General features: G+C 72.1%; 106 protein-coding genes and 3 pseudogenes (2 of these 109 only partly in view). 54 read left to right on the top strand and 55 right to left on the bottom strand.

The genetic code is table 11. From position 1 onward, the window contains the following. A protein-coding gene (locus tag QIY60_RS28090; RefSeq protein ID WP_283144964.1) for an ABC transporter permease crosses the window boundary here: on the top strand, positions 1-4 show its 3' end. It extends 1,151 nt beyond the left edge of the window; 4 of the gene's 1,155 nt are visible here — the last part of the coding sequence; the start codon falls outside the window, past its left edge; the stop codon is at positions 2-4. A gap of 67 nt (positions 5-71) precedes the next feature. On the opposite strand, the gene cynS is transcribed toward QIY60_RS28090, so the two are convergent. Continuing rightward, a complete protein-coding gene (cynS, locus tag QIY60_RS28085; protein ID WP_283144963.1) occupies positions 72-542 on the bottom strand; it encodes a cyanase in 471 nt (156 codons plus the stop codon). 49 nt (positions 543-591) lie between these two features. Then, entirely contained in the window at positions 592-1,179 is a 588-nt protein-coding gene (locus tag QIY60_RS28080; RefSeq protein WP_283144962.1) for a carbonic anhydrase, read from the bottom strand. 125 nt (positions 1,180-1,304) lie between these two features. On the opposite strand from QIY60_RS28080, the pseudogene QIY60_RS28075 reads away from it, so the two are divergent. Continuing rightward, positions 1,305-1,421 (top strand): annotated as a pseudogene (locus tag QIY60_RS28075) (LysR family transcriptional regulator); the annotation flags it as partial. Here QIY60_RS28075 and QIY60_RS28070 read toward each other — a convergent pair. After that, positions 1,422-2,000, bottom strand: coding sequence for a hypothetical protein (locus tag QIY60_RS28070; protein ID WP_283144961.1), 579 nt, complete (start codon positions 1,998-2,000; stop codon positions 1,422-1,424). It abuts the pseudogene before it with no gap. Positions 2,001-2,076: 76 nt separating this feature from the next. Further along, the gene (htpX, locus tag QIY60_RS28065) at positions 2,077-2,982 is read right to left on the bottom strand and encodes a zinc metalloprotease HtpX (protein ID WP_283144960.1); all 906 of its coding nucleotides are present in this window, start codon (positions 2,980-2,982) and stop codon (positions 2,077-2,079) included. A gap of 219 nt (positions 2,983-3,201) precedes the next feature. Between htpX and QIY60_RS28060 the strand changes: the two genes are divergently transcribed. Beyond that, complete coding sequence (locus QIY60_RS28060; RefSeq protein ID WP_283144959.1) at positions 3,202-4,368, top strand: alpha-hydroxy-acid oxidizing protein; 1,167 nt, start codon at positions 3,202-3,204, stop codon at positions 4,366-4,368. Between the two features lie 72 nt (positions 4,369-4,440). Here QIY60_RS28060 and QIY60_RS28055 read toward each other — a convergent pair whose 3' ends face one another. From QIY60_RS28055 to QIY60_RS28040, 4 genes are all read right to left on the bottom strand, one after another. Next, the gene (locus QIY60_RS28055; protein WP_283144958.1) at positions 4,441-5,256 is read right to left on the bottom strand and encodes an AfsR/SARP family transcriptional regulator; all 816 of its coding nucleotides are present in this window, start codon (positions 5,254-5,256) and stop codon (positions 4,441-4,443) included. 292 nt (positions 5,257-5,548) lie between these two features. Next, entirely contained in the window at positions 5,549-6,781 is a 1,233-nt protein-coding gene (locus QIY60_RS28050) for an alpha/beta fold hydrolase (protein ID WP_283144957.1), read from the bottom strand. Between the two features lie 135 nt (positions 6,782-6,916). Next, positions 6,917-7,615, bottom strand: coding sequence for a TetR/AcrR family transcriptional regulator (locus QIY60_RS28045; RefSeq protein ID WP_283144956.1), 699 nt, complete (start codon positions 7,613-7,615; stop codon positions 6,917-6,919). Positions 7,616-7,617: 2 nt separating this feature from the next. Next, positions 7,618-9,213 (bottom strand): DHA2 family efflux MFS transporter permease subunit, encoded by a 1,596-nt coding sequence (locus QIY60_RS28040; RefSeq protein ID WP_283144955.1) that lies wholly within the window; start codon positions 9,211-9,213, stop codon positions 7,618-7,620. A gap of 411 nt (positions 9,214-9,624) precedes the next feature. Between QIY60_RS28040 and QIY60_RS28035 the strand changes: the two genes are divergently transcribed. From QIY60_RS28035 to QIY60_RS28005, 7 genes are read left to right on the top strand one after another with little or no spacing between them, the layout of a single operon-like run. Further along, on the top strand, positions 9,625-11,421 hold the full coding sequence (locus QIY60_RS28035; RefSeq protein WP_283144954.1) for a fatty acyl-AMP ligase: 1,797 nt from the start codon (positions 9,625-9,627) through the stop codon (positions 11,419-11,421). A gap of 44 nt (positions 11,422-11,465) precedes the next feature. After that, positions 11,466-11,780: an acyl carrier protein gene (locus QIY60_RS28030; protein WP_190089139.1), complete on the top strand. Its 315-nt coding sequence runs from the start codon at positions 11,466-11,468 to the stop codon at positions 11,778-11,780. Then, positions 11,777-14,803 (top strand): beta-ketoacyl synthase N-terminal-like domain-containing protein, encoded by a 3,027-nt coding sequence (locus QIY60_RS28025; RefSeq protein ID WP_283144953.1) that lies wholly within the window; start codon positions 11,777-11,779, stop codon positions 14,801-14,803. The genes QIY60_RS28030 and QIY60_RS28025 overlap by 4 nt, the downstream gene beginning before the upstream one ends. Beyond that, entirely contained in the window at positions 14,800-15,831 is a 1,032-nt protein-coding gene (locus QIY60_RS28020) for a 3-oxoacyl-ACP synthase III family protein (RefSeq protein ID WP_283144952.1), read from the top strand. The genes QIY60_RS28025 and QIY60_RS28020 overlap by 4 nt, the downstream gene beginning before the upstream one ends. After that, complete coding sequence (locus tag QIY60_RS28015; RefSeq protein WP_283144951.1) at positions 15,828-17,753, top strand: HAD-IIIC family phosphatase; 1,926 nt, start codon at positions 15,828-15,830, stop codon at positions 17,751-17,753. The genes QIY60_RS28020 and QIY60_RS28015 overlap by 4 nt, the downstream gene beginning before the upstream one ends. A 2-nt stretch (positions 17,754-17,755) precedes the next feature. Continuing rightward, positions 17,756-17,995: a phosphopantetheine-binding protein gene (locus QIY60_RS28010; RefSeq protein WP_283144950.1), complete on the top strand. Its 240-nt coding sequence runs from the start codon at positions 17,756-17,758 to the stop codon at positions 17,993-17,995. Further along, on the top strand, positions 17,992-18,795 hold the full coding sequence (locus tag QIY60_RS28005; protein WP_283144949.1) for a thioesterase domain-containing protein: 804 nt from the start codon (positions 17,992-17,994) through the stop codon (positions 18,793-18,795). Before QIY60_RS28010 ends, QIY60_RS28005 begins: the two co-directional genes overlap by 4 nt. A gap of 9 nt (positions 18,796-18,804) precedes the next feature. On the opposite strand, the gene QIY60_RS28000 is transcribed toward QIY60_RS28005, so the two are convergent. Genes QIY60_RS28000 through QIY60_RS27985 form a run of 4 tightly spaced genes read right to left on the bottom strand, consistent with a single transcriptional unit; the run spans position 18,805 to position 24,014 of the window. Then, a complete protein-coding gene (locus tag QIY60_RS28000; RefSeq protein ID WP_283144948.1) occupies positions 18,805-19,656 on the bottom strand; it encodes an MBL fold metallo-hydrolase in 852 nt (283 codons plus the stop codon). A 52-nt stretch (positions 19,657-19,708) separates the two neighbouring features. Further along, positions 19,709-21,646 carry an AMP-binding protein gene (locus tag QIY60_RS27995; RefSeq protein WP_283144947.1) on the bottom strand — a complete coding sequence of 646 codons (1,938 nt, stop codon included), beginning with the start codon at positions 21,644-21,646 and terminating at the stop codon, positions 19,709-19,711. Further along, a complete protein-coding gene (locus QIY60_RS27990; RefSeq protein ID WP_283144946.1) occupies positions 21,646-22,818 on the bottom strand; it encodes a thiolase family protein in 1,173 nt (390 codons plus the stop codon). The genes QIY60_RS27995 and QIY60_RS27990 overlap by 1 nt, the downstream gene beginning before the upstream one ends. Next, complete coding sequence (locus QIY60_RS27985; RefSeq protein WP_283144945.1) at positions 22,818-24,014, bottom strand: prolyl oligopeptidase family serine peptidase; 1,197 nt, start codon at positions 24,012-24,014, stop codon at positions 22,818-22,820. The genes QIY60_RS27990 and QIY60_RS27985 overlap by 1 nt, the downstream gene beginning before the upstream one ends. A gap of 117 nt (positions 24,015-24,131) precedes the next feature. Here QIY60_RS27985 and QIY60_RS27980 point away from each other — a divergent pair, with 117 nt between their 5' ends. Next, positions 24,132-24,749: a TetR/AcrR family transcriptional regulator gene (locus QIY60_RS27980; protein ID WP_283144944.1), complete on the top strand. Its 618-nt coding sequence runs from the start codon at positions 24,132-24,134 to the stop codon at positions 24,747-24,749. Positions 24,750-24,765: 16 nt separating this feature from the next. Here the strand turns inward: QIY60_RS27980 and QIY60_RS27975 are convergent, their stop codons facing one another. The 5 genes from QIY60_RS27975 to QIY60_RS27955 all read right to left on the bottom strand — a co-directional run bounded on the left by QIY60_RS27975 (position 24,766) and on the right by QIY60_RS27955 (position 30,736). Continuing rightward, entirely contained in the window at positions 24,766-27,963 is a 3,198-nt protein-coding gene (locus QIY60_RS27975) for an amidohydrolase family protein (protein ID WP_283144943.1), read from the bottom strand. 79 nt (positions 27,964-28,042) lie between these two features. Beyond that, on the bottom strand, positions 28,043-28,414 hold the full coding sequence (locus QIY60_RS27970; protein ID WP_283144942.1) for a toxin Doc: 372 nt from the start codon (positions 28,412-28,414) through the stop codon (positions 28,043-28,045). Between the two features lie 2 nt (positions 28,415-28,416). Beyond that, the gene (locus tag QIY60_RS27965) at positions 28,417-28,665 is read right to left on the bottom strand and encodes a ribbon-helix-helix protein, CopG family (RefSeq protein ID WP_190089128.1); all 249 of its coding nucleotides are present in this window, start codon (positions 28,663-28,665) and stop codon (positions 28,417-28,419) included. Between the two features lie 73 nt (positions 28,666-28,738). Beyond that, positions 28,739-29,518, bottom strand: a complete 780-nt coding sequence (locus QIY60_RS27960; RefSeq protein ID WP_283144941.1) for a class I SAM-dependent methyltransferase — start codon at positions 29,516-29,518, stop codon at positions 28,739-28,741. Between the two features lie 57 nt (positions 29,519-29,575). Then, complete coding sequence (locus QIY60_RS27955; RefSeq protein ID WP_283144940.1) at positions 29,576-30,736, bottom strand: serine hydrolase domain-containing protein; 1,161 nt, start codon at positions 30,734-30,736, stop codon at positions 29,576-29,578. 268 nt (positions 30,737-31,004) lie between these two features. Here QIY60_RS27955 and QIY60_RS27950 point away from each other — a divergent pair, with 268 nt between their 5' ends. Further along, complete coding sequence (locus QIY60_RS27950; RefSeq protein WP_283144939.1) at positions 31,005-31,808, top strand: alpha/beta fold hydrolase; 804 nt, start codon at positions 31,005-31,007, stop codon at positions 31,806-31,808. Between the two features lie 79 nt (positions 31,809-31,887). Further along, positions 31,888-32,166: a hypothetical protein gene (locus tag QIY60_RS27945; RefSeq protein ID WP_283144938.1), complete on the top strand. Its 279-nt coding sequence runs from the start codon at positions 31,888-31,890 to the stop codon at positions 32,164-32,166. A 101-nt stretch (positions 32,167-32,267) separates the two neighbouring features. On the opposite strand, the gene QIY60_RS27940 is transcribed toward QIY60_RS27945, so the two are convergent. Then, a complete protein-coding gene (locus tag QIY60_RS27940; RefSeq protein WP_283144937.1) occupies positions 32,268-33,032 on the bottom strand; it encodes a helix-turn-helix domain-containing protein in 765 nt (254 codons plus the stop codon). 507 nt (positions 33,033-33,539) lie between these two features. Between QIY60_RS27940 and QIY60_RS27935 the strand changes: the two genes are divergently transcribed. Then, complete coding sequence (locus QIY60_RS27935; protein ID WP_283144936.1) at positions 33,540-34,163, top strand: histidine phosphatase family protein; 624 nt, start codon at positions 33,540-33,542, stop codon at positions 34,161-34,163. Positions 34,164-34,178: 15 nt separating this feature from the next. On the opposite strand, the gene QIY60_RS27930 is transcribed toward QIY60_RS27935, so the two are convergent. After that, a complete protein-coding gene (locus QIY60_RS27930) occupies positions 34,179-35,738 on the bottom strand; it encodes a cellulose binding domain-containing protein (RefSeq protein ID WP_283144935.1) in 1,560 nt (519 codons plus the stop codon). Positions 35,739-36,182: 444 nt separating this feature from the next. On the opposite strand from QIY60_RS27930, the gene QIY60_RS27925 reads away from it, so the two are divergent. Next, positions 36,183-36,998 carry an SDR family oxidoreductase gene (locus QIY60_RS27925; protein ID WP_283144934.1) on the top strand — a complete coding sequence of 272 codons (816 nt, stop codon included), beginning with the start codon at positions 36,183-36,185 and terminating at the stop codon, positions 36,996-36,998. Between the two features lie 19 nt (positions 36,999-37,017). Here the strand turns inward: QIY60_RS27925 and QIY60_RS27920 are convergent, their stop codons facing one another. Further along, positions 37,018-38,040: a LuxR family transcriptional regulator gene (locus tag QIY60_RS27920; protein ID WP_283144933.1), complete on the bottom strand. Its 1,023-nt coding sequence runs from the start codon at positions 38,038-38,040 to the stop codon at positions 37,018-37,020. 225 nt (positions 38,041-38,265) lie between these two features. Here QIY60_RS27920 and QIY60_RS27915 point away from each other — a divergent pair, with 225 nt between their 5' ends. After that, the gene (locus tag QIY60_RS27915) at positions 38,266-38,637 is read left to right on the top strand and encodes a hypothetical protein (protein ID WP_283144932.1); all 372 of its coding nucleotides are present in this window, start codon (positions 38,266-38,268) and stop codon (positions 38,635-38,637) included. Positions 38,638-38,702: 65 nt separating this feature from the next. Here QIY60_RS27915 and QIY60_RS27910 read toward each other — a convergent pair whose 3' ends face one another. Further along, the gene (locus tag QIY60_RS27910) at positions 38,703-40,928 is read right to left on the bottom strand and encodes an RICIN domain-containing protein (RefSeq protein ID WP_283144931.1); all 2,226 of its coding nucleotides are present in this window, start codon (positions 40,926-40,928) and stop codon (positions 38,703-38,705) included. Between the two features lie 547 nt (positions 40,929-41,475). Between QIY60_RS27910 and QIY60_RS27905 the strand changes: the two genes are divergently transcribed. Continuing rightward, entirely contained in the window at positions 41,476-42,582 is a 1,107-nt protein-coding gene (locus QIY60_RS27905) for a substrate-binding domain-containing protein (RefSeq protein ID WP_283144930.1), read from the top strand. A gap of 99 nt (positions 42,583-42,681) precedes the next feature. On the opposite strand, the gene QIY60_RS27900 is transcribed toward QIY60_RS27905, so the two are convergent. Next, the gene (locus QIY60_RS27900; protein WP_283144929.1) at positions 42,682-43,215 is read right to left on the bottom strand and encodes a hypothetical protein; all 534 of its coding nucleotides are present in this window, start codon (positions 43,213-43,215) and stop codon (positions 42,682-42,684) included. A gap of 473 nt (positions 43,216-43,688) precedes the next feature. Here QIY60_RS27900 and QIY60_RS27895 point away from each other — a divergent pair, with 473 nt between their 5' ends. The 3 genes from QIY60_RS27895 to QIY60_RS27885 all read left to right on the top strand — a co-directional run bounded on the left by QIY60_RS27895 (position 43,689) and on the right by QIY60_RS27885 (position 46,354). Continuing rightward, positions 43,689-44,225, top strand: coding sequence for a hypothetical protein (locus QIY60_RS27895; RefSeq protein ID WP_283144928.1), 537 nt, complete (start codon positions 43,689-43,691; stop codon positions 44,223-44,225). Positions 44,226-44,465: 240 nt separating this feature from the next. After that, positions 44,466-45,302, top strand: a complete 837-nt coding sequence (locus QIY60_RS27890) for a DUF4097 family beta strand repeat-containing protein (protein WP_283144927.1) — start codon at positions 44,466-44,468, stop codon at positions 45,300-45,302. Positions 45,303-45,358: 56 nt separating this feature from the next. Further along, a complete protein-coding gene (locus QIY60_RS27885; RefSeq protein WP_283144926.1) occupies positions 45,359-46,354 on the top strand; it encodes an ATP-binding cassette domain-containing protein in 996 nt (331 codons plus the stop codon). Between the two features lie 98 nt (positions 46,355-46,452). Here QIY60_RS27885 and QIY60_RS27880 read toward each other — a convergent pair whose 3' ends face one another. From QIY60_RS27880 to QIY60_RS27870, 3 genes are all read right to left on the bottom strand, one after another. Next, positions 46,453-46,803, bottom strand: coding sequence for a VOC family protein (locus tag QIY60_RS27880; RefSeq protein WP_283144925.1), 351 nt, complete (start codon positions 46,801-46,803; stop codon positions 46,453-46,455). A gap of 223 nt (positions 46,804-47,026) precedes the next feature. Continuing rightward, positions 47,027-47,470: a methyltransferase domain-containing protein gene (locus QIY60_RS27875; RefSeq protein WP_349253955.1), complete on the bottom strand. Its 444-nt coding sequence runs from the start codon at positions 47,468-47,470 to the stop codon at positions 47,027-47,029. 46 nt (positions 47,471-47,516) lie between these two features. Beyond that, positions 47,517-48,641, bottom strand: coding sequence for a DUF5954 family protein (locus QIY60_RS27870; protein ID WP_283144924.1), 1,125 nt, complete (start codon positions 48,639-48,641; stop codon positions 47,517-47,519). A 177-nt stretch (positions 48,642-48,818) separates the two neighbouring features. Between QIY60_RS27870 and QIY60_RS27865 the strand changes: the two genes are divergently transcribed. Further along, positions 48,819-49,610, top strand: coding sequence for an alpha/beta hydrolase (locus QIY60_RS27865; protein WP_283144923.1), 792 nt, complete (start codon positions 48,819-48,821; stop codon positions 49,608-49,610). A 74-nt stretch (positions 49,611-49,684) separates the two neighbouring features. Continuing rightward, a complete protein-coding gene (locus QIY60_RS27860) occupies positions 49,685-51,112 on the top strand; it encodes a lipase maturation factor family protein (protein WP_283144922.1) in 1,428 nt (475 codons plus the stop codon). 36 nt (positions 51,113-51,148) lie between these two features. Here QIY60_RS27860 and QIY60_RS27855 read toward each other — a convergent pair whose 3' ends face one another. Continuing rightward, positions 51,149-52,786: a phospholipase D-like domain-containing protein gene (locus QIY60_RS27855; RefSeq protein WP_283144921.1), complete on the bottom strand. Its 1,638-nt coding sequence runs from the start codon at positions 52,784-52,786 to the stop codon at positions 51,149-51,151. A gap of 338 nt (positions 52,787-53,124) precedes the next feature. Here QIY60_RS27855 and QIY60_RS27850 point away from each other — a divergent pair, with 338 nt between their 5' ends. Beyond that, the gene (locus QIY60_RS27850; RefSeq protein WP_283144920.1) at positions 53,125-53,688 is read left to right on the top strand and encodes a dihydrofolate reductase family protein; all 564 of its coding nucleotides are present in this window, start codon (positions 53,125-53,127) and stop codon (positions 53,686-53,688) included. Positions 53,689-53,715: 27 nt separating this feature from the next. Here the strand turns inward: QIY60_RS27850 and QIY60_RS27845 are convergent, their stop codons facing one another. The 7 genes from QIY60_RS27845 to rpmG form a co-directional block, all read right to left on the bottom strand. Continuing rightward, positions 53,716-53,883 carry a hypothetical protein gene (locus QIY60_RS27845; RefSeq protein ID WP_283144919.1) on the bottom strand — a complete coding sequence of 56 codons (168 nt, stop codon included), beginning with the start codon at positions 53,881-53,883 and terminating at the stop codon, positions 53,716-53,718. Between the two features lie 115 nt (positions 53,884-53,998). Then, positions 53,999-54,520, bottom strand: coding sequence for a histidine phosphatase family protein (locus QIY60_RS27840; RefSeq protein WP_283144918.1), 522 nt, complete (start codon positions 54,518-54,520; stop codon positions 53,999-54,001). Continuing rightward, entirely contained in the window at positions 54,517-55,236 is a 720-nt protein-coding gene (locus QIY60_RS27835; RefSeq protein ID WP_283144917.1) for a hypothetical protein, read from the bottom strand. The genes QIY60_RS27840 and QIY60_RS27835 overlap by 4 nt, the downstream gene beginning before the upstream one ends. A 102-nt stretch (positions 55,237-55,338) precedes the next feature. Next, a complete protein-coding gene (rpsR, locus tag QIY60_RS27830) occupies positions 55,339-55,581 on the bottom strand; it encodes a 30S ribosomal protein S18 (RefSeq protein ID WP_283144916.1) in 243 nt (80 codons plus the stop codon). A gap of 26 nt (positions 55,582-55,607) precedes the next feature. Next, positions 55,608-56,783 (bottom strand): GTP-binding protein, encoded by a 1,176-nt coding sequence (locus tag QIY60_RS27825; RefSeq protein ID WP_283144915.1) that lies wholly within the window; start codon positions 56,781-56,783, stop codon positions 55,608-55,610. Further along, positions 56,780-57,031, bottom strand: coding sequence for a type B 50S ribosomal protein L31 (locus QIY60_RS27820; protein WP_283144914.1), 252 nt, complete (start codon positions 57,029-57,031; stop codon positions 56,780-56,782). Before QIY60_RS27820 ends, QIY60_RS27825 begins: the two co-directional genes overlap by 4 nt. Positions 57,032-57,036: 5 nt before the next feature. Continuing rightward, the gene (gene rpmG, locus QIY60_RS27815; protein ID WP_044382365.1) at positions 57,037-57,201 is read right to left on the bottom strand and encodes a 50S ribosomal protein L33; all 165 of its coding nucleotides are present in this window, start codon (positions 57,199-57,201) and stop codon (positions 57,037-57,039) included. 84 nt (positions 57,202-57,285) lie between these two features. On the opposite strand from rpmG, the gene rpmB reads away from it, so the two are divergent. The 3 genes from rpmB to QIY60_RS27800 all read left to right on the top strand — a co-directional run bounded on the left by rpmB (position 57,286) and on the right by QIY60_RS27800 (position 60,571). After that, positions 57,286-57,522: a 50S ribosomal protein L28 gene (gene rpmB, locus QIY60_RS27810; protein WP_283144913.1), complete on the top strand. Its 237-nt coding sequence runs from the start codon at positions 57,286-57,288 to the stop codon at positions 57,520-57,522. After that, the gene (gene rpsN / locus QIY60_RS27805) at positions 57,522-57,827 is read left to right on the top strand and encodes a 30S ribosomal protein S14 (RefSeq protein ID WP_283144912.1); all 306 of its coding nucleotides are present in this window, start codon (positions 57,522-57,524) and stop codon (positions 57,825-57,827) included. Before rpmB ends, rpsN begins: the two co-directional genes overlap by 1 nt. Positions 57,828-58,027: 200 nt before the next feature. Further along, the gene (locus tag QIY60_RS27800; RefSeq protein ID WP_283144911.1) at positions 58,028-60,571 is read left to right on the top strand and encodes a LuxR C-terminal-related transcriptional regulator; all 2,544 of its coding nucleotides are present in this window, start codon (positions 58,028-58,030) and stop codon (positions 60,569-60,571) included. 261 nt (positions 60,572-60,832) lie between these two features. Here QIY60_RS27800 and QIY60_RS27795 read toward each other — a convergent pair. Both QIY60_RS27795 and QIY60_RS27790 read right to left on the bottom strand, forming a co-directional pair. Beyond that, positions 60,833-62,068: pseudogene (locus QIY60_RS27795) on the bottom strand (ABC transporter ATP-binding protein); the annotation flags it as partial. 289 nt (positions 62,069-62,357) lie between these two features. Further along, a complete protein-coding gene (locus QIY60_RS27790; protein ID WP_283144910.1) occupies positions 62,358-64,214 on the bottom strand; it encodes an ABC transporter ATP-binding protein in 1,857 nt (618 codons plus the stop codon). Between the two features lie 390 nt (positions 64,215-64,604). Here QIY60_RS27790 and QIY60_RS27785 point away from each other — a divergent pair, with 390 nt between their 5' ends. Then, entirely contained in the window at positions 64,605-65,657 is a 1,053-nt protein-coding gene (locus tag QIY60_RS27785; protein ID WP_283144909.1) for a radical SAM protein, read from the top strand. A gap of 22 nt (positions 65,658-65,679) precedes the next feature. Here QIY60_RS27785 and QIY60_RS27780 read toward each other — a convergent pair whose 3' ends face one another. The 4 genes from QIY60_RS27780 to QIY60_RS27765 form a co-directional block, all read right to left on the bottom strand. Continuing rightward, positions 65,680-66,525: an NAD(P)H-binding protein gene (locus tag QIY60_RS27780; RefSeq protein WP_283144908.1), complete on the bottom strand. Its 846-nt coding sequence runs from the start codon at positions 66,523-66,525 to the stop codon at positions 65,680-65,682. Between the two features lie 183 nt (positions 66,526-66,708). Next, positions 66,709-67,596: an endolysin gene (locus QIY60_RS27775; RefSeq protein ID WP_283144907.1), complete on the bottom strand. Its 888-nt coding sequence runs from the start codon at positions 67,594-67,596 to the stop codon at positions 66,709-66,711. Positions 67,597-67,905: 309 nt separating this feature from the next. Then, positions 67,906-68,262, bottom strand: coding sequence for a hypothetical protein (locus QIY60_RS27770; RefSeq protein ID WP_283144906.1), 357 nt, complete (start codon positions 68,260-68,262; stop codon positions 67,906-67,908). A gap of 120 nt (positions 68,263-68,382) precedes the next feature. After that, positions 68,383-68,991 (bottom strand): hypothetical protein, encoded by a 609-nt coding sequence (locus tag QIY60_RS27765; protein WP_283144905.1) that lies wholly within the window; start codon positions 68,989-68,991, stop codon positions 68,383-68,385. A 254-nt stretch (positions 68,992-69,245) separates the two neighbouring features. On the opposite strand from QIY60_RS27765, the gene QIY60_RS27760 reads away from it, so the two are divergent. Next, positions 69,246-70,622: an AMP-binding protein gene (locus tag QIY60_RS27760; RefSeq protein WP_283144904.1), complete on the top strand. Its 1,377-nt coding sequence runs from the start codon at positions 69,246-69,248 to the stop codon at positions 70,620-70,622. Here the strand turns inward: QIY60_RS27760 and QIY60_RS27755 are convergent. Next, positions 70,582-71,550 carry a helix-turn-helix domain-containing protein gene (locus QIY60_RS27755; RefSeq protein ID WP_283144903.1) on the bottom strand — a complete coding sequence of 323 codons (969 nt, stop codon included), beginning with the start codon at positions 71,548-71,550 and terminating at the stop codon, positions 70,582-70,584. The two genes, QIY60_RS27760 and QIY60_RS27755, sit on opposite strands and share 41 nt — an antisense overlap. A 225-nt stretch (positions 71,551-71,775) precedes the next feature. Here QIY60_RS27755 and QIY60_RS27750 point away from each other — a divergent pair, with 225 nt between their 5' ends. Beyond that, positions 71,776-72,075 carry a DUF2087 domain-containing protein gene (locus QIY60_RS27750; protein ID WP_283144902.1) on the top strand — a complete coding sequence of 100 codons (300 nt, stop codon included), beginning with the start codon at positions 71,776-71,778 and terminating at the stop codon, positions 72,073-72,075. Positions 72,076-72,106: 31 nt separating this feature from the next. On the opposite strand, the gene QIY60_RS27745 is transcribed toward QIY60_RS27750, so the two are convergent. After that, entirely contained in the window at positions 72,107-73,312 is a 1,206-nt protein-coding gene (locus QIY60_RS27745; protein ID WP_283144901.1) for an alpha/beta hydrolase, read from the bottom strand. A 366-nt stretch (positions 73,313-73,678) separates the two neighbouring features. Here QIY60_RS27745 and QIY60_RS27740 point away from each other — a divergent pair, with 366 nt between their 5' ends. Further along, positions 73,679-74,500, top strand: coding sequence for a VOC family protein (locus QIY60_RS27740; RefSeq protein WP_283144900.1), 822 nt, complete (start codon positions 73,679-73,681; stop codon positions 74,498-74,500). A gap of 28 nt (positions 74,501-74,528) precedes the next feature. Here the strand turns inward: QIY60_RS27740 and QIY60_RS27735 are convergent, their stop codons facing one another. Continuing rightward, positions 74,529-75,266, bottom strand: coding sequence for a 2OG-Fe(II) oxygenase (locus QIY60_RS27735; RefSeq protein ID WP_283144899.1), 738 nt, complete (start codon positions 75,264-75,266; stop codon positions 74,529-74,531). A 131-nt stretch (positions 75,267-75,397) separates the two neighbouring features. Here QIY60_RS27735 and QIY60_RS27730 point away from each other — a divergent pair, with 131 nt between their 5' ends. Together QIY60_RS27730 and QIY60_RS27725 are read left to right on the top strand one after the other, a co-directional pair. Then, positions 75,398-75,958 (top strand): PadR family transcriptional regulator, encoded by a 561-nt coding sequence (locus QIY60_RS27730; RefSeq protein ID WP_283144898.1) that lies wholly within the window; start codon positions 75,398-75,400, stop codon positions 75,956-75,958. Between the two features lie 263 nt (positions 75,959-76,221). Next, positions 76,222-76,620 carry a MerR family transcriptional regulator gene (locus tag QIY60_RS27725; RefSeq protein WP_283144897.1) on the top strand — a complete coding sequence of 133 codons (399 nt, stop codon included), beginning with the start codon at positions 76,222-76,224 and terminating at the stop codon, positions 76,618-76,620. Here QIY60_RS27725 and QIY60_RS27720 read toward each other — a convergent pair. Together QIY60_RS27720 and QIY60_RS27715 are read right to left on the bottom strand one after the other, a co-directional pair. Further along, positions 76,605-76,970, bottom strand: coding sequence for a signal peptidase I (locus QIY60_RS27720; protein WP_283144896.1), 366 nt, complete (start codon positions 76,968-76,970; stop codon positions 76,605-76,607). The two genes, QIY60_RS27725 and QIY60_RS27720, sit on opposite strands and share 16 nt — an antisense overlap. Positions 76,971-76,994: 24 nt before the next feature. Then, positions 76,995-77,786, bottom strand: a complete 792-nt coding sequence (locus tag QIY60_RS27715) for an SDR family oxidoreductase (RefSeq protein ID WP_283144895.1) — start codon at positions 77,784-77,786, stop codon at positions 76,995-76,997. 209 nt (positions 77,787-77,995) lie between these two features. On the opposite strand from QIY60_RS27715, the pseudogene QIY60_RS27710 reads away from it, so the two are divergent. The 5 genes and pseudogenes from QIY60_RS27710 to QIY60_RS27690 form a co-directional block, all read left to right on the top strand. Next, positions 77,996-79,033 (top strand): annotated as a pseudogene (locus QIY60_RS27710) (type III polyketide synthase); the annotation flags it as partial. Between the two features lie 135 nt (positions 79,034-79,168). Next, positions 79,169-80,365 carry a cytochrome P450 gene (locus QIY60_RS27705; RefSeq protein ID WP_283146102.1) on the top strand — a complete coding sequence of 399 codons (1,197 nt, stop codon included), beginning with the start codon at positions 79,169-79,171 and terminating at the stop codon, positions 80,363-80,365. A 44-nt stretch (positions 80,366-80,409) separates the two neighbouring features. Next, positions 80,410-80,994, top strand: coding sequence for a cupin domain-containing protein (locus tag QIY60_RS27700; protein WP_283146101.1), 585 nt, complete (start codon positions 80,410-80,412; stop codon positions 80,992-80,994). Continuing rightward, positions 80,991-82,229, top strand: a complete 1,239-nt coding sequence (locus QIY60_RS27695; RefSeq protein ID WP_283144894.1) for a cytochrome P450 — start codon at positions 80,991-80,993, stop codon at positions 82,227-82,229. Before QIY60_RS27700 ends, QIY60_RS27695 begins: the two co-directional genes overlap by 4 nt. 25 nt (positions 82,230-82,254) lie before the next feature. Further along, on the top strand, positions 82,255-82,893 hold the full coding sequence (locus QIY60_RS27690; RefSeq protein WP_283144893.1) for a maleylpyruvate isomerase N-terminal domain-containing protein: 639 nt from the start codon (positions 82,255-82,257) through the stop codon (positions 82,891-82,893). A 4-nt stretch (positions 82,894-82,897) separates the two neighbouring features. Here QIY60_RS27690 and QIY60_RS27685 read toward each other — a convergent pair whose 3' ends face one another. Next, the gene (locus tag QIY60_RS27685) at positions 82,898-83,185 is read right to left on the bottom strand and encodes a trypsin-like serine protease (RefSeq protein WP_283146100.1); all 288 of its coding nucleotides are present in this window, start codon (positions 83,183-83,185) and stop codon (positions 82,898-82,900) included. A gap of 144 nt (positions 83,186-83,329) precedes the next feature. Here QIY60_RS27685 and QIY60_RS27680 point away from each other — a divergent pair, with 144 nt between their 5' ends. From QIY60_RS27680 to QIY60_RS27655, 6 genes are all read left to right on the top strand, one after another. Next, positions 83,330-83,974, top strand: coding sequence for a hypothetical protein (locus tag QIY60_RS27680; protein WP_283144892.1), 645 nt, complete (start codon positions 83,330-83,332; stop codon positions 83,972-83,974). 74 nt (positions 83,975-84,048) lie between these two features. Next, positions 84,049-84,732 (top strand): hypothetical protein, encoded by a 684-nt coding sequence (locus tag QIY60_RS27675; protein WP_283144891.1) that lies wholly within the window; start codon positions 84,049-84,051, stop codon positions 84,730-84,732. Continuing rightward, positions 84,732-86,978: a tetratricopeptide repeat protein gene (locus QIY60_RS27670; protein ID WP_283144890.1), complete on the top strand. Its 2,247-nt coding sequence runs from the start codon at positions 84,732-84,734 to the stop codon at positions 86,976-86,978. The genes QIY60_RS27675 and QIY60_RS27670 overlap by 1 nt, the downstream gene beginning before the upstream one ends. A 103-nt stretch (positions 86,979-87,081) precedes the next feature. After that, positions 87,082-87,384, top strand: a complete 303-nt coding sequence (locus tag QIY60_RS27665; protein ID WP_283144889.1) for a hypothetical protein — start codon at positions 87,082-87,084, stop codon at positions 87,382-87,384. 144 nt (positions 87,385-87,528) lie between these two features. Continuing rightward, positions 87,529-88,026: a peptidylprolyl isomerase gene (locus QIY60_RS27660; RefSeq protein WP_283144888.1), complete on the top strand. Its 498-nt coding sequence runs from the start codon at positions 87,529-87,531 to the stop codon at positions 88,024-88,026. A 141-nt stretch (positions 88,027-88,167) separates the two neighbouring features. Beyond that, on the top strand, positions 88,168-88,716 hold the full coding sequence (locus tag QIY60_RS27655) for a DUF2165 domain-containing protein (protein WP_283144887.1): 549 nt from the start codon (positions 88,168-88,170) through the stop codon (positions 88,714-88,716). A gap of 12 nt (positions 88,717-88,728) precedes the next feature. On the opposite strand, the gene QIY60_RS27650 is transcribed toward QIY60_RS27655, so the two are convergent. Further along, entirely contained in the window at positions 88,729-90,261 is a 1,533-nt protein-coding gene (locus tag QIY60_RS27650; protein WP_283144886.1) for an SDR family oxidoreductase, read from the bottom strand. A 141-nt stretch (positions 90,262-90,402) separates the two neighbouring features. On the opposite strand from QIY60_RS27650, the gene QIY60_RS27645 reads away from it, so the two are divergent. Next, a complete protein-coding gene (locus tag QIY60_RS27645; RefSeq protein ID WP_283144885.1) occupies positions 90,403-90,756 on the top strand; it encodes a nuclear transport factor 2 family protein in 354 nt (117 codons plus the stop codon). On the opposite strand, the gene QIY60_RS27640 is transcribed toward QIY60_RS27645, so the two are convergent. Beyond that, positions 90,704-93,586, bottom strand: a complete 2,883-nt coding sequence (locus tag QIY60_RS27640; RefSeq protein WP_283146099.1) for an NACHT domain-containing protein — start codon at positions 93,584-93,586, stop codon at positions 90,704-90,706. The genes QIY60_RS27645 and QIY60_RS27640 overlap by 53 nt on opposite strands. A gap of 217 nt (positions 93,587-93,803) precedes the next feature. On the opposite strand from QIY60_RS27640, the gene QIY60_RS27635 reads away from it, so the two are divergent. The 6 genes from QIY60_RS27635 (at position 93,804) to QIY60_RS27610 (ending at position 101,572) form a co-directional block, all read left to right on the top strand. After that, positions 93,804-95,477, top strand: a complete 1,674-nt coding sequence (locus QIY60_RS27635) for a recombinase family protein (protein WP_349253954.1) — start codon at positions 93,804-93,806, stop codon at positions 95,475-95,477. Between the two features lie 1,188 nt (positions 95,478-96,665). Further along, positions 96,666-97,538, top strand: coding sequence for a P22 phage major capsid protein family protein (locus QIY60_RS27630; protein WP_283144884.1), 873 nt, complete (start codon positions 96,666-96,668; stop codon positions 97,536-97,538). A 12-nt stretch (positions 97,539-97,550) separates the two neighbouring features. After that, positions 97,551-98,006, top strand: a complete 456-nt coding sequence (locus tag QIY60_RS27625; RefSeq protein WP_283144883.1) for a hypothetical protein — start codon at positions 97,551-97,553, stop codon at positions 98,004-98,006. A 524-nt stretch (positions 98,007-98,530) separates the two neighbouring features. After that, positions 98,531-99,784, top strand: coding sequence for a helix-turn-helix transcriptional regulator (locus QIY60_RS27620; protein ID WP_283144882.1), 1,254 nt, complete (start codon positions 98,531-98,533; stop codon positions 99,782-99,784). 162 nt (positions 99,785-99,946) lie between these two features. Continuing rightward, positions 99,947-100,216: a hypothetical protein gene (locus QIY60_RS27615; protein ID WP_283144881.1), complete on the top strand. Its 270-nt coding sequence runs from the start codon at positions 99,947-99,949 to the stop codon at positions 100,214-100,216. Positions 100,217-100,663: 447 nt separating this feature from the next. Further along, on the top strand, positions 100,664-101,572 hold the full coding sequence (locus QIY60_RS27610; RefSeq protein ID WP_283144880.1) for a radical SAM protein: 909 nt from the start codon (positions 100,664-100,666) through the stop codon (positions 101,570-101,572). 430 nt (positions 101,573-102,002) lie between these two features. Here QIY60_RS27610 and QIY60_RS27605 read toward each other — a convergent pair whose 3' ends face one another. Continuing rightward, on the bottom strand, positions 102,003-102,473 hold the full coding sequence (locus QIY60_RS27605; protein ID WP_283144879.1) for a VOC family protein: 471 nt from the start codon (positions 102,471-102,473) through the stop codon (positions 102,003-102,005). Positions 102,474-102,612: 139 nt separating this feature from the next. Between QIY60_RS27605 and QIY60_RS27600 the strand changes: the two genes are divergently transcribed. After that, positions 102,613-103,020 carry a DUF3224 domain-containing protein gene (locus QIY60_RS27600; protein ID WP_283144878.1) on the top strand — a complete coding sequence of 136 codons (408 nt, stop codon included), beginning with the start codon at positions 102,613-102,615 and terminating at the stop codon, positions 103,018-103,020. A gap of 72 nt (positions 103,021-103,092) precedes the next feature. Here the strand turns inward: QIY60_RS27600 and QIY60_RS27595 are convergent, their stop codons facing one another. After that, complete coding sequence (locus QIY60_RS27595) at positions 103,093-104,133, bottom strand: PHP domain-containing protein (protein WP_283144877.1); 1,041 nt, start codon at positions 104,131-104,133, stop codon at positions 103,093-103,095. Between the two features lie 148 nt (positions 104,134-104,281). Then, a complete protein-coding gene (locus tag QIY60_RS27590) occupies positions 104,282-104,734 on the bottom strand; it encodes a subtilase-type protease inhibitor (protein WP_283144876.1) in 453 nt (150 codons plus the stop codon). Positions 104,735-105,142: 408 nt separating this feature from the next. Here QIY60_RS27590 and QIY60_RS27585 point away from each other — a divergent pair, with 408 nt between their 5' ends. Next, entirely contained in the window at positions 105,143-105,352 is a 210-nt protein-coding gene (locus QIY60_RS27585; protein ID WP_283144875.1) for a hypothetical protein, read from the top strand. 30 nt (positions 105,353-105,382) lie between these two features. Here the strand turns inward: QIY60_RS27585 and QIY60_RS27580 are convergent, their stop codons facing one another. The 5 genes from QIY60_RS27580 to QIY60_RS27560 all read right to left on the bottom strand — a co-directional run bounded on the left by QIY60_RS27580 (position 105,383) and on the right by QIY60_RS27560 (position 110,140). Next, positions 105,383-105,877 (bottom strand): ATP-binding protein, encoded by a 495-nt coding sequence (locus QIY60_RS27580; protein WP_283144874.1) that lies wholly within the window; start codon positions 105,875-105,877, stop codon positions 105,383-105,385. Positions 105,878-106,147: 270 nt separating this feature from the next. Further along, positions 106,148-107,452, bottom strand: coding sequence for a radical SAM protein (locus QIY60_RS27575; RefSeq protein ID WP_283144873.1), 1,305 nt, complete (start codon positions 107,450-107,452; stop codon positions 106,148-106,150). Between the two features lie 196 nt (positions 107,453-107,648). Further along, complete coding sequence (hemC, locus tag QIY60_RS27570; RefSeq protein ID WP_283144872.1) at positions 107,649-108,584, bottom strand: hydroxymethylbilane synthase; 936 nt, start codon at positions 108,582-108,584, stop codon at positions 107,649-107,651. A 219-nt stretch (positions 108,585-108,803) separates the two neighbouring features. After that, the gene (locus QIY60_RS27565) at positions 108,804-109,247 is read right to left on the bottom strand and encodes an SPW repeat protein (RefSeq protein ID WP_283144871.1); all 444 of its coding nucleotides are present in this window, start codon (positions 109,245-109,247) and stop codon (positions 108,804-108,806) included. 149 nt (positions 109,248-109,396) lie between these two features. Next, positions 109,397-110,140 (bottom strand): hypothetical protein, encoded by a 744-nt coding sequence (locus QIY60_RS27560; protein ID WP_283146097.1) that lies wholly within the window; start codon positions 110,138-110,140, stop codon positions 109,397-109,399. A gap of 320 nt (positions 110,141-110,460) precedes the next feature. Between QIY60_RS27560 and QIY60_RS27555 the strand changes: the two genes are divergently transcribed. Continuing rightward, the gene (locus QIY60_RS27555) at positions 110,461-110,982 is read left to right on the top strand and encodes a helix-turn-helix domain-containing protein (RefSeq protein WP_283144870.1); all 522 of its coding nucleotides are present in this window, start codon (positions 110,461-110,463) and stop codon (positions 110,980-110,982) included. 100 nt (positions 110,983-111,082) lie between these two features. Further along, positions 111,083-111,807, top strand: partial view of a ketopantoate reductase family protein gene (locus tag QIY60_RS27550; RefSeq protein ID WP_283144869.1) — the 5' portion only. The gene runs 199 nt beyond the window's last position; 725 of the gene's 924 nt are visible here — the first part of the coding sequence; its start codon is at positions 111,083-111,085; its stop codon lies off the right edge, out of view.

The raw sequence follows: 111,807 nt of genomic DNA, 5'->3' as shown, positions 1-111,807 counted from the left end.
GTAGGGGAGGCTGCGGTGGATGGGCGGCAGGTCGTCGTGGGGGACGATCCGCCGCCCGTCGCCGTACCGGGTCAGAAGGGCTTGGTGGGCAGGTACTTGCCGTCCAGGGTGATGACCGCGCGCTCGCCGCCGTCGGGGTCGGCGACCTTCTTCACGTCCAGCTTGAAGTTGATCGCGGAGATGATGCCGTCCCCGAGCTGCTCGTGGACCAGGGCCTTCAGGGTGGTGCCGTAGACCTGGAGCATCTCGTAGAAGCGGTAGATCGTCGGGTCGGTGGGGATACCGCCGGGGATGGAGCCGCGCAGCGGGATGGTCTGCAGGGTCAGGGTGTCGTCGGCGTCGAGGTCCAGGAGCTCGGCGACGGCCTTCGCGGAGGCGGTGGGCAGCGGGTGCTGGCCCAGGACGGCGGCGGTGACGAAGGCGACCGAGAGGTCGGCGGCGTCGGCTATCTGCTGCCAGGACAGGTCCTTGCGGATCTTGGCGTCGACGGCCTTGGCGGCCAGAACCTGACGGGCGGTGTTGTCGAACTGGGCGTGCACCATGGCAAAGAGCTCCTTTTTTGAGCGGGTGGGAAGGGGGGACGGGAGGGGTTCAGGCTGCGGTGGCGAAGGGGTTGGCGACGTCGAGGTGTTCGACGGTGCCGGTGGCGATGTCGTAGCACCAGCCGTGCAGGGTGACCGTGCCCTGGGTCAGGGCGCGGGCCACCGAGGGGTGGGTGATGAGGTTGGCCAGCTGGGCGCGGACGTTGTTGCGGACGAGGGCGTCGACGCCGGCGGTGGTGGTGCGGGCTTGTGCGGCGTCCGCGTGGCGCAGCCAGTCGGCGGTGGTGGGCAGGGCGCCCAGGTCGTGGCTTTGGGCCAGGGCGGTCATCGCGCCGCAGGCGGAGTGGCCGCAGATGACGATGTCGGTGACGGCCAGGGCGGCGACCGCGTACTCGATGCTGGCCGCGGTGCCGTCGGTGCCGGGGGTGTAGGCGGGGACGAGGTTTCCGGCGGTGCGGATGACGAACAGCTCGCCCGGCTCGCTGGCGGTGATCAGTTCCGGCACCACCCGGGCGTCGGAGCAGCTGATGAACAGCGTGGAGGGCCGGTGATGGGTCGCCAGGTGCGCGTAGAGCTCCGCTTTGGCCGGGAAGACATTCCTCCTGAAACGCGCGACGCCCTCGGTGAGGTGGTGCATGGTCACTCCCTTCGGTGGCTGCCTGCCCCCGTGGGGCTGACGGGATCCACCATGCACGACCAGCACCTATAGAGTCCAAGACGTACTATCCATGGCAGTTATTGATGTCATCTATAGTTTGGGGTATGGCTCTGGAACTCCGTCATCTGCGCTATCTGCTCGCCGTCGCCGAGCACGCGAACTTCACCCGCGCCGCCGAGGACCTGCGCATCTCCCAGCCCACCCTCTCCCAGCAGGTCAAATCACAGCCCGGGCGCGCCCCACACCGGGAACCAGCGGGCGAGGTCCTGCTCGATGTGCAGGTCGTCCGCGAGGACCGCCTTGATCCGCAGCTCCAGCGCGCTGTCGCGCTTCTCGCCGGGCAGCGGGGCGAAGGGGTAGAACGTGCCGCGCTTGTAGAGGTACACCAGCGCGAGCGCCTGCCCCTCGGTGTCCTCGAAACCGACCAGGGAGCACAGCAGTTGGGGGCCGAAGCCGCTCCCCTCCAGGGCGGTGTTCACCGCGTGCAGGTCCCCGGCGAGCGCGGTCAGGTCGGCGGGCCCGCGCCGCGACAGGAGCCAGGTGTAGCCGTACTCGTCGCGGCTGAACTCCACCGGGCTCCCGGCCCGTTCGGCGTCCGCGTTGAGCAGTTCCTCGACGTCCTCGCGGATCCGGGTGAAGGCCCCGCCCTCGACCGTGGTGAAGCAGACCGAGCCCCGGCCGGTCGGCGTGAACCCGGCCGCCGCCTCCAGGGTGACGGCCGCCGACGGCACCGCGAAGAGCCGGTCGAGGTCGGGGGCGACCGGCTTGGTGCGCCCGAGCAGGATGTCCAGGAAGCCCATGCGGATCAGTCGCTCCGTCCTGTGCCGGCTCGCGCCGTACGGTTCTCGTCGTACGGTCCGGGGCGCGCGGCGCCGCTCATGCCGGGCGGCCCAGCTCGGCGGAGATCTTCGCCAGCCCGTCGAGGCGCTGCTCCAGGCTGGGGTGGGTGGACAGGAGCCGGGAGAGCGAGGCGCCGGCGCCGAGGGCGGGCACGAAGTAGAAGGCGTTGAAGGCGCCGGCCGTCCGCAGGTCCTTGCTGGGGATGCGGGCGATGTCGCCGTCCAGCTTGGTCAGCGCCGAGGCGAGCGCGGAGGGGCGGCCGGTGAGCAGGGCGGCCGCCCGGTCGGCGGCCAGCTCCCGGTACCGGGACAGGGCCCGGATCAGCAGGAAGCTCAGCGCGTACACCGCCGCCGAGACCGCCATCACGGCCATCAGGATGGCGAAGGTGTTCTGATCGCCGCGGCGGCGGCCGCCGAACATCTGGGAGTAGAAGGCGAAGCGGACGATGAGCCCGGCGATGACGCCCAGGAACGAGGCGACGGTGATCACGGCGACGTCGCGGTGGGCGACGTGCGAGAGCTCGTGGGCCAGCACCCCCTCCAGCTCCTCCGGCTCCAGGCGCCTGAGGAGCCCGGTGGTGACGCAGACGACGGCGTGGTCGGCGTTGCGCCCGGTGGCGAAGGCGTTGGGCAGATCGGTGTCGGCGAGGGCGACCCGGGGCACGGGCATGTCCGCCGTGGCGCACAACCGGTCGATGACGCCGTGCAGTTGGGGCTGCTCCTCGCGGGTGACGAGACGGCCGCGCATGGCGTAGAGGGCGATGCGGTCGGAGAACCAGTACTGCCCGAACAGCAGGGCCGCGGCGATGACCACGACCAGCACCGTCGACTTCAGCAGGACGAGCAGCGCGGCCACGAACCCCACGTACAACAGGCCGAGCAGGAAGAGGGTGACCAGCATGCGGGCGGTCAGCTGCCGGTCGGGCTGGAAACGGCCGATCATGATGTCTCCCCGGGACCCGGGTCCTTGGATTCCCACTCTCCACCATGCCACTTACGGAGGCCGTAAAGGGGCGCTGCGGCGAGGAGATGGGGGGTAGGGCAGTGTGGGGGCACCCGGGCGACCGGGCCCGTGGGGTCGGCGATCAGCCGGAGATCAGCCGTCCGCATCAGTCAGGCATCCGTCAGGGATCAGTCGGTGATCGAGGGAGAGGGCCGCTTGATGAGCCAGCCATTCGGTTTCTACCAGAACGAGATCTTCTTCGAGGGGCTCGGCGGCGTCGTGCCGCGCTTCCCGTTCACGTACGAGGAGCTGGAGTCCCGCGCCGAGGCCGCGCTGGGGCCGTCCCTGTGGTCGTACGTAGCGGGCGGCGCGGGTGACGAGCGCACCCAGCGGGCCAACGCGTCGGCCTTCGAGCGCTGGGGGCTGTACCCGAGGATGTTCGTCGGGGCCGCGCGGCGCGACCTGTCCGTCGAGCTGTTCGGGATGACCTTGCCGTCGCCGCTGTTCATGGCGCCGATCGGGGTCATCGGGCTGTGCGCCCAGGACGGGCACGGCGATCTGGCGACGGCCAGGGCGGCCGCCCGCACCGGCGTCCCGATGGTCGCCTCGACGCTGACCGTCGACCCCCTGGAGGAGGTCGCCGCCGAGTTCGGCTCCACGCCGGGCTTCTTCCAGCTGTACACCCCCACCGACCGCGAGCTGGCCGAGAGCCTGGTGCGGCGGGCCGAGAAGGCGGGGTTCAAGGCCGTCGTCGTCACCCTCGACACCTGGGTCACGGGGTGGCGCCCGCGCGATCTGAGCACCGCCAACTTCCCCCAGCTGCGGGGCCACTGCCTGGCCAACTACACCTCCGACCCGGTCTTCCGGGCCGCCCTGGACCGTACCCCCGAGGAGGACCCGCGAGCCGCCGCCGGGCGCTGGGCGCAGGTCTTCGGCAACCCGCTCACCTGGGACGATCTGCCCTGGCTGCGGTCGCTCACCGAGCTGCCGCTGATCGTGAAGGGCCTCTGCCACCCCGAGGACGTCCGGCGCGCCAGGGACGGCGGCGTGGACGGCATCTACTGCTCCAACCACGGCGGACGCCAGGCCAACGGCGGGCTGCCCGCCCTGGACGCGCTGCCCGGCGTGGTCGAGGCGGCCGACGGCCTGCCCGTGCTGTTCGACTCCGGGGTCCGCACCGGGACGGACATCGTGAAGGCCGTGGCCCTGGGCGCCACGGCCGTCGGCGTGGGCCGCCCCTACGCGTACGGACTCTCCCTCGGCGGTACGGACGGTGTCGTCCACGTCCTGCGCTCGCTGCTGGCCGAGGCGGATCTGCTGATGGCGGTGGACGGCTATCCGACGCTCGCCGACCTCACGCCCGAATCCCTCCGGCGCGTCCTCTGACCCGTTCCGCCCGTGCGGCCGTGCGCCGGCTCAGGGAACGGCCTGAGCCGGCTCGCCGTGGTCCTCGGTTCGTCAGCGCGCCGACGCGGTCACACCGACGGCTTCCAGCCGGGCCGGATCGGCGCGCAGGATGGCTTCCTGGGTCAGCCGCAGCGGCGGGCCCGGCTCGACGCCCAGCTCCTCCCGGATGACCTGGCGCGCGCTTCGGTAGACGCCGAGGGCATCGCCCTGGCGGCCCACCCGGTACAGGGCGGCCATCAGCTGGCGGTAGAAGGGCTCGCGCAGCGGGTGCTGGACGACGAGTCCCTTGAGCTCCTCTATCACGGCGTGGTGGCGGCCGAGCGCCAGGGCCGATTCAATATTCAGCTCGATGCAATTCAGCCGTTTTTCCTCCTCGACGGCGGCGAACGAGCTGATCTCCGAGGACCCCGACATGCCGTCCAGAACCGGCCCCCGCCATATGGCGAGGGCATTTCTCAGACACTCGGACGCAGCCAGGTAGTCGGCCGCCAGGTAACGGGCCCGGCCGCTTTCATACAACCTCTCGAAGGTGCGGACATCGAGTTGGTTCTGGCTGACGTCGAGAATGTAACCGGGGGAAACAGTGACGATCGGCGACGCCCGGCCGGGCGTGCCGAGCAGCTTGCGCAGCTGCGACACATAGACCCGCAGGCTCGCCGCCGCACACCGCGGCGGGTGCTGTTCCCAGAGCTCCGCCATGAGTTTGTCGCCCGGCACCGTCTCCCCTGCCCGGATCGTCAGCAGGGCGAGCAGCTTGGCGATCTTCGGTGGCGCGGGCGTCAGATCGACGTCGCCGCAGGTCACCCGGAGCCGCCCCAGTACCTCGTAGCGCAGCGGATGACTCGGTCGTGCCGAGGACAGGGACACGTGACGCAACCCCCTTGAATGCATGCCGGGCATTCAACTAGTTCGGACCCCCCGTTCAACCCCAGACCCTCGCGCCCAAGGTGCACGCGATTGCCGATAAACATCGTAGTCGAGCAGTCGTTACGTAACCATTAAAAGGGTGCTAACACCCGCAGCGCAGCACCCAGGAGTCATTTCAGCCACCAATCAGCGGGAATTCGATTATTAATTCCGGGGGCCGTATACACAGCGCCCGAGGCGGGCGGCCCCGGGGACACCGGGGCCGCCCGCCTCGGGCGTGCTGTGCGAACGGTCAGACGGACGGCGCGGGTCCGGGCTCCGGGGCCCCGGCAGGCGACGTCTCGGCGAGCCAGGAGAAGACCCGGTCGTGGAAGAGGGTCATGGAGCCGGAGTGGCAGTGGGCTCCCCCGCCCTCGTCCGCGGTGAAGACGTGCAGGGTCTTGGGGCCGTTGAGGCCCGTGTACACCTTCTTGGCGTGCTCCAGACCGGCGAAGAACATGTCCTCCTCGGCGTCGAGCACCAGGACCGGACAGCGCACCTGTCCGACCACGTCGGCGAGGCCGAACGCGGGCATCCGGCGCAGCAGTTCGGACGGGCTCTGGGCCCCGAACGTCCACATCGCCTGCCGCAGCAGCCAGCGCGTGAAGGTCTGCTGGACGGCGATCCCGTACATCACCGGGTTGGCGAAGTCGTCGCAGCCCTGCTCCACCCACTCGTGGACGAACGGCGGCAGCCACACCACGTCCCCGAGCTGCCAGACCGCGTCATGGGCCACGCACCCGGCGAGCCGGTGCTCGAACGCGGCGGCCCGGACGGCGAGCAGCCCCCCGAGGCTGGTCCCCACCAGGGTGACGCGCTCGGGGTCCACCCCCGGCTGAGCCAGCGCGAAGTCCACCACGGGCGTGACCACCTCCTCCCAGTCCGGCCGGAAGGTGAGCCCCTGCTCGCGCAGCACCGAGCCCTGCCCGGGCCCCTCGAAGCAGAGGACGTGGTAGCCGCGCGCCCGGGCGGCGGCCGCGATGAAGAAGTAGCCCTCTTCGAGCGTGGAGTCGATGCCGCCGTGGTGGATGAGCGTCGGGCGCGGCCCGGCGGAGTCGTCCGCGCGGTAGAAGTACCCGGGCAGCGAGCCGTCCCCGTACGGAATGCGGACGAACTCCGGTGGGCGCTCCATGAGCTGGGCCGCCTCGGCGAAGGTCTCCTTGGAGAGCCGCATCAGGCGCGCCGCCTCGGGGTCGTGCAGCGGGTCGTCGCGCAGGAAGAACTCGGCGGTGCGGTAGTACGTGTGGGCGCGCAGCAGGGCCGCGCGGGCGTCGAGGGTGCGGCGCTGGGCGAGCGCGGCCGCGGCGAGGCCGTGGACGCGTTCGGCCAGCGCGGTCCACTCGCGCCGCCAGGCGTCCGTGTCGCCGCCGGGGATGCGCGAGGCGACGGCGATGACCTCGCCGAGCTGGGCCCCGCCGAAGTCGGCGTAGCCGGCCGCCCGTAGGGCCTGGTAGTCGAAGGCTGGGTCGTCGAAGAGGAACTTCATGGTTGCGGCTCCTGGGTGGGGATGCGGTTCGGTGCCCGTCCGCGCGGCGGACGGGCGGACGGGGCCGCGCTCGCGCGCGGCCGACCAGTGCGTGCGCCCGGGCACCCGGTTCCCGGTCCGGTGGGCGCGGCCCGGCTACCGGGGGGCGGGGTCGCTCCGGGTGCCGTCGAGGAAGGTGTCCACGATCGCCTCGGCGAACGCGGCGGACTCCACCGGCCGCTGCCGCAGGATCAGCCGTGCGAGCATCGGCCCCGTCAGCAGCTCGATGGCCTGGTCGACGTCGAGGCCGGGGCGCAGCTCTCCGCTGTCCAGCCCGTCGCGCAGCACCTGCCGCATGGCGTCCCTCCGTGCGGCGACCGCGGTGTCCTCGTACGCCTCCACCAGCTGCGGCCGGTGCACCGCCTCGCCGAGGAGGCCGGCCAGCAGGCGGTGCAGATTGGTGTCCTGGCCGCGGTGGCGGATCTGGTCGACCAGGTCCACCAGGCGCTCCCGCAGGGGCAGTCCGTCCGAGGGGGTGACGGGAACGTCCAGGCTGCTCAGGGCCGCGAGCACCAGCTCTTCCTTGTTGCGCCAGCGGCGGTAGATGGTGGCGCGGGCGACCCCGGCCCGCTGGGCCACCAGGTCCATCGACAGCGCGCTGAAGCTGCACCCCTCGCCCAGCAGGCCCAGGGTGCTCTCCAGGATCGCCCGGTCGGCCGCGGGGTCGCGCTGGCGCCCGCCGCGGGCGGTGCGCTGCGCGGGCGGCGCGGGGGCGCGCCCGTCCCCGGTCTCGGGGACGGGCCGGAGGCCGGCGGGCGCGGCGCCCTCGGCCTCCGGTGGAACGGGTGGTGGCATGCTCAGACCTCCGAGGAGTGGTGGACCCGGGCGGCCGCCTCTTCCGCACCGGCGGGTTCGTCGGGCGTACGGGCGGGCAGCAGGAGCAGGCTGACGAGGGTGCCGGCGAAGGTGACCCCGGCGGCGACCAGTGCGGTGGTGTGCATCGCGGAGACGAACGAGTCGACGGCGTGGCCCGCGAGAGAGGCGCCGCGCGGGCCGAGCGCGTCGGCCACGGCGAGGCTGCTCTGCACGGACTCCCCCGCCTTGTCGCGCAGTTGGTCCGGCACGGCCCCCAGGTGGTCCGACATCCGCGAGCGGTACGCGGTGGAGAGCACCGAGCCGAGGACGGCGACGCCGAGCGCCCCGCCCACCTGGCGGAAGGTGGTGTTGACCGCCGAGCCGGTGCCCGCGCGCTGGCGGGGCAGGGCCGACATGACGGCGGCCGTGGCGGGCGGCATCACACAGGCGATGCCCACGCCCAGGACGAAGAAGACGGATTCGAGCAGCCACAGCGAGGTGTGCTCGTCGACGGTGGCGACGGTGACGAACGCCAGGGTGGTCAGCAGCATCCCGGCGGTGCACACCGGACGGACGCCGATGCGCTTGGCCGCGAGCGTGGCGGGCGGCGAGAACGCCAACTGGGCCACGGCCAGCGGCAGCAGACAGTACCCGGCCTGCAGAGGCGTCCAGCCGCGCACGCTCTGCAGATAGAAGACCAGGAAGAAGGTGGCGCCGAGCAGCGCGAAGAACACCAGGCCGATCACGGTCACGGCGGCCGAGAAGCGCGGGACGCGGAACAGCGCGATGTCGAGGGCCGGGCGCTCGGCCCGCCGCTCCCAGCCGACGAAGACCGCCAGCACGACGAGCCCGCCGAGCATCGTGCCCCATACCCGCCCCGCCGCCCAGTCGTCCGACTCGCCGCCCTGGATCACCCCGTACACGAGCAGGGTCAGACCCGCCACGGACAGGGCGACGCCCACCGGGTCGAAGCCGCCGCGCCCGGGGTCCCTGGACTCCGGCACGACGAACAGCGCGGCGACGGTGCCGACCACGACGATCGGGATGTTGATGAGGAAGACCGAGCCCCACCAGAAGTGCTCCAGGAGCGCGCCGCCGGTGATGGGCCCGACGGCGACCGCCAGACCGGCCGCCCCGGCCCAGATGCCGACGGCCTTGGCGTGTTCGGCGGGCGGGAAGACGTCCATGATGATCGCCAGGGTCGCGGGCATCACCAGCGCGCCGCCGACGCCGAGTCCGGCCCGGGCGGCGATGAGTTCGCCGGCGCTGCCCGCGTAGGCGGACCAGAGCGAGCAGGCGCCGAAGACGACGAGCCCGGTCACCAGCGTGCGTTTGCGGCCCCAGCGGTCGGCCAGCACTCCGGTGCTGAACAGGAGGGCCGCGAAGACGAGCGTGTACGAGTCCACCGACCACTGCAGCGCGCTGGAGGAGGCGCCCAGGCCCTGTGGTGCGGGCTCGGCGAGCGTCTTGAGCGCGACGTTCAGGATCGAGGTGTCGAGGACCACGAGCAGGAGGCTCACCACGAGCACGCCCAGTACCCACCAGCGGTGGGCGGCGGCCTGGTCCTCGGTCTTGCGGGGTTCGAGCTGAGTGGTCACGGATGCCGCTCCTCGGAAGGAAGAGGGTGATGCGTGAACTGCCGTCTGCAGCTGTGTGGTTGACGACGCTAGACCCGTCCGGCCAATCGAGTCAATGCCGTATCGAAACAGTGCTGACTCATATCTCGGCGGCGGACCGGGGCGGACCGGGGCGGACCGGCGGCGGACCGGCGGCGGACCGGCGGCGGCGAGCGGGCCACGGCGGCTTGCGGCACTGGGTGCCAACTTCCCCTCCCTACACGTGTGAACACCCCTCGCACTCCCCCTCTCCCGCACACCCTGCGGGAAGACCCGAAGCTGCGACGTGCACCTCAAGGCTGCCTTTACACGTCCTTTTCACATCCCGCCAACGATGGGTCGACAGATGGCACTTGGTGCCGCGCCAGTCCGGAGAGAGCGACAGGGGAAGAGATGCACCAGACGTTGACCGAGGCCGTACGCGCCGGAGCCGAGCAGCACCCCGACCGGCCCGCGTTCGTGTACCTGCACGAGGACGGCCTGACCATGCGGCCCGAGGAGCTCACCTACGCCGAACTGGACCGCCGCGCCCGGCTGATCGCCACCCGGCTGCGCCAGGAGTCGCAGGGCGACCCGGCCCGCCCGGTGCTGCTGCTCTACCCGCCCACGCTCGACTTCGTCACCGCGTTCCTCGGCTGCTTCTACGCCGGGCGCACGGCCATCCCGGCGCCGCTGCCGGACGAGCCGGGCGAGCGCCTCGCCCGGGTCAGCGGCATCCTGCGGGACGCCTCGGTGGGCGCGGTCCTGACGCTGCCCGAGCACCGCCAGCCGCTCGCCGCCTGGCTGGCCGCCTCCGGGGAGCAGGACGTGGTGTGCCTGGCGCCCGAGGACGACGGCGAGGACCCCGCGCTGTGGTTCCCGCCGCAGGTCCGCGCCGACGACATCGCCTTCCTCCAGTACAGCTCGGGCTCCACCAGCGAGCCCAAGGGCGTCATGGTCACGCACGCCAACCTGGCCGCCAACCAGGAGGCCATCCACCACGCCATGCTCACCACGCCCGGCGTCGTCACGGGCAGCTGGCTGCCGCTCTACCACGACATGGGCCTCATCGGGATGACGCTGCACCCGCTGTGGATGGGCGGCACGAGCGTCCAGATGTCGCCGATCTCCTTCATCAAGCAGCCGCACCGCTGGCTGCGGATGATCCACGACTACCGCGTCGAGGGCACCGCCTCGCCCGACTTCGGTTACGAGCTGTGCGCCCGCCGTACCACCGACGAGCAGGCCGAGGGGCTCGACCTGTCCAGCCTGCGGGTGGCGCTCAACGGGGCCGAGCCGGTGCGCGCCGCCACCGTCCGCACCTTCACCGCGCGCTTCGCCGCCCAGGGGCTGCGCCCCGAGGCGCTGTTCCCCTGCTACGGGCTGGCCGAGAACACCCTGCTCGCCTCCGCCGGGGACACCACCGCCCCGCACGTCGAACTCGCCGTCGACGCGCACCTCCTGGAGCAGCACGAGCTGCGGCCCGCCCGCCCCGACCGCACCTCCAGGACGCTGGTGGGCTGCGGCACGCCGGCCGGGAGCGAGGTGCTCGTGGTCGACCCCATGACGCGCCAGGCGCTGGCGGACGGCCAGGTCGGCGAGATCTGGCTGCGCGGCCCGTCCGTGGCACGCGGCTACTGGAACCGCCCCGAGGCCACCGACGAGACCTTCCGCGCCGAGACCGCCGACGGCCGCTCCGGCTATCTGCGCACCGGCGACCTCGGCGGCCTGGTCGGCGGGGAGCTGTTCGTCACCGGCCGCATCAAGGAGATGCTCATCCACCACGGCCGCAACCTCTACCCGCAGGACATCGAGCAGGCCGTGCAGGACTCGGGGCCCGCCCTGCGGCGCGGCGGCGGGGCGGTGTTCACCGTCGGGGACGAGGAGGGCGACCGCTCGCACGTCGTGGTGGTGCAGGAGGTCCGCCCGAACCAGCAGGGCGAGCACGACCTGCCCGCCCTCGCCGCCTCGGTCCAGACGGTGCTCAGCCGCAGGTTCCAGCTCCCCGCCGCCAGTGTGGTCCTGGTGCGCCCCGGCGCGATCCGCAAGACCACCAGCGGCAAGACACAGCGCACCCTGATGCGCCGGCTGTTCGTCGACGGCGCCCTGCCCGTACTCCACCAGCGCCTGGAACGGCCGGTCGCGGCTCTCGTCGCCCGCCCGGCCGAGACCCCCGAGCACTCCGCTCCGCTGGCCGCCCCCGGCCGCTGAGCCCGCCCGGTCCACCGAGCGCCCCCCAAGGAAGAGGTACCTCAATGTCCATCGCCCCCGACACCCGCACCGCGATCCGCCCGCAGACCCCCGTCCTCGCCCCCGCGGACCTGGAGAAGTGGCTCATCGACCGGGTGGCCTTCCATCTGCACCGGCCCGCCCGGGAGATCGACCCGACGACCCCGCTCGCCGACTACGGCATCGACTCGGTGGCCGCGATCGGCATCTGCGGCGAGATAGAGGAGCGCCACCTCCTGGCGGTCCCGCCGACCCTCGCCTACGACTTCCCGACGGTACGCGCCATCGCCGGGCACCTGGCCGAGCTGCTCGCCGTCGGTGACGCCGGGGCCGCCTCATGAGCGCACCCGAACCGGTCGCGGTCGTCGGGCTCGACTGCCGCTTCCCCGGGGCCCGGGACGCAGGCGAGTTCTGGAATCTCCTGATGGAGGGCCGGGACGGCACCCGGCGCGTCCCCGAGGAGCGCTGGGAGGCGGACCGCTACCGGCTCGCCGACCCGGCCGCCCCGGGCGAGGCCCGGCCCCCCGGCCGCTCCAACACCGTGCGCGGCGGCTTCATCGACGACCCGGACGCCTTCGACCCCGCCTTCTTCGGGATCTCGCCGCGCGAGGCGGCCGCCATGGACCCGCAGCAGCGGCTGCTGCTCCAGTGCTCGTGGCGCGCCATCGAGGACGCGACGGTGGCCCCCGAGGACCTGGCCGGTACCGACACGGGCGTGTTCGTGGGGGTGATGGCCAACGAGTGGGCCCACCTCCAACTGGCCGACTACGACGGGATCACCGCCCGGCACGGCTCCGGCAACGGCTACTTCATGGGCGCCAACCGCGTCTCGTACCACTTGGACCTCAAGGGCCCCAGCCTCGCCGTGGACACGGCCTGCTCGTCCTCGCTCGTCGCCCTGCACCTCGCCTCCGGCGCGCTGCGCGCGGGCGACTGCGACTACGCGCTGGCCGGGGGCACCAACCTGATCATGACGCCCGTCCTCAACATCTTCTACACCCAGGCGGGCCTGTCCGCGCCCGACGGCCGCTGCAAGCCGTTCAGCGCCTCGGCCGACGGCATCGGCCGAGCCGAGGGCGTCGCCGTGCTCGTCCTGCGCCGACTCGCCGACGCGCTCGCCGACCGCCAGCCCGTCTACGCCGTGCTGCGCGGCACCGGCGTCAACCAGGACGGCCGCAGCAACGGGATCACCGCGCCCAACCGCTGGGCCCAGCAGCAGCTCATCGAGCGGGTCTGGCGCTCGGCCGAGGTCGGCGCCGACGACATCGGCTTCATCGAGGCGCACGGCACCGGCACCCTCCTCGGCGACATGATGGAGGCGCAGGCGCTCGGCCACCTCACCAGCGGCCGCAGCGGCGGCAGCGTCGCGCTCGGCTCGGTCAAGAGCAACTTCGGGCACGCCGAGGGCGCCGCCGGGATCGCCGGGGTCGTCAAGACCGTGCTCGCGCTGCACCACCGCACGGTGCCGCCCAGCCGGTTCGCCGACGACGAGAACCCGAAGCTCCAACTGCCCGACCGGCGCCTGTCGCTGCTCAAGTCCCCGCTGCGGCTGCCGTCCGGCACCGTGCACGCCGCCGTCAGCAGCTTCGGCATGGGCGGCACCAACGCGCACGCCGTGCTCTCATCCCCGCCGCGCGCGGTCCACCGCTCCGGCGAGCGGGTCCCGGGCGTGTTCACCGTCTCCGCCCGCTCCGCGCGCCAGCTGCGCCCCAATCTGCTGGCCCAGGCCGACGCGCTGGCCCGCCTTCCCGAGGACCGGTTCGCCCAGCTGTGCTGGACCAGCAACCGCGTCAAGTCCCGGCTGCCGCACCGCGTCGCCGTCGCCGCGGGCGACCTGGCGTCCGTGGTGGCCGGGCTGCGCGAGGCGGCCGAGCGCACCCACGACGAGGACGGCGGGGTGCGGCGCACGGCGCCCACGGTGGCGTTCGCGTTCACCGGACAGGGCGCCCAGCACCCCGGCATGGCCGCCTCCTGGTACGCCTCCTCCCCCGTCTACGCCCGCCTCTTCGACGAGATCGACGGGCACCTGGCCGTCCACCTCGGCCTCTCGGTGCGCGACGCGGTCCTGGCGGGCGATCCGGGGGTGCACCGCACGGGCCTGGCCCAGCCCGCGCTCTTCGCCGTCGAGTACGCGATGGCGGGCGCCCTGGCCGACGCCGGGATCCGGCCCGCCGCCGTCATCGGCCACAGCATCGGCGAGTTCGCCGCCGCGTGCGCGGCCGGAGTACTCGAACCCGCCGACGCGGCCCGCCTGGTCGCCCGCCGGGGCGCGCTCATGGAGGCGCTCCCGGACGGCGGCGGCATGCTCGCCGTACCGTTGCCCGAGGCGGAGGTGGAGGCGCTGCTCAGCGATCCCGCGCGGGTGTGCGTCGCGGCCGTCAACGGTCCGCGCAGCACCGTGGTCGCCGGCGAGCTCGACGAACTCGCCCTGCTGCGCGGCACATTGGGCGACCGGGGCGTCAACGCCCGCCCGCTGACCGTCTCGCACGCCTTCCACTCCCCGCTGATGCGGCCCGCCGTCGAACCGTTCCGGCGCGAGGGCGCGGACGTGGCGGCGGGTGCCCCGTCGGTGCCGGTCTTCTCGACGGTGTACGGACGGGTCATGGGCGGCGAGGAGCGCATGGACGCCGCGTACTGGGCGCGCCAGATCACCGCGCCGGTGCGGTTCGCCGACGCCGCCGCGGAACTGTTCGCGTCCGGCGTCACCCACATCGTGGAGATCGGCCCGCGCGCCGTGCTCACCCCGATGCTCGCCCGGCTCCGGCCGGCCGACGCGGAGCCGGTGAGCTGCCTCGCCGCCCACCCCGGCGAGCGCTCGCCCCGCCATCCGCTGCACCACCTGCTCGGGCAGCTGTGGAGCGCCGGGGCCGATCCCACCTGGGACAGCCTGTACCCGGAGGCGGACCGCGTGCCGCGCCGGCTGCCGCCGTACGTCTTCGACGACAGCTTCCGCGCCTGGCGCTCCGCCACCGCCCCCGAACCGCCCGCGCCCCACCTCCCCGCCGTGGACGCGGCGGACGCGCGGCCGCCGACGGCGGACCTCGCACAAACGTGCCCGCCGACCCCGGACGGTGGTTCCCCCCACGGGGTGTCCGAGGTGACGCACCGTCTGGTGTGCCGGGTCGGCGGGCACGACCCCTCGGCGGTACGGGACCGCTCCCGGCTCGCCGAGGACCTCGGCTTCGACTCGATCCAGGTCATGGAGCTCAAGACCCGCATCGAGAACGAGCTGCCCGAGCTCGGCAGCCTGCCCGTCGAGGAACTGCTCGCGAGCCTGGAGACGGTGGGCGACCTCAGCCGCTATCTGGGCGAGCGCCTCCTCGTACCGACCGCACCGTCCGCCCCGGAAGGACCGCGCACATGAGCCCGTCACCCGCCCCCGTCGCCCACCTGGTCTCGGTCGGCACCTGTCTGCCGGGGGAACCGGTGGACAACGCCACCCTGGCCAAGCTCGTCGGCGTCGACGAGCAGTGGGCCGAGATGTTCATCGGCAACGTCAGCCGGCACTTCGCCGTCGATCTGGCGACCGGCCAGGTCCGCCACTCCCTCGCGGACATCGCGGCGACCGCGGCGGACCGGGCCCTGGCGGCGGCGGGCCTGGAGGCCGTCGACATCGACTGCGTCGTCATGGGCACCGCCACCCCGGACCAGCTGATGCCCGCCACCGTCAACCTGGTGGCGGACCGCCTCGGCATCGACAACGTCCCCACCTACCAGCTCCAGTCCGGCTGCGCCGGGGCCATCCAAGCGCTCGACGTGGCCCGCACCCTGCTCCTCGCCGGGCGCTGCTCGACGGTCCTGGTGATCGGCGGCGACGTCTGCGCCAAGCACCTGGAGACGGACTTCGACCCCGGCTCGCGCACCCCCGGCGAGCTGGTCAACTACATCCTGTTCGGCGACGGGGCGGGCGCGGCCGTGCTCAGCGCCGAGTCCTTCGGGGAGCGCGTGGAGATCCGCCAGGTCCTCAACCGCCTGGTGGGCCTGGGCAAGGCGCCCGGCCAGGTCATCGACTGGTTCGGGCTTGGCGACCGGCACAGCGACCGCATCGCGATCTCCGAGGACTACAAGGCGATCGAGGCGGCGGTGCCGGTCCTCGCCACCCAGATGTTCTGGGAGCTCATCGGGGACGTCGGCTGGACGGCCGACCAGGTGGACTATCTGCTCCCGCCCCAGCTCTCCGGCCGGATGAGCGACCGCATCTCCGACGCGATGCCCGCCCCGCTCGCCCAGCGCGTCAACGTGGTGCGCACGGTGGGCAACAACGGCAACGCCCTGCCCTTCCTCCAGCTCGCCGAGCTGCTCGGCCAGTGGCAGGGCGGCGGGCGGGCCGTCACCGTCGCCGTGGAGTCCAGCAAGTGGATCAAGTCCGGTATCGCCCTGGAGCGCGCATGACCACGATCACGGCCAACGCCCCTTCGGCGGGCGGCAGTTGGCAGGACCCCGAGGCGCTGCGCACCCTGCGCGATCTGTACGCCGCCGGGCGCCTCGAAGCCGAGTACCCCTCGGTACGGCCGCTGCTCGCCCGGCTTCCGGAGCGGCAGCTGCCCGCCGCGGGACAGCTGCTCGCCCGGCTCGACCGCGACGACGTCGTCCGCCACCACGCCGACGTGCCCGTGGTGACCGTCGCCGTCACCGGTCAGTCCACCGTCGCCCCGCTGGTCGCCCCGCTCACCGCGGAGCTGGCGCGCCACGGGCTGCTGCTCGACCCGGTGGTCTCGCCGTACGGCTCGTATCTGGCGGACCTGCTCGGGCCCGGCGGCTCCGAGCCGGACCGGCAGCCCCGTCTCACGCTGTGCCTGCTGGACGCGCACACCGTCTTCGAGGAGGTGCCGCTGCCCTGGCGGGTCGAGGACGTCGAGGCCGCGGCCAAGTCCCGGCTCGCCCTGATCGGCCGGGCCGTCCGCGCCCACCAGGACGGCGGGCGCGGCCCGTTGGTCCTCAACACGGTTCCGCTGCTGCACCGCCACGCCCGCCAGCTGGTGGATCTGCGCTCCCGGGCCCGGCTCGGCGTCGTCTGGCGCGAGTTCAACAGCGGGCTGCTCGCCCTCGCCGAGGAGCACCCCGGCCTTGTCGTCGTCGACCTCGACCCGCTGGTCGCCCAGGGGACACCCGCGTACGAGCCGCGCACGGGCCTGTACGCCAAGGCGCGCCTCGCCGAGGGGCTCCTCGCGAGCTACGCCCGCGACGTCGGCCACCTCGTCACGGGGCTGCTCGGCCGGACCCGCAAGTGCCTCGTCCTCGACCTGGACGGGACGCTGTGGGGCGGGGTGCTCGGCGAGGACGGCGTGGACGGCATCGAGCTCGGCAGCGGGTTCCGCGGCGAGGCGTTCGTCGAGTTCCAGCGCGTGCTGGCCCAGCTCGGCTCGCAGGGCGTGCTGCTCGCCGTCAGCAGCAAGAACGACGACGCCAAGGTGCGCGAGGCGCTGCGCGAACACCCGTCGATGCTGCTGCGCGAGGACGACTTCGTCCGCGTCAACGCCAACTGGTCGGCCAAGCACGACAATCTGCGCGACATCGCGGAGCGGGTCGGGATCGGCCTGGACAGCTTCGTCTTCGTCGACGACAGCACCTTCGAGTGCGGTCTGGTCCGCGAGCAGCTGCCGCAGGTCGCGGTGGTCCGGGTCGACGAGGAGCCGGCCCTGCACCCGGCCGCGCTCCTCGCCGACGGCTGGTTCGACCTGCCCGTGCTCACCGACGAGGACCGCGAGCGGGCGGGCCGCTACCGCACGGAGGTCAAGCGGCAGGAGTTCCGCGAGGACACCGGCTCGTACCAGGACTATCTGGACGGTCTCGGCATCGAGGTCACCGTGCGCCCGCCGGAGCCCTCGGAGCTGTCCCGGGTCTCCCAACTCACCCTGCGCACCAACCAGTTCCACCTCGCCCCCGAGCGCCTGCAACTGCCGCAGGTGCGGGAGTGGGCCGAGCGCCCGGACCGCGGCGTGCTGGTGGTCCGCGCCCGCGACCGGTTCGGCGACCACGGCCTGGTCGGGGCGGTGTTCCTGCGCCGCGACGCGGGGGACCTGCACATCGACAACTACGTGCTGAGCTGCCGGGTGTTCTCGCGCGGCATCGAGAGCGCGTGCCTTGCGGCGGTCCTGGAGCACGCGGCGGCGTCCGGCGCGCACGGCGCGCTCGCCCGCCACCGGCCCACCCCGCGCAACGCCGCCTTCGCCTCCTTCTACCTCGACCACGGCTTCGTCCCCACGGGCGTCGCCCCCGAAGACCCCGCCACCGTGGTCTTCCGCCACGCCCTGCGCGACATCACGCCGGCCCCCGCCCATCTGCGGCTGCACACCGCCTTCGAGGAGAACTGACCATGACCGCCACCGCCATCGCCGACGCCGCCGAGTTCTGCGCGCTCCTGGAGGACGAACTCGGCATCCGCCTCGCCCCCGAGGACCTCGACCGCCCCCTCGACGAAGTGGCCGAGTGGGACTCGGTCCATCTGCTGCGCCTGGTCACCGTGGTGGAGAACGTCACCGGCCGCCGCGTCCCGGTGGCCGACCTCCTGGAGGCCGCGACCTTCCAGCAGATGTACGAGGTGGTGCGCGCGTGAGCGGCCCCGCCACCGCCGCACCGACGGGCTGCCTCGTCCGGGCGCCGCGCGAGGACGCGGCGCTGCGGCTGTTCTGCTTCCACCACGCGGGCGGCGGGGCCTCGTTCTACGCCCCGTGGCCCGCGCGGGTGGCGCCCGGGGTCGACGTCCTGCCGGTGCAGTTGCCGGGCCGCGAATCGCGGTTCCGCGAGCGGCGGTTCCAGGACGCGGGGACCCTGGCCGAAGCCCTCGCCGACGAGCTCGCGCCCTGGCTGGACCGTCCGTACGCGGTGTACGGGCACAGCATGGGCGCGCTGATCGGCTTCGCGGTGGCGGCGGCCCGGATGCGGGCCGGGGGTAGGGCGCCGCTCGCGCTGTTCGTCGGCGCGTACGCGGCCCCGCACCTCACCCCGCCCCTGCCGCCCGCCGATCTGTACGACGACGCGGACCTCGCCCGCCTCCTGGTGGACATCGGCGGGCTGCACCCGCAGTTCCTGGGCCGCGACGACTGGCTGCGCGCACTGCTGCCCGTCGTCCGGGACGACCTGCGGATCTGCGCCAGCCACCGGGAGGCGGGGCTGCCGGACCCGGACGATGCCGAGCAGCGACTGCCGCTCGACATCCGGGCCTTCGCCGGCGCGGACGACGCGCTCGTGGACCCCGGCGCGGTCCACGCCTGGGAGCGGTACGCGCGCGACTTCCGGCTGACCACCGTGCCCGGGGGCCACTTCTTCCCGCGCGAGGCCCCCGAGCCGTTCTTCGAAGAGCTCAACCGCTCGCTGGCCGGGCTGCTCTCCGAGGCGCGGCGGGCCCCCGCGTGACGGGCCGCCTCAGCGCGGCCGCACCACGCGCGGCACCCCGGCCATGCGCCGCCGGGCCTCCTCCGCGTTCTTCTCGTACAGCGTGCGCTGCTCGTCCACGCCCGGCATGACCCACAGCGGGCGCGAGGAGCCGTCGGCGAAGGCGAGGCCCTCGGTGTCGGGCCGCAGCCCGGTGACGGTGAGCGCGAACGGTTCCTGGTAGTCGATGGCGCCGTCGGAGGTGAGGCGGAAGGGGCGGTCGTGGCCCGGGTAGATGACATCGGCCGCCGCGACCACCCGGTCGATGCTGCGGGCCGCGAGGTCGGCGTCCCAGAAGACCAGTGGGTTGCGGCGGGTGGTGGCCACGTACGCGAAGTGCAGGGCGTCGCCGGTGATCGCGGCCACCCCGGCGTCGGTGTCGACGAGTACGCCGATGCTGCCGGGCGAGTGCCCGGGCAGGCCGATGACGCGGACGCCGGGCAGGATCTCCTCGCCGTCCGCCACCTCCCGGATCGGCAGCTGTTCGAGCAGCAGTCCGGTCCAGGCGGGGGTCGCCCAGTCGTTGGAGTGCGGCGCGTGGGCGTAGCGCCGCTCGTCGCCGTGGAGGAGCAGTTCGGCGCGCGGGAACAGGTCGATGTTCTGTACGTGGTCCCAGTGGGCGTGGGTGAGCACCACGGTGTCGATGTCCGCCGCCGTCAGGCCGTGCGCCGCGAGCGCCGCCCACAGATGGGGGCGGCGCCCGACGTGGGCGGCGTCGACGAGGACGGTGCGCGGGCGGCCGGTGGCGTCGGCGCCCCGGACGAGGAAGACCCCGCAGAAGGCGGGGTAGCCCTGGTCGGTGTCGATGGCGAAGCCGGGCAGGAGAATGTCGATCGTCGGCATGGAACTCCCTTGTGTGGGGCCGCCGTCGGCGCCCGGGCGGCCGGTTCCGGTGTCAGCCGTCGGCCGCCTCGTGGACGGCGGCGCGCAGTGCTTCGAGGCTGTGCGGGTTGGCGAGCGTGGACAGGTCGCCGGGTACGTCCTGGGTGACGCAGTCGCGGATGAGGCGGCGCATCACCTTGCCCGTGCGGGTTCTCGGCAGTTCGGGCAGGGCGATCACGCGGCTGGGCCGGAAGGCGGGCCCCAGCGCGTCGGCCACGCGGGCGCGGATCCGGTCGGCGTCCGGTGCGGAGAGCGTCCCGTGCGCGGGCACCACGAAGCACCACAGCGCCTCGCCCTTCACCGGGTGCGGAACCCCGACCGCCGCCGCCTCGGCCACGGCGGGGTCCCCGAGCGCGGCCTCCTCGACCTCGGCGGGGCCGAGCCGTTTGCCCGCCACCTTCATCACGTCGTCGAGGCGGCCGTGCACGAACCACTCCCCGTCGGACCGGGACGCGAGGTCGCCGTGGGACCAGCGGCCGGGCCTGCGGCTGAAGTAGGTGTGGGCGAACCGCTCCGGCGAGCGCCACAGGCCCCGGGTCATGCCCGGCCAGGACTGGCGCACCACCAGCTCGCCCATCTCGCCCTCGCCGACCTCGGCGCCGTCCGCGTCCTCGATGACCGCGTCGATGCCGAGGCAGGGGCCGGTGAAGCCGCACGGCGTCTGGGGGACGGTGGGCGCGGACGCCAGGAGCGAACCGCCCACCTCCGTACCGCCGCTGATGTTGATGACGGGGCAGCGGCCGCCGCCGACCTCGTGGAAGTACCAGCGCCAGGCGTCCTCGGTCCAGGGCTCGCCGGTGGAGCCGAGGATCCGCAGCCGGGACGCGGCGGACCCGGGCCCGGCGGTGGTCATCATCGCCCGCGCGAGGCTGGGCGAGCTGCCGAAGACGCTGACCCGGTGCTCGTCCAGGAGCCGCCACAGCCGGTCGGGGCCGGGGTGGTCGACGGCGCCCTCGTACGCCAGGACGCAGGCGCCCGCGAGGGTGCAGCCGACGGCGACGAGCGCGAACATGATCCACCCGGGGTCGGTGACCCAGAACGCCACGTCGTCGGGGCGCACGTCGAGGTTGTAGCGCACCTCGGAGCCGACCTGCACGGGAAACCCGCCGTGGGTGTGGACGGCGCCCTTGGGGCGGCCGGTGGTGCCGGACGTGTACAGGAGCAGGAAGGGCGCGCTGGCGGGCAGGTGGACGGTCTCGGCGGGCTTCGCCTCGGTGAGCGCCCGCCAGGTCGTGGTGGCCGCGCCGTTCGGCGGCGCGGTGCCGGGCGGCTCGTCCGCGACGACCACGAGGTGGCGTACGTCGGGGACCTTCTCCGCCGCCGCGCGGGCGACGGGCAGCATCTCGTACCGCTTGCCGCGCCGGGTCGTCGCTTCCGCCGTCACCAGCACCCGGGCCTCGGCGTCGGCGAGCCGCACCGCCAGTGCCTCGGTGCCGAAGCCGGAGAACATCGGGACCAGCACGGCGCCGATGCGGGCGCAGGCGAAGAGCAGCACGAAGGCCTCGGGACCGGGTGGCAGATAACCCGCCACCCGGTCCCCCTCCCCCACTCCCAGGCCGCGGAGTCCCGTGGCGACCCGGGCGCTCAGTCGCGCCGTCTCGCGGTAGCCGAGCCGTCCGCGCGTGCCGTCCTCGCGCTCCCAGCGCAGGGCCGTCGCGTCCGGGCGGCCGCGGCGCGCCTGGCGCTCCAGACAGGACTCGACCAGGTTGGTCCGCCCGCCGGGGAACCAGCGCGTGGCGGCGATCCCGCCCCGCCCGTCGCGGGCGCACAGCGGCTGCTCGTGCCAGACGATGCCCATGTCGCGGGCGGCGCTGGACCAGTACCACTCGGGGTCCGCGATGGAGCGGCGCTGCAGCTCGCGGTAGCCGTCGAGGCCGTGGGCCCGGCAGAACCGGGCGACGTTGCTGTGCTCGGTCAGCTCCCGGCCGGGATACCAGGCGTACTCGCCCATCAGCGCGCCTCCGGGTTCTCGATGAGCGCGGCGATGCCCTGGCCGCCGCCGATGCACAGCGCGACGACCGCGAACCGCCCGCCGGTGCGCCGCAGTTCGTGGGCGGCCTTGAGCAGCAGGATCGTGCCCGTCGCGCCGATCGGGTGGCCGAGGGCGATCGCCCCGCCGTTCGGGTTGACCCGGTCGGGGTCCAGCTTGAGGTCGTCGAGTACGGCGAGGACCTGTGCGGCGAACGCCTCGTTGAGCTCGACCACCGCGATGTCGTCGAGGTCGAGTCCGGTGCGCCGCAGCAGCTTCCTGATGGCGCCGGCGGGCGCGAAGCCCATGATCTCCGGCTCCAGGGCGGTGACCACCACATCGCGCAGCAGACACAGGGGGACGGTCCCCGGGCTCAGGTCCGTGACGCGCGTCAGCACCACGGCGGCGGCCCCGTCGTTGAGCCCGGCCGAGTTCCCGGCGGTGACCGTGCCGTCGGGGGCGAACGCGGGGTCCAGCCGGGCGAGCCGTTCCACGGTGGTTCCCGGGCGCGGGTGTTCGTCCCGCTCGACGGTGCCGTCCGGGGTGAGCACAGGAACGATCTGCTCGGCGAACCGCCCCTGCGCCAGGGCCTCGGCGGCCCGCTGCTGACTCCCGGCGGCCCAACTGTCCTGCCGTGCCCGGGAGATGGCGAACCGCGCGGCCACGGCCTCGCCCGTGAGCCCCATCGGGCCGTTCGCGAAGGGGTCGGTGACCAGCGAGAACGTACCGTCGATACGGGGCGGACCGGGGAGCTCGTCGGCGGCGCGCTCGCTGTAGTCGAGCAGCGGCTGACGGGTCATCGACTCGTTGCCGCCGGCCACCATGACCTGCGCCTCGCCGAGGGCGAGCGTCTGCGCCGCCGACCAGACGGCCTGGAGGCCGGAGCCGCACAGCCGGTTGACGTTGTACGCGCGCACGTCGACCGGCAGCCCGGCGGCCAGCGCCGCGCGCCGCGCGTTGAACGCGTCCGGCCCCACCTGGCCGACGCAGCCCAGGACGACCTCGTCGACGGCGTGCAGGTCGACACCGGACCGCAGCAGCGCCTCCTGGATCACCAGGGCGCCGAGCCGGTGCGCCGGGACCGACCGCAGCGCCCCCTTGAACCGCCCTACGGGCGTGCGCGCCCCGTGGACGACGGCGATGTCGGACAGCATCAGATCCCCCGCTCGTCGAGCCAGTCGAACACCCGCTGGTGGAAGTGGAGGGCCGCGCCCTCCTGGCAGTGCTCGCCGGAGCCGTCGGCGGCGGCGAACCGGATGAGGTCCTTCTCGGCGCGCAGCGCGGCGTGCACCCGCTGCGCCTCGCCGCGCGAGACCACGTCGTTCTCGGCGTCCAGGACCAGGGTCGGGCAGGTGATGTGCTCGGCCACGCCGTCGAGGTTGTACGGCATGCAGGCGCGCAGGGCCTCGGCCGGGGTCTTGGCCCCGAAGGCCCACATGCCGTGCCGCAGGAACCACCGCAGCTGGGTGCTGTGGGACATGGCCACCGCCAGGGCGGGCCCGGCCACCTCGTCGCGGCTCTCCGCGACCCATTCGGCCAGGTGCGGCGGGACGACCGTCAGGGGCAGCCGGTAGAAGTCGTAGATGCCGTTGTGCAGGACGCAGGCCGCGAAGCGCCGGTCGAAGGCGGCGGCCCGGGCGCCGAGGAGCCCGCCGAAGCTGGTGCCGAAGAGGACGAGCCGGCCGGCGTCGACTCCGGGCAGGGTGAGCGCGTGGTCCACCACGGGGGTGACCACCGCCTCCCAGTCCGGCCGGAAGGCCAGGCCCTGCTCGCGGCGCACCGACTGCTGGCCGGGTCCCTCGAAGGCGAGCACGTGGTAGCCGCGCCGCAGGGCGCCCGCGCCGACCATGAAGTACAGCTCCTCAAGGGTGGAGTCGTACCCGCCGTGGTGGATCAGGGTCGGCCGGGGCTCGTCCGTGGGTCCGGCGAGGAAGAGGTAGCCCGGCAGGGTCGTGCCCTCGTACGGGATGCGCTGCGGGATCACCGGAGTGTCGAACAGCGCGGCAGCCCGGGCGAACGTCTCGCGCGAGTGCAGGGCGAGGCGGTCCGACTCGCGGTCGTGGTCGCGGTCGTCGAGACGGAAGAAGTCGGCCGCGCGGTAGTAGTTGGAGGCCCGCAGCAGCGCCTCGCGCGCGCTCACCCGGTGCCCGGCGGCCAGTGCGTCGTCGCCGGTGCGGTGCAGCCGCGCGGCGGTGGCCGACCAGGCGCGGCACCAGGCGGCCTCGTTGCCGTCGGGAACGCCCTCGCAGGTGACGAGCACTTCGCCGAGATCGGCGCCCCCGCAGGCGGCGTGGCCCGCCGTGCGCAGCGCCTGGAAGGAGAACGCCTTGTCGTCGAAGAGGAACTTCACCGCGGGCCTCCCGCTGAACCCACTGAACGGAACGGCACCGTTCCGGCTCGTAGGGCGCGAACGTACACCCGCCGCATCACGGAACGCAACCGTTCCGTTCCGTGTTAATCTCCGATCATGGCCAGCCTCCGTGACAGCGAACTGCGGCGTCCGCCCGCCGGTGCTGGCGTACTGCGCGAGTCCGTGACCGAGACGATCCGCCGGGCGATGTTCGAGGAGCTGGCGGAGTCCGGGTACGCGCGGATGTCGATGGAGGCCGTGACCCGCCGCGCGGGCGTCGGCAAGGCGGCGCTCTACCGCCGCTGGCCGTCCAAGGAGGCCATGGTCGTCGAGCTGGTCTCCGAGGCGGCTGCCGCGCACATCCCCTCGACGACGGACTCGGGGTCGCTGCACGGCGACGTCGAGCGGTTCCTCCACGAGACCCTGCGGGCGCTGCGGCACCCCCTCGTGGGCCGGATCATCCCGGACCTGGTCGCGGAGTCGGCCCGCAGCGCCTCACTGCACGACGCGCTCCACCACGCCGTCCTGGGCCCGCGCCGCTCGGCGGTCGCGACCCTTCTGGAGCGCGCGACGGTACGGGGCGAGCTGCCGCCCGACATCGACACGGGCCTGGCCACCGACCTGTTCGGCGCGCCGCTGTACTTCCGTGTGCTGGCGGCGGGCGGCCCGACGGACGACGCCTATGTCAGGCGGCTGACCCACGCCATCGTCGCGGCGGTCGCCGCGAGCCGCTGACCGCCCCCGCGACCGCTCACCCGGGCAGCAGCGCGGCCTCCATGTCGCAGCACCCGCCGCGCCGCATCAGCCGCCCCACCGGGAGCCACTCGTGGTCGGCGGCCGTGTGCCGATCCGGCTGCTCGAACGCGGCCACCAACTCCTCGGTCTCGTACGGCACTCCGCCCCGGAGCACGGAGACCGTCCGCACCATCGCGGCGAAGTCCTCGAACGGGTCGCCGTCCACCACGGTCAGGTCGGCGATCTTTCCCCCCTCCACGGTGCCGAGGTGCCGCTCGACGCCGAAGAGGCGGGCCGGGAGCACGGTCGCGGTGCGCAGGGCCGCCGCCGGGGAGAGCCCGCCCCGGTGCAGCGCGCGCAGGCCCAGGTGCAGGGAGAGGCCGACGGGCACGATCGGCGCGTCCGTGCCGAGCGCGACCAGGCCGCCGGCCGCGAGGACCCTGCGGTAGACGTCGGTCTCCGTGCGCAGCGTGGCCAGTTGGGCCGCAGTCGGCGGCACACCCGCCGACTGCCGCACCAGCGCGGAGTCCCACGGCGGCATCACCGCGGTGACCCGGGGGTCCGCCGCGAGCCCGGGATCGGCCCCGATCAGCGGCACCGAGGTGAACGGCGTGGCGATGAGCGCGAAGTTGACGCCGCGCGCCGAGTAGACCTCCACCACGTCCTCGTACGCGCGTCCCGAGGTGGTGGTGGCGTGCCCGAACTCGGCGCGCTGGGTGGCCTGCAGATGGGTCGTCACATCCTGGCCCACCTGGACGCCCGGCGAGAGCAGATGGCTTCCGGTGCGCACCCCGAGGCGTTCGTGGGCGAACCGGGCCGCCTCCTCCATCACCCAACTGGGTGCCCTCACATAGGTTTTGACGAAGTCCCAGTCGAGCGCGGCGCCCCGCTCCAGCGACCGCCGCAGCCCCTCCCTGGTGCGATGGGCGCGCCCCATGCTGTACGCCACCCGGGAGCCGTCGAGCAGTTCCCCCGTGGTCAGCAGCCGGGGCCCGGCGAGCTGTCCGGCGGCCACCGCCTCGCGGATCCGGGCCTGTTCGTACGCGAACCCGCCGAGGGAGACGGCCGTGGTGATCCCGTAGGTGAGCTGGCCGACGGTCTGCCGGCCGCCGTAGGTGCTCTGCCACGGGTGGGTGTGCGTGTCCCACAGGCCGGGCACGATCGTACGCTCCGAGGCGTCGATCCGCCGCAGCGCGCCACGGCTGCGGTGCGGCTCGACTGCCGCGATGCGCCCGTCCCGTACGACGATGTCGACGTCGTCGCGGACCTGCTCGCCGGTGCCGTCCCACAGCCGTCCGGCGTGCACGACCGTGTCGGCGGGCGCGGGCCTGCGGGCTTCCAGCGGCACCCGGACGGTGCGCGCGGGGCCGCCGTCGACGCCGATGAGCCGCAGGCGCGAACCGGACAGGTACAGCAGCCTCTTCGAGTCCCCGGACCAGGACGGATGGTCGGCGGGCTCGTCGGTCAGGGTGCGCGGCGGGCCCTGCGGGGTGCCGTCGGGGGCGACGGGCAGCAGACAGAGCGCGGACTCGACGATCACCGCCATCCAGCGCCCGTCGGGCGACCACACGGGCCCGGAGTCGTACCGGTCGGAGATCGAGACGTGCGGCGCCACCGCGTGGAGGCGGGCGGTGCCGGTCTCCGTGTCGACGACCCGGATGAGGTTGTAGCCCTCCCTGAAGCGCGCGTTGAGGCGGTTGCGGTCGCAGAGCGCGATGCGGCGGCCGTCGGGCGACCAGGTGGGGCGGCCGGGCAGCCCGCCGCCGCCGAGGGGCGCCGCCAGGACGCGTTCGGTGCCGGAGGCCAGGTCGCGTACGAGGAGGCGGCCGGTCATGTCGAGGCAGGCGAGCCGCTCGCCGTCGGGCGAGAGCGCCGGGTGGACGCGCCCGCCGGTCGCGAGCGCGCTCTCCTCGCCGGTGGCCAGTTCTCGACGGTAGACGCCGAGCAGCCCGTCGCGGTCGTCGGCGTACAGCAGCGCCCGCCCGTCGCGCGTCCAGACGGGACCGAGCAGATAGCGCGTCGGCGCCGACTCGCGCAGCCGCCGGGGCGGCCGGGCGCCCGAAGTGTCCGCCAGCCACAGCGTGTTGAGGGCGGCGAACGCGATGCGGTGCCCGTCGGGCGAGAGCGCGGGCAGATGGACGCCCCGCACCGGCCGCACGCGCCCCTCGCCGAGGTCGTACTCCTTGACCCGGTAGCGCGGCCGCTCCACGGGCAGCACGCCCTCGAAGGGGATCGTCTCCGCCTCCCTTGGTCTCTCCGGCCGTACGAGCGTGAAGTGTCCGTCGACGGTCAGCAGCAGTTCCCCGGCCGCCGTCCAGCGCGGGGGCACCGGCGCGATGTCACCGGCGACGGCGACCGGCTTGCCGTCGACGACGAGCACGCAGGAGCCGTTGGGCGCGGCGGTGGTGCGCAGATGGGCGAGCCGACGCCCGTCGGGCGCGAGCGCGGGGCACATGACCTGCGCGGCTTCGCTCTCCGTGTATACGACGCCGACCGGCCCGGCCCCCTCGGCCGCGACGGCGGCGACGGTCCGCGCCTCCACGCCGAGCCCCGTGGGAGTGGTGACGACCTTCGCGCGGACGAACAGGATCCGCGCCCCGTCCGGCGACCAGGTGGGGTCGAAGTCCTCCCAGGCCCCGTCCTGGAGCGGCCCTTCCTGGCCGGGCAGCCCGGTGAGCCGGGTGAGCCGCCCGGTCCGCAGGTCCAGCACATGGACGCGGTACGAGCTGCCCGCCACCGGGTCGCCCGCGCGCTCGGACGCGAACGCGATCCGCGTCCCGTCGGGCGACCAGGCCGGTCCCCGGTCGTCCCAGGGGCCATCAGTGCGCCGCCGCACGTCCGAGCCGTCCGGCCGCATGGTCCACACGTGATAGCCGCCGCCCTCATAGGCGCAGAAGGCGACGAGCGACCCGTCCGGAGCGTGCACGGGCCGACCGGGTTCAAGGCCCGCCGGGGTGAGCGGCACGGCTCTGCCCCCGTGCCGGGGCAGCGACCACAGCACGCTCTGGACCTCGGCGACCACCGTGTCCCCGGCGGGCGCCAGGCTCGCGGAGCCGTTGGTGGCCGCGCTGAACGACAGCGAGAGCCCACCGCGCTGCCGGGCCGCCGCCGGAACCGTCCCGACGGCGGTGACGGCCCCGGCCGCACCGGCGGCGGCGAGCAGTTGACGACGGGAGAGGGAGCTCGCGGCGACGCCGCTCGGGTCACGGTCCATGCCCCCACACGCTGGCGCACCACGCACCACGCGGGCAACCGCGCCATTCAGGCCAAACGGGTCGGGCCGAGGCGCGAGGTCAGATGCGCCAGGACCGTATCCGGTCGGCCGCGTCGTACGCGTCGGTGTGGCCCGCGTCTATGTCGCGGGCGAGGTCGATGAGGGCGCCGTACGGGGCGTCCAGGCCCTCGCCCGCCGCGTTCATGTACGCGACCACCACCGCCGCGCCGAAGAGTGCGTTGCGGGCGGGCAGGGGGCGCAGCCGGATGATCGCGTGCATCAGTGCGCCCGCCCGCCAGGAGTTGTCGACGGTCGCCTCGACCCGGGGGGTGTTGACGCGGTGGCGGCCGACGGCGGCCACCAGGCTGGAGAAGTCGTGGACCGCGGGCTGCTTGGGCAGCACTTCCGTCTGGCGTTCGAGCAGCCAGCGGATGTCGATGTGGAACTCCACCGTCAGGCGGCCCGCCCCGAGGAGTCCCGCTGGTCGGGGGCGTCGTCGGGGAACGCCGCGTCGAAGGCGTCGCCCTGTTCGGCGATGAAGGAGCGGAAGACCTCCGCCGCGCCCTCCAGCCGTGGATCGCGCACCGCCTCGTACGCGGCCTGCGTGATGAGCGCCGTCACCGTCGACCCCTCGGCCGCCGCGCGCTCCTTGAGCAGCGCGTGCAGCTGGTCGTCGACCCGGATCGTCACCGACTTGGACATGCTTCGACCGTACAGCAGGCCGTACAGCGCGGGACCGCTTCCGCCGAAACGGCCCCGCGGCCGCCGTCTCGGGTCACTCGGGCACCGAGCGGACCACGACCAACGAGCCCTCGTAGGAGGGCTGCTCGCGCAGCGCGCCGAAGCGCGCGTCCCACGCACCGCTCTCCAGGTCGCGCCGCAGGTCGCGGGCGAACCGCTCGCGCACCGCCTCGTCCACGAAGCTCCAGGCCGAGCACGCCTGCCGGGCTCCGGGGTCGAGCAGCATCTCCGGGCGCGCGTAGTACGCCTCGTTGAAGCCGTCGGTGCAGTCCACCGGGATCGGCACCGGCCGCACGGTCACGCGGCCGCCCAGCGCGTCCGCGAGGTCGGCGATCGCCGGATAGCGGCGGGCCTCGGTGTCCAGGACCTCGGGCGCGTAAGCGTACAGCCAGAAGTCGCGCACCAGATCGGGGTCGCAGGTCAGCACGACGACCGGCCCGCGCGCCACCCGCCGCATCTCCCGCAGCCCCGCTTCGACGTCGCTCCACTGGTGCACGCTGAACGTGGTCATCGCCGCGTCGAAGGCGTCGTCGTCGAAAGGCAGGTGCTCGGCCACCGCGTCGATCGCGGGCGGCAGCCGGTCGGGCCGCTGGGCGCGCATCGACGCGGACGGCTCGACCGGGGTCACCTCTCGCGCGGTGGACTCGTACGAACCCGCCCCGGCGCCCACGTTCACCACCGTGCGCGCGTCCCCCAGCGCCTGGGAGACGAACTCCTCGATACGGGGCTCGGGGCGCCGGTAATCGGCGTAACCGACGCCTATCGTGCCGTAGTCCGCGTCTCCCGCGCTGCCGTCGGCTCTGCGTTCGTTCATGATCCGAACCTAGTGGGTGACGGCGGACGCGCCCAGCGGTCAAGTCCTGTACGGGGGTCAGGCGTTCGCCGCGTACCGCCAGAAGTCCTGCATCGCGGCGGGCGGCGGAGTGGGCCCGGTCAGCTCCAGCTGCGTGAGCAGGATCGTGACCGCGCCGGTGGACGGCACGATGTGCGCCGCCGTTCCGGTGCCGCCCAGCCAGCCGAACCGGCCCGGCACGTTCCACGGCTCGGCCGCCTCGACGTCGACCGAGCCGCCGAAGCCCCAGCCCTGCCCCTCCAGGAACAGCCTGCTCGCCTCGCGCTGGGCCGGGGTGAGGTGGTCGGTCGTCATCTGCCGTACGGAGTCGGGCGACAGGACGCGCCGGCCGTCGAGCGTGCCCCCGGCGAGCAGCATCCGGGCGAAGGCGTACAGATCGTCGACGGTCGAGACGAGCCCGCCCGCCCCGGACGGGAACGCGGGCGCGGTGCTCCACTGCCCGTCCTGCGCGTCGACCAGCTCCAGGCCGCCGGAGTCCGGGGCCCCGGCCCGGTAGTAGCCGGTGAAGCGGCCGAGGTCGGCGGCCGGGACCGCGAACCCGGTGTCGGCCATGCCCAGCGGCTCGAAGATCCGCTCGGCCAGGAACTCGGGCAGCGGCCGCCCGCCGGCCCGGGCGATCAGTACGCCCTGGATGTCCGAGCACGCGTTGTACAGCCAGGCCTCGCCCGGCTGGTACAGCAGCGGGATCCGGGCGAGCGCCGCCGTCCACGCGTCCGGCGCGGCGACGGACTGCGGCTGCGGCGGGCCCTGGAGCAGTTCGGTGAAGAGCGGCGCGACGGCCGGGAGCGAGAAGTCGGCCGGGAAGCCGTATCCGGCACGGGAGGTGAGCAGATCGGACACGGTGATGGGACGGGCGGCCGGGACCACGTCGTCGACGGGGCTCTCGGGCGTACGGACCACGCTCGGCGAGGCCAGCTCCGGCAGCCACTGCGCCACCGGCGCGTCCAGCGCGATCCGGCCGTCCTCGACCAGCGTCATCACCGCCGCCGCGACGATCGGCTTGGTCAGCGACGCGATCCGGAAGATCGAGTCCCGGGCCATGGGCGTGCCGCCCTCCACGTCGGTGTGTCCGACGGCCTCCACCTCCACCCGGTCGCCCCGGGCCACCAGGCCCACGGCGCCCGGCGCACAGGCGTCGCCGCCCACGTGCTTCTTGAGGATGTCGTGCAGATCGCTCATCGGTCCACCTTCGGAAGTCGGTACTCGAAGCCGGAAGGAAGACCGGCGGCAGCACGCGAACTCATCGGTCCCGCAGTACCGCACCCCTTCAGGGGCGCGGGGCTGTGACATTTGCGGCTCCGCCGCGTGGGCGCGACCATCCCCCAAGCTCTCAACTTCGTTCGAGCAGGGGGGACCCCCATCGCACGGTCCGCAGCCAAAGCGTCACGCACCTCCAGCGGAGCGCCTCGTACCGATGAGTCGCGCGCTCCCCCGCCGTCTATCCGTCATGGACCACACGAACACGGCCTGGTCGCCGGACGGAACGCCCATCGCCTACGAGCGCGCCGGGGAGGGGCCACCGGTGATCCTCGTCGGCGGCGCCTTCTGCACCCGGGAGACGCACCAGGAGCTCGCAGGTCTTCTCGCCCCCCGCTTCACGGTGTTCAACTACGACCGCCGGGGCCGTGGCGCCAGCGGGGACACGCTCCCGTACGCGGTCGGCCGCGAGGTCGAGGACCTGGCCGCGGTCGTCGCGGCGGCGGGCGGCAGCGCCATGCTGTACGGGCTCTCCTCGGGCGGCGCGCTTGCGCTGGAGGCCGCGGCGAGCGGGCTGCCGGTGACGGCGGTCGCCGTGTACGAGCCGCCCTACGCCCTGGAGGCCGAGCGCCGGGCGGGGAACGTCCGGTACGGCGAGCGGCTCGCCGCGCTCCTGGCCGCCGAACGGCGGGCGGACGCGGTGGAGTTGTTCCTGGCCAGGATCGGCGTGCCCCCGCCGGTGATCGAGCAGTTCCGGCTCGCCCCCATGTGGCCGGGCATGGAAGCGCTGGCCCACACCCTCGCGTACGAGCACGCCGTGCTCGGTGACGCCGCGCTTCCCGTGGAGCGTCTGGCCTCGGTCACCGTCCCGGTGCTCGCGCTCTGCGGCGGGGCGAGCCCGGAGTGGATGCGCGCCCCGGCCGCCGCGATCGCCGGGGCCGTGCCGGACGGTCGCGCGCTCTCCCTCCCCGGCCAGACGCACGAGTTCTCGGCGCGGGCGCTGGCCCCGGTCCTGGCGGAGTTCTTCGGAGGCGGTCCGCGCATTCTGCCCTGAATTCCTCGCCCACCCTTCCCACCTGCGCAGACGGCTAAGATCACGAGGATTTTTCACAAACGGGGAAGGAATGCGACCTGTGCGCGTTTGGGGCAAGGGCATCGCGCTGGCGACCGCGGGGGCGGCGCTCGCGGTGATGCTGGCGGGGCGCGGAAGCGGCGAGTCCGAGCACGAGGGTCCGGAAAGCGGCACGGGCGCGCCCGACCCGGACCGGGCCGACGGCGAGAGAACGGCCTCCGGCACGCGGGAGGAAGGCCGGGGTGCGAAGGGGCCGGGACTTGTCGTCGACGAGTACGCGGACTTCGGCGCGGTCCCGGCGATCACACCGCCTCCGGCGAACACCGTGGCCACCTGGTAGGAGTTCGTCGACTGCCTGGCGCAGCTACGGGAGCACGTGAGGGGTGCCGCCGGGTCCGGCAGCACCCCTCTGTCGTCGCGTCGGGGACGTGGTCAGCGGTTTCAGCGGTTGAAGACGCTGGTGCGGCTCCCTTCGACGGCCGCCGTGCCGTCCAGCGGGGTCTGGTTCGCGAGTCCGCACAGCTGCGCGGGGGTCAGGCCCGCCAGCGCCTTGAAGTCGCGGTTCAGATGCGCCTGGTCGTAATAGCCGCACGCCGCCGCGAGTTCGGCGAGCGACCCGTGCGAGCCGTACGGCAGCGTCAGCGCGCGCTGGAACCGCAGGATCCGGGCCACGGACTGCAACGGCAGACCGATCTGCTCCCGGAAGAGCACCTGCAGCCGTCGGCTGCCCCGGCCGGTGGCTCCGGCCAGTTCACCCAGTGTCATCCCGCCGTGGCGCGCGTTCAGCCTGCTCCAGGCCTCGGTCACCACGGGGGACGGCACGGGGCCGTCGGCCAGCAGGCTCGCCAGGACGTCGTCGAGGACCGCCCAGCGCGCCTCCCAGTCGGGTGCCTCGGCGAGCCGTTCGGTCAGCCGCTCCGTCCACCTCTTGCCCAGCAACTCGTCCGGGTGCACGGTCTCGTTCGCCAGGTGGTGCATGGATATGCCCAGGCACATATAGGCGCCGAGCGGGGTGAAATCCACTTCGACGGCCTGTCCGGACCCCCGGTAGCCGCCCAGGACGGGTGACGTCCGCAGACCTCCGACCAGCGAGTACCACGTCCCGCCCGCCGACCCGCTCTCGCCGGGGCCGAACAGGTGCAGCGGGTCGCCCCAGCCGACGATCAGCGTCACCGTGGCGGCCGGGAGGGTCAGCCTGGCGGGCATCCCTCCCGGTGTGCGCCGCCCCCGGTACTTGACCACCTGACCCCGCAACCAGTCAGGTGCCGCTCGTTCCACACTCTCCCCTCGGTCTTCGGTAATCAAGGATGCTTTGGCCTCCACCTGCAACCCTCTCCTCACCATGCGCGTGTTCCGCCGACCGGAATCCGGCAAGGCAGTGCGCCTTCTTACAAGACCAGCGGTCGGCCTCGGAGGCAGTCTGTGACGGCAGAGGTGGTGAAGGCCAGGAACGGACGAACCCCTGGCCGAATATCGGCCATCGCCCGGTGACGGGCGCATATGCCCCTGGTCTTCGGCCAGTCGAGCGGTGGTACGACAGGTCCGGCGAGGCCGACGCGGGTCGGTCCGCTTTCCTGTTGTCACCCGCCCACGGGGGTGGCGGGTGACAACAGGAAAGCGGACCGGGCCACCGGAACCGGAACCGCACGCCGGGGCCCCGGCGTCCCTCCGGGCATCCGCATGATCACCCTCTGCCCCACGGGAGGACCCTCCATGGCCGGAACCGCTGCCCGCTACCTCTACCTCGCGCGCCACGGCGAGGCCCTGCCCGACGAGAGCGGACTGACGGAGAACGGGCGCCGCCAGGCCGTCCTGCTCGGCCGACGGCTCCGGGACAGCCCGCTCTCGGCGGTGCTGCACAGTCCGCTCGCGCGCGCGGCGGAGACCGCGCGTCTGATCCACGGCGAGCTCGACGGCGTCCCCATGGAGCCGTCGGACCTGGCCGGGGACTACATCCCGTACGTGCCCCGCAAGGAGGAGCTGCCGCCCGAGTACGCCGACGCACTGCTCGACCGGCTCGCGCAGTTCCCGGCCGAGATGAGCGAGCAGGGGCGGAAGCTGGCACCCGCCGCGCTGGAGCGGTTCGCCCGGCCCGTGGACGGCGACGAGCCGCGCCACGAGCTGGTCGTCACCCACAACTTCCTCATCGGCTGGCTCGTCCGGGCCGCGCTCGACGGCCCGAAGTGGCGCTGGCAGGGGCTCAACCACGCCAACGCGGCCCTGACCGTGATCCGGTACGCGCCCGACCGCCCCGCCTCCGTCGTCTTCTTCAACGACATGGGGCATCTGCCCGCGGAACTGCGCTGGACCGGTTTCCCACCGGAGTTCCGCGTCTGAGCGGTCGTACCTCGGTCAGCCGCCGTACCCCGCGAAGATCTTCGAGAAGTCGTACGGCTGCTGGCTGATGTTGGTGCACTTGTAGAGCGGGCCGGTGCAGGCGTTGGCGTCCCGCGTCTCCTCCCAGAACGCCAGCAGGCCCAGATGGCGGCCCTGCGCGAAGGTGACGAGCCGGCGGGCCGCCGCCTGGTCGTAGACACGGCCGTCGTCGTTCTGCCCGAGCATCGGCGTCACCCCGGTCATGGCCCACAGCTGGGCGTCGGTCTTCGCCGGGTACAGCGTCTTGAGCTGCGCCTGGGTGCTCTGCGCGGCCTGGAGGGCGGCGGCGCCGTAGTCGGTGTCGCGGTAGTAGTCCATCGCCATCACATTGACGACGTCCAGGTCGACGCCCGCGTCCCGCGCGGACCTGACGACGTTGAGCCCGTCGGAGGTGAGCCCCTCCGGCAGCACGGGCAGGGTGAGCGAGACGCGCAGCCCGGGGTGGGTCTGCTGGAGCCTGGCCAGCGCCTGGGAGCGCCGGGCGATGGAGGCGGGCTCCGCCACCGCCGAGCCCTCGATGTCGAAGTCGACATAGGTGAGGTGGTACGCGTCGACGACCGCCGCGTACTCGGTGGTGAGCGCGTTGACGTCGGTGCACGCCTGGGCCGGCTCGACGCCGCTGGCGCCGCCGAAGGACACCTTCACGTCGCCGCCGCCCGCCCGGACCGCGTCGATCTGGTCCTTGGCCCAACCGCTGCGCGGGTCATAGGCGTTGAACCACATCGCCTTGCAGTTGGAGGCGGTGACGAAGGCCAGGGTGAAGCTCTTGAGTCCGCTCGCGGAGGATGCCGCCGACAGGCTCGGCGTGGGCCAGGCGCCCATGTCGACATAGGGCGCGGTGTGGACGGCGGTCGGCGCGGGCCCGCCGGAGTCCGTGGTCGTGCCGCTCACGGAGGCGCCGTAGGCGGAGGTGTTGCCCGCCGCGTCCTTGGCGCGTACCCGGAAGGTGTAGGTGGTGTTGGGCTGGAGGCCGGTCGCCGTGTACGAGGTGCCGGTCGCGGGCACGGGTGCGGCGCCGCCCTGCGACACCTCGTACGACACCGCCCCCGAGCCGCCGGTGGAGGCGGTCCAGCGCACGGTCAGCGAGGAGCCGGTGGCCGAGCCTACGGTGACGCCCGTCGGCACCGAGGGGGCCGGGGTTCCGGCGCCGGAGTCGCAGGAGCCGCCGTTCAGGGTGCAGTTGGCCGGGGTGCCGCCGCCGGACACGATGAAGCCGAAGGCGGCGGTGGCGCCGGGCGCGACGGACCCGTTGTAGTCGCGGTTGGTGAAGGAGTAGTGGTCGCCGCTGCGGGTGAGCAGCGCGTCCCAGTAGCTGCCGACCGCCGTGCCGGACGGCAGGTCGAACCCGACCGTCCAGGTGCTGATCCCGGCCGGCGAGGCGTTGCCGACGGTGTACTGGCCCTGATACCCGGTGCCCCAGTCCGAGGTCTTGGCGAACACGGCGGAGACGCCGCCCGCCGCGCCCGCCGGGGGCGCGGCGAGGAAGAGGGTCAGCGTCCCGAAGAGCGCGAGCAGGAGGGTGAGGGATCTTCGCATACCGGACTCCAAAAGGTCTGGACCAAAGTCGCCCGGTATTTGAGTAAGCGACAAACGGAACCGTGTCAAGACTCCCCGTACACCCCTGCCGGAACGACCAACGCGCCGGTACCGCACCCACGTTGACACGGGAGGGCGGTACCGGCACGCCGGTTGCGGCGCCGTGGATCAGTGCTCCAGTCGACGATGCCCCGGGCCAGCAGCCGGTACTGCTGCTGATAGCGGTTGCAGGCGAAGGTGGCCACCAGCTCCCGCCGGTTGCCGTGGCGGTATTCGCCCACCAGGGTGCCCGTGGTGGCGCCGAACGGCCCGCCGAGCCCCGCCGCCGACGAGGGCGCGCAGGTGCGGAATCCCGACGGCGGGCGCGCGCCGACGGCGTCTGCCTATGATCGATCGAGGTGCCGGTCGAATGGCACGCACACCGACAACGGAGGCTGAACGGGCATGGCTGAGCGACAGGTTGTCATCGTCACCGGAGGCGGGACGGGGATCGGCGCCGCCACCGCCCGGCTGCTCGCCGACGCCGGACACACGGTGGTCGTGTCCGGGCGCCGCCCCGAGCCCCTGCGCGAGATCGCCGAGGAGACCGGCGCGCTCGCCCACCCCTGCGACATCGGCGACCCGGAAGCCGTGCAGGGCCTGGTGGACGCGACGGTCGCCGCGTACGGACGGCTCGACGGTCTGGTGCTCAACGCCGGAACCGGGCGCAGCGGAGCCGTCGGTGACACCTCCGTGGAGGACTGGGACCTGGTGATGCGCACCAACCTCACCGGCCCGTTCCTGCTACTGCGCAGCGCGCTGCCGCATCTGGTCGAGGCCCGCGGGTCCGTGGTCGCGGTCGCCTCGGTGTCCGCGCTGCGCAACGGGGTGGGCAACGCCGCGTACGCCACGTCGAAAGCCGCGCTGCTCCAGCTGTGCCGCTCCCTCGCGGTCGACTACGGGCCGAAGGGGCTGCGCGCCAACACGGTGTGCCCGAGCTGGGTGCGCACGGAGATGGCCGACCGGCGCATGGCGCGGTTCGCCGAGGAGGCGGGCCTCGCGGACGTCGACGCGGCGTACGAGACAGCCACCCGGCTGCTGCCCGCCCAGCGCCCGGGCGAGCCGCGTGAAGTCGCCGAGGCCATCGCGTGGCTGCTCTCCCCCGCGGCGTCGTTCGTCAACGGCGCGACGCTGACCACCGACGGCGGAGCGACGGCGCTCGACCCCGGGACCGTGCCCTTCAGGTTCCACGTCGAGCGCCGCGAGGACGCGACCGGCTGAGGCCTGGCCTGACGGCTCGTCAGGCCAGGCCGGTGAGGAGCTCCTCGCGGCTGTTGACGCCCGTCTTGCGGTAGATCGCCTTGAGGTGGTCGTTGACCGTGTGCGGCGACAGGTCGAGCCGGCGGGCGATGTGCTTGGTGGGCAGGCCCTGGAGCACTTCCTGCATGACGGTCCGCTCCCTGGTGGTGATCCCGTACCAGACGGAGACGGCCGGCAACAGCAGGCGGCCCGGGGCCGGTTGGATGGTGACGGCCACCGCGCCCGCCTCCGGGCCTTCGAGGAGCTGGCCGTGGAGGGCGATCCAGCCGTCCCGGGTGGGTACGCGGCTCAGCGCGTGCCCGCCCGCGCGCCGGGCGAGGTGGGCGATGTTCCAGACGGTGGCGGTCAGGTCCCGCTCGTCCACCGAGGTGGCGGCGGGGGCGAGCAGCCGCATCCACTCGTGTGCCGAGGGCGTGGCCGAGGCGACCTTGTCGTCGGCGCCGACCACCGCGACGCCGGGCGAGAGGCTGTAGCGCGACGGCCGCAGCGGCGCGCTCGCCACGAACCGTTTCAGCGCGGCGGCGAGCGGCTCGGCGAGCGTCTGCGCATGGGCGGCCTCGGCGGCCGAGAAGGGCCGGCTGCCCCTCTCCCGTACGAGGATCAGGCCGCCCCAGGCGACGCGCGCGTGGGTGAGCCCGATGCGCATCTCGCTGCCGAACCCCTCGGGGACGCTGACGTTGTGCAGCCGCACGCGGTGCCGGTATCCGGCCCTGACCACGCCGACCTTGGCGGGGCCCGCGACGAGCCGTTCGAAGGGGTGCCGCTCGGCTCCGGCGGCGTCGTCGAGCGCCATCCGGCGTGCGGCGGCCTCGCTGTAGTCGTGTTCCTCGGTGAAAAGACAGCTGGCTCTGTTCAGCGGGTCGAGCCCGGCCAGCATGTACCCGTCGTGCGGCACGATCCGACCCAGCTCGTCCGAGAGCGCCCGCCCGAGATCCGGCACGGTCACCGCGTCCGCAGCCTCGGCCGACAGGGCACGAAATATCGCTTCAACTCCCCCGGTCACCCCACGAGCGTAGCCCGTGGCCGTCGCGGAATCGCGACAATTACCGCCCACCCATGGTCACTTGGCCGGAATGCGCGACGGTCCGCACGTCAACCCCCAGTTCTGGGGATTCCGGACAATCGACGGGCGGAGCACAGTCGTTGAGCTGACTGTGCGCGCACCACATCTCCACGAACCGCACTGCCCCCGTGTTCCGAGGTGCTCCAGGACATGAAGGAGAAGGCCGTGACCGATCAGTCTCAGACGCGCCGGGGCGTCATCAGGGCCGCCGGTGGCGCTGCTCTGGCCGCCGGAGCGATGGCGCTCGGCGCGCCCGCGGCGCAAGCCGCCCCGCACCACGGCACCAAGTCCACCCCGGCGGTGCCGCCCGGCGCCGCCGCCCACAACGAAGCGAGGGCCGCCATGGGACTGCCGATCCCGGACGAGGTAACCGCGTACCAGAACAACTGGAGATTCTGCAATTACTGCTTCGGGCTCTGGTGGAACGGCAACCCCACCAACGGCGCCTGCCCCTCCAGGAACTCCCCCGACGGCCAGCACCACGGCCCCGGCAGCTGGAACTTCATCCTGCCGGCGAACCCGGCCGAGCACATCTGACATCGGACCCCCCTCAGAAAAGAGGGCGGCGGCACGGCCGCACAGGGCCGTGCCGCCGCCCGGGGTCAGGGCCCCGAGACCAGGTTCACCACGTTGTCGGAGGAGTTGGCGGTCCCTCCATTGTTGTTGATGACGTGGTTGATCGTCCCCGTGCCGCCCAGCGAGACGGTCACCATGTCGTGGAAGCGGACGCCCGCCGTGTTCGGCGCCTCGAAGGAGCGCTCGGCCACCACCGACGGGTTGGCGCTGAAGTAGCAGTAGCTGCCCAGGCCCCACGCCTCGTGGCTGGTCACCGAGCTCGCGACCTTGTACGCGTCGTAGCCCCGGGTCGAACCGTTCATCCACGCGGACTGGTTCGGCGGGTCGTACGGCATCTCGTTCTGGAAGAAGTAGGTACGGCCGCCGTTGCCGTTCCAGATCACCTGGTGCTGCTGGTAGTGCTCGACGAACAGGCCGTACACCGTCACGTCGGTGCCGTTGACGACCAGCCCGTTCGCGGCCGTGTTGCTGGTCCAGCCGACGCCGCTGCCGTGGTCGGCGCGCCACAGCCACATGTGGTCGCCGATGACGTCCGAGCTGTCGATCACCAGGCTCTGGGTGGCCCTGCCGACGCCCGCGCCGCCGACGCGGAAGAAGACGTCGTGCAGCGAGGTCGGGTCGGCGGTGTGCCGGGCGGTCGCGCCCGGGGTGCCGACCCGCATCAGGAGCGCGGAGTTGGTGGACCCGGCGTCGATGAGCAGTCCGGCGACCTTCACCCCGTCGACGTCCGCGACGTTCATCGCGGTGATGCCGTTGTCGGGGACCAGGGTGGCCAGGCCCAGGCCGAGCACGACGGTGTCCGGGCGGTTCACCGCGATGGTCTGGTCCAGGTGGTAGACACCGGGCGTGAACAGCAGGTTCTTGCCCTGGGCCAGCGCGCCGTTGATGTCCGCCGCCGTGGCGCCGGGCTTGACGACGGAGAACTGGTCGATCGGCAGCGAGGTGCCCGCGGGCGTGCCGTTCGCCCAGGTCGTGCCCTGGGTCGCGGTGCGCAGCGCGGGGACGAACACCTTGTACGCGCCCGCCGCGTCCACGTACAGGAACGGCTTCTCACGGGTCACGGGGCTCTGCGCCACCGTGGTGTAGGGCGGGTTGGGGAAGGTGTTGGCCGGGGCGTTGGTGTCGCCGACGAAGACCATGTTCCAGTTCGAGCCGTTCCAGCCGCCCCACTGGCTGTTGCGCGAGAGCCACTGCTGCTGCGAGCCGGACCGCACCTGGCCGTCGATCTTGGAGTCGGCCATGAACCCGCCGCTCGACCAGCCGCCGTCGTCCAGCTGAAGGTTTCCGCGCACGTGCATACGGCGGTACGGGGCGGCCTGCGAGACGGCCCACCGGTCGCTGCCGCCGCCCGGCGTGACCGACAGGTTCTCGGCGGAGCGCCAGAAGTTCTGGGTGGCGTTGCCCTGGAACCAGTCGGCCTCGGCGTGCACCGCGCCGTTGATGGTCACCGCGTCCGGCGACAGACCGAGCCCGGCCACCTGGGTGTAGAAGCCGACGTCGGCGTCCACGTCGTAGCTGCCCGGCTTGAAGAGCAGGGCGTAGCGCTGGGCGCCGAACTGGTTGGACTCCTGCTGGCCGAAGACCTGGTTGAGCCTGCTCTGGATGGCGGCCGAGGACATCGAGGGGTCGAAGACGGACACATTGGGGCCGAGGTCGGGGTTGCCGCCGCTCGGCGGCTGGGTGTCGACGGGGCTGACGTCGAACGACTGGGCCGCGCTGCCGTTGCACGCGTACTGCTGTATGCGCGCCCCGTCGGCCGTCGAGGCGCCCGGGACGTCGAGGCACTTGCCGCTGTTGCGGTTGACGAAGTGGTACGTCCCGGCGGCCTCCTCGACGGGCTTCCACTGCTGGTTGCTGCCGCCGCCGTACGTCCAGAGCTGGACCGGCGCTCCGTCCGCGGCGGAGACGTCGGTGACGTCCCAGGCCTTGGTGGTGTCGTTGCGGTTGTCGACTCTCACATAGCCGTCGTCGGCCGCCTCGAACCGCCACTGCTGTGCGGCGGTCGCGTTGCAGCCGTACTGCTGGACGGCGGTGCCGTCGGCGGTTCCGGCCGACGCCGCGTCCACGCACTTGCCGCTGTGCCGGGCGGACACGGTGACCCACCCCGTCGGCAGCGGCGCGGCTTCGGCCCTGGGGGCGGCAAGGGCACCGGTGGTCAAGGAGGCGGCGAGCGCGCCGACGGCCACCAGTGAGGCGGTTCTGCCACGCGCGCTCCGACGGTCGGGCGGAGTGGGGGTTGCGGGAATGGTCATGGCCTCACCCTTTCTTCAAGGCGTGAAGTTAGGGCTCCTCCATGGACACGTCAAGAGTTCAGACCTCGAACGCCTGGTCCGAACCAAGGGCTTGACAGGCTGCTGGCTCACCACTTAAGCCACGCGGTGAAATAAGAGGATTCCTCTAAGGTATAGACCAATTCAGCCGCACTCTGGCGTGCTTGTGTTCAATAAATGAACGAACATTTCACGCTTTCCGTCAACACGCCGTATTCCTTGAAGGAACGGCCGTCGAGCAGACCGCGCGGGAGTCTCCCGACCGACTCAACCCATCTGAGCTGCGAGACTGTAATTCCACTCCCCGTCAAATTGACGAACCATCAGCAATTGTCCAACGAAGCGAAAAGCGGCCGTAAGCCCGATTCACCCCGTATTGCCAGGCAGATTAAGCGCGTCTTGCCCGTATCCGAAAATTCCGTTGTCATCTCGTTAAGGGCTAACTTCTTGACGGCATCGCAAGGGCACGGTTGGCTTCCAGCCACCTCGGCCGAAATTTATGCGGCCATGTCAGGGAGGTTGTTTTTAAGTGAGCACGCGTACCGGCCGTGGAGCGATGACCGTGGGTGTCGTCGCGATGGCCGTCACCCTCGCCGCATGCGGCGGCGGGAGCAAGTCCGGCGACGGGTCCGGCGGGGCCGCCAAGAAGAAGGACCTCAAGATAGGTCTGCTGCTGCCGGAGAAGCAGGCTGCTCGCTACGAGAAGTCGGACAAACCGCTGATCGAGAAGATGGTCGGCGAGCTGACCAGCGGCAAGGGCCAGGTCGTCTACGCGAACGCGGAGCAGGACGCGGCGCGGCAGAACCAGCAGGTCGACGACATGATCGCCAAGAAGGTCGACGCGCTCATCATCGACGCCGTGGACTCCAAGGCGATCGGCGGCGCGGTGCAGCGGGCCAAGACCGCGGGCATCCCGGTCGTCGCCTTCGACCGGCTCGCCGAGGGCCCGGTCGACGCGTACGTCTCGTTCGACAACGAGGACGTCGGCCATGTGCAGGCCAGGGCCCTGCTGGACAATCTGGGCGAGAAGGCCAAGGCCGGCCAGATCGTGATGATGAACGGCGCCCGCACCGACCCGAACGCCGCCCAGTTCAAGAAGGGCGCGCACACCGAGCTGGACGGCAAGGTGAACATCGGGAAGGAGTACGACACCAAGGAGTGGAAGCCGGAGAACGCCGCCGCCAACATGCGCAGCGCGATCTCGGCCCTCGGCAAGAACAAGATCATCGGCGTCTACTCCGCCAACGACGGCATGGCCGGCGGCATCATCGACGCCCTCAAGGCCGCTGGCGTCTCCAAGCTGCCGCCGGTCACCGGCCAGGACACCGAACTCGCCGGGGTCCAGCGCATCGTGGCGGGCGAGCAGTACATGAGCGTCTACAAGTCGTACGCGGAGGAGAGCCCGATCGCCGCGCAGATGGCGGTCGCGCTGGCCAAGGGGCAGAGCCTCATCTCCATAGCCAACTCCAAGACCAACAGCCCGACCAAGAGCGACATCCCCACCGCGCTCGTCCCGGTCGTCGCCGTGATCAAGGAGAACATCCGCTCCACCGTCGTCAGCGACGGGCTCTACACCATCGACGAGATCTGCACGGCCAAGTACAAGGCCGCCTGCAAGTCCGCCGGGCTGCTGTAACGACCGGCAGCCGTACCGCACGACCGTAAAGACCTCTGCCCGGCCCGCGTCACGCGGGCCGGGCAGAGGTCTTTTTCGTCGTTACGAGGCTCCGGGCGGTCAGCCTCCGTACGCCCCCTTGGGCGGGCGGCGCAGCCGGGGCTCCGGGCGCGCCGCGCCGGAGGCACACGGCTCGAACCCGAAGGGCGCCAGCAACTCGGCCTGGAAGGACGCGGGAGCGGTGGCGTAGGCAGGCAGGGACGCGTCGTCCACGATGCGCAGGACCGGGTCCAGGACGGCTTCGAGGGCCGCCGGGTGGGCGGTCGGGGAGATGCCGACGGCCGCGAGCAGCCAGTGGTCCTCCTCGCCCGGTATCCGTCCGTCGTGGTCGCGCGCGGGCATCAGGGTCGGCCGGAGCCCGTGCAACCGCAGCAGGGCCCTGTGCTCCTCCTCGTCGATGGAGACGCCCGGCGGGATCCACACCGCCGCCGCCTCGGGCGCTCCGGAGCCCGATTCGGCGACCCACACCTTGCCGGTCTCCAGACCGAAGTGCGCGAGGATGAGCCGGAGTTGGGCCTGTGAGGCCGAGACGAGAGCGGCGGTCTCGGGCGGCAGCCCGTGGTCGCCGGAGAGCAGGCGGACTATCGCGTTCACATCCTGCAGGGACGCACGCCGAGCGCTGACCCTGTGCGCAAAGGTGAGGGCCATAAGCCGTGCCTTTCGCTGTGGTGCGTGAGGACGACAGTGGCCTCACGCACCTCTTTGGCTTCTCTTTACCGAGGCTACCCGCCCAAGGGTAAGGGCATCGTATGAATCGGGGACCCCTCAGCCGACCGGCAATTGTACGCCGAAGGAGGCGCCCGGGGCGTGCGGCGGAACCTGGGCGCCCTCGCCGCTCGCCCCGAACCCGTCGAGCGGGACCGGGGCCGGCCGGTCCGCGCCTCCGGTCGATCCCGTTCACTCCCGGCCGACCCCGGAAGCCCCCCGTTCCGACCTGCGGCGACGGGCGCCCGGACAGGCATGGCACCACTCCTGCACACTCTGGACGTCAGCACTGGCGCTATTCATGGCGTCATTCACCCCTTCGAGGACTTGCCATGGCGCCATAGTGGTGCCAATCTGGCGCCATGGACCTTACGCCCTACGTCGACAACCTCCGCCACGAGCTCGCGGTCGCCGCGGACGCGGGCGGGGACGAAGCCCGCGCGCTGGCGGAGCGGCTGACCACCCCGCTCGAGTCGGCCGTCCGGCTCACGCTGCTCAACGCGCTGTCCGCGGCCACGGACGAGATCACCCGGGATCTCGCGCCGGGCTCGGTCGACGTGCGGCTGCGGGGGCTCGACCCCGAGTTCGTGGTCACCGCGCCACCGGGCCTGGAGGCGTACGAGCAGAGCGAGCAGCACGAGAGAGCGCCCAGCGGGAGCGGGGTGCGGGTGCCCGTGGCCCCGGCGGACGGCGACGAGGGCGGCACGGCGCGGATCAACTTCCGCCTGCCCGCGCACCTCAAGACACGCGTGGAGGACGCCGCCGGGCAGGAGGGCCTCTCGGTCAACGCCTGGCTGGTCCGGGCCGTGGCCACCGCCCTGGAGCCCGGCGACGGCGGCCCCGCCCCCACCCGCAGCCGCCACCGCGGCGGCCAGGGCTTCACCGGCTGGGTGCGCTGAGCGCTCCGCTGGACATGGGGTTCGTCGGCTGCGGGCTGTCTGTGGCTGGTCGCGCAGTTCCCCGCGCCCCTGAAAGGGGCGCGGTACCGCACCGGACTTCCACAAGCCCGCTCAGGGCCCGCCACGGATCCGCTCGGCTTCGCCCCTGGACGCCTTCTCGGTACGAGCCGGCCGAAACCACTTCATCCTTCACCCGCCCGACCGGCGGGACCACACCAGAGCCAAGAGGACGGGACAGCCATGCCACGCTTCGACACACCCCAACCGATCTCCGTCATCCTCGAATTCGACATCGGCTCGGCCCGGATCACCGCGGGCAAGCGCACGGACACGGTCGTCGAGGTGCTCCCCCGCGACGGCGCCGCCGAGGCCGACGTACGGACCGCGCAGCAGACGCAGGTGACCTGCTCGGGCGGCAAGCTGGTGGTCAAAGGCCCCAAGAAGCGCTCCTTGTTCAGCCGGAGCGGGTCGCTCGACATCAGCATCGAGCTCCCGGCCGGCTCCCGGCTCCAAGGGGCCGCGCCGCTGGGGGACTTCGTCACCGAGGGCCTGCTCGGGGACTGCGCCCTCAAGACCTCGGCCGGTGACATCCAGGTCGAGCACGCGGCGGCCGTCCAGCTCAAGACCGGCCACGGGGACATCCGGCTGGGCAGCGCGAGCGGGGACGTCGAGGTCGCCGGGTCGGGCCGGGTGGAGATCGGCGAGGTCGCGGGCACCGCCACGGTGAAGAACGTCAACGGCGAGACCACGATCGGCGAAGTCACCGGCGACGTACGGGCGAACGCGTCCAACGGCCGCATCTCGCTCGGCGTCGCCCACGCCGGAGTCGACGCCAAGTCCGCGAACGGCGGCATCCGGGTCGCCGACGTCAGGCGCGGCCAGATCGTGCTCATGACGGCCATAGGGGACCTGGAGGTCGGCATCCGCGAGTCCACCGCCGCCTGGCTCGACGTGAACACCCGGATGGGGATCGTCCGCAACTCCCTCGGCACGGCCGACGGGCCCGGCACGGAGGACCACACGGTCGAGGTGCGCGCCCGGACCGGGCTCGGCGACATCGTGATCCGGCGCGCCTGACCGTCCGCCGGGCCGCACCCGGCCCGCCACACCGAGACCGAGGGGGTACGAACGTCATGACCACAGCCACCACCCGGGCGGCGCTCCCGACGGCGATCACCGCCGCCGGGCTGCGCAAGTCGTACGGCGACAAGCCGGTGCTCGACGGCATCGACCTGAGCATCACCGAGGGAACGGTCTTCGCGCTGCTCGGGCCCAACGGCGCCGGCAAGACCACCACCGTGGAGATCCTCTCCACCCTGCTCACGCCCGACGCGGGCGAGGCGCGCGTCGCGGGCCGCGACCTGCTCCGCGAGGCCGACGGCGTACGGGCGGCGATCGGGGTGACCGGCCAGTTCTCGGCGGTGGACCATCTGCTCACCGCCGAGGAGAACCTGATCCTCATGGCGGACCTGCACCACCTGAGCCGCCGCGAAGGCCGGGCCCGCGCCGACGACCTGCTGCGCCGCTTCGACCTCACCGAGGCCGCCCGCAAGCCCGCGGGCACGTTCTCCGGCGGCATGCGGCGCAAGCTCGACCTGGCGATGACCCTGGTCGGAGATCCGCGCGTCCTCTTCCTGGACGAGCCCACGACCGGCCTCGACCCGCGCAGCCGCCGCACCATGTGGGAGATCATCCGCGACCTGGTCGACGACGACGGCGTCACCGTCCTCCTCACCACGCAGTACCTGGACGAGGCGGACCAACTGGCCGACCGCATCGCGGTCATGGACCACGGCAGGCTCATCGCCGAAGGCAGCGCCGAGGAGCTGAAGCGGCGCATCCCCGGCGGCCACATCCGGCTGCGCTTCGCCGACGCCCGCGACCTCGACACGGCCGCCCGCCGCTTCGGCTCCGGCTCGCTCGACAGCGAGGCGCTCACCCTGGACCTCGCCAGCGACGGCAGCATCCCCACCCTGCGGGCCGTCCTGGACGTCCTGGAGGCCGCGTCCGTGGAGGCCGAGGCCCTGACGATGCACACGCCCGGCCTCGACGACGTCTTCCTCACCCTCACGGGCGGACCCGGCCTCGGTGGCTTCGCCGGCTACTCCCCGAAGGGAAGCCTCCGATGAGCACCGCCTCGTACGCGCTGCGCGACTCGATGACGATGCGAGGGGCATCGGCCGCGAGGACCTGCGCCCGTGCCGACGACGGGTCCGGCGGCCGCGTCTCAGAGGCTGTGGGCGACCGGGTGGCGGGGTTCGTAGAAGGCGAGCTCGCCCCCGCTGGGCAGGCGGACCGCCGCGATACGGCCCCAGGGCTGGTCGCTGACCGGCCGGGTGAGCTCGACCCCCTTGGCCGCGAACTCCTCCACCTGGGCGGTGATGTCGTCGCACATCAGATACAGCTCGTGCTTGGGCTCGCCCGTGGTGGGATGGACGGCCAGCTCGGCGGGCGGGAGCCGGAAGATGAGCCAGCCCTGGCCCGCGTCCACCCCGGGAAAGCCGAGCACGTCCCGGATGAAGGCCCGGTCGGCATCGGCGTCCGTGCTGTAGAAGATGGCGTGCGCGCCACTGAACATGCTGTCCTCGCTTGGTCGTTCCGTCCGCACCGGCTTGTCCCCGGCATCCTCGCAGCCGGGCCACGGGCCCCTCGTCGACACGCGCGGCCCGGCCGGAACCTACCCGGTCCGGACGCGGCATCGGTCGAGCGCCGCTGGAGCGCCCGGATGGCGGACGGGCCGATACCAAGGCTCGGGCACTCGGACCGGCGCCATCGACGGGTCACGGGTCACAGGCCACAGGTCACAGGTCACTGAGCACGGTCACGGCTGAACGGCCGCCGCCCTGCCGGTCCTTCGGCCCCGTACCGCCCAAGGGCAGGAAGTTGAGCACGAGCCCGCTGACCACGACGTCGCAGCAGGTGTCCGGCAGCGGCAGCGCACGGGCGTCCGCGACGGCGAACATGCCCTGCCCCGCCGTGGCGGACGCCCGCGCCGAGGCCGCGAACCCGGCGGACCGGTCCACGCCGAGCAGCGCGGCGGGTGCGCACCGAGTGGCCACGGTCAGGGCGCCGGTGCCGCAGCCCACGTCCAGCCACCGCAGCCCGTCCGCGCGGCCCAGCCAGGTGATGAACCGCTCGGCGACCGTGCGGCTCCAGCGGCCCATGTACCGCTCGTAGGCGGTCCCGGCCGCCCAGACGTCGAAGCGCCGCTGCGCCGCGATGTGCCCGCCCTGTCCGGCTTCCATCTCTTCACGATCCCGGACGCGGCCGGGCCGTGCGAGGTCGCCGCCCTCAGCCGCTCTCGGGGCGGCGTTTGCGCTCCTTCGCGGCTGCCGCGCGCGCCATTTCCTGCTCCCACAGGCGGGAGAGCTCCTGGGTGCGTTCGTCGAGCTCGATCGGCTCGTCCTCCTCCTTCCACAAGCCCTGTTCCTTGAGGCGGCACACCTGGATGTCGACGGGCAGCTCGGGGTCGAAGTCGGAGGGGCGCGGTCCCTCGGGCCCGTCGGGGCCGATCCGGACGAGCCGTTCGACGCGGGTCACCCGGAAGCGCCGGTCGGCGACGCTCAGCGCGTTGCGGCGCTTGTCGTCGAGCCGGTCGGCCCCCTCCGCGTACACCGCACGGGTGGCGTCGTCCAGCTTGAGCATGAACGGCGCCATCACCCGCAGCCAGCCCGCCAGGGAGTCCCGGGCGCCCTGGGGCGTCGCGTACGCCGCCCCGGGGTCGTGGGCCCGCCACTTCCCGTCCTCCCGCTCGGAGACCATGAAGACGGCGGGCAGCAGCACCCCGCCGGGGTACCGCTCGGCGGCCCGCCACGCGTCGTCCGTGACCTCGCGGGGCGCGCCGGGAGCGGAGCCGACGAAGCGCACCAGGTCCAGCTTGAGGATGCCGTCGGCCAGGCCGGTTCCGGTGTACGGGTCGATCACGAAGCCCTTGGTGCGCGAGGGCACCCGGTGCGACTCGCCCGCCTCGCCCGGGTCCGGGTCGGACGGGCGCGGCGGCTCCGGCCCGCTGGGCCCCATCCGGATGAAGCGCGAGGCCCGAACGATCCGGAACCGCTCCCCCAGGACGCGCACCTCGTCGACGACCTCCCGGTCCATGCGCGCGGCCGCCGCCAGCCACTTGCGACGGGCCTTGTCGTCCCCGGCGCCCGAGGCGTCCTGCGCCAGCCCGCGAAAGCGCGCGCCCAGCCCGTCGCGGGCGCCCTGCGGGGTGTCGCTGCTGTATTCGGGCAGCTCCCAGCCGCCCGTCTCGCACTCTCTGGCGTGGAAGAACTCCGGAACGCCCACCCCCAGGATCTCCGGGTACCGCTTGCGGGCCTGCCACGCCTCCTGCTCGGCGAACGCGGCGATCGGACCTTCCTGCGGCGTCACGCGGACCGTCAGGAAGGCCGGCACCTTGTCCTCGTAACCGTTCATGTACCGACTGTGCCCGACCCGGGGACGACGGCGTGAGGCAAAGCGTGAAATCAACTCATTGTGGGTGACGGGGAGTTGACCCTCCGAAGGGTACGGGAGCCCGGTCGGGCGGTGTGGCCGAGGGGACCGGCGTACCGTGGAATCAAGGCCGGGCCGTCACGCCGTGGGCAGGTGCACATGAGTGGTGCGTGGGCGAGCTGGGAGCGTCGCGAGAGCGGGGTGGCGGGGGCGCGTGGGAGTGCGCTGCTGCTGCCCGGCGGGATGTGCCGGGCGGGGCAGTACGAGGAGCTGATGGCCGAGCCCGCGCTGGCCGGGGTGCGGCTGGTGGCGGTGACGCTGCCGGGGCACGGCGGTACGCCCGCGCCCCGCGACACCACCGTGGAGAACTACGCGCGGCTCGCGGCGGAGTGCGCAGCGGAGCTCGGGTGTGATGTGGTGGTGGGGCACAGCATGGGGGCCAACGTCGCGCTGGAGATGGCGGGGTCGGGCGCGTTCCGGGGACCGGTGGTCCTGCTCGCGCCCAGTTTCTCGCGCCAGGACGAGGCGGTGTTCCTGCGGGCTCTCGACCGGCTCACGGACGTGCTCGGACACCTGCCGTACAGCGCGATGCTGAAGCTGGTCGGCGGCATGGCGAAACAGAGCCCGCTGCCCCCGGACCGCGTCGCCTCGCTCATCGCGGACCTGCGCCGGAACGACCCGCGCGCCGTGCGCCGCGCGGTCCGCGACTACCTCCGGTACCTGGACCGCCACGGCACGGTGGCACCCCGTCTGTGCGAGGCCGGGGTGCCCGCCTGGGTGGTCCACGGCGAGAGCGGCGACGGCGGGGCGACCGACGCCGAGCGGTGCACGCTGGAGGCGTGCCCGCAGGTCAGCGTGGTCACCATTCCCGGGCCGAGCTTCTTCACACCGAACGAGGAACCGGCCCTCGTGGCGGAGCTGGTCGTGGAGGCGCTGGCGAGAACCCGCTGACGAGGACCCGCTGCCGCTGAGGTCGCGGGACGGCCCCGCAGGCCACCCGCGTCACTCAGCGTCACAATGAAACCGTGGAGTGGTTCGTCGCACCCGACTACTGGCTGAGCCGGCTGGTCTTCCAGCGGGCGCTCGCCGCGATCTACCTCGTCGCGTTCCTGGGCGCGGCCCTGCAGTTCCGGGCGCTGATCGGCGAGCGCGGCATGCTCCCGGTCCCCTGGTACGTCGAGCGGGTGCCGTTCCGCCGGGCGCCCAGCGTCTTCCACTTCCGCTACTCGGACCGGTTCTTCGCCGGCTGGGCCTGGGCGGGCGTCCTGGTCTCGGCGGGGCTGCTGGCCGGGGTGGACGCCAGGGTGCCGCTGTGGGGGGCGATGCTGCTGTGGCTGCTGCCCTGGGCGCTGTACCTGTCGATCGTGAACGTGGGCCAGACCTGGTACGCCTTCGGCTGGGAGTCACTGCTCCTGGAGGTGGGCTTCCTCGCGGTGTTCCTGGGCAACGACGAGGTCGCGCCGCCCATCGTCGTGCTGTTCCTGATGCGCTGGGTGCTGTTCCGCGTCGAGTTCGGGGCGGGGCTCATCAAGATGCGCGGCGACGAGTGCTGGCGCAAGCTGACCTGCCTCTACTACCACCACGAGACCCAGCCCATGCCGGGCCCGCTGAGCTGGTTCTTCCACCATCTGCCCAGGCCCTTCCACCGCGTGGAGGTCGCCGCCAACCACGTCACGCAACTGGCGGTCCCGATCCTGCTGTTCACCCCGCAGCCCGTCGCCACGGCGGCCGCCTCGCTGATGATCCTCACCCAGCTGTGGCTGATCCTGTCGGGCAACTTCTCCTGGCTGAACTGGACGACGGTCGCCCTCGCCGTCACCGCCGTCGACTTCTCCCCGGCCGCCGGCACCCGGCACTTCGCGGCCACCCCGCTCTGGTACGAGGCCGTGGTCCTCGCCGTCGCCGCGTTCCTGCTCGCCCTGAGCTACCGCCCGGCGCGCAACCTGCTCTCCCGCCGCCAGATCATGAACTACTCCTTCGACCCGCTGCACCTGGTCAACACGTACGGAGCGTTCGGCAGCATCAGCCGGCTGCGGCTCGAAGTCGTCATCGAGGGCATGGCGGACCCGCTCCCGCTCGCCGACTCCGACTGGCGGGAGTACGAGTTCAAGGGCAAGCCCGGGGACCTGCGGCACTGGCCGCGCCAGTTCGCGCCGTACCATCTGCGGCTCGACTGGCTGATGTGGTTCGCCGGTCTCTCCCCGGGCTACGCGCGGCCGTGGTTCGGGCCCCTGGTGGAGCGCCTCCTCGACAACGACCCCGACACCCTGCGCCTGCTCAGGCGCTCCCCGTTCCCGCCCGACAGCCCGCCCCGCTACGTCCGCGCCCGGCTGTTCCGCTACCAGTACACGACATGGCACGAGCTGCGGACGACGGGGGCGTGCTGGAAGCGGACGTACGTACGCGACTTCCTGCCGCCCACGCGCCTTGAAGCGACCGACCGCACCGGATAGGAACGGCGGGCGGGAACGGGCTGTCCGGCGAGGGGATCAGGCCTGGCAGACCCCGCGCTCGTAGTCGAACGTGGCGGTCGCCTGCGAGTACTTCCACTGCGGGGCGAGCAGCTTCGCCTTCAGCTGGGCGGCGGCCTCGGGGCTCTCCACCATGTATCCGAAGTCCTGCAGCCACGAGGGGTACAGGTTCTTGGAGCCGATGTAGAAGGCCGAGTCGTCGACGGAGACCAGCTTGTGGTGCTGGGCGTACGGGTGGCCGTCGGCCCACTTCGGGCTGTCCGAGCTGCGGAAGGTGGCCAGCTGGAGGCTGGAGCACATCTTGGCGCGGGCGGCGCCCTTGTCGCCGGTCAGCAGGGCGAGGCGGTCGCGCAGGGTGTCACTGATCTCGGAGAGCGACTTGATCTGCGAGTAGCCGCCGCTGCCGACCGCGCCGCGGTTGGCGGGGTCGCTGACGACGATCCGCACCTTCACGCCGGCGGCCATCTTCGCGGCGAGCGCGTCGTAGAGCCGGATGTCGTAGCGCGGCAGCGGCGGGCAGGTGGCGTTGAGGTCCTGCTGCGAGATCTCGATGTGGTCGCGCGCGCTGGCCACGAGGGCGCGCAGGGCGCTCTCCTCCGGGTTGACCGTGTCGTAGTCGCGGTCGGCGTTGGTGTTGTCGTGCAGCCCGACGACGCACTTGGTGTCGGCGGCGGTGGGCAGCGTCGGGTTGAACTTCGAGGCGGGGTCGTTGTTCTTGATGCCGACGCCGAGGCCGCCGACGGCGATCACCGGGACGTTGCCGTCGGCGGGCGCCGGGGCGGGGGCGTCCTGCGCGAGGGACGGCATGCAGCCGGCGCCGTTGGAGGAGGCGAACCAGACGCTGGCGATGTTGGACTTGTTCTGGCAGGTCCAGGCCCACAGCGTGTCGAGGTACTTGCCCGCGGAACCGGCGGCCGGTCCCGTCAGCGCGAGGTCGACGTCGGACACCGGGTGGGCGGTGTCGACGTAGTCGTCCTTCCAGCCGTTGATGCCGCCGGTGACGGCCGACCGGTTGTCGACGACCAGCAGCTTGGAGTGGTTCCACGAGAACGCGGTCTTCGAGGTGGTCATCGACGCCACGTTGAGCGTGACGTTCTTGGCCGCCTCGCCCAGCCTGCCGACGACTTCGTCGCGGTACTTCGACGGGACCACGTTGAGGTGGTAGATCGGCGCGGCGCCGACGAGGATCCGGACCTTGAGCTTGTTGCCCGCGGCGGCCGAGGCCTTGAGGCCCTCGACGATCGCGTCCTCGAACGCGCCGTTGGGGAACGGCGCGAGGGTGGATATGTCGACCGTGCTCCTGGCCTTGGAGATGTTCTCGGTCATCTTGGCGAGCAGCCGCTTGGTCCCGGGCCGCTCGGCGCACTTGTCGTCGCCCCAGCAGCCGGGGGTCTGGAGCAGCCAGTCCGAGGGGTCGGCGCCCGAGGCGTCGAGCCGGTTGCCCGCGGTGCGCTCCCAGACGGTGCCCTCCAGGCCCGGCGAGACCTGGCGCAGGGCCTGTTCGACCGCGTCGAGGTGCGAGGTCGCGCCCGGGGCGGGCGGGGTGCCGCCGGAGTCCGCGAGCGCCGGGGCGGCGGGCAGGACCGCGAGCACGGTGGAGCAGGCCACCAGGTGACCGGCGAGGCGGATACGGCGGCGAAGCTGACGGTGAGCCAAATTCTTTTCGCATTCTGGTCGGGGCGGGCGTTCGCGAACGCCCGCGCGGGGTGGGCGAGTCGGACCGACGGGACCGCCCACCAAGATCAACGACTGAGGTTACCAATCGGTCGGAAGCGGTCGGACCCGACGGGGGACGCGGGAGCCGCCGATGGCCGAGAACCGCCGGTCGGCGACTGCCGTACGCCCGCGTCCCGGACCGCGCGTCAGTGGGCTCGGCCACTGAGGGCGCACGCCATCGTGGCCCGTCCACCGCGACGCGCGCCGTCACCCGTGGGGGTCGCCGCGGGCGTATCGTCGCGCCCGTACCCGTCCCGGCTGACTTCGGCGAGGCCGCCTTGAGGAAGATCATCCTGATGATGTCCGTGTCCCTGGACGGATTCATCGAGGGACCCGAGCGCCAGCTCGACTGGCACCGGGTCGACGACGAGCTGCACATGCACTTCAACGACGAGATCCGGTCGATGGGCGGCCTCCTCGAAGGCCGCGTCACGTACGAGCTGATGGCCGGGGTCTGGCCGACCGCCGAAGCCGATCCGGCGAGCACCGCGCCGATGAGGGACTTCGCCAGGATCTGGCTGGACATGCCGAAGTTCGTGTTCTCGCGGACGCTGGAACGGGCCGACTGGAACACCACGATCGTGCGGGAGGTCGTCCCCGAGGAGATCCGGGCACTCAAGGCCCGACCGGGCGGCGACCTGGTGGTGGGCGGCCCCGACCTCGCCGCGGCCTTCCTGCGCCACGACCTGGTCGACGAGTTCCGGGTGTACGTCCACCCCGTCCTCATCGGGCGGGGCAAGCCCCTGTTCCCGCCCTCCGACGCGATCGTCCCGCTCCGGCTCACCGAGAGCCGGGCGTTCGGCAACGGGGTCGTCCTGCTGCGTTACGAGCGGGCCGCCTGAGCATCCGCAACGCCGGGCCCGGACCGCTCAGGGGCGCCGCGTGCGGCCCTTCTCCTCCTTCGGCGGGGCGGCCGCCGGGGACGGATGGGGGTCGAGCTCATGGAGCAGTACGCGGTGCAGCAGATCGGCGAGGTCGGCGCCCGGCCGACGCGCCTCGGCCCGCAGGGCGTCACAGCCGGGACAGCCGTACTGCATCGCACCCCGTCCTCTCCCAGGAGCCTGCCGGATGCGGCAACTCCATCACGCCGCCCCCGCTCCAGCGGCGCACCGAAACGATTGGTCACTCCGATGGCCGGTCCCGGCGCGGTGCTCAGGGACGGGGTCCGCGCGGCACCGCGAAGTCGGTGAGCAGGGCGGCGCCGGGCGCGAGGTCCGACCAGGAGCCGCGCCAGGTGAGCACGGCGATCGCCGAGGTGGGGAACTTGCTCCCGGCCCGGTCCAGGCTCTCGCCGAGGGCCTCCCCGGTGAGCAGCAGGGTCAGGTCCTGGATGCCGGGGTTGTGGCCGACCAGGAGCAACGTCTCGATGTCGGCGGGTCCTTCGCGTACGGCGTCGAGGAGGTCGCGGGCGTCGGCCGCGTAGAGCCGCGGGTCGTGGCGGACCGGGGGCGGGCTGCCCAGCTCGGCCGCCGCGAGCTCCCATGTCTCGCGGGCGCGGCGGGCGGTGGAGCACAGGACGAGGTCGGGCAGGCAGTCCGCCGCGCTCAGCCACCGCCCGGCGGCCGGTGCGTCGCGCAGCCCGCGCCGCCCCAGCGGCCGGGCGTGGTCGGAGACGCCCTCGGGCCACGCCGACTTGGCGTGGCGCAGGACCACCAGCCGCCGCAGCGGGTTCACGCCCGCGCCCCGGCGGCGGGCGCCTTGCCGATCTCGCGGGTCAGCTCCAGGCCGAGGACGCGGTCGAGCCGGGCGAAGGTCTCGAACTTGGCGCCCGCCGGTACGTCGGCGTCCGCCGCCAGTTCGGCCAGGAGCCGCAGCACGGCTGCGGTGTCGAGGCTGTCCTCCAGCCCGTCGCGGGCCGTGCGCTCCAGGTCGGCGACGAGCGGCTTGGACGGCTCCTCCGCCCAGTCGGCGACGGCACGCCGCCACTGCCCGAGGAGCCGTTCGGCGCCCTCGACGGCTTCGGCCGTGACCGTGACGGGCTCGTGGTACGGCCGGTCGAGCAGCAACAGACGCACGGCGAGCGCGTCCCCTCCCAGGTCCGTGCTCCCGCCGACCCGCGCTTCCGCGATCTGTACGAACGCACCGCCCCCGCCCTCGTACGCCCGACCGCTCAGTTGAAGGGCCGGTGGGCCGCCCAGGGCGTCGGCGATCTCGTCCAGGGCGCCCTCGGCGTCGGCGGGGTGGATGCCGGTGGCGTCGGCGCCCGGGACGCGCGGGCCGGTCCGCCCCGTCAGGACGGCCCGGCCGCGCAGCTCGACGACGCGCGCGAGCACATCGGCGGTCAGGAGGACCCGCAGCCCGGTGAGGTCACCCGGCCCGTCGGCCTCCGGCACATGGGCACAGATCCGCAGCGGCCCCCGGCCGACGAGATGATCGACGATTCGCAGCACACCACCGAGCGTAGGCGCTCCGCTGAAGGTGTGGGTATTCGACTGCGGGCCGTCTGTGGCTGGTCGCGCAGTTCCCCGCGCCCCTTTGGGGCACCGCACCGGTCAGCGGGCGGTGGAACTGTAAGGGATCAGGGCCATCTCCCGGGCGTTCTTGATCGCGCGGGCCAGTTCGCGCTGCTGCTGGGCCGTGACCCGGGTGACGCGGCGGCTGCGGATCTTGCCGCGGTCGGAGAGGAACTTCCGCAGCAGGTCGGTGTCCTTGTAGTCGATGTAGGTGATGCCCGCCGCGTCCAGCGGGTTGGGGCGCTTGGTCTGCTTCTTGTCGGTGAGGCGGCGCGAACGCATGTCGTACTCCAAAGGTGGTGCCGCGGTCAGCGGACGGGGGTGAGCAGGTCGTCGAAGGCGTGCGGCAGGTGCTGCCAGGACTCGGGGCCCGCCGCGTACTCGGCGTCGGTGAGCAGACAGCCCTCCAGGGCCCGCAGGAGCCCGTCGCGGTCGAGGCCGGGCGAGGTGAAGGTGAGGTGCTGGGCGCGGTCGCCGTGGTCGGGGTGCCAGTCCAGGGCGGCGGCGACCCGGCGGGCCGGGGGCACCAACTCCCAGGCGGCGTCGGGCAGTGCGGCGAGCCAGGGCCCGGCCTCCTCGACGCAGAGCGCGCCCCCGGCCGCGTCCCACATCAGCAGCGTGTCCGGCCGGTCGGCGAGCCAGAACCGGCCCCGGCTGCGCGCGGCCGCGCAGGTCAGGTCCTCCAGGGCGGCGTAGAGCCGGGCCGGGTGGAAGGGCCGGGCGCGGTGCCACACCACGGTGGCGACCCCGTGTTCGTCGGCCTCCTGGGGCAGCAGCGCACAGGCGGGATGCTGGCGTTCGGCCGCCGCCCGTACGTCGAATCCGCCCCGCGCGGCGGCCGCGAGGCCGCCCTCCCCCACGGTCACCCGCCGTGCGGTGGAGTGGAGTTGGCCGAGCAGGGCGAGGTCGGCCGGGTCGGGGAACTCGGACGGGGCGAGGGCGAGCACGTTCGCGTACTCCAGCTGGCGGGCCAGGGTGTCCGCGACCGTGCGCTCGTCGCTCGGCGCCGCCGCGAGCCCGTGCTCGGCGAGGTCGTCGCCGCAGCCCAGGCTCGACAGGAGCAGCTCCGGGTCGACGGCGGTGACGACCCCCACGAGGTCGAGCACCGCGCCGGAGTGCAGGTCGCCGACCGGGGTGCCGACGACGACCTCGGCCATCGCCTTGGGCTCCACGGAGTCCCACAGCTCCACCACCGCCAGCGAACAGGTGCCGCTGTCGGCGAGGCGGAGCAGTTCGGGGACCAGGTCCTCGCGCAGGGCGCAGCACGCGCAGTCGTTGACGAGCGGCGTCTCGTGCGTACGGGTCGTACCGGCCGCGTCCCACACGCTCGCCCGCACCACGCCGTCGCGGGCGGTGCTCAGGTCGTGGTGCAGGACCTGGGCGCCGGGCGCGGCGAGCAGCAGCTCGTCCACGGCCGCCCGGCGCACGGCCGCGTGCAGTCCGGCGACCAGGACGACGGGCAGCCGGGGGTGTGCGGAGCTCACCGGGACGTACCTCCGTAGCGGCGCTGGAAGCGCTCCACGCGGCCGGCGGTGTCCAGGACGCGCGCGGTGCCGGTGTAGAAGGGGTGGCTCGCGGAGGAGATCTCCACGTCGATGACGGGGTAGGTGCGGCCGTCGTCCCACTCGATGGTCTTCTCGCCGGTGGCGGTCGACCGGGTCAGGAAGGCGAATCCGGCGGCGCGGTCGCGGAAGACGACCGGCCCGTACTGGGGGTGGATACCGGGCTTCATCGGGCTCAGCGCTCCTCTCGGAAGTCGACGTGACGGCCGGCGACCGGGTCGTACTTGCGCAGCGTGAGCCGGTCGGGGTCGTTACGGCGGTTCTTGCGGGTGACGTAGGTGAAGCCCGTGCCTGCGGTCGAGCGCAGCTTGATCACCGGGCGCAGTTCGTTGCGTGCCATGACAACCACTATACCGAAATGGTTTTCATTACCGTTAAGGTGGTGACGTACGGAACACCGTCGGCCACGAAGGAGCCCTCTCCCATGTCCGCCCACTGCCAACTCACCGGCCGCGAGCCCGGGTTCGGCAACGCCGTCTCGCACTCCCACCGCCGCACCCGGCGCCGCTTCGACCCCAACATCCAGCACAAGCGGTACTGGCTGCCCAGCGAGCGACGCCATGTGCGCCTGACCCTCAGCGCCAAGGGCGTCAAGACCGTCGACTCCATCGGCATCGAGCGGGCCGTGGCCCGCATCCGGGCCCGCGGAGGCAAGGTCTGATGGCCAAGAAGAGCAAGATCGCCAAGAACGAGCGGCGCCGCCTGATCGTGGCCCGGTACGCGGTCCGGCGGGCCGCCCTGAAGGCGGTCATCCGCAGCCCCCGCAGCTCCGCCGAGGAGCGCGAGGCCGCCCGGATCGAGCTGCGCCGCCAGCCCCGTGACGCGAGTGCCACCCGCGTCCGCAACCGGGACTCGATCGACGGCCGCCCCCGCGGCCATCTGCGCACGTTCGGCCTCTCCCGGATCAACGTCCGCGCCCAGGCCCACGCCGGACTCCTGCCCGGGGTGCGCAAGTCGAGCTGGTGACCTGAAACCGGCCCTCGGCGAGCACCCGCCGAGGGCCGGATCGAGGTGTACACAGGGTGACCGTCCGGCAAGCGGGAGGGACCGGAATCCGACCTTCTTGACACAGTTCCGGCCAAAGGGAAGCCGGAAAACGCGGTACCCCCGCTCCATGCGGGAGCTTGTTGTACGCGGGAAGCCCGATGGCCTGCGCGGGGGGAACAATGCCGTACGACCTGGTACCGGGGGCGTTCGTCGCCAGGGAGCAGGAGCGCAAACAGGTGCTGGGGGCCGTTCTGGCCAGGAGAGGGGCCGCGATCGTCGGGCCCGGCGGCGTCGGAAAGACGGCCCTGCTCACGGCCGTCACCGCACAACTCAGCGTTGCCCGCTTCGAAGTCGTCTGGACGGCCGCCACCGAGGCGAGCCGGCAGGTTCCGTTCGGGGTCTTCCGCGGGCTGCTCGGCGTCGGCGGCCGCCTCGACCACGGCCAGGCGTACGGTCTGCTGCGCACCGAGCTCGCCCGCCGCGCGGGGCGGCGCACCCCGGTGCTGGTCATCGACGACGTCCACCACCTCGACGACGCGTCCGCCGCCCTGACGCTGAGCCTGGCCGGTGACGGGAATCTGCGCCTCGTCGTCTCCGCGCAGTCGGGGCTGCCCGCCTCCGACGCCGTCGTCGCGCTCTGGAAGGACAGCTATCTGGAGCGCTTCGACATCGCGCCGTTCGGCCTCGCCGACACGGGCCGCCTCGTGCGCGCGCTGATGGACGGCGCCGCCGCCCACCCCACGGTGGACGTGCTCCACCAGTGGACCGGCGGGAATCCGCTCTTCCTCACCGAACTGGTCCGCCACGGCCGCGCCACGCGCCGCCTGGTGAGCGCGGGCGGCCTGTGGTGGTGGCGGGGCCCGCTGAGCGTGCCGCCCCGGCTGGCCGAACTGTTCGAGCGCGAGCTGCGCGGCCTCGACCCGTGCCACCAGGACGCCCTGGCGGCGGTCGCCCTGGGCGAACCGCTCTCCCTGCCCGTACTGGAAGCGGTCGCCCCGGACGTCGTGGAGAGCCTGGAGGAGCAGGGCCTGCTGTGCACGGTGGAGATCGGCGGGCAGATCCTGGTCCGGCTCGGCCAGCCGATGCTGGGCGCGGCGCTGCGCCACCGGCTGCCCCGGCTGCGGCGCCGACGGCTCGCCGCGGCCCTGCTCGACGCCTGCACCCCCAGCGGCCCCGACCCGGTGACCCGGGCCCGCTGGCAGCTCGACGCCCACGGCCCGGTCGACTCGGCGCTGCTGATCCGCGCCGCGGAAACGGTTTGCCGCCAGGACCCCGAGCTGGCGTGCCGCTTCGCCCGCCGGGCGCTCGAACGCTCCAGCGCCGCCGCCGTACCGCTGGCGCACGCGCTGGTCGAGCTGGGTGACACCGCGCAGGCCCGCAAGGTGCTGGAGCGCACGCGCCAGGCGGCGGCCACACCGAGCGGCCGGCTGCGGCTCGCCACGGCCCTCGCCGCCCACCGCTGCTGGGCCGACCGCGACCCGGCGGGCGCCGCCGACGAACTCGTCGCCCTGCGCGCCGAGGCGACGGCGCCCACCGCACAGGCCGCACTGGACGGCGTCCACGCCCTCGTCCTGCTCTTCGGCGGACGCACCGGCGCGGCGGCGCGGCTGGCCGAGCGGGTCCTGCACGAGGCCTCCCACGGGCCCGGCGTCGCCGCCGCCCGGCTCGCGCTCGCCGCCGCCCTCGCCCTCACCGGCCGTACGGCGGACGCCGCGACACTGGCGGAGGACCCGTCCCCGGACCGGGCCCTGCCGTCCTACCTGCCCGAACTCGCCCCCTCGCTGCGCGCCTTCGCGCGGCTGTGGCCCGCCTCCGACCTGCGCAGACCCATCGGCCGCCGGGCGGTGCAGGGCCCGCCGCCCGGCGGAGAAGGAGCGTTGCTCGGCGGCTACCTCCAGTGGGTGCGCGGGCGGCGCACGGACGCCATGGAACGGCTGCGCGAGGCGGTGGTCCAACAGGCCGGCGGCCCCCGCCTGTTCCTGACGGAGGCCTCCAGCTGGCTCGCCGTCTGCCTGGCCGAGGAGCAGCGCCCCGACTGCGCCGAACAGGCCATCGCCCCGTGCTGGGCGGACCGGGTGGGGGTGGTTCCCGGCCAAGTGCACCGGGCGGCGGCCGTGATCGCGGCCGCGCGCGGGGACTCGGCGGGGGCGGCGGTCTCGATGCGGGCCGCCGTGGACGCGGCGCGGGAGGCCGGGTGCTGGGCGGTGGAGGCCGAGTACCTGACCTACGCGGCGTGGCTGGGCCCCGCCGGACCGCCGCCCGCCGTCCTCGACCGGCTGGCCGAGGTCGTCCGCCACGTCGACGCGCCCCGCCTTGTCACCGGGGCGGAGGCCGTGCTCGCCCTGGCCCGCGGCGCCGGTACGGAACTGCTCGACCACGCCGTACGCCTCGACGCGCTCGGCCTCAGCGCGCAGGCCTGGCGGCTCGCGGAGCGCGCGGCCGCCACGCTCCAGCAGCAGGGCGGCAGCCGCCGCGGTGACGCCGTGGTGCTGGTGGGCCGGCTGCGCGAGCGGCTCGGGGTGGCTGCGCCGCCCGCCCAGCCGGTCGCGCTCACCGCCCGCGAGGTGGAGATCGCGTCACTGGCCGCCGGTGGCCTGTCCGACCGGGCGATCTCCCACCGGCTCGCGGTGTCCGTCCGTACCGTCGAGAGCCACCTCACCCGGATCTACCGCAAGCTCGGCGTGCACTCCCGCCGCGACCTGCCGCCCGTGCTGCGCGGCTGAGGAGGCGGGGGCCGAGGTGTAGGCGACCGCATGGAGCGCGTACATGTCCGCGTAGCGGCCGCCGCGCGCCAACAGGTCGGTGTGCGTGCCCTGTTCGACGATCCGGCCGCCGTCCAGGACGACGATCAGGTCCGCCTCGCGCACGGTGGTGAACCGGTGCGACACGATCACCGTGATCGTCGCCGGGCCGGACGCGCCCGCCCGCAGATACCTGCCGAGCAACTCGGCCTCGCTGTCCGGGTCGAGACTGGCGGCGGGCTCGTCGAGGAGGACGAGGGCGGGCCGGGTCCGCATCCGGGCGCGGGCCAGCGCCAGCTTCTGCCACTGCCCCGCCGACAGGTCCGTGCCGTCGGGGAACGTCCGGCCGAGCTGGGTGTCAAGACCCCGGCTCAGCCCCGCCACCACGTCGGCGGCGCCCGCCGACTCCAGGGCGGCCCACACCGCTGCCTCGTCGTCCAGCGCCCCGAGCTCACCGAGCCCGACCGCCTCCCGGGCGAGCAGCTCGAACCGGCAGAAGTCCTGGAAGCACGCCGTGATCCGCGCCGACCACTCCTGCGCGGGCATCCCGGCCAGGTCCTCGCCGCCGAACGTGATCCGCCCGGCCGACACCGGTTGCAGCCCGGCGAGCAGCGCGATCAGCGTGGACTTGCCCGCCCCGTTGTCGCCGACCACCGCGACGGTGGCTCCGGCGGGCAGGCGCAGGTCGACAGGCCCGAGCGCCGGTTCCGTACGGCCGGGATACGTGAACGAGACGCCTTCCAGGACGAGTTCGCCACCGGGTTCTTGTACGTGGCCCGGCCTCGCGGTGTCCTGCCGCGCCCCGCTCCCCTTCGCGTAGTCGACCAGCCGCAGATACAGCGCGACCGTGTCGAGCGAGCGGCGCAGCCAGCCGATCAGCCAGCCGAGGCCGGTGGTAGCGCCGACCAGCCGCGTGCTGAGCAGGAGGACCAGCACCGCCTGGCCCGCCGAACCGGTTCCGTCGATCACCGCTCGCGAGATGAGGTAGAGCCCTCCGATGAGCGCCGCCGCGAAGACCAGCCACCCCGCCGCGACGGCGACCGCGCCCTTGGCCCGGGCCGCCTCGCGCGGGCCGCTCGCCGCGAGGAAGGCGTCCCGGTGGCGTGCCGAGAGCTCACCGGCGAGCCGGTACAGCCGCACCTCACGGGCCGGTGCCGGATCGGTGGCCAGGGAGAACACGGCGCGGCGACGGCGGTCGGCCTCGACGCCCGCCCGCTCGGCCCCGGCCACGAGCCGTGCCTGCCAGCGGTTGGCCGCGGCCAGCGGCACGATCGTCAACGGCAGCAGGGCGAGCAGCGGATGCGCGCCCGCGAGCAGGATGAGCGCGCCCAGGAACCGGGCCACCAGGTTCGCGTTCTCCACCAGCGCGGCCAGCGCGGTGCCGAACTCGCCGCGCCGCTGGCGCACCACCTCGGCGCTGTCGAGGAACTCGGGGTCCTGGTAGTGCCCGATGTGCGGCGGCGCCGAGCACAGGTTCATCAGCCTGCGGTCGAATTCCAGGCCGACCCGGTGCTGGAGCACCAGCCGCAGATCGGTGGCGATCGCGGCGGCCTGGTGCACGAAGACGGTGACCCCGAGCAGGAGCAGCCCGCCGCGCACCGCCTCGGTGCGGTCGTGGCCGCTCGCGCCGTCGACCATCCACTGCAGGCCCACCGCCTGGAGCGCCGCCACCACGTTCAGCAGCGGGGAGAGGGTCAGGACCACCAGGGCGCGCCGGGGGTCGGCCTTGACCGCGGTCCCGATCAGGAGTCGGACGGCTGCGAGGCTCTTACGCACGGCTGCTTCCTTCCCGTACGCCCTGCTCCATGAAGGGCTGCGACTGCACACGGAACATCCGTGCGTACCGACCGCCGGCGGCGACCAGTTCGTCGTGCGTGCCGTACTCGCTGATCCGGCCGTCCTCGACGACGGCGATCCGGTCGGCGAGGCGGACGGTGGCGAACCGGTGCGAGACGAGGACCGTGGTCAGCCCGACGGTGATGTCCAGGAAGCGGGCGTACAACTCGTGTTCCGCCTGGACGTCGAGGTGGGCGGTGGGTTCGTCGAGGACGAGCACGCGGGCGCCGTGCCGGACCGCGTAGAGGGCCCGGCTCAGCGCGAGGCGCTGCCACTGGCCGCCGGACAGCTCGGTGCCGTCGGTGTAGGCGCCGCTGAGCAGGGTGTCCCAGCCGCCGGGCAGTTCGCCCTCCACGCCGAGGAAACCGCCGAGCCGGGTGGCCTCGGTGAGCGCCTCGTCGTCGGCGTCCGCCTCGATCCGGCCGAAGCCGACGTTGTCGCGTACGGAGAACGGGTAGCGGACGAAGTCCTGGAAGACCACGGCCAGTTGGCGGCGCCAGGACTCGGGGTCGTGGGAGCGCAGGTCCTGGCCGTCGACGGTGATGCGGCCGCTGTCCGGCAGATAGAGCCCGGCGAGCAGCTTGGTGAGCGTGCTCTTGCCCGCGCCGTTGTCCCCGACGATCGCGAGCGAGGAGCCGGCCGGGAGGACCAGGTCGAGGCCGTCGAGGACCCGGCCGCGGCCGCCGGGGTAGGCGAAGCCGACCTTCTCGAAGCGGATCTCCCGCCGCGGCAGCCCGGCCGCGCCGAGCCGTCCCGCCTCCCCGGCCGTCTCCAGCTCGCCGACCGCCAGCGCGGCCGGAACCGCGGCGCTCGCCGTGTGCAGCATCCACTGGAGGTCCCCGCTGAAGCCGAGGGCGAACAGACCGAGCAACGCCTGGAGGGCGACGGTCAGTTGCTCCACCGAGCGGTCGCCGTGGGTCGCCTGGTGGACAAGGGGGAGCACGACCGCGAGGTGCGCCGCGAGCAGCAGCAGGATCGCCAGGGCGTGGCGGCGCGGGCTGACCCTGGCGCGGCGCATCTGCACCATGCCGTCCCACCAGGCCGTGGTGAACCGCTCGACGAGCCAGGAGCGCAGGCCGAACAGGCGCACCTCCTTGGCGGCGGGCGCCGTGGTGGCGACTTCGCGCAGATAGGCGGCGCGGCGCAGTTGCGCGGTCTCGCCCGCGTGCGCGGAGACCGACCGCTGGATCTCCTTCTCCTGCCAGCGCCCGGTGACCACCCAGGCGGAGCCCAGGACGACCGGCATCCACCACTGCCCGGCCCAGCCGAGCAGCACGGCCGACACCAGTCCGGTCAGCCGCAGCGGAACGAGCCCGGCGAGCGCGGTGACCGCCTGGCCCGGGGGGTGCGCGCCGAGGCCGACGGCCCGGGCGCGCTCGATGCGGTCGGCCACGTCCGCGTCGTCCAAGTGGCCGATCTGGGCCGGGCGCAGGGCGCCGTCGACCGTGGCCTGGGCGGTCGCGCCGTCGAGCGCGGTACCGAGGCGCCAGGCGAGCATCGTACGGATCGGGTCGAGCACGACGTCGAGGAAGAGCACGACCCCGAGCAGCACAAGCCCGACGGTCACGCCGTGCATCGACTTGGAGGCGTCCGTCAGCGCGGCCACCAGCCGCCCGGTGGCCAGCGGCAGCAGGGCACTGCCCGCGGCCTGCCCCACGACGAGCACGGCGAGGGCGAAGGTCAGCCCCTTGGCGATCCGGGGCAACTGCCGGACCAGGAGCAGGACGTCACCGACGGCCCGGTCGTCTTTCCCCTTGCTCTCGTTGCTACCTCTGCTGTCGACCTTCATGACCGGTTCACCCTCCGTCGAACGGGGTTCGCCGGCCCTCCCGGCCGACGGGTGCGGTGACCGCTCCGGGACGGGAGCGGCCACCGCCTTCGCGTTAGCGACCGGTACCGACGGTCGGGGGCGGATACATCATGAGGCTCACCTCCTCCGTGCTCTGGGTCACAGGAGAGGAAGCTAGCCGCTGGACCGGGGCGAGGAGATCCGTATTCGACTACGCAACTCGAAGCCGCCGCTACGCAGTCGGGGTCGCGCGGGTTGCGTACGTACCCCTTGTGCGTACGTACGCGCCCGCGTGCATTGCGTACTTCGCCACGGACGACCGGCGGGCCGGGCGTTCGTAGCGTGCGGATCCGGCGACGTGTGTCGCCCCCGCGGCCTGGAGGTACGCCCATGGACACCGTCGAGAACCCCAACGCCATCATCTGGGACGTCACGTTCGCCTGCCCGCTGCGCTGCTACCACTGCTATACGGAGTCGGGGCGGCGTCCGGCGAAGAACCTCAGCCACGACGAGATGATGCGGGTCGCGGACGCGATCCTCTCGCTTGAGCCGCAGCAGATCACCCTGTGCGGCGGCGAGCCGCTGACCATCAAGCGGATCGTGGACGTCGCCCGGTACTTCGCGGACGCCGGGCTGGTGGTCTTCGTCTACACCAGCGGCTGGGCGGTGCCGACGGCGACGGTCGAGGCGCTGGCCGGGACGGTGTCCAAGATCGTGGTGAGCCTCGACGGAGCGACGGCCGCGACCCACGACCGGATACGGGGGCGCGCGCGTTCCTTCGAGCGGGCGACCGGCGCGCTGGCCCGGATCGACGCGGAGGTGGGGCGCAGGCTCGCGGCGGGGCTCCCGGCCCCGCGCTTCGGCATCGACTACGTGGTGATCCGCAGCAACTTCGACGAGATGGACCGCATGTGCGCGGAGGTGGCACCCCGCTTCCCGCACCTGGAGACGCTGTACTTCGGGGCCGTGGTGCCCACCGGGCTCGCCAGCCGCCCCTCGTTCGTCGAGCACGAGCTGCTCCGGGACGAGCAGGTGGCCGAGCTGATCGCGCCCGGGACCCGGCGCCGGCTCCAGGCGGCCGCCCCGGCGTCGGTCGCCGTGGAGACCACCGAGAACTTCGAGGTCCAGATGAACCCGGACTTCCTCGCGCGCACCCCGAGCTTCCGCCCGATGGAGATCGAGCCGGACGGCGAGGTGCGTGCCATGCCGATCTACGAGGGCACGGTGGGCAGCCTGCTCACCGAGGACCCGCTGGTCCTGTGGCGGCGGTCCCGGGCGCGCTGGGACGACCCGTTCGTCGTCGACTGCCTCAACGCCGTGCGCACCCGCGCCGATTGGGCCGAGGCGGTGCGCCGCATCGACCTGCGGTTCGGCTCGCCCGAGGTGCGCGAGCGCATCGAGGCCCGCCCGGTCCACGTGCCGGTGGCCGGTCGGCACGGGTGAGCGCGGCCGGCCACCGCGGCGGTCAGCGGAAGTCGTCGGCGTGGTCGTCCGCCCAAGTGCGGAACGTACGCGCGGGCTTCCCGGTGACCTCCTCCACCGTGCCGGTGACCAGGTCCGACCGCGACCGCTTCTCGGCGCTCGCCAGCAGGGCCTCCACGAGGGCGGGCGGCCGTCCGTCCGCGAGCATCTGCTCCCGGGCGATCCGCACGGGCACCTCCTCGAACCGCAGCGGCCGCCCGATCGCCTCGCCGATCGCCCGCACCTGCTCGGCCCTGCTCACGACCTCCGGTCCGGTCAGGACGTGCTTCACACCGGCCTGCCGGGGATCGGCCAGCACCCGTACCGCCACCGCCGCGACATCGCGCTCGTGGACCACGGCGGTGGGCGCGATGTCGGGGCCTCGCACCACACCGGTGTCCCGGATCTGCGCGGCCCAGCCGAGCGTGTTGGAGGCGATCGTGTTCGACCGCAGTACGGCCCGCTCAAGCCCGGACCCCTCGATCAGGGCCTCCATGTCGGCGTGGAGTTGGTTGATCGGATCGCTCTGCCGGTCGGCGTCCTCGCGCACGCCCGACGACGAGAGGTAGACGATCCGGCGCGCGTGCCGCCCGATCGCCTCCAGGACGGCCGGCGCGCCCTCCGTGGTGAGGAACGGCCAGATCAGGAACACCGTCTCGATCCCCGCAAGCGCCGCCTCCAGCGACTCCGGCTCCGCCAGGTCCCCCGTCGCGACCTCGGCGCCGTTCAGTACCCCGGCCGGTTGCGGCCGACGCGTCAACGCCCGTACGCCGATGCCCTCGGCCACGAGTTGCGCGACCACCTGACGTCCCACGTTGCCGGTCGCGCCGGTCACCAGAATCCTGTTCATGATCAGCTCAACCGGTCCGCACCCGGGATATTCCGCAGCCCCCTCGGGCATGGGCGCCGGCCCCGGCGGTCGTCGCCGTGGTCGCGATCGACCACCGGGACCTGTGAGCCGTACGGTTCACCGGGAGCCGTGCGCCGTGGGTTCCGCGCCCGGGAAGCGGACGGTTTCAGACGACGGACGGTGTCAGACGACCGTGAAGCCGTGGCGGGCGCCGAGCCGGGTGAGCGAGTCACGGCCGGGGATCCCGTCCGCGTCCGGGCCCGAATAGCCGCACCGCCGCTGCCAGGCGGCGTACGCCGTCTTCGTCTTGGTGCCGAACGAGCCGTCCACCCAGGCGGCGCTGAGCAGCCCCTCGGCCTGCAGGGCGCGCTCCACGACCAGGACCTCCGCCTTGTACGTGGTACCGCCCTGGGGGAGGCCGGGGTCGCGCCTGGCCGCGGCGACCACATGGGCCAGCGAGACCTTCGGCTGCGGCGGCACCCCGGTGAACTGGGGCCAGGAACCGGGGTCCTGATGGGTGTTCTCCGGCACCTGCTGGTGTCCGTACCAGCCGCCCTGTGTCTCCCACACGTGCTCGTCGCGGTGCGAGGTGAAGTCGACCGGCCGCCCCATGGGCCAGGTGTCGGGCACGCCCCAGGAGCGCACCCAGGCGTTCAGCGTCGCCCAGCCGGTGCAGGGGGTGTCGACGAGCCTGGCGTAGACCTTCCCGCCGACCCGGCAGTACGGGAAGAAGTGCGACTCGATCTGGATGACGACCGAGCCCGCCCTGTTGGTCCGGGTGCCGCCGGATAAGTCGACCAGCGACTTGGAGCGCGAGTTCGCCGGGAAGAACTGGGTGAACGCGCCGGTGAAGGGCGACCAGAGCAGATGGGGGGCGGACGGCTTGCCGTCGGGGTTGCGGCCGAACCAGTCCTGCAGGTTCCCGTACGGCACCTGGTCCTGCGGGTGGGCGGCGGTGGCGTTCTTGTCCCAGGTGATGTGGGCGATCGCCTTGGCGGGGTAGCTGCTGTCGGTGGGGGCGTGGTCGCCCACGTCGATGCGTTGCGCGCCGGGCAGCCAGAGGTCTGGCATCGGTGCCTCCAGAGCGGAGCCCCGGTCGTGCGGGGCCCGTGGGGGAACGGGTGGGGGCCGGCTGATGACGTCGAAGCCGAAGGCCCCCCACGGGCGGGTCCCGCCGAGGTGTTCCATGACTCTCCGTCGACCAGCCGGGGGTCGAGGCGGAGTTGGCCTGTCATGAACAGTGTTGCGCGCAACGACCCTGCCGAAACGATCCGACGGGCCTCCTTGACAAGGGCGTTACCAGCCCCGTACACATCGCCCGGCACGCGAACCGCGGGCCGGAGTCGCCATAGCCGGACTCCGGACCCGCGGGCGAGTGGCTCAGAAGCCGGTGAGGAACACCGAGCGGAGCTTGAGGCGGTCGGTGGCGGGCTTGCCGTGGGGCTTGAGGGTCCAGGAGTCGCCGCTGCAGTCGGGCTCGGTGAACACCAACGCGTATTCGTCGGTGTCGTTGTGCGGGGCGAAGGCGGGCTCGGAGGAGCCCGGGTCGGCGACCTCCGGCAGCGTCACGCACGCGAGGGTCGGCGGATTGTGCAGCGCCGCCGACTGCGGCTGCCCGTCCAGGCCGACGTACTTGTACGAGAAGTCGCCGGTCGCGGCGTTGGCCGTGCCCGACACGGCGAGCAGGAGCGCGAAGGAGCCGGCCGTGACGGCGGCGGCAGCGGTGCGAAGGCGCATGGAGACAACCCTTTCGAAGAGCAACCGACGCGCACATCGCGCGCGTCAAAATCACCCTAATGGTCACTCTCCGCGAGCAATCGATTCTCCATCGCTATCAGATCCACCGGAAAGCGTGGTTTATCCCTTCACTCCCTGCACACTCTGCACGCCCCGCGCATCCGGCCACGAGCGGCGGCTCAGTTGCGCCCGGGTGTGCAGCGGGCCGCTCCACTCCTCCGTCGACACGGGCAGTTCGGCGCCGTCCAGGACCAGCGGCATGACCCGCAGATACTGCAGATAGGCCCGGGCGGCCGCCTCCTCGCACAGCGCGGCGCCCGCGCACTCCCCGACGGGGAAGCGCTCCACCTCGACGATCGGCCCCGCGTCCACCCGCTCGACCATGTGGTGGCAGGTCACCCCGAAGGTGTCCACCGACCGCGCCAGCGCCACCTCGTACATCCCCGCGCCCCGGATGTCGGGCGGCCCGGGACGGAAGTTGAGGGCGCCGCGCCGGGCGCGCTCCAGATCCCGGCCGGACAGGACGTAGTCGGCCTTGAAGCCGATTATCCAGTCGCCCTGCCAGCCGCCGAGCGGGTCCCGGGCGACCGGGTCGCCGTGCTCCCACAGCACGTGCGAGACGGCCGCGCCGGCCGCCCGGGCGAACCGCCCGACCAGTTCGCCCCACGCCGACCTGTCCGTGACCAGCAGCAGCGACGGATCGCCCCGTCGCGCGTGATGAGGTCCCACGCGTCCCCCCTCGCTCGGGCCCGCCTCCCCGGCATGAGCCAGGGTGCGCACGGGTTGACGCGACGTCAAGAGCGCTCGGGAGCGGGCGCCCGGCGGACGCGCCCCGCTCCCCCGCGACTTCGGCAACCCCCGTCCCACCGGCCCCGATCGTCGCCGTGTGCACGATCCGGCAAGGAGCGCGCACGGATCGTCAAGGACATCTCTAGTCGGCCCTCGTTGAATGAGGCACAAGCCGACCAGGAGGGGGCAGGCAGTTGAACACCCCATCGCAAGCCGACCACGGATCCGCCCACGCGGACACGTTCGTACGGGACCACCTACCACCCGGGCCGCTCCAGCCCGACCTGCTCCTCGGCATGCCCTCGTTGCGCTTCCCCGCGCGGCTGAACTGCGCGTGGGAACTCCTGGAGGGGGGCGGTTCGTTGGACCGGGCACAACGCACCGCCGTGCTGTCGCCGCACGGCGTGCGCTGGACGTATGAACAGCTCACCGCGGTCGTGGCGCGCATCGTGCACGTCCTGACCGAGGACATGGGCCTGGTGCCGGGCAACCGGGTGCTGCTGCGCGGTGCCAACACACCGCTGCTGGCGGCGATCTGGCTCGCGGTGGTGCGGGCGGGCGGGGTGGTCGTGGCCACGGCTCCCACGCTGCGGGCCGAGGAGCTCTCCCTGGTGATCGACAAGGCCCGGGTCACCCACGCCCTGTGCGAGTCCCGCCTGCGGTCCGAGCTGGAGTCGACCGGGCGCGTGCCCCGGACGATGTTCTTCCTCGGCGGGACGGGCGCCGGGGCCGGTCTGGAGCGGGCCATGGCGGACAAGCCCGACTGGTCGCTCCCGGTCGACACCGCCGCGACCGACCCCTGTCTGATCGCCTTCACCTCCGGCACCGCCGGGATGCCCAAGGCCACGGTGCACTCGCACCGCGATGTGATGGCCGCGTGCAACTCCTTCCCCCAGCACGTCCTGAGGGCCACCGGCGACGACCGCTTCATCGGCACGCCCTCGCTCGCGGACACCTACGGTCTGGGCGGACTGCTGCTCTTCCCCCTGCACGTCGGCGCCTCGACGGTGCTGCTCGACAGCTCTTCCCCCCGCCAACTCGCCCGCGCCATCGGAGAGTTCCGTGCCACGGTCTGCTTCAGCGGGCCCGCCCGCTACCAGGCGATCTGCGCCGACCCCACCCCGTACGACCTGGCCTCGCTGCGCGAGTGCGTCTCGTCCGGGGAGGCGCTGCCGACCGAGACGCGCCGGAGATGGAAGCAGCGGACCGGCAACAGCGTGATCGACGGCCTCAGCTCCACCGAGATGCTCCACATCTTCGTCTCGATGCGCGGCGGGGAGGCCTGGTCCCGTCCCGGCGCGATCGGGCGGGCCGTCCCCGGCTATCTCACCGCGATCGTCGACGAATCCGGGCGCCCCCTCCCGTACGGCCAGGTGGGCGCGCTCGCCGTCAAGGGGCCGACGGGCTGCCGCTATCTCGACGACGAGCGCCAGCAGGACACCGTGCGCAACGGCTGGACCTTCACGGGCGACGCCTGCTGGGCCGACGAGTACGGCTTCCTCTACCACCACTCCCGCACGGACGACCCGGTCAGCGATTCCGGGTTGCCTCACGGTAGTCACGCGGGCTGATCCCGTACGCCGCGCGGAAGGCGCGGCTGAAGTGGGACGGCTCGATGAAACCCCAGCGGGCGCCGATCGCGTACACCGGGCGGCGGCGCAGGGCCGGGTCGGCCAGGTCCCGGCGGCAGCACTCCAGCCGCCGGGCCCGGATCCACGCGGCGACCGTGGTGCCGCGCGAGTCGAAGATCTGGTGGAGGTGGCGCAGGGATATCCGGTGGGCGGCGGCGATCGTCGCGGGCGAGAGGGAGGGGTCGCTCAGATGCCGGTTGATGAAGTCGCAGACCTCCACGCGCAGCGCGTGCTTGCGCGACTCCGGGGTCATCTCGTCCTCGATGGCCATCCGGCGCCCGAGCACGGCGGCCAGCAGGTCCACCGTCACCGAGGCCAGGGCCGGGATGTCGCCGGGCGCGCACTCGTCGGCTCGGGCGTCGAGGTCGGCGAGCCAGCGCCCGAACACCCCGCCCATCCCGCGGTCCGCCGCGATCGGGGTCGCGGTGACCCGCTGGACCACGTCCTGGGGCAGCGGCAGCCGGGTGCGGGGCAGCTGCACCACCGTCATCGACGAGAGCTCGCCGTCGAACCCGCCCTCGAAAGGGCGGCTGCTGTCCACCAGGACCAGCTCTCCGGCGCGCACGGCAGCCATCCGCCCGCTCTGCGCGGCATGACCGCCGCCCGACCTGAGGACGTTGACCTGGTAGACCTCGGGGTCGTCCTGCCGTATCAGCTTGGGCGTGCGAACGATCTCGATACTCGGGTACGTCAGCGTCGACACCCGGACATCACCGAGGTCGAGGACGCGCAGCCGGGCCTGGAAGTCCTCGGCCCACTCGCTGCGCAGCCAGTTGCGCACATGGGACTGGGAGGCCAGTTCGCTCCACAGCGCGAACCGCTCGGCCGCCGGCACCACGGCTGTGGTGAACTCGCTCGTCAGACTCATCCCGCACCCCCGTTGTGCCAGATCTCCGGTGCGGCGCGAGCATGGCACACGTGTTCGCTTGACGTCGAGCACATGATCGGCCATCCACCGCCGCTTACCTGCCGCATCCCGCCCGGAACCGGAGCGCCGCGCGAGTGCCGCGAGGGATATGGCGGCGGCGGCCTCAGTTCGGCGCGGGCCAAATTCCGTTGCCCCGCGGCCGACCCATGAGGAAGGCTTCGCGCCATGTCAGAGAACACCGCCAGCGACACGTCAGAGAACATCACCAGCGGCTCCCGGGCCGTGACCGGGCTCTTCTCCCACGGCCGGCTGACGGCGATCCCCCGCAAGGCGACCCGCCGTGAGCAGTTGCTCGTCCACCTCAAGGAGACGCTCTTCGAGCCGGGACGGCAGTACACCGAGCGCGAGGTCAACGAGGCGCTGCTCACGGTCCACGACGACTTCCCGGCGCTGCGCCGCTACCTGATCACGGCGGGCCTGCTGACCCGTACCCGGGACGGCGCCAGCTACCAGCGGGCGGCCTGACCGACCGGCGGTCGATCCGGCCCCCGGCGCTTCAGGGGTTCTCAAACCTCACCTCCGGGTTCCCGGCCGCCGGCCCCGCGAGCAGCGGCTGCGGTATCCCCCGCAGGTGTTCGTCGAAGAACGCGGCCACGTACGTACGCGTGATGTCGATCGCGCGCCCCGCGGGCAGCGGCGGTTGCGGCAGCCCGAAGTGCTCCTCGATGGCGGGGCTGTCGGAGAAGGTGAAGTGCTCCGACCCGGCCACCGTCAGCCAGCGCTTCCAGCCTCCGAGCGTCGGCCATGTCCGGTCCCAGGTCTTGTCGACGCCGCCGGGCCGGTGCTCGTCCGTGCCGAGCATCATGAAGGGGCGCCCGCCGAGCCCTCCCGCGGGCAGGGCGTCCCAGAACGCCCCGTCCATGTTGATCCCGGCCCGGACCCGCCGGTCCGCCAGCATCGCCGTGGCCGCGCTCGCGCCGCCTATGGAGTGCCCGGCCATGCCGATGCGCCGCGTGTCGATCATGTCGGCGTACCGCCATATCGCATGGCGGCCGGTGAGCCGGTCGAGGACGAAGGAGACGTCCTTGGCGCGCGTCGCGGTGACGACGCTCCCCGACACTCCGCCGTCGCCCACCGCGTCGCAGGCCAGACAGGTCAGGGTCCGGCCGCCCGGGACGGAGATGCCGTACGACTCGTAGGCGTGGTCCAGCGAGGCGACCACATAGCCCCTGCTGGCGAGGTCCTCGGCGAGGTTGGTCAAGGTGTAGCGGGACACGCTGAAGCCGGGCGAGAGCACGATCAGGGGGTAACTCCCCCGCGCGGGCCGCGCGTCGGGACGGCTATGGGTCCGCGTGGCGCTCAACTGCGCCGCCGGGACGGCCGCTTCGATACCGAGGCCCTTCACCAGGAGGCCGGTCTCCTCGGTGGTGGCGTACGGCGCCGGGCGTCCCGGACCGGGCCGCGCCGCCGGATAGTGCAGGGTGAGCATCAGTTCGCGGGCGCCTGCGTCTGCCTTCCACGGGTCCGTACGCGACCGGTCGACGAGGTGGAACACGGAACTGCCCACGCCGTACTCACCGGTGGGGCGCGGCAGTTGCAGGGGCCTGGCGGCGACGTCGGCCGGTGCGGCCGATAACCGCGACGCCGCCGCGGGTAACGCCGACGACCGCGGCGCCGCCGAAGCGGTACTCGCGGCAACGACAGGCAGCGCGAGAGCGAAGGAGAGCGCGACGGCCGTGACCGCCCGAGTGCGTCCGATCATGCTCTCGACGGTAGAGCGCGAGGCCGGGCGGGCGCGTCGTCCTTGGGTCGCTATTCGCAGGCCGCCGCGTCCACCCGAGGGCTGCCCCGCGTCTCCACCCAGAGGTGGGCTTACGTGATCACTCGGCCTCCGGACCGGTTGCGGCGGACCTCGGGACGACGGAAGGTGTTTCGGGCGCCGCCGGACGACCGGTCCCCCCTCCCGGCCCGGCCGGAGACGGCCTCCGATACGGTGAGCGACACCATACGCAGCGTAGCCACTACACTGCGTAACGACACACCACCGAAGCGGCTGGGTGCGGGGTGCCCGTTTTGCGGGAAAATGGTGACGCAGGAAGCCGCCAAGCGATAGCGATCGGCATCAGCGATGGACAGGACAACCACGGTCCCGGATTCCAAGGCCTCGTCGAGTGAGGCGGTGCTCGGGGCACCGTGCTGGGTGAGCCTCATGGCGCGCGAGCTCGACCCCGCGCTGGAGTTCTACGGGGCCGTCTTCGACTGGACGTTCCGCACCGGGCGGCTCGGCGAGCAGTTCCGGGTGGCGCTCGACAACGGCGAGCCCGTGGCCGGGATCGGAGCCCTGGCGCCCGCGCTCCAGGTGGCCGTGGCCTGGACGCCGTACTTCGCGGTCGAGGACGCCGACGCGACCTCCGCGCGCATCCGCGAGCGGAGCGCCACGGTCGCCGTGGGGCCGGTCGCCTTCCAGACGGGGCGCGGCGCGCTCGCCGCCGACCGGGACGGCGCGGTCTTCGGCATCTGGCAGGGCAAGCTCGTCGACGACTGGGAGTCCTGGCGCGACCGCGAGCCGGCCTGGCTGCGGCTGCGCACCCGCAACGCCTTCGAAGCGGCGATCTTCTACGGCGAGGTCCTCGACTGGGCGGGCGAGCGGCCTGGCTGCTGCGACGTCCAGTACGAGGCCGAGGAGGTCGTCCTGCGGCACGGCGGCCACATCGTGGCGCGCCTCAGCTCCGGCGCCCTGGAAGCCGCACCGGACCCCACCATCCGGCCGCACTGGGAGGTCCACTTCGTCACCACGGACGTCCCCGCCAAGACGGCCACCGCGAGCGCCCACGGCGGCATGGTCATCGCCCAGGGCACGGCCGCCAACGGCCCCTGGGCGACCATCCGCGACCCCGACGGCGCCACGTTCACCATCGACACGCGCGCGGGGGCGGGGCGGACAGCGTGATCGGGCGGGCGGGGTCGGGATCGGCGGCCTACTGCGCATCGTGGAAGACGAGCCCCAGCGTATGCCGCCGCCCGGAGCGGACCGTGCTCACCCCGTGCCGCATGGGCCCCGCCGACCAGCCGCGCCGCGAGCGCACCGGCCGGTCGCGCGTGGCGAAGACGAGCCCGTGGCCCTGCCGCAGGGCGGCGGCCGACCCCCTGGACTGTGCGCGGGGCCGCTGCTCGGTCATGAGGAACTCCCCGCCGGTGAAGTCGGTTCCGGGCGCGTTCAGGCCGATGACGGCCTGGAGCGGGAAGACGGCCTCGCCGAACACGTCGCGGTGCAGCGCGTTCCAGTCGCCGGGACCGTAACGCAGCAGGATCTGGGCGGACTTGGCCTGACCGGCGTCATGGCACATCCGCAGCCACTCCCCCAGCGAGTCGGGCCACGGCGCCGGGCGCCCCAGCTTCGCGGCCCACTCGCGCGCGATGGGCAGCAGCCGCGGATAGAACGCGGCGCGCAGCTCGGCGACCACGTCGGGCAGGTCATGGGTGAAGTAGCGGTACTGGCCCGAGCCGAAGCGGTGCCGGGCCATGTCGACGGTCGTACGGAAGTGCTCGCCCTCGTCGTACAGCGCGGCGATCGCGTGGCACTCGTCCGGGGTGAGCAGCGGGCCGGTGGGCGCGCTGCCGTGCTCGTCGAGCTCCTCGGCCAGCGCGGGCCAGTCCACCGCCGCGACACGGTCGGCCGGGCGGCCCGCCAGGTGCGTGGCGTCGTTCGTGTTCATAGGGCGAGGATCGCGCTTGGCGATCGGGCCCGCTGGCGGGATTCGGACGCCGCGGTGCGGTCGCGTACTGGATCTTACATACGTCGATTACTCACCTAATTGTCTAGTGAAGAAAGTGATAGCTTGGCGCGATGGCACTGCGCAACGCCGTTCTCGCCGCGCTCCTGGAGGGCGAGGCTTCCGGGTACGACCTGGCCAAGGGATTCGACGCGTCCGTCGCCAACTTCTGGATGGCGACCCCGCAGCAGCTCTATCGGGAGCTGGAGCGGATGGAGTCCGAGGGGCTGGTCGAGGCGCGGCTCGTCCATCAGGAACGCAGGCCCAACAAGCGCCTGTTCTCCCTCACCGACGCGGGCTACGCGGCCCTGCGCTCCTTCACCGCCGAGCCTCCCCGCCCCAGCGCGATCCGCGACGAGCTCCTGGTCAAGGTGCAGGCCGTGGACGCGGGCGACACCGAGGCCGTACGGGGCGCGGTCGCGGAGCGGCTGGAGTGGGCCCGGGCCAAGCTGGCCCGCTACGAACGGCTGCGGGACCGCCTGCTCGACGGGCGCACCGAGGACGAGTACCTGGCCCGTGCCGAACGGGTCGGCCCCTATCTGACCCTGATGAGGGGCCGCGCGTTCGAGGAGGAGAACATCCGCTGGGCGGAACGGACGCTCGCGATCCTGGACCGGCGCGCGGCCGTGACGTGACGGAGGTGCGTGACGTTTTGGCTGCGGACCGTGCGTGGCCGGTCGCGCCCACGCGGCGGAGCCGCACATGTCACAGCCCCGCGCCCCTAGTGGACCCCCGGTAGCGCATGGCACTTCCACAAGTCCGCTGAGCAGTTGGGTACCCGAGCAGGGCACCCCGCCACGCCCCGGAGACGCCGCGCGACGTGGGCGTATGCTCGAACCATGACATCCATGTGATGGTCTCGACGTGACGGCGGGCCACGGGATCTGGAGGCGGCGGAATGCGGATCGGAGAGCTGTCGGAGCGCACCGGCACGCCGCGTCGGCTGCTGCGGTACTACGAGGAACAGGGTCTGATCGCCGCCGAGCGCACGCCGAACGGCTATCGCGAGTACGACGAGTTCTACGTGGACCGGGTCATGCAGATCAGAGGGCTCCTCGACGCCGGGCTTCCCACCAGGATCATCAAGCAGATCCTGCCGTGCCTGGACAAGCCCCGGGTCATCCACTTCTCCGACGCGACGCCCGAGATGATCACCACCCTTGAGCTCCAGCGCGACCGCATGACCGCCCGCATCCAGTGCCTGACCCGCAACAGGGACGCGGTCGCCGAGTACCTCGACGCGGTACGCCCCAAGAGCGGCACCCCGGAGGCCGAGCGCGCTCAGGGCACCCGGTAGCCCGGCACCGAGGGCCAGCGGACGGTCAGGACGACGGACTCCTCCTCCGCGTACCAGGAGTGGTCCACCCCCTTGCCCCACACGACGTAGTCGCCCTGCTCCACCAACGTCACGGTGCGGCCCGGGAGTTCCACCCGGAAGCGGCCGCTGATCAGGACGAGCAGCGCGGTGCGCTCCTCGCCGGTCACCCACCGCGCCCGCTCGTCCCCAGGGGGGTGGACGCCCCACTTGATCTCCACGGCGTCGCTGTGCCGCGGGTCCCCGGCGTCCTTGAAGTGCCCGAGCAGCCACCCCCGGTCGAGCGCGGCGTCCTCGCCCGCGTTGCCCACGTACACCTCGTCGTCGTTCATGGTTCCGAAGCCTAACCAACCGCCTCAGATCGTCGTGCGGCCGCCGTCCAGTGGCAGGAACGTGCCCGTGACCTTCCTCGACAGGTCGCTGACCAGGACCACGACCGCGTCGGCCACGTCCTCCGCCCTGATCGCCTCGGGCAGCGGGGTGCCCGAAGCGACATGGGCGATCAAGGACGCCTGGTGCGGGCCCGCGTTGGCGTCGGTGGGGACGAAGCCGGGGGCGACCGTGTTCACGCGGATGTTGTCGGGGGCCAACTCCCGTGCCAGCGCCCGGCCGACCGCGTCCTGGGCGCTCTTGGCCGCCGTGATCTCGACGGGTACGGGATAGGGGTTGTGCGTGGCGGAGGCGCCGATCAGGACGATCGAGCCGCCGCCGTGGCGCCGCATCGCGGGGACGACGGCGTGGCAGCAGGCGAGCGTCGCGTCCAGTTGGGAGGCGACCGCGTCCCGGACCGAGGCGATGCCCTCCGGGGTGTCGACGAAGCTCCCGGCCGCCCCCGCCCTGGCGGCGACAGCTTCGGTGCCGACCATGACGTTGCAGACCAGGACGTCCGGCGCGCCCAGCGCGGCCGTGCTCGCCGCCACCACGGCCCGTACCTGTTCCAGGTCGCTCATGTCACCCGCCACCGCCACGGCCCGGCCGCCGGACTTCTCGATGTCGGCGACCACACCCGCGGCGGCGTCGGCGCTGCGCAGGTAGTTCACGGCCACGGCCGCCCCGTGCGCCCCCAGCGCACGGGCGACGGCGGCGCCGATCCCCCGGCTCGCACCCGTGACCAAAGCCACCCGACCGTCCAGTAACGCCGACGACATGCCCACTCCCCTTCGTATCCCTTCGTACGCCCCGACCCCTGGCAGTCCGGCGTCACGCCCGCCACTCGAATGACACTTTTGTGTACTTTCAGATGAATCCCAGAGATCTGCCCCGATGGACCTGGAATGATCCACCACGGCTGTCCGGCAGCCCGCCCGTCCCCCGTCACGGGACCGGGCGCCGTCCACCTCCTCAGGAGGTTCCGCCCATGGCCGTCCTGTGCCGACCTGCCGTCGCCGTGCCCGAGCACGTGATCACCTCGCAGCAGACGCTCGACCTGGTACGCGACGTTCACGCCGACCATCCCCAGCTCGCGCTCGCGCTACGCCTGATCGAGAACACCGGGGTGGCCAAACGGCACATCGTCCAGCCCCTTGAGGACACGCTGCGGCACCCGGGCTTCGAGGTGCGGAACAAGCTGTACGAGGCGGAGGCCAAGGCACGGGTGCCGCGGGTGGTGCGGCAGGCGCTGGAGACCGCCGAGCTGTCGCCGCGTGACATCGATCTGATCGTCTATGTGTCGTGCACGGGGTTCATGATGCCGTCCCTGACGGCCTGGTTGATCAACAGCATGGGTTTTCGGCCAGAGACCCGCCAGGTCCCGATCGCCCAGCTCGGCTGCGCGGCGGGCGGTAGCGCGATCAACCGCGCGCACGACTTCTGCACCGCCTATCCCGGGGCCAACGCACTGATCGTGGCCTGCGAGTTCTGCTCGCTGAGCTATCAGCCGACCGACCTGGGCGTCGGCACCCTGCTGTCCAACGGGCTGTTCGGCGACGCCGTGGCCGCGGCCGTCGTCCGGGGCTCGGGCGGCACCGGGATCCGGCTGGAGCGCAACGGCTCGTACCTCGTACCGCAGACCGAGGACTGGATCGCGTACGCCGTGCGCGAGACCGGATTCCACTTCCTGCTCGACAAGCGGGTCCCGGGCACGATGGAGGCGCTGGCCCCCGTCCTCGGCCGGCTCGCCGACCAGCACGGCTGGAACGCCTCCACCCTGGACTTCTACATCGTCCACGCGGGCGGACCGCGCATCCTGGACGACCTCTGCAAGTACCTCGGTGTGCCGCCGGAGGCGTTCCGGTTCAGCCGCGCCACGCTCACCGAGTACGGGAACATCGCCAGCGCCGTCGTCCTCGACGCGCTCGGGCGGCTGTTCGACGAAGGCGGTGTGGAGCACCGGGCGAAGGGCCTGATCGCCGGGTTCGGCCCGGGCATCACCGCCGAGGTGGCGCTCGGGCACTGGACCGTCCCGGCCGTACCGCGGAAGACGGCCGTGCCGAAGAAGGCCGCCGTGCCCAAGGAAGCAGTACCCAAGGCGGCCGTCGTGCCGGACGCGGCCGCCTGCCCCCGTACCCCCCAGACAGGAGGCGAGAACGCCATGGCCGAACCGCAGATCCACTTCTGGGCGCCGCCGGACCTGCCCGGCCTCGCCTTCGACCCGCTGCTCGCGCGGCTGCTGCACGAGGAGCCGGTCGCCCGGGTGAAGCTGCCCAACGGCGAGGGCCACGCCTGGCTGGCGACCCGCTACGACGACGTGCGGTTCGTCTCCGTCGACCCCCGTTTCAGCCGTCAGGCCGTGATGGGGCGCCAGGTCACCAGGCTGGCCCCGCACTTCATCCCGATGGACGGGGCCGTCGGCTTCGCGGACCCGCCGGACCACACCCGGATGCGGCGCGTGGTCGCCAGCGCCTTCACCGCCCGGTCGATGCGCAGGCTCCACGAACACGCCCAGCGGGTGGTGGACCGCCTCCTCGACCGGATGGAGAGCCGGGGCGGGCCGCTCGACCTCATGGCCCACCTCAACCGGCCCTTCCCGCTCGCCATGGTGTGCGCGCTGATGGGGGTGCCGGACGAGGACCAGTCCAGGATGGCGCACTGGTCGGACACCATCATCTCCGCCGCGCGCGGCCGCGAGGCCAGCGAGCAGGCCAAGGCGGAGATGGCCGAATACTTCCGCGACCTCATCGAGCGGCGCAGGGCGGAGCCCGAGGAGGACCTGGCGGGCGTGCTCGCGGGCGCCCTGGAGAACGAGGTGCTCGACCAGGACGAGGCCGTCGGGCTCGCCGTGCTGATCCAGATCGGCGGTGCGCACGCGGTGCGCAACAACAGCGCGAACATGGTGTACGCGCTGCTCACCCGGCCCGGCCACCTGGCCCGGCTGCGCGCCGAGCCGGAGCTCGTCCCGCAGGCCGTGGAGGAGCTGCTGCGCTACATCCCGCACCGCAACGCCGTGGGCCTGTCGCGGATCGCCCTGGAGGACGTCGAAGTGGGCGGGGTGCTGATCCCCGCGGGCGACCCCGTCTACGTCTCGTACCTGACGGCCAACCGCGACCCGGAGGTCTTCGCGGATCCGGAGCAGCTCGACTTCGACCGGACCCACAACCCGCACGTCGCCTTCGGGCACGGCCCGCACTACTGCCCCGGCGCCACGCTGGCCCGGATGGAGTCCGAGATCCTGCTGCGCTCGCTGTGGGACCGCTTCCCGGGCCTGAAGCTCGCCGTGCCGGACGAGGAGCTGGTGTGGGAGCGCGGGGCGCTGATCCGCGGGCCCAGGGAACTGCCTGTGCAGTGGTGACGGGACGTCAGGACCCGTACCGCGAGGAGAGAGAGGACAGAGCCGTGGACGACCTCGACCCGTACACCCGCCCGACCGACGGTCTGGTGATCCCGCCCGGCGGCGGCCGGACCGTGAAGACCGCCGCCCAGCAGGTGACCTTCAAGGTCACCGGCGCGCACTCGACCGTCGCCTCCACCTTCGAGGTGGTGGTGCCGCCCGGCTTCGACGTCGGCGCGCACGCCCACAGCCGCAGCGAGGAGCTGTTCTACCTCCTGGAGGGCGAACTGGACGTGATGGCCTTCGAGCCGAAGGTCCGCACCCTCGACGACTGGCGGGAGTGGGAGTCGCCCTCCGGCCGGCGCCACATCCGGGCGACGGCGGGGACGATGATCCTGGTGCCGCCCGGCTGCCCGCACGCCTTCGCGAACCCGACCGGCCGCCCCGCCCGGATGCTGTTCCAGGCCGCCCCTCCGCCGGACCACGAACGGTACTTCGAGGAGCTGCTGGAACTGCTCGACAGCGGGGGCGGGATCGACCCGGCGGCCGTGCAGGAGCTGCGCGTCCGGTACGACATCGAGCAGCTCACCCCGCTGCGGCACTCGCCTCCCGTACCGGCCCCGACGGCGGACGCGCGGGTCACGTCATGAGCGAGGACGTACGCATCGACGAGCTGCGCCGACGCACCTCCGGCGAGGCCACCGAGCACTTCTGGCCGGTGGAGCACCTGGACGCGCTGGAGTTCGACCCGCTGCTGCACCGGCTGCTGCGCGAGGAGCCGGTCGCGCTGGTGCGGATGCGGTTCGGGGACGGCCACGCCTGGCTGGTGACCCGGTACCAGGACATCAAGGACGTCACCTCGGACCCGCGGTTCAGCCGGGCGCTGACCGTCGACCGGCCGGTCACCAGCATGACCCCGCACGTCGTGGCCCCCGCCGGAGGCATCGGCCGCACCGACCCGCCCGACCACACCCGGCTTCGGCGGCTGCTCGCGCAGACCTTCAACCGCAAGCGGGTCGCGCTGCTCAAGGTGGAGGCGGAGGCGATCGCGGAGCGGCTGGTCGGGGAGATGCTGGCGCAGGGGCCGCCCGCCGACCTCACCGAGTACGTGACCGGTCCGATGCCGGAGCAGGTGATCGGGAAGCTGCTCGGGGTGCCGGAGTCCGACCTCGGCCGGCTCCAGGCCTGGCGGGGCGTCATCCTCTCCAGCGACCACTCCCTGGAGGAGAGCAACGCGGTCAAGGCCGAGATCGCCGGGTACTTCAGGGCGCTCGCGGACCACCGCCTCACCGACCCGGGCGACGATCTGTTCAGCGAGCTGTCCCTGGCGCAGGCCGAGGGCGCGCTCAGCCGCCCCGAGCTGATCTCGCTGGCCGTGATGATCGTCCTCAACGCCCTCGACCAGGTTCGCAACCAGTGCTCCACGATGGTGTACACGCTGCTCACGCACCCCGAGCAGCTGGCGCGGCTGCGGGCGGACCCGGAGCTGCTGCCCACCGCCATCGAGGAGTTGCTGCGGTTCATCCCGCAGCGCAACGGCGTGGGGCTGCCCCGGATCGCCACCGAGGACGTCGAGGTGGGCGATGTGCTCATCCGTGCCGGGGAGGCCGTGTACGTCTCGTATCTGGCCGCCAACCGCGACCCGGAGGTCTTCACCGAGCCGGACCGCTTCGAGCTGACCCGCGACGAGTCCCCCAACCTCGCCTTCGGGCACGGCGCGCACTACTGCCTCGGGGCGGCGGTGACCCGGATGGAGTCGGAGGTGATCCTGTCCACGCTGCTGCGCATGGCCCCGGACCTGCGGCTCGCGATCGCGCCGGAGCAGGTGCGGTGGCGCCGGGGCTCGATCAACCGGGGCCCGGAGACGCTGCCGCTTGCCTGGTGAGGACCGGGGGCGGGATCGTACGGGGATGACGTCCCTGCGGCACGACTTCCTCGCCCTGGCGGGCTCGGTCCCGGACCTGCTGCGCGACCCGGCGGTCGCCGCCGCGTGGCCGGGGCCGAGCGCGCTCGCGGAGTTCACCGTGGGCGGTCTGGCGGGCCATCTCGCCTACCAGGTCCTGTCGATCCCGCCCGCGCTGGCCGAACCCGTACCGCCCGAGCCCACGGTCTCGCTGCTCGGGCACTACGAGCGGGTGGAGTGGATCGGGGCGGGGCTCGACGACGAGATCAGCGTACGGATCCGGCGGGGCGGCGAGAACGCGGCCGCCGACGGGGCAGAGGCGCTGGCCGACCAGGTGGAGGCGGCCGTCACCGAACTCACCGGCACGCTGGCCCCGGCGGAGAACCGGCCGGTCCGCATTCCGCTCTGGGGCCCGTGGTCGCTGCTGCTCGACGACTTCCTGACCACCCGGATGATGGAGATCGCGGTGCACGGCGACGACTTGGCGGTCAGCGCGGGCATCGCCCCGCCGCAGCTCGCGCCGGGCGCCGTCGAGACCGTCGTCGATCTGCTCTCGCGCCTGGCCGTGCGCCGCCACGGCCCCACGGCGGTGCTCCGGGCGCTGAGCCGCGCGGAGCGGGCGCCCCGCACGATCGCCGCGTTCTGAGGCCCTACAGTCCGAGCTCCGGGGCCAGCGCGCTGACCTTGGTGAACACGGAGACCGGGTGCTGGGTGTCGCAGTACTTGTTGCCGGTCGAGACGATGTCGATCAGCGGGCCGCCCGAGTCCCCCGCGCAGACGCTGTCGGTGGTACCGGTGCGCGGCAGACCGCAGACCCGGAGGTCGCGCGTGTCGCCGGGTTCGGTGAACGGGGCGCAGGAGTCCTGCGGGACGAGCGTGAGGACGGCCTGCTTGAGCTTGGCGACGAGTGCGCCGGGGCCGGTCATGCCCCACCCCACTCTGGGTTGACGCCCCTGAGGCACCACCCGGCACACGTTCTTCACCGGCTCGGTCCCCCTTCGTCCCGGTTCGGTGACCGCACCCCCCGCACCCGGTGCGTGGCGGTACGGTCACTGTGCGTACCAGACCTCCGGGGGGAATCCATGCGCAAGACCCTGCTCGCCGCCGCCGCTTCCGCCGTCGCCTGCCTCGCCCTGACGGCCTGCCAGAACGGCTCCGGCGCCAAGTCGCCGTCCGGCCAGGCCCCCACCACCCAGGCGCCCAGCACCCCGCCCACCGATGCACCCGGCGCCGGTACCGACCCCTCGCCCGGCGCGGTCGCGCAGGCACTCGGCGAGCCGTCGCGGACCGTGGGTGCCGACACCGTGGGCATCCTGGAGATCACACCGATGACCGTCGTGTACCTCAAGGACGCGGGCGGGCAGACCTCGAAGTACGGCACGTTCGCCGTCGTGACCATGGACGAGAAGTCGCTCAGCGCCAACCCGGCCGCCGAGACCGCGCTCGCCGAGGGCGGCGGCTGGCACTGGATCGCCCCGAACGGCACGCTGATCGCGGAGGGCGCGGGCAACGCCGCCCGGGTCGCCCTCGGCAGGTACCGGCACTCCGGCGCCATCGAGCCCGACGCCCACCAGCTGCGCGCCAAGGTCTTCGACCTCACCCCCGCCCAGGCCAGGGGCGGCAAGCTGATCTACACCGACGGAACGGACTCCTCCGACCGCTGGAGCATTCCCGCCAAGGACTCCGGCCCCCAAGTCGCGGACGTCGAGGCCGAGTTGAATCACTGAGTGTCTGGCAAGGTGTCCGTTCCACGGATACCTTGTGCGGGCGGGTCCACAGGGACTGTCCGGGACGGGGTGCTATGGCGAGACGTGGGGTGCGCGGTCGTGCCTGGCTGACCGGTGGCGCGGGGGTGGCCGCGGTGGGCGCGGTCCTGCCCTGGGTCCCGGGCGGAGTCCTGTCGTGGTCCGGCGGAGTGGCGGCCGCGGCCGCCGCCGCGTATCTGAGCCAGGACCTGCCCCGGCAGTTCAGCGACCGTCTTGCGCGACGCAGGGCACAGCAGGACTCCGGCACCACGGTCCCGGTCCTCGTCTCGACGCGGATCAGGAACCAGGACCACGTGGTCCTCGACGACGGCGGCCGGGTCGTCGAGATCCCGGCCAGCGGGCACACGGTCCGGCTGGTCGCCACCGGGGCCGGGCCCCTGCCCGTGGTGCTGACCGACCTGCGCGTCGAGGTGCTCGCGCGGACGGACCGCTCCGGCGACCTCTCCCGGCACGCGGCGGAGGTCCCCGTGCGGCGGTTCGAGGTCCTGCTCGACGCCGAGCCGCCGCGCGTACGCCCGCTCGCCACCAGCGACTTCCCGTACCAAGTGGGCCAGGACGAGGTGGAGGTGCTGGACCTGGAGGTCAGGACCGAGGCCGGGGACGTCCAGTGGGTGCTGTGGCTCGACTGGTCCTGCGGGGGACGGACCGGGAGCGTCCGGGTGGACCTCGACGGCCGCCCGTTCCGGACCGCCGCCCGACACGCCCGTCCGGCCGTCTGATGGCGTCGGCACCCGCGCCGCGCGGCGCGGCCCTCGCCACCCTCCTCCCGCTCGTCCTGGGCGGCGCGGTGCTGCTCGCGAGCGGCACCCGCGCCTGGCCCGCGTGGGCGGCCGTCGTCGCGGTGTCCGTCGTGTCGGGCGCGGTGGCCCTGCGGCGGGCCGCTCCCCCGAAGCCCCACTCCGCGCCCGCCCGTTCCGCCCCCGACGAGGGCGGCTCGGCGATGTACGCGATGCAGCGGCCCGTCCGGGGGGTGCCCACGAACGGGCTTCCCGACGACGTGCCGTACACCCTGAAGGTGACGACGCGCAGCCACCTCGCGGTGATCGGACCGCCCGGTTCGGGGACCGGCTCCGAGGCCGTGCACATCCCGCTCACCGGCCACAACCTGGTGTTCTCGCTGACCGCCGACGGCCCGTACGAGGTCACCCTCGTACGGCTGGAGGCACGGGCCACCCGGCACGCCTCGCTCGTCGCGGACGGCATCAGCATGGCCCACCGCCGGGTGCCGGACATGGTCTACAGCCCCGACCTGCTGGAGTCGATCCAGCGGTCGGTGGAGGCGTTCGAGCCGCTGAAGCGGCCGGACTTCGAGGTGCGGCTCGACGACGGCCCGGCGACCGTGCGCCCCGTCGGCGAGGACGCGCCGCCGCTCCCCCTGACCGTCCCTGGAGGCGAGAGCGCCACCCTGGTCCTGACCCCCGTCACCGGGTCCGGCGCCTGGGTGCACTGGCGGCTGGAGGCCGAGATCGAGTGCGAGGGCCGTACGCACACCCCGAGTTGGGACCTGACCGTCACCGCCACGACCGGCATGGTGGTCCACCACCCGGGCGGCGGCCGTACCAGCACACCCGTGCACGAGCTCTACCCGGACCACTGGGACCCGTCCGCCCCGGCCCCCGAGCCCGGGCAGGACACCGCGAACGAGCGATTCGAGGTCGCGGCCCACATCTCGGCCGACGGCACCGGCGTCCTGCGCGGCCCCTCCCGCCCCGACCCCGATCCGGAGCCCCCCGAGGGCCTGCGGCTGCGCGAGGCGGGCGACCGGCACCTGGCGGCGGGCCGGGTGCGCGAGGCGGCGGACGCCTACCGGGCGGCGGCCGAGGCGGGCAGCGGCCACGGCGCCTTCGCGCTCGGCAAGTTGCTGCACGAGCAGGGCGACCTCGTGGGCGCGGAGCGGTGGTACGAACGCGCGGCCGAGCGCCGGATCACGGCGGTCTTCAACAACCTGGGCATGGCGGCGCTCCAGCGCGGCGACACGGACCGGGCCGAGCGGTGGTACCGGCGGGCCATGGACGAGGGCGACTGGACGGCGGTCGACGGGCTCGGGGCGCTCATGGCCGGACGGGGCGACGACGCCCAGGCGGAGACGCTGTGGAAGCTCGCCGCCGACAACGGGCAGCCCAACGCGGCACAGAACCTGGCGGTCCTGCTCAACCGGCAGGGGCGCACCGCCGAGGCCGAGGCGCTGTGGGTCCGCGCGGCCGAGGCGGGCAACGCGGGGGCCGCCGTCCACCTCGGCTTCCTGCGGCACGAGGCCGGGGACCTGAAGGAGGCCGAGCGCTGGTGGCGCGAGTCCGCCGAGCGGGGCAACAGCCAGGGCGCCTACTACTTCGGCGTGTTCCTGGCCCGAGCCGGCCGCACCGACGAGGCCGAGCGCTGGTGGCGGCAGGCCGCCGGACGGCTCGGTGACCCGGAGAACTTCACCGGCTCCCACATGCCCACGGAGCGCGGGTTCGGCTACGCGCTCGTCCAGGCCGCCGCCTCGGGCGAGGCGCTCTCCGCGTACGAACTGGCCTGCCTCCTGGACGACAAGGGCGACCGGGCCGGGGCCGAACGCTGGTGGACCGCCGCCGCCCGGGCCGGTCACATCGAGGCGGTGCTGCGGGTCGCGCAGGTGGCCATGAACGACCACGACGACCTCGACGGCTGTCTGCGCTGGCTGCGGATCGCCGTCGAGGACAAGCGGACCCCACTGGAGCGGCTGGCCACGGCGGCCGGCGCGCTGCACCGCCTCACGGGCGGGCTCTACGACGGAACGCGCCCCGACAACCCGGACGCGCTCGCGGCCTGCGCGCTGGCGGTCGACGCGTACGAGCGGCTGCACGGCCAGGACGCGACGGCGTACGAGCAGCCGTACGGCCAGGTGCTCGACTCCTACGCCCGGCTCAGCCGGGAGGCGGGAGACCTCGGGGCGGCCGATGCGGCCGACCGGCGGCTCAGCGCGCTCGGGCTGCGGCCCGGCTGACCACCGCGGCTCAATCCAACCGCGTACTCGGTGAGTTGACTTGTCTGTCCGGCTTGCCGGTAACGGCCCTATCGTTCCGCTGTGCACCGGCGAGGAGGGGCGTGTGGACAAGGACGAGGAGCGGCGGTTGAGGGCCATCGCGCCGGAGATCACCCGGGTCACGATCGACCTGCTGAGGACGGTCGTCGGCCTCGAACCCGCGGAGCGGGTCCCCGAGGAGGCGCTGCGGGTGGCCGACGAGGTGCTGGCGAAGCACGGCTCCGACGGGCTGCGGGTGCTCGTCATGTGCATGGCCGGGTGGACGGCGGTCGGGATCGAGTCGAACGCGCATCTGACCGGCAAGACGCATGAGGCGTACCTCGACGAGATGGAGCTCACCTGCTGGGAGGCCAACCCCGACGGCTGACGCGGACGGCCGCCGCGGGGCCGCCGATCCGACCCCGGCGCCACCGCTGACCTGGGCGGCAGAGCACGCCCGAATCAGCGACGCGAACCCCCGCAAGGGGTGCCCGGAGAGCAGGTTTGCCGGACGGGATGTCAGGATGGGGGCATGACGACCAAGGTCTACTTCGACATCACCATCAACGACGAGCCCGCCGGGCGGATCAACTTCAACCTGTTCGACGACGTGGTTCCCAAGACGGCGGAGAACTTCCGCGCGCTCGCCACGGGCGAGAAGGGCTTCGGCTACGCCGGCTCCTCCTTCCACCGCGTGATCCCCGAGTTCATGCTCCAGGGCGGCGACTTCACCCGGGGCAACGGCACCGGCGGCAAGAGCATCTACGGCGAGAAGTTCGCCGACGAGAACTTCAAGCTCAAGCACGACCGGCCGGGCCTGCTGTCCATGGCCAACGCCGGCCCGAACAGCAACGGCTCGCAGTTCTTCATCACCACCATCGTCACCGGCTGGCTGGACGGCAAGCACGTCGTCTTCGGCGAGGTCGCGGACGAGGACAGCATGAAGCTCGTGAAGAAGATCGAGAGCCTCGGCTCGCAGAGCGGCAAGACCGCGGCGAAGGTCACCATCGCCGAGTCCGGCCAGCTCTGACGGTCTGCTTCCGTCCGCTGTCCGCCGACGGCGGCCCGAGGGGCACACGCCTGCGTGAGCCCCTCGGCGCGGCGGTTTGTGCCCGGGGTTCGTCTCCGGGCAGGCCGGTTTCAGCGGCCACCTCGCCGGGGAGATTGCGGCATGATCCCAAAGCCCCGGTCCAGATCCTCGTTCCTTCGACGGGCGGGCGCGCTCCCCGCGCTGCCCCTCGCCGCCGCCCTGCTCACCTCAACCGTCGCGCTCTACATCGCACTTGTGGCGTTCGGGAACATCACCGACTTCGACACCAACCGCGCCTTCGTCCACCATGTCCTGGCCATGGACACGACGTTCAAGGACCCGGACCTCATGTGGCGGGCCGTCGGGTCGACGACGCTCCAGGACATCGCGTACGTACTGATCATCACCTGGGAGACGGTCGCCGCGCTGGTGCTCGTGGCGGCGGGCGTGGTGTGGGCGCGGGCGCTGCGCGGCGGCGGTGGCTTCGCCCGGGCGCGGCGGCTGAGCACGGTGGGGCTGCTGATGGTGATGCTGCTCTTCGGCGCCGGGTTCATCGCCATCGGGGGCGAGTGGTTCGCGATGTGGCAGTCCAAGGCGTGGAACGGCCTGGACGCGGCGACGCGCGACTTCATGCTGGCCGCGTTCACCCTGCTCGTCGTCCACCTTCCCGGTGTCGAGGAGCGCGTCTGACCCGGTAGGGCGTCAGCCCGCCGCACCCTCCTCCACCCGCGCCGCCGCCCGCGTGATGTTCCGCGCCATGCCCCCGAACACCACGGCGTGGAACGGCGACACGCTCCACCAGTACGCGTGCCCGAGCAGCCCGTGCGGATGGAACAGGGCGCGCTGGCGGTAGCGGGTGCGGCCGTCGGGCTCGCGCTCCGCGTACATCTCCAGCCAGGCGAGCCCCGGCAGCCGCATCTCGGCGCGCAGGCGCAGCAGGTGCGGCCGGGTGATCTCCTCCACGCGCCAGAAGTCCAGCGAGTCCCCCACCCTCAGCCGTGCGGCGTCACGGCGGCCCCGGTGCAGGCCCACTCCCCCGGTCAGCCGGTCCAGCCAGCCGCGCACGGCCCAGGCGAGCGGGAAGGAGTACCAGCCGTTCTCCCCGCCGATGCCCTCGATGACCTGCCACAGCGCCTCCGGCGACGCCTCCACGACGCGCTCGCGGCGGTCGGTGTAGAGGCTGCCGCCCGCCCAGTCGGGGTCGGTGGGCAGCGGGTCGCTGGGGGCGCCGGGGAGCGCGGCCGAGGACCAGCGGGTGGCCACGTTGGCCTCCTTGATCCGGCGCAGGGCGAGCTCGATGGCCTCGTCGAAGCCGATCGGGGTGCCGGGCGGGTCGGGCACGTACCGCGCGATGTCGTGCTCGTGGCAGACCACCTCGTGGCGCAGCGACTCGGCGAGCGGCCGCGCCAGCGCCCTGGGGACCGGTGTGACCAGGCCGATCCAGTGGCTCGACGGCCGCGGCGGCAGCATCGGCACCTTCAGGATCAGCCGGTGCGGCAGCCCCGCCACGGCCGCGTACCGGCGCATCATCTGCTCGTACGTGAACGCCTCGGGGCCGCCGATGTCGAAGGCCCGGTTGACGTCGGCGGGCATCCGGGCGCTGCCGACGAGATAGCGCAGCACGTCCCGTACGGCGATCGGCTGGATCCGGTTGCCCAGCCAGCTCGGGGTGATCATCACCGGGAGCCGCTCGGTCAGATGGCGCAGTATTTCGAACGAGGCCGATCCGGAGCCGATGATGACGGCGGCGCGCAGCACGGTCGTCGGCACGGCCGAGCCGAGGAGGATCCCGCCGACCTCGGCGCGCGAGCGCAGGTGCGGCGACAGGTCCTCTTCCGGCACGTCCACGGGTGTGAGGCCGCCGAGGTAGACGATCCGGCGGACCCCGGCCGCCGCGGCCTGCTCGGCGAAGATCCGGGCGGCCGAGCGGTCGGTCTCCTCGAAGCCCGGCCCGGCGCCGAGCGAGTGCACCAGGTAGTACGCCACGTCCACGCCCCGCAGCGCCGCCCCGACCGACTCCGCGTCCGTCACGTCGCCGCGCACGGTCTCCACGCGCCCGGCCCACGGGTGGTCGCGCAGCTTGCGCGGCGTACGGGCCAGACAGCGCACCCGGTAGCCCGCGTCGAGGAGCTCGGGCACCAGCCGGCCGCCGATGTAGCCGGTCGCGCCGGTCACCAGGACGAGTTCCGGGGTGCCGTCGCTCTTCATGCCCGCCTCCGCCGCTCGCCGTGCCATCGGGCAACGATCTCCCGCGGGCGCCGCTTCCGGGCGGCACGACACCACGGTTTGCCGTCCGCGTCCCGGCGGAGGACGCTCGAAGCGTAGGCCCCTCGCGGCCCACCAGGCGCGGGCCGCGACCTTCTGAAGGAGGTCAACATGGCCACCGCTTTCGACACCGAGACGCTGCGCCAGGGCATCGAGAGCCATGACGCGAAGACCCTGCTGTCGCTCTACGCGGAGGACGCGGAGATCCGTGTCGTCGACCGCAACACCCAGCCGAGCCACCCGATGGTCATGCACGGCCAGGACGAGATCTCCAAGATGCTCGACGACGTCTACAGCCGCGAGATGACGCACAAGCTGGAGCAGTGCGTGGTCCAGGGCGACCATGTCGCCTACACGGAGTCCTGCGAGTACCCCGACGGCGTACGGGTGCTTGCCAACTCGATGATGTCGCTCAAGAACGGGAAGATCGTCGAACAGACCTTGGTGCAGGCCTGGGACGAGTAGGGGAAGAGGACAGCCGCTCCTGCAGCAGGGCGTGCCGGAACTGGTACACCGCGCCCGCCTGCCGCAGCACGCCCAGGCGGTGGGCCTCGCCGAGGAACGCCATCAGCCGCCAGGGCAGGGCGCCGCGCCCGCACAGCCACAGCCGGGCCACGGCGAGGCGCCCCCACGCCGACATCGCCACCGTGACCACGCCGGTGGGGATCAGCGCGTACGCACCGATGCTCGCGGCGTCCGGCAGGCCGAGCAGGCGCGGCAGGGCGCTGCCCGCGAGGACCGCGGCCAGATAGATGCACAGCGCGCGGGCGAGGGCGGTGCCCCGGTCGGTTCCCAGGCTCGCCGAGGGGCTGAGGCTGCGGGTGACGTCGACGGGCGCCCCCAGCCAGCGGTGCAGCCCGGCCGCGATGCCGCCGACGAGCCCGAGGCCGAGGCCGCCCGCGAGCCCGAAGACCACCGCGGTGCGCAGGATCGCGCCCGGGCTCTGCCGGGTCACCCACTCGCCCTGGGGGCGGTCGAGGAGCGGTGACAGGTCGTACGAGCCGAGGTCGCGGCCGTCGGTGAGCCGGACGGTGAAGACCTCGCCGTCGGGCCGGTAGTCGTGCGCGGAGATCGCGAGCCGCTGGTCGATGGTGGTGCAGCGGGCCGGTGGGGCGCACAGGTCAAGGTCGCGTACGTCGGCGGGCAGCGCGAACTCGCGCGTACCGCCGTGCTCGATCAGCGTGCCGTGCACCGGTTCCGGCAGCACGACATAGGTGCGACCGTGCGTGCGCAGGCCGTAGCGGGTGCCGTCCGCCGCGTCGACGTAGCGCGAGCCGTCGGGCGTGTGCCGCACGGGACCGCTGACGGGGAAGTCGGCGCGCAGCGCGGCGCGCGCCGCCGCCGGGCCCCCTTCGGCCAGGGTGAAGACCGCCCCCAGACTCAGCCCCGCGAGCAGGCCGACGGCGAGGCCGTGGGCCATCGCCCGGCCCAGGCGGCGCGCCCGGCCCGCGGGGTCGCGCCGCTCACCCTTGGCCACCACGCCCGACTCGCCGCGCACGAAGTATGCCGTCAGGGCGCCCGCGACCACCGCCCCGAGCGCGGCGAGCAGCGGTGAGTCCGGCAGGAACCCGGCGCCGACGAGCAGCACCCCGGCGGCCGTGAGCAGCCCGGCGCCCGCCCTGCGCGACCAGCGCCTGCGCGGTCCGCGCCGGCGGCGGCCGAAGAAGGGCATCGTCGAGGGCAGCGGCGACGTCGGCATGCCGATCGCCGCGAGACCGGTGGCGATCACCAGGCCGTACAGCCCGCCCACGGCGAGCCAGCCGAGCGCGCGTGGCATGCCCGCGAACGGCACGGCGAAGTAGGGGTCCTGGCTGAGCGGCCGGGTGAGCCCGACGGCGAGGCTGAGCGGCAGCGCGTACAGCAGCGGCAGCAGGAACCGCCGTAACGGGTGGCTCTGCGCGGCGTACCCGGCGCAGACCCCGGCCACCGTGGCGGCGGTCACCGCGGGCAGCGCGGGGTCCTGGCCGAGCGCCCACAGCGGCAGGCACACGGCCTCCGCGAGCAGGCCGAGCAGCAGCAGCGGGCCGAGGCGCGGCAGCGGCCGGGGCAGTGCGGTGTGCAGCTCCCACCAGGCGAGGTCGCGGGTGTCGCGGTGTTCCAGATGGCGGGCGAGGAAGCGCAGCCAGTGCAGGGCGCGCCCGGTGTCCCAGCGCGCGGACCCGGCGAAGGCGGCGGGGACGAAGGCGTCGAGCAGGTACTCCTCCAGGGCCGTCGGGTCGGCGAACTCCGGGCGCCGCAGCAGTTCCTCGGGGTCGTTGCCGGACTCGCCGTAGACGGCCCTGGCCATAGCCACCATCAGGGGCGAGGCGAGCACCTGGCGCACCGGGTCCCCGGGCCGCGTCCGGGCGAGCACCGGGTCCCAGGCGGTGGTGCGCTCCCCCGCGGGGCCGCGCACGGGCCGCGCGGTGCGCCGCAGGAAGTCGGCGGCCTCCCCGAAGGCGAGCGGCTGGAGCTCGACGACCGCCGCCGCCGTGAACACGTCGCCGTCGGTGACGACTTGGGCGTACACCTGGCTGCGGCAGGTCAGCAGCAGTGGACTGCCGTCGTCCAGCGCGGAGTTGAGGCGGCGGACGGCCTCCGCGCGCAGGGGCGGGGCGAGTTCGTCGAGGCCGTCGAGCACGGGCAGGACCCGCCCGGCCTCCAGGAGCTCCGCCGCCAGCGGGGACCCCGACCGCTGGATGGAGCCCAGGGCGGGATATCCCTCCGCGAGCCGGGCCGAGAGCCAGGCGTACAGCTCCGTGCTGTCGGGCTGCCAGGTGGCGAGCGGAAAGATCACCGGCACCGGGTCGCCCGTGTCGCGGCGCTCCAGGAGGTCGAGGGCGAAGCGGACGGCGAGGACGGTCTTGCCGCTGCCGGGTGCGCCGAGCACCACGAGCCGCCGGGAGGGGACGCGGGCGAACACCCGGGCGATGTCGTCCAGCACGCCGTCGAACCGGGCGTCCGCGCCGCCCCCGATGTTCTCGGGCGCGTCCGCGAGCCAGGGGTCCGCCGTGGTCCAGCGCACCGGCAGCGGTCTGGGGTCCTGGAGCCTGCGCAGCCGCCACTCCGCCTGCCAGTGCAGCCGCACCGCCTCGGCCAGCGCGTCGGCGGCGTGCTCCAGGTGGTCGGCCGGGGAGCGCTCGCCGGGCCCGGTCCTGAGCGTGTTGGCGACCAGTCCCACCATGGAGACCAGGAAGCCGAGCACCGAGACGAGCGAACCGGTGCTGCTGAGGCTGCGCTCGCGCACCGCCACGGCGACGACCGCCCCGGTGGCCAGCACCGCCCCCACCCAGATCCCGCGCCGCCAGTACCGCATCACGCGCCGCCCCCCGTCAGGGTGACCCCGTTGGTGCGCGCCATTGTCCCAGCGGACGGCCGGGACGGAACCGGGCGCGGCGCTGTGAACGTGCGGCTATTGGACGCAGAACTCGTTGCCCTCCGGGTCTCCCGACACGCGTGTCTAGCGGTTCTGGAGATGCGCTCCGATGGCAACGTTTACGCAGGTCAACGCGGGGGACTTCACAAACTCGCTCGTGGACGATGTGAAGCCGTCCTATCCCGCCACCTTTGCGAGCGCTGATCAGCCGCGCGCGCTGTCCGCTGTTCGCCTGTCCGTCGAGACCGACGAGACCACCAGCCCCGGCCGCCAGCGCGACGCCAACGAGGGGGCCGCCGCATCCATCGGTGCCCGCATCGTCGGGGAGGCCGTAGACCTCGGAGTCAGCGCGTCCAAGACGACACCGTTCGAGCGGCCCGAACTGGGCGAGTGGCTGACCCGGCCGGACGAGTTCGACGTGATCCTGTTTTGGCGGCTGGACCGGGCCGTACGGTCCATGGCCGACATGTCCGCGCTGGTCGGCTGGGCGCGCAAGCACGGCAAGCGGCTGGTCTTCGCCGAGGGGCCGGGCGGCGCGCGTCTGGAGCTGGACATGACCAACGTCGTTGGCGAACTGATCGCCACCCTGTTGGCGTTCGCAGCGCAGATGGAGGCACAGAGCATCGCGGAACGCGTCCTCGGCGCGCAGGCCGCCATGCGCATGATGCCGCTCCGCTGGCGTGGCTCGCGCCCCACCTACGGGTACATACCCGCCCCGCTGGAAGGTGGGGGCTGGACCCTTGTACCTGACACAGAAGCTGTTGACGGCTGCGGCCCGGCCCCCGTCGCCGTGTTTGAACGGATCATCCGTGACCTGATGGGCGACCCGGCGCTCGGCGAGGACGGCAAGACCGTCAGTGCCATTGCGGCCGAGCTGAACGCCGAGGGCATCCCGTCGCCCCGTGACTACTGGTCGCTGCGCAAGGGCCGCACCACAGGCGGGAAGACGGGCGGCGCGAAGGGACAGAAGGCCGTCACGCGTGAGCGCTTCAAGTGGACTCCGAACATGATCACAAAGCTACTCCGCTCCCCGGCGCTGCTCGGCTGGAAGACCCACGACGGCAAGCCTGTCCGTGACAGCGAGGGTGCGCCGATCCTGTTCACCACCGATCCGATCCTGACCCGCGCCGAGTACGACGCGGTAGCCGCGCTGCTCGACTCTCGCGCCAAGGACAACAGCCGGGAGCGCAAGGACACGAACGCGCTACTGCTCGCTGTGATCCACTGCGCGAGCTGCAACGGGCGCATGTACCTCAACAAGCACACCAGTAAGGCGAATCAGGCCGCTACCTACAATTGCAACAGCCATGCGCGTGGGGATCTGTGCGCGGCTCCCGCAAACGTACGGGGTGACTGGGTGGACGACTACGTAACCCGCGAATTCCTGGCACTGGTCGGCGGGCTCAGCGTAACGCGCGTAATCGAAGTGCCCGGCTACGATCCGGCCCCCGAAATCGCGGCGACCCTTGCCGAGTTCAAAGAGCACCAGGAACAGCAGGGACGGCAGAAGTCGCGTAGCGCACGCGAGGAGTGGCAGCGTCGGGCGGATGCTCTTGACGCCCGGCTTGCTGTGCTTGAGGAGACGCCGAAGGTGGAGCCGCGCCGGGAGGTGGTCAGCACGGAGCGGACGTACGTCGACGAGTGGCGCGACGCCGATACGGCCGGGCGGCGCCGGATGCTCATGGACGCTGGGGCGCACCTGACCGTGAAGCGGGGGACGCGCGGCGGGTGGCGACGGCTGGACGAGTCACGAGTGGCGTTCACCGTGCGGGAGGACGAGCACGCCAACGGCGGCGACTATCTGAGTGCCGCATACGCAGACGCCGCGTAAGGGTCACCCGAGAGGCGTACAGCCCCTCTAGGTGCCAATTCCCCGGAGGGGCTGTTCTGTGTCCGTAGATAACCCCTCAGCGGCTCTTAACCCGCGCACCTCCTGAACAGCGAGAGGCGCTTAACCGGCGCACTCTCTGAATCTCGGACCGCCTCGCACTGCTGATCGGATACACCGAAAGGCTGCGCATACGCCCGCCCACCCCTTCCGAATAAACCCCCGTCATCTTTGGCGGGGGTTTTCTTCAGGCCACTTAAGCCGAATTACACGGACTAGCAACGCGTTTCGACGGAACGGGGCCGCCGACGAAGGGGAGTTCCGCCGAGATACGCGGACGTATCGCCGAGATACGCCGAACACCCAACCACCCAGACCGGAACTTTCACCGAGATAAGAGGACGTCGAAACATGCTTACACCCAATTTCACCGGACTACTTGAGACGCTGCGAAAAGCCGAGGACGCGCTACAGGAATGGGAGTTCACCGGGGAACAGGGAGCCCGCATCCGTGCCCGCGTCTACGTGAGGAGCGCTCGGACGATCACAGAAACGGCCCTAGGTGACCGGCGCTGCGAGGGGCCGGAGTGCGGAAGGCCCATTGAGTACAGCGGAGTTGGCCGCCCAGCACGGTACTGCGGGAAGTCCTGCCGGGACCGGGCCGCCTACCGAAAGAAGCGTCAGCGAGCACAGCGGGGAGAGGGCTAGGCTTTTCTCTCTTTGTGTTGAGTGTTGATTCCGAACAAGAAGTTAGGTCAGTATAAGAAAACCTATAGGTAGACCAGAAACGCTCTCAGGAACAGCACTCGGCACGCGCGCCCGGCACACCTCAACGTTGAGGCGTGGGTACAAATATTTGAATCCCTCGGCTGGCCGCACTTCCGCTGTCACTTAACCGGCTCACCTCGTAGCGGGTGAGGGCGTTGGTTGCCCTTTCTTCGGTTTGCGGTTTTTCATCGTCGGTACATGACCGGTCACTTACCCCGGTGGCCGGTCCCCCGTCGATCGCTTCTGAAGCCAACTTCCTTTCCATGCGACGGCATTCGCATTTTACTCATGCTTCGGCGGGTTGAAGTTACGCGCGCATTTGCGGCGCACTCCCCGTCGAAAGCCCCCGTACCTGCTGTGGTCTATGCCGAGACCTAGCGAGTACGGGGGCTTTTCCATACCCAAGAAAGGAACCCCCCTTCAATGGCGAATGTTTTCGCACAGAGCAATGTTGTCGCTAAGACCGCCGCATCCATGCTTAAGGCCGAACTAGTCCTAGGCCGTCTCGTTCATCGCTCCGCCGAGTCCGAATTTATGGGCGGCCGAGGCGATACAGTGCGCGTACGCGTGCCGCACGTTATTGAGGCCAAACCCTTTACGGGCTCCACTTCCGCTGTAACCAAAACGCTGAACGAGCAGGTTGTCCCCGTTGTTCTGACTACGCATGCCATGAACGGCGTTGAGCTAACAGCTAAGGACACATCCTTGAACATCGAGAGTTTCGGCGCCCAGGTGCTTGCTCCGCAGGTGGCGGGTGTGGCCGAAATGATCGAGGGCGAGATTGCCCGGGTAATGCAGCCCGCTGTCACCTCTGCCACGCTGACCATTGATGTGAAGAATCCTCGCGACGCGATCACTAAAGCGGGGGAAATTCTCGACTCTCGGAAGGTCGGCGCGAAGACGCGTGTTCTGGTTGTCTCTCCCAACGTCAAGCGTGCACTACTAATGGACCCCAATCTCTCCCAGGCTGATTCGGCCGGGTCGACGTCCGTTCTCCAAGATGCGATCGTCGGCCGCCTGCACGGATTCGACGTTTTCATGTCCCCATATATCGCGGATGGCGCTGTGGCTATGACAAAGGAAGCATATGCGGCGGCGATTGTGGCGCCCATCAAGCCAGAGTCGGCAACCGGCTCATCCGCCGTCGATGACGATAACCAGGGTTACGCAATGACCGTTTGGATGGGTTTGGATGTTGAGACGCGCCAGGAACGGAGCATTTGTGAAGCGTTCGTAGGCGCCACGGTCCTTGACGTTAATCGCGCGGTCGGTCTGAAGTTCAACGCGCCTGCATAAGGAGAAGTGATGATGACTGAGGACGAGAAGATCCCTGAGACGCCACAGGGGTCCGCTGTAGGCCTTGCCGAGACCTCGGAGGGGGAATCGGCTCCCGAGATCACCGCGTCCCCGGAGAGGGCCATTGAGGGCCCCTCGCTGGATGAACTGCGGGCGAACTTGGAGAGCGTCTCTGCGGCACTCCGCGAGTCCGAGGAACTGCGGCAGCAACTGGACGCGCAGCTAAAGGCAGCCGAGGTGACCCTAGAACGCGAGCGCGTTGCACGTCGATACAATCTACCCGACGAATTGGCGCCATTCCTGCGCGGCGAATCTGCCGAGGAATTGGAGAAGGAAGCCGCAACGCTGGCGAAGTACGCAACTGCGATACATACGAACCTTGGGGTCGGTGGCCTTGATCCCACGGACACCTTCCATTCTGCTGGTGATGTTGCCCGCAGGGTGAATCGCGAAGCACGTTCCTGGTGAGCAGTCAGCACGGAGAGACAGACAATGAAAGGGAGCCCTTTTGCGTGATGTGCGGGCACGTGGGGCTGAATCCTGGTTGCCCTCTGCGTGGGTTGCGCAAGCGTGCGTGCCGCATGGGGATGACCATGGGGAAAGCGGAATCCGAACAGCTCTTGAATGAGCAGGTTCGAGGACGACGTGTCTTCGGAATGGGCTTCTAGTAACTTACCTTTGATTTGAAGGTAGAGGGGTGGGGGTGACCCCCTTTTGGCGCCTTTCCGGACCGCATGCGTATAGCACCTCACTCCCGCTACGGGTTTTGGAGTCGCCGAAACGGCCTGCGCCTTCGGATCAAAGATTGCTCTTTTCGAGGTCCTGACAACCAAACCCCTTGTGGCGACTGGGTAGTTGAGCTCCTTCGGTCCCACGGCCCCGTGCCCGTCCTTCGCCGGATGGGTGCGGGGCCTTTGGCGTGTCCTGGGGTGCTGGCCGGGCGTACGCTGCGGGTACAGGAGCGTCACCCTCACATGTGCTAGGCGGGGATCATGTCGAACGACCTTGGGGAGAATGTCCGCAAGTACCGGCGGCTGGCTGGCCTGACTCAGGAAGCGTTGGCCTACGCCGCCGGGCTCGCTCCATCCACAGTCGCCAAGCTGGAACAGGGCGGAAACGTCCGCATCGAGACCCTTCACGCGCTGGCCCGCGCGCTACACGTCAAGACCTCTCAGCTCATGGCGTCCGGCACCCCTCAGCCCCTCCGGGAAGAGGACCCGACGAAGGTCGGCCTAGTGGAGCTACGAAACGCCCTAACTCCCCCTGTAGGGCTGTCAGATGCGGGCAGCGACGGGCCCGATGAAGAGCCGAACCTCTCGGGTCTGCTGGAGGTGGTCCGGGGTGGGTCAGCGGCGTATGACTCAGACAGGTTCGGGACCGTGGCAACGAAGCTCCCCGAGATCATCAGGGATTCCAACTCCGCTGTTGCCTACTTCGACACCGGAGAGGAACACGTAAACGCACTGTCGGCCCGCGCTGAGGCGTACCTACTCGGCGGCCGGTATCTCACGCAGGTACGGCAATACGATCTTGCCTATCACGCGCTGTCAGGCTCGATTCACGATGCCCGTGAAGTCGGGGACACGAATACCGCCGCTTACGCAATCGTCATCATGTCGTGGCTTCTGCTGAGGCAAGGGCGTTTCGATGATGCGGAACGACTGGCTACCGAAACAGCGGACATGATCGAACCGCGAATCTCGAAAGCGGAACCGGAACGCTTGGCCGTATGGGGCTGGCTCGCATTGCAGGCAGCAGCGGCAGCCGTACGGAACAACAGCGCTGACAATGCCGCCGAAGCACGCCGTATCGCTGCTTCCGCTGCTTCCGGTCTCGGCGTCAAGTCCGTGAATGCCCGCCACCGTTACGGCCGGTTTGATCGCGCTGTGGCCTCAATGAAGGAACTTGAGGACGAGCTCATCAGGGAAGATGGCGACCCATACCGCGTGATCGAGGATTCAGCGGGTCGGGCTCCGCTGTCTGACCGGTCGATGAAGGCGGCCGGTATCTCTGAAACCGACAAAGAATGGAATCGTCACCGACTGACTGTCGCTACCGCTTACCTCAAGGTCGGGGATCTTGAGAATGCAATGGACCGGCTGACGGCCGTGCAGTACGTGAACGGCGAATGGCTGAGGCACCAGCGCACGGCGCGAGACGTGATGGAAGGGATTGCGCGGAGGCGTAAGCGGACTCTCACGCGGGAGATGCGGCAGATGATGACTCTACTCGGAGTTGCCGCCTAACTACCGCGCTACGTAGTAGTTCCCTGGGAGCGGCGCCCCTCCCCATACGCACCGTATTTGCCGGGAGTGGTCCACTCCCCAACTGCCGTGCTGCATCTGTGGATTGAGCGTTCGGGCCCCCATACGGTCCTCCTATCGAGGAAGCGGAATGAGGGGCCCAACATGGCACGCAGAACGGAAGGCGAGCGGCAGCGGCGACAGAACCTTGCCGACGCATCGTCGGGCAACTGGAACCCCGCTATGGGGAGTTACGCGGTGGACACGGCAGACAGTCGGATCGGGGAGGTGCGCCGACTGTTCGAGGGCAGCGTGTATCTGGTACCGCCCGGCGGTGGCGCTGAATGGGCTGTTCCCCCGGACCGGCTCCGTCAGCCGACTGACGCCGAGGTGTGGCAGGCGCGCGTGTGGACCAGCCCGGCGAGGCTGACCTGATGTGGGCTGTCGTACCCGGACCCGCCCCGTGGGTGCCCAGTCCCGGCGCATTGGTCAAGGACACGGCGCGCGGGCGGCTCGGGAAGGCCATCGCGTGGGATGGCAAGACGCGCACGGTCACACTGACACCACCAGACGGCGGGGAACCCTGGGAGACCGACGCGTTCCGCCCGGCGGGTCAGCCATGAAGCCCCGGTTACCTACAGCGCTGGGGCGCGTGGCCGGGCTGGTCATGATCCTGTTCGGGTTCGTCGCCCCGGTCGCGCTGCTCGTGTGGGCGGTTACCGGCCGCCTCTGAAGACTCCCGAACCCCCGGTAAGACCAACGTCACGAGTGGTCCCGTCCCGGCCGGGGGTTCGGGGCAAGACGCCCGTCCCGGTACGCGGTTGAGGTCCGTTCCGCCGGGGCGGGGCATCTCACACAGCCACAGTCTGGAGGAGTCAGACGATGAGTGCTGCCCAAGACCGTTTGAAGTTCGCGTGGTTAGAGGTCACAGGACTCTGCAACGAGTTATGTGATCACTGCTACGCCGACTCATCCCCCAAGGGAACGCACGGCACCATGACCGCGCTGGACTGGACGCGCACCATCGACCAGTTGGCGGAGATCGGGACCGAGGACGTCTCGTTCATCGGCGGGGAACCGACGCTGTACCCGTACCTGGGCGAGCTGATCACGTACGCCCACGCGGCGGGGTTGGGGATCGAGGTCTTCTCGAATCTGACCCACATTCGCGAGCCCTTGTGGGAGACGTTCATGGCGTGCGAGGTGAAGCTCGCCACGTCGTACTACTCGGACAGCGCCGCCGACCACGACAAGGTCACCCGGCTTCGCGGCTCCCACAAGAAGACCCGCGCCAACATCGCGAAGGCGCTCAGCCTCGGTATCCCGCTGCGGGGCGGAGTCGTCGCCGTGAACCAGGGACAGCGCGTCAAGGAAGCGGCGCAAGACCTCTTGGCACTCGGGGTGGAAACGGTCGGCGGAGACCGGACACGGGCGTTCGGACGGGCGAGCAAGGGAGCCGCCCCAACCATCAACGATCTGTGCGGGCACTGCGCCCACGAAAAGTGCGCCATCGGCCCCACGGGTGACGTCTGGCCTTGCGTGCTCGGGCGGTTCCTCACCCTGGGGAACGTGAAGAAAACGCCACTCGCCGAAGTCTGGGGCGGCCCGCAGATGGCCGGGGTAACCGCTGACATCGAAGCGGTGCACGGTGACGGCGTACAGGCGTGCACCCCGCCGCAGTTCCTCCCGATGTGCGGGCCATGCTCGCCGTGTGTCCCCTCTGTGGGCCACTGCGACCCGAGAGAGGCCGACGCCATGGCGCAGACGGCTACGATCGGCTCATCCGCCTGACCCGCTGCGAACACCAGGGAGCACGGACATGCACGATCACGGCGACGACTTCGGCCCGTGGGGTACGGATGGCAACGCCAGTGCCGTACAGCGAACCGAAGAGGAGTGGGCCGTAATCGCCCGGTACATCCGGCACGCTGCGAACAAGATCGGCCCTGATCTTCCGCTGTGTCTTCCTGGTGAGCCCCAGCAGTGCGGGCGGACTGCTCAGCAACATGTCTTGGCGTGGTCAGCGCACCTGAAGGCGGCGGCCCATCACCTGATCGAGCAGGCCACCCCCAGCAGGGAGAGGGGCGCTCACGTTGCCGGGACCGTGTTCCAGCGGCGGCTAGCTGAACTGCGAGACCAGAGCACCCGCACGCACGCCCATCAGTGACCTTCGCACTGGCCCCGGTTTAGCGTCTCCCTCGGACGCTGATCGGGGCCCTTTTCACACGCTGACCAGCGTCTCACCGTAGAATTGGTAGTCCGGCGTGTTCGGGTCGGACATGACCACGTGGTGGGTGCCGGGCTCGACGACGACCTGGAGCACGCTCGCGCCCAGGCCCTCCAGGCGCTTCACCTCCGCCTCGCGGTGTTCGGGGCCGAAGTGCAGGTCCATGTGGAGGCGGTTCTTGACCCGCTTGGGCTCGGGGACGCGCTGGAAGAGCAGACGGCGGCCGAGGCCCATCCCGGAGGCCGCCTCGACGGGGTCGTCGGGGTGGCGCACGGCGGCCAGGGTCCGCCAGGCCTTGCGGCCGTCGACCACCGTGTACAGCTCATCGGTGACGGCGCCCGCGGCGAGCAGGCGCTCGATGAGGACGGTGTGGTCCTCCACCTCGTAGCCGAGGGCCTGGGCCCAGAAGTCGGCGAGGCTCAGCGGCTCGGCGCAGTCGACGACGAGTTTCCAGTGGACGGCCATGCGGGTCTCCCGGTGGTCGGACGCCCGCGTGGGCGTACGGGGTTCGGCGCCCTCATTGTCGTGCCCCGTCCGGGGGACCACTAGCCGGGGCCCGGCCGGGTGGGGGCCGGTCGCCGGGGCGGTGGCTTACGATCCCGCGATGAGAGCTTCCGGCACATTCAAGGTCACCGGGTTCACCCCCACGGCGCTCGCTCCCACCCCGGCCGTCGAGACCGCCCTACCGGTCGGCGTCGCCACCATGGAGAAGCACTACGAGGGCGAGGTCGCGGGGCGCTCCTCGACCCTCTTCACCGCCGCGTACGACCAGGCCGCGGCCACCGGCACGTACGTCGCGATGGAGTCCTTCGACGGCTCGCTCCACGACCGGCGGGGCACCTTCAACTTCGCCCACTCCGCGACCACGCTGGGCACGGGCCGCGAGAACGAGTTCTGCGTCATCGTGCCGTCCAGCGGGACGGGCGCCCTCACCGGGATCTCCGGTTCGGGCGGGCTTGCGATCGACGCCGACGGGACCCATCGGATCTGGTTCGACTACGAGATCGACTGATCGCGGTTTCCCGGATTCCCGGGGACAGGACGGAACGGGGGGTGCGGACACCCCCCGTTCCGTACGTCCGACTCACCGGGCCCGCGTCGGTGTCCTTCCCTCGCGCGTCCAGGCCAGCAGGTCCTCCTCCGTCCACGTCGTGATGACGCGCTCGGCCGGGACCCCGCACTCCTCGGCCCGTACGCAGCCGAAGACCTGCCAGTCCAGCTGCCCGGGGGCGTGCGCGTCGGTGTCGAGGGAGAAGAGCACGCCCGCGTCGACCGCCCGGCGCAGCAGTCTGCGCGGCGGATCCAGGCGTTCGGGACGGCTGTTGATCTCGACGGCGGTGTCCGACTCGGCGCAGGCGGCGAAGACCTCGTCCGCGTCGAACGCCGACTCGGGCCGTTTGCCCCGCTCCCCGGTCACCAGGCGCCCGGTGCAGTGCCCCAGCACGTCCGCGTGCGGATTGCGCACCGCCGCGACCATGCGGCGGGTCATCGCGGCGGCGTCCGTGCGCAGCTTGGAGTGGACCGACACCACCACGACGTCCAGCTGTTCCAGGAGTTCCTCCTCCTGGTCGAGCGAGCCGTCCTCCAGGATGTCGCACTCGATGCCGGTGAGCAGCCGGAAGGGCGCCCAGCGCTCGTTCGCCTCGGCCACCACCTCCAGCTGCCTGCGCAGGCGTTCCGGGGACAGGCCGTTGGCGACGGTCAGCCGGGGCGAGTGGTCGGTGAGCACCGCCCACTCGTGGCCGAGCTCCGCCGCCGCCCACCCCATCTCCTCGATCGGGCTGCCGCCGTCGGACCAGTCGGAGTGCAGATGGCAGTCGCCGCGCAGGGCCGCGCGCAGCGCCTCGCCGCCCTCGACGAGGGGCGCCGAGGCGCCTTCCTCCTCCAACCGCCGCAGATACTCCGGCAGTTCTCCGGCCAGGGCCTCGCGCACCACCTGAGCCGTCTTCGGGCCGATCCCCTTCACCGACTCCAGCGACCCGGCGGCCACCCGCTTCTCGACCTCGCCGCCCGCCATCTCCTCGACCGCGGCGGCGGCCGTACGGAACGCCCGTACGCGGTACGTGGGGGCCTGCGTGCGCTCCAGCAGGAACGCGATCCGCCTCAACGCCGTCACCGGATCCATCGACACCTCCGACCGCCCCCCATTGTCCGTCGGCCCGCCGCCGCGCGCCTCCCGTACGGGGGCCCTGCGACGCGGCGGCGGGGCACCCCCGCTCGGGGTGCCCCGCCGTTCGTGCTGTCGCGTGCGGGCGACGAAGCGTGCTCGTCGGTCAGAAGTTGAACACGACGCCCTGGCCCGCCCGCTTCATGCAGGGGTTGCCGAAGGTGTGCTTGTAGGAGACCCGCTGGCCGTCCCAGACGCCGTCGGCCGTGACGGTCATCGGGTTCCACTCCTTGGTACACACCACACCGAGCGGCGGGCCGTCCGTGATCGCGGCGAAGTCGCCCTGGTTGTGGGCGAGCTCCGCGCAGGCCCGCTTGGCGGCCGGGTGCGTGCCGGAGGCGGTGGGCGCGCAGCTGAGCGTCACCGCGCGAAGGACGGACGCACCGTCGTCGCCGGTGCCCGGCGCCACGGTCAGGACGAGCGCGGACGGCGGGTAGAGGCTCATCGCGGCACCCCGGGTGTCGTGCTGATCGGCGCCGGCCGCACCCGGTACGGCAACCGCTGCGCCGACGAGCGCCAGCGCGGCCACCAGAGTCGTACGCCCAAGCGTCTTACGCATATCGAACACTCCTGTCATTCAGGGACCGATGAACGAGCCAGAGTCTTGTCCAGTCCCGGGAGTGCCGCAGACCGCCGTATACGGATCCGGTCACACTCCGCCACACCACGATCGCTGGAAGTTGCAGGCCACAGCCACCCGAACGGTCGGACGGGCTGCTGGACGCCCGTAGAGAAGAAGGCGCAAAGCCGCCTCTGCTTTTATTTCTAAAGCAACGAGAACATTGAATCTTGAATAGTGAGGTTTCAATGAGATTTCATTCGCGGGCCACGTCCAGAGCCTCCACCTGCGCCTCCCGGGCGGCCGGACATGCGGGCGCCCCGGGCGGGCGTCAGAGTGGGGACGGTGCCGCACTCGCCCCGCCCGGCCCGCCCGGCGCCCTGGCCCCACACGAAGGAGCAGCACACGATGGAACACCACATCGTCGCCGAGATGACCGAGCCCGGCGGCAGCACCCTCAAGGAGTGGCACATGGTCCGCACCGGCCAGAGCGTGTCCATGTGCGGCCGTGAACTCGACATGAGCCGACAGGAGTTGCCGTCCGACGCCTGGGGGACTGAGCAGGCGCGGCCGTTCTGCCACACCTGCGGCGCCCTGTTCCTGCGCGAAGTGCCGTGAGGCAGGACGCCGGTGCCGTACCGCCTGCCGCTATCCGCCCGCGAACGCGGCCAGCGGGACCAGCGGGCGCTCCGCCTCGGGCAGCGCCCGCAGGGGGCGCACCCGGACCAGGGTCTGCGCGTCGGGCGCGTCGGCCCGCAGCGTGAACCAGACGACCTTGCCGTCGGCCGTGGCGTGCGTGCCCCAGCTGTCGCTGAGCGAGGCAACCATGGCCAGGCCCCGGCCGCGGGCCGCGAGCGGCTCGCCGCCGCCGAGGACGGGCAGCCGGGGGTCGTGGTCGAGGACGGCGGCGGTCAGGCGGCGCCCCGTCCAGCGCAGTTCGAGCGTGCAGCGCTTGTCGCCCTCGGTGTGCCGGAAGACGTTGGTGAGCAGCTCGCACACGCCGAGGCTGACCGGCTGGATCAGACACTCCAGCTTCCAGTACCGAAGGTGTGCGGCGACGATCCGGCGGATCTGCGGCACCCGTTCGGGGGCGGCTTCCAGATCCAGGGTGTACTGACGGTTCACTTCCACGACCACGCCCACGACTGCGCTCCTCATCAGGACGGCCGGCGGACCGGCTGCCGCTTTGACAATGACAGCCCCGAGTAAGCGGAAAGTAGTCACTCAGATACAGAGGGAACGCAATCAGCGTGACCCCATCCGGGTGAACGCGCAACACAGGCCGCACGACGGGGCCGGTCCGGGCCCGGCGGGCAGAAAAAGAGCCCCGGCAGGACGGGGGAGACCTGCCGGGGCTCGTTCAGGGGCGGGCGGTTCAGCGTGGCCCGCATATAGATGAATAGTAAACCATGGCTAGACCGACAGGCTGTCCATGAAGGAGCTCACCGAGAACACCGCGTTCCCCGGCCCCGCCGGCCCGTATCCGGGCGGGGAGGTCAGGCCGTACTCGTCCATCGTCGCCCGGTAGGCCTCAAGCAGGCGGATGTGGTACTCCAGCGGGGCGCCCTCGGGGTTGGCCTTGCCGAGCGGGGTGGTCGGCTCGGGGCACCAGGTCGTGAAGCGCGGGGTGATGCCGCGCGACATGAAGAAGCGCAGCCCCTCCACCGTGGAGTCGATCGCCTCGTCGACGGTGGTGAAGCCGAAGGGCTCGGCCATCTCCACGCCCGCGACGAAGTTGGGGATCACATTGCGCGGCCCGAAGATCTCCGCCGAGTCGAGGATGCGCCGGTGCCACTCGTCACGGCCGACGTACTCCTCCTTGCCCGGGCAGTACAGCTCGAACAGCCGCCGGTCCCACACCTCGTAGTTGGGGTGGTAGATCCGCACGCCGTAGTCGTGGAAGCGCTGCACGTCCTCCTTGGGCAGCGCCTGGGCGACGACCTTGCCCGTCCAGCGGCCGGGGAAGCGCTCCTCGATCGCCTTGGCGTACATCCCGTAGAAGTCGGCCTCGTCGCGCCCGCCGACGTGCGAGGTGATCGCGCCGCCGGTGAGGGTGTACGCGGTGGACGCCTTGGCGGTGTCGTACCGGTCGATGATCTCCAGCGCCTCCAGGATCTCCTCGACCGGCTTGACGCCGGTGTAGGGGCGCCCGGCCGCCTTGTGCTGGCGCCAGTTGTGGTTGATGTCGCAGTACTGGCACTCCTGCTTGGCGCCGAAGTACTGGCAGACCCGGAACACGGTGAGGTAGATCAGATAGCCCCACTGGATCGTCGGGGCCACCTCCATCACGGACTTGCCGTTCGACAGCTTGTGCCGGTAGTACTCCGGCATCGGCGGCAGCCCCACGTCCGAGATCCGCTTGCCGTCCAGGTACAGGCCGAGCATGCCGTGGTCGTCGGCCGCCACCCGGTACGGGGACGCCGGGTTGACCCGCACCGACACGACCGTACGGCGCAGCTCGTACGGGCCTCCGGTCAGCACGATCTCCTCCGGCGGGCGGCGCAGCGCGGCGGCGCCCAGCTCGGGCAGGGTGCGGTGGTCGAACGAGAAGATGAAGTACGACTTCGGCTTGACCTCGCCGGACTCGTTGTCGCTGAGGGCCGAGTCGTCGAAGGCCACCCCTCCGCGCAGCAGATCTTCCTTGATCACGGCTTCCCTGGGCACCCCGGGGAACCGCGCCATCAATGATTCGACCTCATCGGTACGGCTGCTGAGCATGTGCTGACGTCCTCCGGTCCAGTCGCTTTCCTGTCCTACTGAACCTACGCTCTCGCCGGCTTCGCCGATGGACTGGGCATCGACGACGAAGCCGGCGAGCGAGCGCCATGCTATCGGCGGGACGATCTTCGGCGGATCGGTCTGCGGTCGCGCTTCTCCTCATCCGAAAGGCTTAGGCATTCGGACCGGTACGCGCTCAGTGGGCGATCGAGTCGATCAGTTCGCGGGCTCCCTGGCGCAGCAGCGTGACCGCGACCGAGGTGCCGAGCGTGGCCGGGTCGAGCGGGCCCGCCCACTCGTGGGCGTTGAGCACGGTCTTTCCGTCGGGGGTGAACACACAGGCGCGCAACGAGAGATCGCCGTTGCGGGCCGCCCTCGCGTATCCGGCGATCGGGCTGTTGCAGTGGCCCTGGAGGACGTGGAGGAACATCCGCTCGGCCGTGGCCTCGCGGTGGGCGTCGGGGTCGCCCAGGTCGCTCACCAGGTCGATCAGCTCGCGGTCGCCCTCGCGGCACTGCAGGGCGAGGATGCCCGCGCCGATGGGCGGGCACATCACCTCCGGGGAGAGGACCTCGGTGATCACGTCCGTACGGCCGATGCGCTCCAGGCCCGAGACGGCGAGCAGCAGCGCGTCGGCGTCGCCCGCGGCCAGCTTCTCCAGGCGGCGGTTGGCGTTGCCGCGCATCGGGACGCAGTGCAGCTCGGGGTGGGAGGCGGCCAGTTGGGCGATGCGGCGGACGGACGAGGTGCCGATACGGGTGCCGGCGGGCAGCTCGTCGAGGGTGAGACCGCCGGGGTGGATCAGGGCGTCGCGGATGTCGTCGCGTTTGAGGAAGGCGGCGAAGACGGTTCCGGCGGGCAGCGGGCGGTCGGCGGGCACGTCCTTCACACAGTGCACGGCGAGGTCGGCCTCGCCCGCGAGCAGCGCGGCGTCCACCTCCTTGGTGAACGCGCCCTTCCCCTCGACCAGCGAGAGGTCGCCCATCCACTTGTCGCCGGTCGTCTTGACCGGGACGACCTCGGTGGCGACCCCGGGGTGGAGGGCCGCGAGTTCGGCGCGTACGCGTTCCACTTGCGCGAGCGCCATGGGCGAGTCACGCGAGACGATCCGGATCAACTCGGCAGTAGACATGCGTCCACGATATGGGGGCCGCCCGCATCTCGCGCACATCGCCCCGTAACCTCAGTGCCTTTGTACGCCAAGGAAGTTGACGCCCGCCTCGGACACGGTCGGCGACGATCGGCAGATAGGGAAAGCTGCCGACGCACCCCCGACGGCGACGGGCCCCCGGCCGCGGCTCGCGCGGGCGGAGGCCCTGGGGCGGGCGGCTGTGCGGGCAGCCGCCGTGGATCAGGTCGCCCTTCTGTTCTTGCTCATCAGCATGCCGCCCGCGACCAGCGCGAACAGACACACCGCACCGCCGGTGATGACGTTGCTCAGGACTGCTCCGGTACCGGGGTGGCGGGCGACCACCCACGGAGCGACGATCAGCCAGGCGCCCAACAGCAGGGCCACGAAGTTCAGGTCCTGCGACCGCTCCGGGACGACGGACATGCACAGGCCCACGACCGCGAGAGCGATGCCGACGATCAGGTTGGTCAGGGCGAGCGTCGGCAGCGCGCCGGAGAAGTGCACGGTCCAGCCGGAGATGGCCGCGTAGATTCCGGCGAGGATCACGAGTTCCTCGACCGCCGCGACTCCTCGGGTCTCCAGCATCGCCGCGTACCTGTCCCGCATCTCCGATACGTCGGGGTGCCCGGATATGTCACCTGGTCGGTGAGAGACGTCGGCCATGTGACTCGCCTCCTTCTGATGCCTGCAAGTCTTCTGGCCCCGATGCGACATCCGGTCGCGATTCCAGTGTGCTCTTATCTGGCCTTTATATGCAGATTGAACGGCTATCCGATATCTACAGAAGTTTTGGGTGTTTTGTGGAGAAATGCCTAGGCCGCGGCCTCGACGGCCGCCATCGCGCGACGGTTGCGCCACCGCGACCACCTGCGGCGCAGGGCGGCCGGGCCCAGGTCGACGCGGCCGTGCAGCAGACCGAGCACGATCGCCGTGCCCACCGCTATCAGATGCTCACGGCCGGCCAGATTGGGCTTCACCATCGCCTCGAACAGCATCGAGCCGCCGGTCAGCGCGAACACGATCGGGGCCCGCCGGACCACCGAGAGATACGTGAACAGCCCGACCACGGCCGCGGACGGCCCCGTGTCCAGCACCCGCCCGATCTCCGGCGGCAGCCCGAGTCCGCCCCAGGTGCCGGGGCCGAGCGCGATCATCACGCGCGCGCTGAGCGTCCCGGCCAGCGTCGTCACGTACGCGATCACCAGCGTCCGGGTCCGGCCGAGCGCCAGCTCCGCCAGGGCGAACCCGAGGAACAGCTGGGTGAGGCCCGCCCAGACCGGCAGGTCGAGGGCCGGGACGAAGAGCGAGATGGGGGTGCGCAGCAGCGCCAGCCACAGCGGCAGATCGGCCTTGACCTCACCGGTCAGCCGGACCACCACCGCGCCCGTCTGCGTCAGGTGGATGGCGTGGAAGACGGTCACCGCGACACAGGCGAGCACACCGAGGAAGAGGCCGCGCAGGCCCCGGTTGACCAGTTGCCGTACGGGGTCGACGACGATGCCCTGGAACTCGCCGCGCAGGGTGCGCGCGACGAACCGGACGAACCGGACCAGCAGGTCGGCCCGTTGCCGGGGGTCCCCACCGCCGGTCGCGGGCGGCGCGGCCGCCGCACCGGCCCCCTCGACCGTACCGACGTGCCCGCCCTCGGCCCCGTCACGACGGCCGTCGGCAACTCGGAACACTGCTTGATCAACCCCTCACGCCGCCAGCGCCAGCGGTCAAGACAATCGGCGCGTAGCTCCCCACGTACCCCCAGATCGTGCACCAGGTCGAACACACGCCGCACACGGGGGTCCACACCAAGGTAACCACGGTGTGGAGGACGTTCAAAGATTTTAGTTCGCTCACCGAACTGTTCTGGGTTAGGGTCGGCCCCGTGACCCTGCCCCGCGACTACACCGGCCAGTCCTGCTCCCTCGCCCGCTCCCTGGAGATCGTGGGCGAGCGCTGGACGCTGCTGATCGTGCGGGACGCGTTCTACGGGGTGCGCCGGTTCGGCGACTTCGCGGCGCACCTCGGGGTCCCCCGCGCCGTCCTCACCGACCGGCTCACCACCCTCACCGAGGCGGACGTCCTCGCGAGGGTGCCGGGCGCCGGGCGGCGCGAGGTGTACGAGCTCACACCGAAGGGCGTGTCGCTGTGGCCCGCGGTGCGGGCGCTCACCGGCTGGGGCGACGAGCACTACGCGGCGGGCGGCCCGCGCCGGATCTTCCGGCACGCCGCCGACGACGCGCCGATCGCCGCCGACGGGCGGTGCACGCGCTGCGACGCGGCCGTCGAGGTACGGGACATCCTCGTCACGCCAGGACCCGGCCTGGGCCCGGGCGGTGAGGACGACGACCCGGTGACGGTGGCCCTGAGCCGCCCGCACCGCCTGCTCCAACCACTGCGCGGCTGAAAGAACCCGACGGAGAGACCTTGGCCGGAAACCCCCGGCCAAGAGACCCTTCGCACCAAACCTCTCGCACGACGATGTTCACGACGAAAGGTGTACGCACATGAAGATCCTGGTCGTCGGCGCAGGAGCCACCGGAGGCTACTTCGGTGCCCTGCTCGCCCGGGCGGGCCGCGACGTCACGTTCCTGGTACGACCACGGCGCGCCGCCGCACTGCGCGAGCGGGGGCTGCGGCTGACGGGCTCGGGCGAGGACGAGGTGCTCACACCGCGTCTGGTCACCGCCGACGAGATCACGGAGCCGTACGACCTCGTCCTGCTGTCGGTGAAGTCCACCGCCCTGGAGCAGGCCGTGGAGGACCTCGCCCCGGCGGTCGGCCCGGACACCGCGATCGTGCCGCTGCTCAACGGCATACGCCACCTCGACGTGCTCAACGCCCGCTTCGGCAAGGAGCCGGTCCTCGGCGGGGTGGCCAAGGTCATCACCACGCTCAACGACGAGGGCGACATCGTCCGGCTGGCCCCGCTGGCGGTCCTGGCCCTCGGCGAGCAGGACGGCGGGGCCTCGCCCCGGACCGAGGAGATCCGCGCCGTGCTGGCCGGGGCGGGCATCGACGCGAGCGTGTCGCCCGACATCCTCGCCTCGATGTGGCACAAGTGGGTCTTCATCACGACCCTGTCCACCGTGACCTGTCTGCTGCGCGGCGAGGTCGGTGACGTCAACGCCGTTCCGGGCGGCTCCGGCATCGGCCCCGCCGTCCTCGCCGAGGGCGCCGCGGTGTCGGCCGCGGCGGGCTTCCCCGTTCCCGAGAGCGAACAGGCTCTCAC

Source organism: Streptomyces sp. BPTC-684 (assembly GCF_030028635.1).
Classification (GTDB): Bacteria; Actinomycetota; Actinomycetes; order Streptomycetales; family Streptomycetaceae; genus Streptomyces; species Streptomyces noboritoensis.
Note: the sequence above shows the minus strand (reverse complement) of the source record. Positions and strands in the feature narration are given on the sequence as shown.

Coding starts and splice junctions, on each gene's coding strand:
- cynS (WP_283144963.1), bottom strand. CDS start 542: ATGGTGCACGCCCAGTTCGACAACACCGCCCGTCAGGTTCTGGCCGCC.
- QIY60_RS28080 (WP_283144962.1), bottom strand. CDS start 1,179: ATGCACCACCTCACCGAGGGCGTCGCGCGTTTCAGGAGGAATGTCTTC.
- QIY60_RS28070 (WP_283144961.1), bottom strand. CDS start 2,000: ATGGGCTTCCTGGACATCCTGCTCGGGCGCACCAAGCCGGTCGCCCCC.
- htpX (WP_283144960.1), bottom strand. CDS start 2,982: ATGATCGGCCGTTTCCAGCCCGACCGGCAGCTGACCGCCCGCATGCTG.
- QIY60_RS28060 (WP_283144959.1), top strand. CDS start 3,202: ATGAGCCAGCCATTCGGTTTCTACCAGAACGAGATCTTCTTCGAGGGG.
- QIY60_RS28050 (WP_283144957.1), bottom strand. CDS start 6,781: ATGAAGTTCCTCTTCGACGACCCAGCCTTCGACTACCAGGCCCTACGG.
- QIY60_RS28045 (WP_283144956.1), bottom strand. CDS start 7,615: ATGCCACCACCCGTTCCACCGGAGGCCGAGGGCGCCGCGCCCGCCGGC.
- QIY60_RS28035 (WP_283144954.1), top strand. CDS start 9,625: ATGCACCAGACGTTGACCGAGGCCGTACGCGCCGGAGCCGAGCAGCAC.
- QIY60_RS28030 (WP_190089139.1), top strand. CDS start 11,466: ATGTCCATCGCCCCCGACACCCGCACCGCGATCCGCCCGCAGACCCCC.
- QIY60_RS28025 (WP_283144953.1), top strand. CDS start 11,777: ATGAGCGCACCCGAACCGGTCGCGGTCGTCGGGCTCGACTGCCGCTTC.
- QIY60_RS28020 (WP_283144952.1), top strand. CDS start 14,800: ATGAGCCCGTCACCCGCCCCCGTCGCCCACCTGGTCTCGGTCGGCACC.
- QIY60_RS28015 (WP_283144951.1), top strand. CDS start 15,828: ATGACCACGATCACGGCCAACGCCCCTTCGGCGGGCGGCAGTTGGCAG.
- QIY60_RS28010 (WP_283144950.1), top strand. CDS start 17,756: ATGACCGCCACCGCCATCGCCGACGCCGCCGAGTTCTGCGCGCTCCTG.
- QIY60_RS28000 (WP_283144948.1), bottom strand. CDS start 19,656: ATGCCGACGATCGACATTCTCCTGCCCGGCTTCGCCATCGACACCGAC.
- QIY60_RS27995 (WP_283144947.1), bottom strand. CDS start 21,646: ATGGGCGAGTACGCCTGGTATCCCGGCCGGGAGCTGACCGAGCACAGC.
- QIY60_RS27990 (WP_283144946.1), bottom strand. CDS start 22,818: ATGCTGTCCGACATCGCCGTCGTCCACGGGGCGCGCACGCCCGTAGGG.
- QIY60_RS27980 (WP_283144944.1), top strand. CDS start 24,132: ATGGCCAGCCTCCGTGACAGCGAACTGCGGCGTCCGCCCGCCGGTGCT.
- QIY60_RS27975 (WP_283144943.1), bottom strand. CDS start 27,963: ATGGACCGTGACCCGAGCGGCGTCGCCGCGAGCTCCCTCTCCCGTCGT.
- QIY60_RS27965 (WP_190089128.1), bottom strand. CDS start 28,665: ATGTCCAAGTCGGTGACGATCCGGGTCGACGACCAGCTGCACGCGCTG.
- QIY60_RS27960 (WP_283144941.1), bottom strand. CDS start 29,518: ATGAACGAACGCAGAGCCGACGGCAGCGCGGGAGACGCGGACTACGGC.
- QIY60_RS27955 (WP_283144940.1), bottom strand. CDS start 30,736: ATGAGCGATCTGCACGACATCCTCAAGAAGCACGTGGGCGGCGACGCC.
- QIY60_RS27950 (WP_283144939.1), top strand. CDS start 31,005: ATGGACCACACGAACACGGCCTGGTCGCCGGACGGAACGCCCATCGCC.
- QIY60_RS27940 (WP_283144937.1), bottom strand. CDS start 33,032: ATGCCCGCCAGGCTGACCCTCCCGGCCGCCACGGTGACGCTGATCGTC.
- QIY60_RS27935 (WP_283144936.1), top strand. CDS start 33,540: ATGGCCGGAACCGCTGCCCGCTACCTCTACCTCGCGCGCCACGGCGAG.
- QIY60_RS27930 (WP_283144935.1), bottom strand. CDS start 35,738: ATGCGAAGATCCCTCACCCTCCTGCTCGCGCTCTTCGGGACGCTGACC.
- QIY60_RS27925 (WP_283144934.1), top strand. CDS start 36,183: ATGGCTGAGCGACAGGTTGTCATCGTCACCGGAGGCGGGACGGGGATC.
- QIY60_RS27910 (WP_283144931.1), bottom strand. CDS start 40,928: ATGACCATTCCCGCAACCCCCACTCCGCCCGACCGTCGGAGCGCGCGT.
- QIY60_RS27895 (WP_283144928.1), top strand. CDS start 43,689: ATGGACCTTACGCCCTACGTCGACAACCTCCGCCACGAGCTCGCGGTC.
- QIY60_RS27890 (WP_283144927.1), top strand. CDS start 44,466: ATGCCACGCTTCGACACACCCCAACCGATCTCCGTCATCCTCGAATTC.
- QIY60_RS27885 (WP_283144926.1), top strand. CDS start 45,359: ATGACCACAGCCACCACCCGGGCGGCGCTCCCGACGGCGATCACCGCC.
- QIY60_RS27880 (WP_283144925.1), bottom strand. CDS start 46,803: ATGTTCAGTGGCGCGCACGCCATCTTCTACAGCACGGACGCCGATGCC.
- QIY60_RS27875 (WP_349253955.1), bottom strand. CDS start 47,470: ATGGAAGCCGGACAGGGCGGGCACATCGCGGCGCAGCGGCGCTTCGAC.
- QIY60_RS27870 (WP_283144924.1), bottom strand. CDS start 48,641: ATGAACGGTTACGAGGACAAGGTGCCGGCCTTCCTGACGGTCCGCGTG.
- QIY60_RS27865 (WP_283144923.1), top strand. CDS start 48,819: ATGAGTGGTGCGTGGGCGAGCTGGGAGCGTCGCGAGAGCGGGGTGGCG.
- QIY60_RS27845 (WP_283144919.1), bottom strand. CDS start 53,883: ATGCAGTACGGCTGTCCCGGCTGTGACGCCCTGCGGGCCGAGGCGCGT.
- rpsR (WP_283144916.1), bottom strand. CDS start 55,581: ATGCGTTCGCGCCGCCTCACCGACAAGAAGCAGACCAAGCGCCCCAAC.
- QIY60_RS27820 (WP_283144914.1), bottom strand. CDS start 57,031: ATGAAGCCCGGTATCCACCCCCAGTACGGGCCGGTCGTCTTCCGCGAC.
- rpmG (WP_044382365.1), bottom strand. CDS start 57,201: ATGGCACGCAACGAACTGCGCCCGGTGATCAAGCTGCGCTCGACCGCA.
- rpmB (WP_283144913.1), top strand. CDS start 57,286: ATGTCCGCCCACTGCCAACTCACCGGCCGCGAGCCCGGGTTCGGCAAC.
- rpsN (WP_283144912.1), top strand. CDS start 57,522: ATGGCCAAGAAGAGCAAGATCGCCAAGAACGAGCGGCGCCGCCTGATC.
- QIY60_RS27800 (WP_283144911.1), top strand. CDS start 58,028: ATGCCGTACGACCTGGTACCGGGGGCGTTCGTCGCCAGGGAGCAGGAG.
- QIY60_RS27790 (WP_283144910.1), bottom strand. CDS start 64,214: ATGAAGGTCGACAGCAGAGGTAGCAACGAGAGCAAGGGGAAAGACGAC.
- QIY60_RS27785 (WP_283144909.1), top strand. CDS start 64,605: ATGGACACCGTCGAGAACCCCAACGCCATCATCTGGGACGTCACGTTC.
- QIY60_RS27780 (WP_283144908.1), bottom strand. CDS start 66,525: ATGAACAGGATTCTGGTGACCGGCGCGACCGGCAACGTGGGACGTCAG.
- QIY60_RS27775 (WP_283144907.1), bottom strand. CDS start 67,596: ATGCCAGACCTCTGGCTGCCCGGCGCGCAACGCATCGACGTGGGCGAC.
- QIY60_RS27770 (WP_283144906.1), bottom strand. CDS start 68,262: ATGCGCCTTCGCACCGCTGCCGCCGCCGTCACGGCCGGCTCCTTCGCG.
- QIY60_RS27755 (WP_283144903.1), bottom strand. CDS start 71,550: ATGAGTCTGACGAGCGAGTTCACCACAGCCGTGGTGCCGGCGGCCGAG.
- QIY60_RS27750 (WP_283144902.1), top strand. CDS start 71,776: ATGTCAGAGAACACCGCCAGCGACACGTCAGAGAACATCACCAGCGGC.
- QIY60_RS27745 (WP_283144901.1), bottom strand. CDS start 73,312: ATGATCGGACGCACTCGGGCGGTCACGGCCGTCGCGCTCTCCTTCGCT.
- QIY60_RS27740 (WP_283144900.1), top strand. CDS start 73,679: ATGGACAGGACAACCACGGTCCCGGATTCCAAGGCCTCGTCGAGTGAG.
- QIY60_RS27735 (WP_283144899.1), bottom strand. CDS start 75,266: ATGAACACGAACGACGCCACGCACCTGGCGGGCCGCCCGGCCGACCGT.
- QIY60_RS27730 (WP_283144898.1), top strand. CDS start 75,398: ATGGCACTGCGCAACGCCGTTCTCGCCGCGCTCCTGGAGGGCGAGGCT.
- QIY60_RS27725 (WP_283144897.1), top strand. CDS start 76,222: ATGCGGATCGGAGAGCTGTCGGAGCGCACCGGCACGCCGCGTCGGCTG.
- QIY60_RS27720 (WP_283144896.1), bottom strand. CDS start 76,970: ATGAACGACGACGAGGTGTACGTGGGCAACGCGGGCGAGGACGCCGCG.
- QIY60_RS27715 (WP_283144895.1), bottom strand. CDS start 77,786: ATGTCGTCGGCGTTACTGGACGGTCGGGTGGCTTTGGTCACGGGTGCG.
- QIY60_RS27705 (WP_283146102.1), top strand. CDS start 79,169: ATGGCCGAACCGCAGATCCACTTCTGGGCGCCGCCGGACCTGCCCGGC.
- QIY60_RS27695 (WP_283144894.1), top strand. CDS start 80,991: ATGAGCGAGGACGTACGCATCGACGAGCTGCGCCGACGCACCTCCGGC.
- QIY60_RS27690 (WP_283144893.1), top strand. CDS start 82,255: ATGACGTCCCTGCGGCACGACTTCCTCGCCCTGGCGGGCTCGGTCCCG.
- QIY60_RS27680 (WP_283144892.1), top strand. CDS start 83,330: ATGCGCAAGACCCTGCTCGCCGCCGCCGCTTCCGCCGTCGCCTGCCTC.
- QIY60_RS27675 (WP_283144891.1), top strand. CDS start 84,049: ATGGCGAGACGTGGGGTGCGCGGTCGTGCCTGGCTGACCGGTGGCGCG.
- QIY60_RS27670 (WP_283144890.1), top strand. CDS start 84,732: ATGGCGTCGGCACCCGCGCCGCGCGGCGCGGCCCTCGCCACCCTCCTC.
- QIY60_RS27660 (WP_283144888.1), top strand. CDS start 87,529: ATGACGACCAAGGTCTACTTCGACATCACCATCAACGACGAGCCCGCC.
- QIY60_RS27655 (WP_283144887.1), top strand. CDS start 88,168: ATGATCCCAAAGCCCCGGTCCAGATCCTCGTTCCTTCGACGGGCGGGC.
- QIY60_RS27650 (WP_283144886.1), bottom strand. CDS start 90,261: ATGGCACGGCGAGCGGCGGAGGCGGGCATGAAGAGCGACGGCACCCCG.
- QIY60_RS27645 (WP_283144885.1), top strand. CDS start 90,403: ATGGCCACCGCTTTCGACACCGAGACGCTGCGCCAGGGCATCGAGAGC.
- QIY60_RS27640 (WP_283146099.1), bottom strand. CDS start 93,586: ATGCGGTACTGGCGGCGCGGGATCTGGGTGGGGGCGGTGCTGGCCACC.
- QIY60_RS27630 (WP_283144884.1), top strand. CDS start 96,666: ATGGCGAATGTTTTCGCACAGAGCAATGTTGTCGCTAAGACCGCCGCA.
- QIY60_RS27625 (WP_283144883.1), top strand. CDS start 97,551: ATGACTGAGGACGAGAAGATCCCTGAGACGCCACAGGGGTCCGCTGTA.
- QIY60_RS27620 (WP_283144882.1), top strand. CDS start 98,531: ATGTCGAACGACCTTGGGGAGAATGTCCGCAAGTACCGGCGGCTGGCT.
- QIY60_RS27615 (WP_283144881.1), top strand. CDS start 99,947: ATGGCACGCAGAACGGAAGGCGAGCGGCAGCGGCGACAGAACCTTGCC.
- QIY60_RS27610 (WP_283144880.1), top strand. CDS start 100,664: ATGAGTGCTGCCCAAGACCGTTTGAAGTTCGCGTGGTTAGAGGTCACA.
- QIY60_RS27605 (WP_283144879.1), bottom strand. CDS start 102,473: ATGGCCGTCCACTGGAAACTCGTCGTCGACTGCGCCGAGCCGCTGAGC.
- QIY60_RS27600 (WP_283144878.1), top strand. CDS start 102,613: ATGAGAGCTTCCGGCACATTCAAGGTCACCGGGTTCACCCCCACGGCG.
- QIY60_RS27595 (WP_283144877.1), bottom strand. CDS start 104,133: ATGGATCCGGTGACGGCGTTGAGGCGGATCGCGTTCCTGCTGGAGCGC.
- QIY60_RS27590 (WP_283144876.1), bottom strand. CDS start 104,734: ATGCGTAAGACGCTTGGGCGTACGACTCTGGTGGCCGCGCTGGCGCTC.
- QIY60_RS27585 (WP_283144875.1), top strand. CDS start 105,143: ATGGAACACCACATCGTCGCCGAGATGACCGAGCCCGGCGGCAGCACC.
- QIY60_RS27575 (WP_283144873.1), bottom strand. CDS start 107,452: ATGCTCAGCAGCCGTACCGATGAGGTCGAATCATTGATGGCGCGGTTC.
- hemC (WP_283144872.1), bottom strand. CDS start 108,584: ATGTCTACTGCCGAGTTGATCCGGATCGTCTCGCGTGACTCGCCCATG.
- QIY60_RS27565 (WP_283144871.1), bottom strand. CDS start 109,247: ATGGCCGACGTCTCTCACCGACCAGGTGACATATCCGGGCACCCCGAC.